The organism is Aeromonas sp. AE23HZ002T15, from assembly GCF_054165525.2.
In genome coordinates, this window is sequence record NZ_CM201342.1 from 1,748,686 (window position 1) to 1,842,500 (window position 93,815).

At 62.9% G+C, this 93,815-nt stretch carries 73 protein-coding genes, 15 tRNA genes, 2 rRNA genes and 1 riboswitch (2 of these 91 only partly in view); of the genes, 20 read left to right on the forward strand and 70 right to left on the reverse strand.

The annotated features are described in order from the left end of the window. The 3 genes from glgX to malQ all read right to left on the reverse strand — a co-directional run. Nucleotides 1-1,565, reverse strand: partial view of a glycogen debranching protein GlgX gene (gene glgX / locus ACT5M9_RS07955; RefSeq protein ID WP_457983176.1) — the 5' portion only. 577 nt of this gene lie to the left of the window's left edge; the window shows 1,565 of its 2,142 coding nt (coding positions 1-1,565); its start codon is at nucleotides 1,563-1,565; its stop codon lies beyond the left edge, outside the window. Next, nucleotides 1,565-3,742: a 1,4-alpha-glucan branching protein GlgB gene (gene glgB / locus ACT5M9_RS07960; RefSeq protein WP_457983177.1), complete on the reverse strand. Its 2,178-nt coding sequence runs from the start codon at nucleotides 3,740-3,742 to the stop codon at nucleotides 1,565-1,567. Before glgB ends, glgX begins: the two co-directional genes overlap by 1 nt. 79 nt (nucleotides 3,743-3,821) lie before the next feature. Then, the gene (gene malQ, locus ACT5M9_RS07965) at nucleotides 3,822-6,011 is read right to left on the reverse strand and encodes a 4-alpha-glucanotransferase (protein ID WP_457983178.1); all 2,190 of its coding nucleotides are present in this window, start codon (nucleotides 6,009-6,011) and stop codon (nucleotides 3,822-3,824) included. A 340-nt stretch (nucleotides 6,012-6,351) separates the two neighbouring features. Between malQ and gap the strand changes: the two genes are divergently transcribed. Together gap and ACT5M9_RS07975 are read left to right on the forward strand one after the other, a co-directional pair. Next, nucleotides 6,352-7,347 (forward strand): type I glyceraldehyde-3-phosphate dehydrogenase, encoded by a 996-nt coding sequence (gap, locus tag ACT5M9_RS07970; protein ID WP_438548597.1) that lies wholly within the window; start codon nucleotides 6,352-6,354, stop codon nucleotides 7,345-7,347. Between the two features lie 84 nt (nucleotides 7,348-7,431). Beyond that, on the forward strand, nucleotides 7,432-8,298 hold the full coding sequence (locus ACT5M9_RS07975; protein ID WP_457983179.1) for a D-hexose-6-phosphate mutarotase: 867 nt from the start codon (nucleotides 7,432-7,434) through the stop codon (nucleotides 8,296-8,298). A 70-nt stretch (nucleotides 8,299-8,368) separates the two neighbouring features. Here the strand turns inward: ACT5M9_RS07975 and nadA are convergent, their stop codons facing one another. The 28 genes from nadA to ruvA form a co-directional block, all read right to left on the reverse strand. Beyond that, nucleotides 8,369-9,442 (reverse strand): quinolinate synthase NadA, encoded by a 1,074-nt coding sequence (gene nadA / locus ACT5M9_RS07980; protein WP_457983181.1) that lies wholly within the window; start codon nucleotides 9,440-9,442, stop codon nucleotides 8,369-8,371. Nucleotides 9,443-9,632: 190 nt separating this feature from the next. Beyond that, nucleotides 9,633-9,708, reverse strand: a tRNA-Val gene (locus ACT5M9_RS07985). 18 nt (nucleotides 9,709-9,726) lie between these two features. Continuing rightward, nucleotides 9,727-9,802: transfer RNA gene (locus ACT5M9_RS07990), tRNA-Lys, on the reverse strand. A 21-nt stretch (nucleotides 9,803-9,823) separates the two neighbouring features. Beyond that, nucleotides 9,824-9,899 (reverse strand) — tRNA-Val (locus tag ACT5M9_RS07995). Nucleotides 9,900-9,919: 20 nt separating this feature from the next. Further along, nucleotides 9,920-9,995, reverse strand: a tRNA-Lys gene (locus tag ACT5M9_RS08000). 45 nt (nucleotides 9,996-10,040) lie between these two features. Continuing rightward, nucleotides 10,041-10,116: transfer RNA gene (locus ACT5M9_RS08005), tRNA-Val, on the reverse strand. Nucleotides 10,117-10,135: 19 nt separating this feature from the next. Then, nucleotides 10,136-10,211: transfer RNA gene (locus tag ACT5M9_RS08010), tRNA-Lys, on the reverse strand. Nucleotides 10,212-10,233: 22 nt separating this feature from the next. Then, nucleotides 10,234-10,309 (reverse strand) — tRNA-Val (locus tag ACT5M9_RS08015). Between the two features lie 20 nt (nucleotides 10,310-10,329). Beyond that, nucleotides 10,330-10,405: transfer RNA gene (locus ACT5M9_RS08020), tRNA-Lys, on the reverse strand. A gap of 45 nt (nucleotides 10,406-10,450) precedes the next feature. Beyond that, nucleotides 10,451-10,526, reverse strand: a tRNA-Val gene (locus tag ACT5M9_RS08025). Between the two features lie 19 nt (nucleotides 10,527-10,545). Continuing rightward, nucleotides 10,546-10,621: transfer RNA gene (locus ACT5M9_RS08030), tRNA-Lys, on the reverse strand. Between the two features lie 21 nt (nucleotides 10,622-10,642). Beyond that, nucleotides 10,643-10,718: transfer RNA gene (locus tag ACT5M9_RS08035), tRNA-Val, on the reverse strand. Nucleotides 10,719-10,738: 20 nt separating this feature from the next. Then, a tRNA-Lys gene (locus tag ACT5M9_RS08040) sits at nucleotides 10,739-10,814 on the reverse strand. Nucleotides 10,815-10,859: 45 nt separating this feature from the next. Beyond that, nucleotides 10,860-10,935, reverse strand: a tRNA-Val gene (locus ACT5M9_RS08045). 32 nt (nucleotides 10,936-10,967) lie between these two features. Then, nucleotides 10,968-11,043 (reverse strand) — tRNA-Lys (locus ACT5M9_RS08050). A 174-nt stretch (nucleotides 11,044-11,217) separates the two neighbouring features. Beyond that, complete coding sequence (gene ybgF / locus ACT5M9_RS08055) at nucleotides 11,218-12,027, reverse strand: tol-pal system protein YbgF (protein WP_457982869.1); 810 nt, start codon at nucleotides 12,025-12,027, stop codon at nucleotides 11,218-11,220. Between the two features lie 159 nt (nucleotides 12,028-12,186). Continuing rightward, nucleotides 12,187-12,711, reverse strand: a complete 525-nt coding sequence (pal, locus tag ACT5M9_RS08060) for a peptidoglycan-associated lipoprotein Pal (RefSeq protein WP_100859355.1) — start codon at nucleotides 12,709-12,711, stop codon at nucleotides 12,187-12,189. A gap of 50 nt (nucleotides 12,712-12,761) precedes the next feature. Beyond that, nucleotides 12,762-14,087, reverse strand: a complete 1,326-nt coding sequence (gene tolB / locus ACT5M9_RS08065) for a Tol-Pal system beta propeller repeat protein TolB (protein WP_438551321.1) — start codon at nucleotides 14,085-14,087, stop codon at nucleotides 12,762-12,764. A gap of 93 nt (nucleotides 14,088-14,180) precedes the next feature. Beyond that, nucleotides 14,181-15,308 carry a cell envelope integrity protein TolA gene (gene tolA, locus ACT5M9_RS08070; RefSeq protein ID WP_457982872.1) on the reverse strand — a complete coding sequence of 376 codons (1,128 nt, stop codon included), beginning with the start codon at nucleotides 15,306-15,308 and terminating at the stop codon, nucleotides 14,181-14,183. Between the two features lie 5 nt (nucleotides 15,309-15,313). Further along, the gene (tolR, locus tag ACT5M9_RS08075; RefSeq protein WP_438551323.1) at nucleotides 15,314-15,760 is read right to left on the reverse strand and encodes a protein TolR; all 447 of its coding nucleotides are present in this window, start codon (nucleotides 15,758-15,760) and stop codon (nucleotides 15,314-15,316) included. Beyond that, nucleotides 15,760-16,446 (reverse strand): protein TolQ, encoded by a 687-nt coding sequence (tolQ, locus tag ACT5M9_RS08080; RefSeq protein WP_010672873.1) that lies wholly within the window; start codon nucleotides 16,444-16,446, stop codon nucleotides 15,760-15,762. Before tolQ ends, tolR begins: the two co-directional genes overlap by 1 nt. Continuing rightward, the gene (ybgC, locus tag ACT5M9_RS08085) at nucleotides 16,436-16,843 is read right to left on the reverse strand and encodes a tol-pal system-associated acyl-CoA thioesterase (protein ID WP_438551324.1); all 408 of its coding nucleotides are present in this window, start codon (nucleotides 16,841-16,843) and stop codon (nucleotides 16,436-16,438) included. The genes tolQ and ybgC overlap by 11 nt, the downstream gene beginning before the upstream one ends. A 369-nt stretch (nucleotides 16,844-17,212) precedes the next feature. Next, on the reverse strand, nucleotides 17,213-17,524 hold the full coding sequence (locus tag ACT5M9_RS08090) for a cyd operon YbgE family protein (protein WP_438551325.1): 312 nt from the start codon (nucleotides 17,522-17,524) through the stop codon (nucleotides 17,213-17,215). Beyond that, nucleotides 17,511-17,627, reverse strand: coding sequence for a cytochrome bd-I oxidase subunit CydX (cydX, locus tag ACT5M9_RS08095; RefSeq protein ID WP_100859361.1), 117 nt, complete (start codon nucleotides 17,625-17,627; stop codon nucleotides 17,511-17,513). The genes ACT5M9_RS08090 and cydX overlap by 14 nt, the downstream gene beginning before the upstream one ends. A gap of 14 nt (nucleotides 17,628-17,641) precedes the next feature. Next, nucleotides 17,642-18,778, reverse strand: a complete 1,137-nt coding sequence (gene cydB, locus ACT5M9_RS08100; protein WP_438551326.1) for a cytochrome d ubiquinol oxidase subunit II — start codon at nucleotides 18,776-18,778, stop codon at nucleotides 17,642-17,644. A gap of 12 nt (nucleotides 18,779-18,790) precedes the next feature. After that, nucleotides 18,791-20,347, reverse strand: a complete 1,557-nt coding sequence (cydA, locus tag ACT5M9_RS08105; protein ID WP_457982875.1) for a cytochrome ubiquinol oxidase subunit I — start codon at nucleotides 20,345-20,347, stop codon at nucleotides 18,791-18,793. Between the two features lie 943 nt (nucleotides 20,348-21,290). Continuing rightward, nucleotides 21,291-22,301, reverse strand: coding sequence for a Holliday junction branch migration DNA helicase RuvB (ruvB, locus tag ACT5M9_RS08110; RefSeq protein WP_349919537.1), 1,011 nt, complete (start codon nucleotides 22,299-22,301; stop codon nucleotides 21,291-21,293). A 60-nt stretch (nucleotides 22,302-22,361) separates the two neighbouring features. Then, nucleotides 22,362-22,976: a Holliday junction branch migration protein RuvA gene (ruvA, locus tag ACT5M9_RS08115; protein WP_438551329.1), complete on the reverse strand. Its 615-nt coding sequence runs from the start codon at nucleotides 22,974-22,976 to the stop codon at nucleotides 22,362-22,364. 355 nt (nucleotides 22,977-23,331) lie between these two features. Between ruvA and ACT5M9_RS08120 the strand changes: the two genes are divergently transcribed. From ACT5M9_RS08120 to ACT5M9_RS08130, 3 genes are all read left to right on the forward strand, one after another. Continuing rightward, on the forward strand, nucleotides 23,332-23,709 hold the full coding sequence (locus tag ACT5M9_RS08120) for a hypothetical protein (protein ID WP_438551330.1): 378 nt from the start codon (nucleotides 23,332-23,334) through the stop codon (nucleotides 23,707-23,709). Nucleotides 23,710-23,917: 208 nt separating this feature from the next. Continuing rightward, nucleotides 23,918-25,642: a proline--tRNA ligase gene (locus tag ACT5M9_RS08125; RefSeq protein ID WP_457982877.1), complete on the forward strand. Its 1,725-nt coding sequence runs from the start codon at nucleotides 23,918-23,920 to the stop codon at nucleotides 25,640-25,642. 192 nt (nucleotides 25,643-25,834) lie between these two features. After that, complete coding sequence (locus ACT5M9_RS08130; RefSeq protein ID WP_457982879.1) at nucleotides 25,835-26,464, forward strand: 3'-5' exonuclease; 630 nt, start codon at nucleotides 25,835-25,837, stop codon at nucleotides 26,462-26,464. Between the two features lie 145 nt (nucleotides 26,465-26,609). Here ACT5M9_RS08130 and ACT5M9_RS08135 read toward each other — a convergent pair whose 3' ends face one another. The 3 genes from ACT5M9_RS08135 to ACT5M9_RS08145 form a co-directional block, all read right to left on the reverse strand. Continuing rightward, entirely contained in the window at nucleotides 26,610-27,290 is a 681-nt protein-coding gene (locus ACT5M9_RS08135; RefSeq protein ID WP_457982880.1) for an SDR family oxidoreductase, read from the reverse strand. 32 nt (nucleotides 27,291-27,322) lie between these two features. Continuing rightward, complete coding sequence (locus ACT5M9_RS08140) at nucleotides 27,323-27,952, reverse strand: TIGR04219 family outer membrane beta-barrel protein (RefSeq protein ID WP_438551380.1); 630 nt, start codon at nucleotides 27,950-27,952, stop codon at nucleotides 27,323-27,325. A 104-nt stretch (nucleotides 27,953-28,056) separates the two neighbouring features. Further along, nucleotides 28,057-28,497 carry a copper chaperone PCu(A)C gene (locus tag ACT5M9_RS08145; RefSeq protein ID WP_457982882.1) on the reverse strand — a complete coding sequence of 147 codons (441 nt, stop codon included), beginning with the start codon at nucleotides 28,495-28,497 and terminating at the stop codon, nucleotides 28,057-28,059. A gap of 89 nt (nucleotides 28,498-28,586) precedes the next feature. Here ACT5M9_RS08145 and ACT5M9_RS08150 point away from each other — a divergent pair, with 89 nt between their 5' ends. Then, nucleotides 28,587-29,336: an enoyl-CoA hydratase gene (locus ACT5M9_RS08150; RefSeq protein WP_457982884.1), complete on the forward strand. Its 750-nt coding sequence runs from the start codon at nucleotides 28,587-28,589 to the stop codon at nucleotides 29,334-29,336. Between the two features lie 3 nt (nucleotides 29,337-29,339). On the opposite strand, the gene ACT5M9_RS08155 is transcribed toward ACT5M9_RS08150, so the two are convergent. Together ACT5M9_RS08155 and ACT5M9_RS08160 are read right to left on the reverse strand one after the other, a co-directional pair. Continuing rightward, entirely contained in the window at nucleotides 29,340-29,783 is a 444-nt protein-coding gene (locus ACT5M9_RS08155) for a DUF2753 family protein (protein WP_438551336.1), read from the reverse strand. 119 nt (nucleotides 29,784-29,902) lie between these two features. Beyond that, nucleotides 29,903-30,610: a ParB-like protein gene (locus ACT5M9_RS08160; RefSeq protein ID WP_438551337.1), complete on the reverse strand. Its 708-nt coding sequence runs from the start codon at nucleotides 30,608-30,610 to the stop codon at nucleotides 29,903-29,905. Nucleotides 30,611-30,783: 173 nt separating this feature from the next. On the opposite strand from ACT5M9_RS08160, the gene ACT5M9_RS08165 reads away from it, so the two are divergent. The 5 genes from ACT5M9_RS08165 to ACT5M9_RS08185 all read left to right on the forward strand — a co-directional run bounded on the left by ACT5M9_RS08165 (nucleotide 30,784) and on the right by ACT5M9_RS08185 (nucleotide 36,805). Beyond that, the gene (locus ACT5M9_RS08165) at nucleotides 30,784-32,388 is read left to right on the forward strand and encodes a peptide ABC transporter substrate-binding protein (RefSeq protein ID WP_457982886.1); all 1,605 of its coding nucleotides are present in this window, start codon (nucleotides 30,784-30,786) and stop codon (nucleotides 32,386-32,388) included. 116 nt (nucleotides 32,389-32,504) lie between these two features. Beyond that, the gene (locus ACT5M9_RS08170) at nucleotides 32,505-32,804 is read left to right on the forward strand and encodes a hypothetical protein (RefSeq protein ID WP_457982888.1); all 300 of its coding nucleotides are present in this window, start codon (nucleotides 32,505-32,507) and stop codon (nucleotides 32,802-32,804) included. Between the two features lie 163 nt (nucleotides 32,805-32,967). Beyond that, nucleotides 32,968-34,527 carry a methyl-accepting chemotaxis protein gene (locus tag ACT5M9_RS08175; RefSeq protein ID WP_457982890.1) on the forward strand — a complete coding sequence of 520 codons (1,560 nt, stop codon included), beginning with the start codon at nucleotides 32,968-32,970 and terminating at the stop codon, nucleotides 34,525-34,527. A 176-nt stretch (nucleotides 34,528-34,703) separates the two neighbouring features. After that, on the forward strand, nucleotides 34,704-36,020 hold the full coding sequence (locus tag ACT5M9_RS08180; protein WP_457982953.1) for a sphingomyelin phosphodiesterase: 1,317 nt from the start codon (nucleotides 34,704-34,706) through the stop codon (nucleotides 36,018-36,020). Further along, the gene (locus ACT5M9_RS08185) at nucleotides 36,017-36,805 is read left to right on the forward strand and encodes a hypothetical protein (protein ID WP_457982891.1); all 789 of its coding nucleotides are present in this window, start codon (nucleotides 36,017-36,019) and stop codon (nucleotides 36,803-36,805) included. The genes ACT5M9_RS08180 and ACT5M9_RS08185 overlap by 4 nt, the downstream gene beginning before the upstream one ends. 72 nt (nucleotides 36,806-36,877) lie before the next feature. On the opposite strand, the gene ACT5M9_RS08190 is transcribed toward ACT5M9_RS08185, so the two are convergent. Continuing rightward, nucleotides 36,878-38,380 (reverse strand): alkaline phosphatase D family protein, encoded by a 1,503-nt coding sequence (locus tag ACT5M9_RS08190; protein WP_457982893.1) that lies wholly within the window; start codon nucleotides 38,378-38,380, stop codon nucleotides 36,878-36,880. A gap of 88 nt (nucleotides 38,381-38,468) precedes the next feature. Then, nucleotides 38,469-39,689 (reverse strand): DEAD/DEAH box helicase, encoded by a 1,221-nt coding sequence (locus tag ACT5M9_RS08195; protein ID WP_457982895.1) that lies wholly within the window; start codon nucleotides 39,687-39,689, stop codon nucleotides 38,469-38,471. A gap of 136 nt (nucleotides 39,690-39,825) precedes the next feature. Here ACT5M9_RS08195 and ACT5M9_RS08200 point away from each other — a divergent pair, with 136 nt between their 5' ends. Continuing rightward, the gene (locus ACT5M9_RS08200) at nucleotides 39,826-40,389 is read left to right on the forward strand and encodes a hypothetical protein (protein ID WP_457982897.1); all 564 of its coding nucleotides are present in this window, start codon (nucleotides 39,826-39,828) and stop codon (nucleotides 40,387-40,389) included. A gap of 69 nt (nucleotides 40,390-40,458) precedes the next feature. Here ACT5M9_RS08200 and tpx read toward each other — a convergent pair whose 3' ends face one another. Further along, entirely contained in the window at nucleotides 40,459-40,962 is a 504-nt protein-coding gene (tpx, locus tag ACT5M9_RS08205) for a thiol peroxidase (RefSeq protein WP_100859384.1), read from the reverse strand. Nucleotides 40,963-41,189: 227 nt separating this feature from the next. Between tpx and ACT5M9_RS08210 the strand changes: the two genes are divergently transcribed. Further along, a complete protein-coding gene (locus ACT5M9_RS08210) occupies nucleotides 41,190-43,646 on the forward strand; it encodes a zinc/cadmium/mercury/lead-transporting ATPase (RefSeq protein ID WP_457982899.1) in 2,457 nt (818 codons plus the stop codon). A gap of 220 nt (nucleotides 43,647-43,866) precedes the next feature. Here ACT5M9_RS08210 and pulA read toward each other — a convergent pair whose 3' ends face one another. Next, on the reverse strand, nucleotides 43,867-47,904 hold the full coding sequence (gene pulA / locus ACT5M9_RS08215; protein WP_457982900.1) for a pullulanase-type alpha-1,6-glucosidase: 4,038 nt from the start codon (nucleotides 47,902-47,904) through the stop codon (nucleotides 43,867-43,869). Nucleotides 47,905-48,165: 261 nt separating this feature from the next. Between pulA and ACT5M9_RS08220 the strand changes: the two genes are divergently transcribed. Then, entirely contained in the window at nucleotides 48,166-48,576 is a 411-nt protein-coding gene (locus ACT5M9_RS08220) for a hypothetical protein (RefSeq protein ID WP_457982902.1), read from the forward strand. A gap of 9 nt (nucleotides 48,577-48,585) precedes the next feature. Here ACT5M9_RS08220 and dmeF read toward each other — a convergent pair whose 3' ends face one another. Next, nucleotides 48,586-49,527, reverse strand: coding sequence for a CDF family Co(II)/Ni(II) efflux transporter DmeF (gene dmeF, locus ACT5M9_RS08225; RefSeq protein WP_457982904.1), 942 nt, complete (start codon nucleotides 49,525-49,527; stop codon nucleotides 48,586-48,588). Between the two features lie 69 nt (nucleotides 49,528-49,596). Between dmeF and ACT5M9_RS08230 the strand changes: the two genes are divergently transcribed. Beyond that, nucleotides 49,597-49,872 carry a metal/formaldehyde-sensitive transcriptional repressor gene (locus tag ACT5M9_RS08230; protein ID WP_457982905.1) on the forward strand — a complete coding sequence of 92 codons (276 nt, stop codon included), beginning with the start codon at nucleotides 49,597-49,599 and terminating at the stop codon, nucleotides 49,870-49,872. Nucleotides 49,873-49,899: 27 nt separating this feature from the next. Here ACT5M9_RS08230 and bcsC read toward each other — a convergent pair whose 3' ends face one another. Genes bcsC through bcsG form a run of 7 tightly spaced genes read right to left on the reverse strand, consistent with a single transcriptional unit; the run spans nucleotide 49,900 to nucleotide 61,753 of the window. Further along, nucleotides 49,900-53,340, reverse strand: a complete 3,441-nt coding sequence (bcsC, locus tag ACT5M9_RS08235) for a cellulose synthase complex outer membrane protein BcsC (protein ID WP_457982907.1) — start codon at nucleotides 53,338-53,340, stop codon at nucleotides 49,900-49,902. Further along, nucleotides 53,325-54,422 (reverse strand): cellulose synthase complex periplasmic endoglucanase BcsZ, encoded by a 1,098-nt coding sequence (bcsZ, locus tag ACT5M9_RS08240; protein ID WP_457982909.1) that lies wholly within the window; start codon nucleotides 54,420-54,422, stop codon nucleotides 53,325-53,327. Before bcsZ ends, bcsC begins: the two co-directional genes overlap by 16 nt. A 12-nt stretch (nucleotides 54,423-54,434) precedes the next feature. Beyond that, nucleotides 54,435-56,660, reverse strand: coding sequence for a cellulose biosynthesis cyclic di-GMP-binding regulatory protein BcsB (gene bcsB / locus ACT5M9_RS08245; protein WP_520395664.1), 2,226 nt, complete (start codon nucleotides 56,658-56,660; stop codon nucleotides 54,435-54,437). Next, entirely contained in the window at nucleotides 56,657-59,224 is a 2,568-nt protein-coding gene (gene bcsA, locus ACT5M9_RS08250; protein WP_457982912.1) for a UDP-forming cellulose synthase catalytic subunit, read from the reverse strand. Before bcsA ends, bcsB begins: the two co-directional genes overlap by 4 nt. Further along, nucleotides 59,218-59,886: a cellulose biosynthesis protein BcsQ gene (gene bcsQ / locus ACT5M9_RS08255; protein ID WP_457982913.1), complete on the reverse strand. Its 669-nt coding sequence runs from the start codon at nucleotides 59,884-59,886 to the stop codon at nucleotides 59,218-59,220. Before bcsQ ends, bcsA begins: the two co-directional genes overlap by 7 nt. Continuing rightward, nucleotides 59,877-60,086: a cellulose biosynthesis protein BcsR gene (gene bcsR / locus ACT5M9_RS08260; RefSeq protein ID WP_457982915.1), complete on the reverse strand. Its 210-nt coding sequence runs from the start codon at nucleotides 60,084-60,086 to the stop codon at nucleotides 59,877-59,879. The genes bcsQ and bcsR overlap by 10 nt, the downstream gene beginning before the upstream one ends. A 14-nt stretch (nucleotides 60,087-60,100) precedes the next feature. Then, nucleotides 60,101-61,753: a cellulose biosynthesis protein BcsG gene (bcsG, locus tag ACT5M9_RS08265; RefSeq protein ID WP_457982917.1), complete on the reverse strand. Its 1,653-nt coding sequence runs from the start codon at nucleotides 61,751-61,753 to the stop codon at nucleotides 60,101-60,103. 405 nt (nucleotides 61,754-62,158) lie between these two features. Here bcsG and ACT5M9_RS08270 point away from each other — a divergent pair, with 405 nt between their 5' ends. Both ACT5M9_RS08270 and ACT5M9_RS08275 read left to right on the forward strand, forming a co-directional pair. Next, nucleotides 62,159-63,355 carry an amino acid aminotransferase gene (locus ACT5M9_RS08270; RefSeq protein WP_457982918.1) on the forward strand — a complete coding sequence of 399 codons (1,197 nt, stop codon included), beginning with the start codon at nucleotides 62,159-62,161 and terminating at the stop codon, nucleotides 63,353-63,355. A gap of 131 nt (nucleotides 63,356-63,486) precedes the next feature. Beyond that, the gene (locus ACT5M9_RS08275; protein WP_457982919.1) at nucleotides 63,487-64,416 is read left to right on the forward strand and encodes a LysR family transcriptional regulator; all 930 of its coding nucleotides are present in this window, start codon (nucleotides 63,487-63,489) and stop codon (nucleotides 64,414-64,416) included. Nucleotides 64,417-64,442: 26 nt separating this feature from the next. Here the strand turns inward: ACT5M9_RS08275 and ACT5M9_RS08280 are convergent, their stop codons facing one another. The 8 genes from ACT5M9_RS08280 to ACT5M9_RS08315 all read right to left on the reverse strand — a co-directional run bounded on the left by ACT5M9_RS08280 (nucleotide 64,443) and on the right by ACT5M9_RS08315 (nucleotide 71,444). Further along, a complete protein-coding gene (locus ACT5M9_RS08280) occupies nucleotides 64,443-64,766 on the reverse strand; it encodes a DUF1820 family protein (RefSeq protein WP_438551358.1) in 324 nt (107 codons plus the stop codon). A 126-nt stretch (nucleotides 64,767-64,892) separates the two neighbouring features. Next, nucleotides 64,893-65,786 (reverse strand): YjjW family glycine radical enzyme activase, encoded by an 894-nt coding sequence (locus ACT5M9_RS08285; RefSeq protein WP_457982921.1) that lies wholly within the window; start codon nucleotides 65,784-65,786, stop codon nucleotides 64,893-64,895. Next, nucleotides 65,776-67,302 (reverse strand): YjjI family glycine radical enzyme, encoded by a 1,527-nt coding sequence (locus ACT5M9_RS08290; protein ID WP_457982922.1) that lies wholly within the window; start codon nucleotides 67,300-67,302, stop codon nucleotides 65,776-65,778. The genes ACT5M9_RS08285 and ACT5M9_RS08290 overlap by 11 nt, the downstream gene beginning before the upstream one ends. Before the next feature lie 114 nt (nucleotides 67,303-67,416). After that, the gene (locus ACT5M9_RS08295; RefSeq protein WP_457982924.1) at nucleotides 67,417-67,758 is read right to left on the reverse strand and encodes a branched-chain amino acid transport AzlD family protein; all 342 of its coding nucleotides are present in this window, start codon (nucleotides 67,756-67,758) and stop codon (nucleotides 67,417-67,419) included. A 2-nt stretch (nucleotides 67,759-67,760) separates the two neighbouring features. Next, nucleotides 67,761-68,480: an AzlC family ABC transporter permease gene (locus ACT5M9_RS08300; protein WP_457982926.1), complete on the reverse strand. Its 720-nt coding sequence runs from the start codon at nucleotides 68,478-68,480 to the stop codon at nucleotides 67,761-67,763. Between the two features lie 146 nt (nucleotides 68,481-68,626). Then, nucleotides 68,627-69,103 carry a L,D-transpeptidase family protein gene (locus tag ACT5M9_RS08305; RefSeq protein WP_438551363.1) on the reverse strand — a complete coding sequence of 159 codons (477 nt, stop codon included), beginning with the start codon at nucleotides 69,101-69,103 and terminating at the stop codon, nucleotides 68,627-68,629. Nucleotides 69,104-69,543: 440 nt separating this feature from the next. Then, the gene (locus ACT5M9_RS08310; protein WP_457982928.1) at nucleotides 69,544-70,887 is read right to left on the reverse strand and encodes a zinc-dependent metalloprotease; all 1,344 of its coding nucleotides are present in this window, start codon (nucleotides 70,885-70,887) and stop codon (nucleotides 69,544-69,546) included. Between the two features lie 20 nt (nucleotides 70,888-70,907). After that, complete coding sequence (locus tag ACT5M9_RS08315; RefSeq protein WP_457982930.1) at nucleotides 70,908-71,444, reverse strand: protease inhibitor BamI-like protein; 537 nt, start codon at nucleotides 71,442-71,444, stop codon at nucleotides 70,908-70,910. 454 nt (nucleotides 71,445-71,898) lie between these two features. Here ACT5M9_RS08315 and ACT5M9_RS08320 point away from each other — a divergent pair, with 454 nt between their 5' ends. Further along, on the forward strand, nucleotides 71,899-74,082 hold the full coding sequence (locus ACT5M9_RS08320; protein WP_457982932.1) for a glycoside hydrolase: 2,184 nt from the start codon (nucleotides 71,899-71,901) through the stop codon (nucleotides 74,080-74,082). A gap of 55 nt (nucleotides 74,083-74,137) precedes the next feature. On the opposite strand, the gene ACT5M9_RS08325 is transcribed toward ACT5M9_RS08320, so the two are convergent. The 5 genes from ACT5M9_RS08325 to ACT5M9_RS08345 all read right to left on the reverse strand — a co-directional run bounded on the left by ACT5M9_RS08325 (nucleotide 74,138) and on the right by ACT5M9_RS08345 (nucleotide 82,477). Beyond that, nucleotides 74,138-74,467, reverse strand: a complete 330-nt coding sequence (locus ACT5M9_RS08325; RefSeq protein WP_457982934.1) for a hypothetical protein — start codon at nucleotides 74,465-74,467, stop codon at nucleotides 74,138-74,140. Continuing rightward, nucleotides 74,460-75,704, reverse strand: coding sequence for a poly-beta-1,6-N-acetyl-D-glucosamine synthase (gene pgaC, locus ACT5M9_RS08330; protein WP_457982935.1), 1,245 nt, complete (start codon nucleotides 75,702-75,704; stop codon nucleotides 74,460-74,462). The genes ACT5M9_RS08325 and pgaC overlap by 8 nt, the downstream gene beginning before the upstream one ends. Further along, nucleotides 75,701-77,656 carry a poly-beta-1,6-N-acetyl-D-glucosamine N-deacetylase PgaB gene (gene pgaB / locus ACT5M9_RS08335; RefSeq protein WP_457982936.1) on the reverse strand — a complete coding sequence of 652 codons (1,956 nt, stop codon included), beginning with the start codon at nucleotides 77,654-77,656 and terminating at the stop codon, nucleotides 75,701-75,703. Before pgaB ends, pgaC begins: the two co-directional genes overlap by 4 nt. Beyond that, the gene (pgaA, locus tag ACT5M9_RS08340) at nucleotides 77,656-80,028 is read right to left on the reverse strand and encodes a poly-beta-1,6 N-acetyl-D-glucosamine export porin PgaA (RefSeq protein WP_457982938.1); all 2,373 of its coding nucleotides are present in this window, start codon (nucleotides 80,026-80,028) and stop codon (nucleotides 77,656-77,658) included. The genes pgaB and pgaA overlap by 1 nt, the downstream gene beginning before the upstream one ends. A 601-nt stretch (nucleotides 80,029-80,629) precedes the next feature. Next, nucleotides 80,630-82,477, reverse strand: a complete 1,848-nt coding sequence (locus ACT5M9_RS08345) for a M3 family metallopeptidase (RefSeq protein WP_457982940.1) — start codon at nucleotides 82,475-82,477, stop codon at nucleotides 80,630-80,632. A gap of 488 nt (nucleotides 82,478-82,965) precedes the next feature. Further along, nucleotides 82,966-83,051: riboswitch (cyclic di-GMP riboswitch) on the forward strand. Nucleotides 83,052-83,112: 61 nt separating this feature from the next. Between ACT5M9_RS08345 and gbpA the strand changes: the two genes are divergently transcribed. Beyond that, nucleotides 83,113-84,537: an N-acetylglucosamine-binding protein GbpA gene (gene gbpA / locus ACT5M9_RS08350; protein WP_457982942.1), complete on the forward strand. Its 1,425-nt coding sequence runs from the start codon at nucleotides 83,113-83,115 to the stop codon at nucleotides 84,535-84,537. Between the two features lie 55 nt (nucleotides 84,538-84,592). On the opposite strand, the gene cbl is transcribed toward gbpA, so the two are convergent. The 6 genes from cbl to ACT5M9_RS08380 all read right to left on the reverse strand — a co-directional run bounded on the left by cbl (nucleotide 84,593) and on the right by ACT5M9_RS08380 (nucleotide 90,380). Then, nucleotides 84,593-85,540, reverse strand: a complete 948-nt coding sequence (gene cbl / locus ACT5M9_RS08355; RefSeq protein WP_100859409.1) for an HTH-type transcriptional regulator Cbl — start codon at nucleotides 85,538-85,540, stop codon at nucleotides 84,593-84,595. A 95-nt stretch (nucleotides 85,541-85,635) separates the two neighbouring features. After that, nucleotides 85,636-86,718, reverse strand: coding sequence for a sulfate/molybdate ABC transporter ATP-binding protein (locus tag ACT5M9_RS08360; protein WP_457982944.1), 1,083 nt, complete (start codon nucleotides 86,716-86,718; stop codon nucleotides 85,636-85,638). 24 nt (nucleotides 86,719-86,742) lie between these two features. Further along, the gene (gene cysW, locus ACT5M9_RS08365; protein ID WP_457982946.1) at nucleotides 86,743-87,630 is read right to left on the reverse strand and encodes a sulfate ABC transporter permease subunit CysW; all 888 of its coding nucleotides are present in this window, start codon (nucleotides 87,628-87,630) and stop codon (nucleotides 86,743-86,745) included. Continuing rightward, entirely contained in the window at nucleotides 87,627-88,466 is an 840-nt protein-coding gene (gene cysT / locus ACT5M9_RS08370; RefSeq protein ID WP_457982948.1) for a sulfate ABC transporter permease subunit CysT, read from the reverse strand. The genes cysW and cysT overlap by 4 nt, the downstream gene beginning before the upstream one ends. Before the next feature lie 297 nt (nucleotides 88,467-88,763). Further along, nucleotides 88,764-89,339 (reverse strand): RBBP9/YdeN family alpha/beta hydrolase, encoded by a 576-nt coding sequence (locus tag ACT5M9_RS08375; RefSeq protein ID WP_457982949.1) that lies wholly within the window; start codon nucleotides 89,337-89,339, stop codon nucleotides 88,764-88,766. A gap of 39 nt (nucleotides 89,340-89,378) precedes the next feature. Next, on the reverse strand, nucleotides 89,379-90,380 hold the full coding sequence (locus ACT5M9_RS08380; protein ID WP_438551378.1) for a sulfate ABC transporter substrate-binding protein: 1,002 nt from the start codon (nucleotides 90,378-90,380) through the stop codon (nucleotides 89,379-89,381). A gap of 197 nt (nucleotides 90,381-90,577) precedes the next feature. On the opposite strand from ACT5M9_RS08380, the gene ACT5M9_RS08385 reads away from it, so the two are divergent. Next, nucleotides 90,578-91,828, forward strand: a complete 1,251-nt coding sequence (locus ACT5M9_RS08385; RefSeq protein WP_457982951.1) for an MgtC/SapB family protein — start codon at nucleotides 90,578-90,580, stop codon at nucleotides 91,826-91,828. A gap of 155 nt (nucleotides 91,829-91,983) precedes the next feature. Here the strand turns inward: ACT5M9_RS08385 and ACT5M9_RS08390 are convergent. From ACT5M9_RS08390 to ACT5M9_RS08400, 3 genes are all read right to left on the reverse strand, one after another. Further along, nucleotides 91,984-92,060: transfer RNA gene (locus ACT5M9_RS08390), tRNA-Asp, on the reverse strand. Between the two features lie 96 nt (nucleotides 92,061-92,156). Further along, nucleotides 92,157-92,271: ribosomal RNA gene (gene rrf, locus ACT5M9_RS08395) — 5S ribosomal RNA — on the reverse strand. Between the two features lie 122 nt (nucleotides 92,272-92,393). Continuing rightward, nucleotides 92,394-93,815, reverse strand: a 23S ribosomal RNA gene (locus ACT5M9_RS08400) (it continues 1,467 nt past the right edge of the window).

Below are 93,815 nucleotides of genomic sequence, written 5' to 3' on the forward strand. Positions count from 1 at the left end.
TTGCCGAGCTGGCTGCGGCCTATCTCGTCCCCCGCCAGGAAGTGCGGCGTGCCCTGGGAGAGCAGCAGGGTCGCTATCAGGTTGCGCTTCTGCTGCTGGCGCAGGTTGTTCACCTTGGGGTCCAGGGTCGGCCCCTCCACCCCGTGGTTGTAGGAGAGGTTGTTGCCGTGGCCGTCTCTGTTGTCCTCGCCGTTGGCCTGGTTGTGGCGCTGGTTGTAGGAGACCAGATCCTCCAGGGTGAAGCCGTCGTGGTAACAGAGGTAATTGACGCTGGAGTGGGGGGAGCGCCAGTTCTTCGGGAAGAGATCCCGGGACCCCACCAGCCGGGTGGCCAGATCCCCCATCTTGCCCGCATCCCCGCGCCAGAACGCGCGCACCGTGTCGCGATAGCGGTCGTTGACCTCCAGCCACTGGCTCGGGAACTGGCCGAGACGATAGCCGAACGGGCCTATGTCCCAGGGCTCGGCGATGAGCCTGGCCCGCGCCAGCACGGGATCCGCCATCATGGCCTTGAAGAAGGCGCTCATGGGCTCGAACTCCCCCGCCTCCCGGGCCAGGGTGACGGCGAGATCGAAGCGAAAGCCGTCCACCTGCATCTCGGTGACCCAGTAACGCAGGGCGTCCAGCACCAGTCGCAGGCTGTTGGGGTGATCCAGGTTGACGCTGTTGCCACAGCCGGTGACGTTGGCGTGGCGGCTGTAATCCGGGCCGTGGGCCCCGCTCTCGAAGGCGTAGTAGCCCGCGTTGTCGAATCCCTTCAGCGACAGCATGGGTCCGTCGACTCCCGCCTCGGCGGTGTGGTTGTAGACCACGTCCAGGATCACCTCGATCCCGGCCCGGTGCAGCTCGCGCACCATGGTCTTGAACTCGGTCACCGCATCCTTCGCCCCGTAGCGCGGTTCGGGCGCGAAGAAGGCGATGGGGTTGTAGCCCCAGTAGTTGGTCAGCCCCAGCTGCTCGAGCCTGGGCTCGGACATGAAGGCCGCCACCGGCATCAGCTGGACCGAGGTCACCCCCAGGCCCTGCAGATGCTCGATCATAAGCGGGTGGCTGATGCCCAGATAGGTGCCCTGCAACGCCTTGGGGATGCCGGGGTGCTGGCGGGTGAACCCCTTGACGTGGGTCTCGTAGAGCACGACCCGCTCCGGCGGGATGCCGGGCTTGCCGACCCCCTGCCAGTCGAAGGCATCGTCCACCACCACCGACTTGCCCACCATGGCCGCGCTGTCCCCCTCGTAGAGGGCATCGTCCCAGTGGGTGGCACGGCTGAGCGCCCGGGCATAGGGGTCTATAAGCAGCTTGTCCGGGTCGAACAGCAACCCCTCCTGGGGAGAGCCATGCACTCGGTAGCCATAGCGCTGACCGGCCTTGACACCGCGCACGTGGCCGAACCAGTACTGGCCGCGCCGACCGGGCAAGGGGAGACGCGCCAGCTCCTGCTCCTCTTCGTCGAACAGGCAGAGCTCCACCTTGTCCGATTGGGGAGCCCAGACACAGAAGTGGCAGCCCGTCTCGTCCAGACGGGCGCCAAGCGGGTGATCTACCCCGTTTTCCATTTCAAACATCAGGACTCCTGTTTGATGAACAAGGTCGCGAGCGGCGGCAAGTCCAGCACCAGGCTGTGTGCCATCCCCTGCCAGGGGGTCGCCTCGGCGACGAAGACCAGACCCACATCATAGTTGCTGCCCCAGTAATGCTCGCTGTCGGTGTTGAGCACCACCCGATAGCGACCGGCAGCCGGCACCCCGAGACGGTAACCGATGCGCGGCACCGGGGTGAAGTTGCAGGCCACCACCAGCGGATGGGCCCCCAGCTTGTCGGCCCGCAGCCAGGCGAAGATGCTGTTGTCGGCATCGTTGTGATCCAGCCAGCGGAAACCGGCCTGTTCATAATCCGCCTGATACAAGGCAGGTTCATGACGATAGAGGTGGTTGAGATCCCGGATCAGCCGCTGCTGGCCGCCGTGCCTGGGGAACTGCAACAGGTGCCAGGGCAGCTGGGCATCATGATTCCACTCGTTGCTCTGGGCGATCTCCGTGCCCATGAAGTTGAGCTTCTTGCCGGGATGGCCGTACATGAAGCCCATGTAGGCCCGCAGGTTCGCGGCCTGCTGCCACTCGTCCCCCGGCATCTTGTAGAGCAGGGAGTGCTTGCCGTGCACCACCTCGTCGTGGGACAGGGCCAGGATGAAGTTCTCGTCATAGTGGTAGACCATGGAGAAGGTCATCTCGTTGTGGTGATAGCGGCGATGAATGGGCTCCTTCTGCATGTAGCTCAGGGTGTCGTGCATCCATCCCATATTCCACTTGAAGCCAAAGCCCAGGCCCCCCAGGAAGGTGGGTCTGGAGACCCCGGCGAAGGCGGTGGACTCCTCGGCTATGGTCATGGCGTGGGGGTACTTGCCGTACACCTCCTCGTTGGTCCACTTCAGCAGGCTGATCGCCTCGTAGTTATGGTTGCCCCCATCGACGTTCGGCACCCACTCGCCGGCGTTGCGCGAATAGTCCAGATAGAGCATGGAGGCGACCGCATCCACCCGCAGCCCGTCCACATGGAACTTGTCGAGCCAGAACAGGGCGCTCGCCACCAGGAACTGGCGCACGTTGTTGCGACCGAAGTCATAGATGTAGGAGTTCCAGTCCGGGTGCCAGCCGCGGCGCGGATCCTCGTACTCGTAGAGCGGGGTACCGTCGAAGCGGGCCAGGCCGTGGGCATCGGACGGGAAGTGGGCGGGTACCCAGTCCAAGATGACACCGATCCCCGCCTGGTGGCAGCAGTCCACGAAGTACTTGAAGTCGTCGACGCCACCGAAGCGGCTGGTGGGGGAGAACATGCCCACCGGCTGGTAGCCCCAGGAGCCGCTGAAGGGGTGCTCGGAGACCGGCATCAGCTCGATATGGGTGTAGGCCATCTCCTTGACGTAGTCGACCAGATCCACCGCCAGCTCGCGCCAGCTCAGGCTGTCGCCATTGGGGTGGCGCTTCCAGGAACCCGCGTGCAGCTCGTAGATGGAGATCGGCTGCTCCCGCTTGTCATTGCGCTGGCTCTCGCGCCAGGCCGCGTCCTGCCACTGGTACTGGTCGTGGTCATGGACCACGGAGGCGAACGACGGGTACTGCTCGCAGTAGAAGCCGACCGGATCGCTCTTGTGGGGCAGGCGGTTGCCCGCCGGATCTTTGAGTTCAAACTTGTAGCGATCCCCGGCCTTGAGACCGGGCACAAACAGCACCCAGTGCCCGCACTGGCTACGCTGCATGGGGTGACGGCGGCCATCCCAGAAGTTGAAGTCGCCGATGAGGCTCACCGCGCTGGCGCTCGGGGCGTAGACGGCGAAGCGTACCCCCTCCACCCGCTGACCGAGGTGTTCGACGGTGCGCAGCTGGGCGCCCAGGGTATGGTAGAGATTCTCGGGTTGCCAGGTCAGCTCCGCCAGCCCTTCCCAGGCGGCGGCCTGGAACTGGTAGGGGTCGACAAACTCGGCACTGGCATCGGGGTAGCTGGCGAGCAGCTGATAAGGGAAGGGATTCTTGCGGCGGGTGAAAACAGTTTCAAAAAGGCCCGATTCATCGGTGGGGGTCAGGGTGGCAACGATCTTGCCTGACTTGAGATCCCTGACGCGAACCTCCAGGGCATCGGGCAACCAGGCGGTCAGCTTGAGACCTGGCCCGCCCGGATTGGCCAGCAGGCCTAGGGACGAGAAGGGATCGGCACAGCGGGCGGCAACCAAACGTTCAACGGGCATCGACATTTCCTTTCATGGCTGAACATCCGCGCCGGCCGAAGCCGGAGCGGATGAATATGAGTCAGTTGGCGACTGCGGCTCAACGGCCGGCCTCATGACGAGCCCGGCTCATCCTGTCTGCCAATCCCTTGAGCGCCTCATCGGCAAAGATATCTTCCAGATCCCGGGAGAGCTTGCGACGCCAGTTCGGGTACTCGTAGCTGGTACCCGGCACGTTCACCGGCTTGTCCATCTCCAGCCAGTCTTCCAGCTGGGTGCTGAACAGGGCACAACTGCCGCGGGACATGTGCAACTGCAGGCCGTGGTTGAGCTCAGTGTTCATGCCGACCCAGTTCACGTCGTGGCTGATGTTGCCCGAGATGACCCCGTGAGCGTGCAGGCTGTCGAGGATCCGCTGCTTGGCCTGATGGCGATCAGCATACAGGGTCTTGAGTACCTCTTCATCTGGGTACAATCCCAGTTCACGACCCAGCGCCAGATCGTCGCAATGCCAGAAACCCTTGAGGGTCGGCATGTCGTGGGTGGTCAGGGCCGACATCGCCTGCTCGGTGTAGTGCGCCGGGGAGATGAAACCGCCGTCCGCCTTGGAGCGCTCGAAGAAGAACACCTTGTAGGAGTGGACGCCGTTCTCCTTGAGGGTGACGTCTATGCCTTCCGGCACTGTGCCGAGATCCTCGCCGATCAGCAGGCACTGATTGCGGTGGGACTCGAGCGCCAGGATACCCAGCAGGTCGTTGACCGGGTAATAGATGTAGGCGCCCTTGGCGGCAGACTCTCCGGGCGGCACCCACCACAGGCGCAGCAAGGCCATCACGTGATCGATACGCAGCGCGCCGCAGGAGCGCATGTTGGCGCGGAACAGATCCACCATGGGCTGATAGGCCGCCTCGAACAGCTGGTTCGGGTTCATGGGGGGCAGTCCCCAGTTCTGACCGAGCGGCCCCAGGATATCGGGCGGCGCGCCGACCGAGGCTTTCGGGCAGTAGAGATCCCGGTTCGCCCAGATCTCGGTGGAGCCTTCGGAGACCCCCACCGCCAGATCCCGGTAGATCCCCATCACCATACCGGCCGCCTTGGCGCGGGCATCGGCCCGGGCCAGTTGCTCGTCCGCCAGGAACTGCAGATAGAGATAGAAGTTCACATCGGCCTGGTGTTCCGCTGTCCAGCTCGCCACCTCGGGGTTGTGATAATCGCGGAAGGCGTCCGGCCACACCGGCCAGCCCCAGGCGTTGTCACCCTTGTCGTAGAAGTGGGCCTGCAGGGCATCGAACACAGCCTGCTGTTGCAGGCTGTCGCCACCGGCCGCCACGAAGGCATCGAAGCTGGCCTGGCGCTCGGCAGTCAGAGTTCTCTGATCGAACACCTGACGCAGCATGCCGATCTTGGTCTGGATGACGCCAGTGTAGTCCACGTTCTCCTTGGCGCGCAGGGAGGTGAGATGCTGCTGGAACGCGGGGGATGCGACCTCTGCCTTGAGGTGCTCGTTGGCCAGAAACTCCGGCACCGCCTCCACGTTGATGTAGGCCACGTTGAGCCAGCGACGGGAAGAGGGGCTGTAGGGGCTGGCGCTCTCCGGGTTGGCCGGATAGAGGGCATGGATGGGGTTCAGACCGACGAAGTGAGCCCCCCAGGCGGCGGCTTTCTCGACCAGCTGGCCGAGATCGCTGAAATCCCCCATGCCCCAGTTGTGGCGGCTGCGCAGGCAATAGAGCTGCACGCTCGGCCCCCACACCTTCTGGCCATTGGCGATGGGAGCCTGCTTGTAGCAGGACTTGGGGGCGACGATGAGGCGCATGGTGGCGAGCGGCTCGTCGTTGCCCTCCTCCAGCAGCACCAGCTGGTGATAGCCGAGCTCGGGTTGAGCGCTCAGCGCCACGCGATAGGCCTGGCACTCCATCTCTTCAAACTCGGCGACACCGACCAGCTCCCCGTCGATGGGGGTGATCTGGCCGGACAGGGTGGCGCCCTGCTCCTGCACCAGCTGCCAGGTGAGGGCGTCGTTCACAAATTCGAGAGGCAGGCGCACTTCCAGGCTGATGGGTTCGCCGCTGCGCACCACCATCACGGGATCCAGCGGGCGCAGCCAGTGTTGGCGGTGCTCCTCTTCCAGCTGCTGCGTCAGTGCTCCCTCGTCATCGACGCGGTAACCCATGGCCCCCAGCATGGCGGCCTTGCTCTCTTCCGATACCTGGGCCGGATTGCCCCAGGCATCAACATACTCACTGGCGATACCTTTGGCGGCAGCCAGCTGTTCAATCAGGGTGGTCATAGTTTGAGAATTCCCGCTGTGGATTCTATCTATATGATTAATTTTTATGGGTGGTACTTGAACAGTGGCTCTATGGGCCATGCTAAACCGCGCACATTTTTACATATCTCCCCGGCTGGATGTGTGACCGGACAGGCACTATTGTTGATCGCTGTGACGGGATCCCACTGATGACGGATTCAACAAAAGTTGGTAGCCAGTTACATAAACCGAAAATAAATTTCACAGTTTTTCATGATATAGCGCAATTTCGCGCAGATTGTTGGTTGACTCGCAGGTGAGTTCTAGTAAATTTACAAACGGAATTTTCTTTGACTACTGAACAGTTAGGTAACCAATTATGACTATCAAAGTAGGTATTAACGGTTTTGGCCGCATCGGCCGTTTCGTATTCCGTCTGGCCGCTGAGCGCAACGACATCGAAGTTGTCGGTATCAACGACCTGATCGACGTTGACTACATGGCTTACATGCTGAAGTACGACTCCACTCACGGTCGTTTCAATGGCACCGTTGAAGTCAAAGACGGCAACCTGATCGTCAACGGCAAAACCGTGCGTGTTACCGCTGAGCGTGACCCGGCGAACCTGAAATGGGGCGACATCGGTGTTGATGTTGTTGCCGAAGCCACCGGTCTGTTCCTGACCGACGAAACCGCTCGCAAGCACATCGCTGCCGGCGCCAAGAAAGTCGTACTGACCGGTCCGTCCAAAGACGCGACCCCGATGTTCGTCATGGGTGTTAACGACGCGACCTACGCTGGCCAGGACATCGTTTCCAACGCTTCCTGCACCACCAACTGCCTGGCCCCCATCGCCAAGGTTCTGAACGATACCTTCGGTATCGAATCCGGCCTGATGACCACCGTCCACGCTACCACTGCTACCCAGAAGACCGTTGATGGTCCGTCTGCCAAAGACTGGCGCGGTGGCCGCGGTGCGGCTCAGAACATCATCCCGTCCTCTACCGGTGCTGCCAAGGCCGTTGGCGTGGTAATCCCCGAGCTGAAGGGTCTGCTGACCGGTATGGCCTTCCGCGTTCCGACTCCGGACGTGTCTGTTGTTGACCTGACCGTCAACCTGAAGAAAGCCGCCACCTACGCCGAAATCTGTGAAGCCATGAAGGCTGCCTCCCAAGGCGCCATGAAGGGTGTTCTGGGTTACACCGAAGACGAAGTGGTTTCCACCGACTTCCTGGGTGAGCGTCAGACCTCCGTGTTCGATGCCAAGGCTGGTATCCAGCTGAACGACAAGTTCGTTAAAGTCGTCTCCTGGTACGACAACGAAATGGGCTACTCCAGCAAGGTTCTGGACCTGATCGCTCACATCTCCAAGTAATTTGGGATGCGCAATCACGTAGCGTAAAAAAGGCGGCCATTGGCCGCCTTTTTGTTATCGGTTTTCATCATGGCAGGAGCCCACATGCAATCCATTCGTCCCCTGACAGCCCACTGCAAGCTCGCCAACAACGCCGCCGGCCTGCCCGTGCTCACCATCAACAACGACAGTGCCCGGGCCGAGATCAGTCTGTTTGGCGCCCATGTGCTGAGCTATCAGCGCCACGGCGAACCAGACTCCCTCTGGCTGAGCGACAAGGCCGTGCTGGACGGCAGCAAGCCCATTCGCGGCGGTATCCCCCTGTGCTGGCCCTGGTTTGGCCCCTCCCCCGCCCGGGTGGGTCAGGGCAAGCCGGCCCACGGCTTCGCCCGCACCACCCTGTGGATGCTGGATGGCGTCTCCGATCACGAGGATGGCACGCTCGTCCATCTGTCTCTGCGCGACAGCGAGGCGACCCGGGCCCTGTGGCCCCACGCCTTCGAGCTGGAGCTGGACGTGCTGGTCGGCAAGGAGCTGTCGCTGGTCCTGACCACCCGCAACACAGGCAGCAGCCCTATCGTCTACAACGCGGCCCTGCACACCTATCTGCAGATAAGCGCCCCGGAAGCCGTCAGCGTCAGCGGGCTGGGGGAACCATACCTCGACAAGCTGAGCGGCCAGGATGAGCGGCAGCAAGGCGTTGTGACCCTCTCAGGGGCCATGGATCGCATCTACCGCCAGCCCGAGCCCGTGGTGCGGGTCCAAGATGGCGAGCGCACCACCCAGGTGATCAGTGGCAATCACGACAGCGTCGTGGTCTGGACCCCCTGGCTGGAAGGCGCCAGCGCCATGGCCGACATGAGCGATGACGGTTATCGCACCATGCTCTGCGTCGAGGCGGCCATCACCGCCGATGCCGGCGTTACCATAGCACCGGACGAGGAGCACAGCTTCTCGACCGTGATCATCTGATGATACGACTGACAAATAAAGAAAGAGGGCTCCCGTGGGAGCCCTCTTTGCATCTTTTCATCAGAGGTGATCAGGCATTGCCTTGCGTCTTGAGCCTGAGCTCGGCGGCAAAGTTCAGCATGCGATCCAGCGGGATCAGCGCCTTCACCCGCAGCGCCTCGTCCACCAGGATCTCGTGACGCTCGGCGCCATCGGTCAGGGCCTCCTTGATTGCCACCAGGCCGTTCATCGCCATCCAGGGGCAGTGGGCACAGCTGCGGCAGGTGGCACCATCGCCACCGGTCGGCGCCTCCACCATCTCCTTGTCCGGGCAGGCCTGCTGCATCTTGTAGAAGATGCCGCGATCGGTCGCCACGATGAGCTTGCGCTGGGGCAACTCTCTGGCCGCCTTGATCAGCTGACTGGTGGAGCCCACCGCATCGGCCAGCTCGATGACAGAAGCCGGGGACTCGGGGTGCACCAGCACGGCGGCGTCCGGGTTCTGGGCCTTCAGATCCCTCAGGGCCCGGGCCTTGAACTCGTCGTGGACGATGCAGTGGCCCTGCCAGCGCAGCATCTCGGCCCCCGTCTTCTTCTCGATGTAGGCGCCGAGGTGGCGGTCCGGGCCCCAGATGATCTTGTGGCCCTGGCTGTCCAGGTGCTCGACTATCTCCAGGGCGATGCTGGAGGTCACCACCCAGTCGGCCCGCGCCTTCACCGCCGCCGAGGTGTTGGCGTAGACCACGACGATGTGGTCGGGATGGGCGTCACAGAAGGCGGAAAACTGATCGATGGGGCAGCCCAGATCGAGGGAACACTCGGCCTCCAGGGTCGGCATCAGCACCCGCTTGTGGGGGCTCAGGATCTTGGAGGTCTCTCCCATGAAGCGCACCCCCGCCACGATCAGGGTCTGGGCGGCGTGATCCCGGCCGAAACGGGCCATCTCCAGGGAGTCACCGACGAAGCCGCCTGTGGCCTCCGCCAGCGCCTGGATCTCGGGATCCGTGTAGTAGTGGGCGACCAGTACGGCCTGACGCGTCTCGAGCAGCGCCTTGATCTCGGTGATCAAGGCCGCCTTCTGTTCGGCAGTCAGGGGAGCCGGCTTGACCGGGAAGGGATAGTCCATCTCGACGGCAGGAGGGACACTGCTCAGTGCATTGCTCATTGCGACTGTTCCATCAACGCTTGGAAAGGCGAAAATTATACCCAGAAGCCGGCCACAAACCCATCAACAAATCCGGGGCTAGGGCTAAGTCTGCTTCGCCACTGAAGATTATTTTCCCTGCCGGTTGCCGAATCCCGGAAACGAAAAAACCCGCTATGCAGCGGGCTTCTGGCTTTCTTTGACAAGAAAGTGGTGGTCGTTACTGGGCTCGAACCAGTGACCCCCTCCTTGTAAGGGAGGTGCTCTCCCAGCTGAGCTAAACGACCTGGGATACGGTGAAATGATGGTGGGTCGTGCTGGATTCGAACCAGCGACCAATTGATTAAAAGTCAACTGCTCTACCGACTGAGCTAACGACCCATCTAAATCATTTGCAAAACATGGTGGTCGTTACTGGGCTCGAACCAGTGACCCCCTCCTTGTAAGGGAGGTGCTCTCCCAGCTGAGCTAAACGACCTGGGAACTCTGTGGTCAAGATGGTGGGTCGTGTAGGGATCGAACCTACGACCAATTGATTAAGAGTCAACTGCTCTACCGACTGAGCTAACGACCCATCTTGAACCTGTCACCGTCCGCATGTGGCGAACCGTGTTAAACATGGTGGTCGTTACTGGGCTCGAACCAGTGACCCCCTCCTTGTAAGGGAGGTGCTCTCCCAGCTGAGCTAAACGACCTGGGAATACGGTGAAATGATGGTGGGTCGTGCTGGATTCGAACCAGCGACCAATTGATTAAAAGTCAACTGCTCTACCGACTGAGCTAACGACCCATCTAAATCATTTTTTAAAACATGGTGGTCGTTACTGGGCTCGAACCAGTGACCCCCTCCTTGTAAGGGAGGTGCTCTCCCAGCTGAGCTAAACGACCTGGGAACTCTGTGGTCAAGATGGTGGGTCGTGTAGGGATCGAACCTACGACCAATTGATTAAGAGTCAACTGCTCTACCGACTGAGCTAACGACCCATCTTGAACCTGTCACCGTCCGCATGTGGCGAACCGTGTTAAACATGGTGGTCGTTACTGGGCTCGAACCAGTGACCCCCTCCTTGTAAGGGAGGTGCTCTCCCAGCTGAGCTAAACGACCTGGGAATACGGTGAAATGATGGTGGGTCGTGCTGGATTCGAACCAGCGACCAATTGATTAAAAGTCAACTGCTCTACCGACTGAGCTAACGACCCATCTAAATCATTTGCAAAACATGGTGGTCGTTACTGGGCTCGAACCAGTGACCCCCTCCTTGTAAGGGAGGTGCTCTCCCAGCTGAGCTAAACGACCTGGGAACTCTGTGGTCAAGATGGTGGGTCGTGTAGGGATCGAACCTACGACCAATTGATTAAGAGTCAACTGCTCTACCGACTGAGCTAACGACCCATCTTGAACCTGTCACCGTCCGCATGTGGCGAACCGTGTTAAACATGGTGGTCGTTACTGGGCTCGAACCAGTGACCCCCTCCTTGTAAGGGAGGTGCTCTCCCAGCTGAGCTAAACGACCTGGGAATCTTGTCTTCACCCTTAGTGAAGAAATGGTGGGTCGTGCTGGATTCGAACCAGCGACCAATTGATTAAAAGTCAACTGCTCTACCGACTGAGCTAACGACCCTCACCACGACCAGGTCCGAGTGCACTGCTGCACCGGCTCTGACGGCGGCCTATATTACGGATTTATCATCCTGGCGCAATAGAAAATTCTCAAATTAAATCTGTTTGCTCACTGTGCATACAAAGCCGGGCACTGTTTACAAGACTGTTACGAAAACAGTGACCTACGGCAATGTTACAGCTTGCTCAGGCTCTGCTTGGCGAGCTGGGCCGGCGAGGTGTTCGGGTAACCCTTGATCACCTGCTCGTAGAAGTTCTTGGCTTCCGCCTTCTTGCCGTCGAGCTGTGCCAGCATGCCGAGTTTCAGCAAGGCATCGGCCCGCTTGGGAGACTTGCTGTACTTGGTCGCGACCGTGGTGAACTGGGCGGCGGCGCCGGTTCTGTCACCCTTGTTGAACATCAGCTGGCCGAGCCAGTAGTGGGCATTGGGCACGTAGCTGGAGTTCGGGAACTGCTTGATGAAGCCCTCGAAGGCGGGGATCGCCTTGTCGTAGTTCTTCTCCTTGAGCACCATGTTCACGGCGGCGTCATAGGCCTGGTTCTCGTCCTGGTTGGTCGAGTAGTTGGCCGCAGCGGCTGGCGTGGCTGCCGCTCCGGCAGCGGCCGGTGTGGCCGCGGCTGACGCAGGCTGGCTATTCGCCACCTTGTCGAGCTCCTGGTAGAGCTGGCGCTGACGCTCCTGAGACTGCTCCATCTGGTAGGTCTGCTGTTCCAGCTGACCACGCAGCTCTGAGACCTCCCCTTGCAGGGAGTCCACCTGCTGCTGCAAGTCGGCCTGCAGGCGCAGACGGGCATTGAGGGTGCGCTCCAGCAAGGCCACCCTGTCTTCCAGGCTACCCGTGGGCACGATGGCGCCATTGTTGCCACTGAGGACGACGCTGCTGCCGCTATCGCCACTGAGATCGCTCACCGGCGCAGCCGCCTGAGCGTTCAGCGCAACGAACATGGCCAGCACAATCGGCGTTTGCTTGTACACAGATTTCATTCGGATCAAACCTTAGCGTTTAGTGCAGTAAAAACGGCCATCGCAATAGTCGCTTGCTTATACACAAATTTCATTCGGATCAAATCGGCAGTCCGGTGTAAATAAAACGGCCATCGAGATGGCCGCTTGCTTAGACACCAATAAAATTGGGTTCAAACCTTAGTAAACCAGGACCGCGCGGCGGTTCTTGGCGAAGGCTTCCTCGGTGTGGGACAGATCCAGCGGCTTCTCTTCGCCATAGCTGACGATGGAGAGCTGCTCGGCCTGCACACCCAGGGTTTGCATGTACTTGGCGACAGCCTTGGCACGACGCTCGCCCAGGGCGATGTTGTATTCCGGCGTACCGCGCTCATCGGCGTGGCCTTCGATCAGTACCTTGACGCTCGGGCGCTCACGCAGGTAGCTGGCGTGGGCATCCAGCAGGTCGGCGTACTGACCCTGAATGTCATAACCGTCATACGGGAAGTAGATCACGTTGTCGCGCTGCAGCGCTTCGAACTTTTGACGCATCTGTTCTTCCGGGGACAACATGCCGTTGGCGCCACCGGTTTGTACACCGCCCATGCCGTCGGTCATGCCAGACTCGGCACCAGCGGCGTCGGAGTCGGAGGAAGAACTACAGGCAGCCAGGGTGAACAGTGGCAGTGCGATGGCCAGACCCTTGAGCAGTTTATTGAGTTGCATGCTATTTCCTTAAACCTTTATAACAAAACAAAAAACAATCGATTTTTTTATCAATTCAAGAAGGGCGACCAAGCTGGTGCACGAATTTCACCGCTATTGGTCGGGAGCACTGCCTTGAAGCGACCGTCGGTCGACACCAAAGCCAGACTCTTGCGACCTTGATAGATGGTGGCATAAATGATCATGCTGCCATTGGGAGCCACACTTGGCGACTCATCCAGAGCACTCTGGGTCAACACCAACATGGCTCCGTTTTCCATATCCTGGCGAGCGATGCGATATTGTCCCTGAACCCGGGTCACCATCACCATGGACTTGCCGTCCGGGGTAATGGAAGCACCCTGGTTGGAATCTCCTTCCCAGGTCATCCGGCGAGTGACACCAGTCGCCAAATTTACGCTATAAATCTGGGGTTTGCCACCACGTTCAGAGGTGAACAGCAAAGTTTGACCGTCCGGCATCCAGGAGGGTTCGGTGTCTATGGTGCGGTTATTTGTGACTCGAGTGAGTTGCTTGCTAGCAACATCAACAACATAGATATCGGGCTGCCCATCTTTGGACAAAACAATAGCCAATCGACGACCATCCGGTGACCATTCCGGCGCACCGTTGATGCCGCGGAAACTGGTGATCATGCTGCGCTGCTGGGTGTAGATATCCTGCACATAGATCTCGGATTTCTGGTTCTCGAAGCTGACATAGGCCAGCTTGCTGCCATCCGGCGACCAGGCCGGGGACATCAGCGGCTCGCGAGAGCGCAGCAGGGTCTTCTCGTTGTAGCCGTCATAGTCGGAGATGCGCAGCTGATACGGGAACTGGGTGCCCTGCTGGACGGACACATAGGCCAGTCGGGTCAGGAAGGCACCGCGCTCGCCGGTCAGGCGCTCGTAGACGATGTCGGAGATGCGGTGGGCGAACTGACGCATCTGGGCACCGGGGATGGTGGCCATGCGGCTATCGAGGATGTAACCGTTCGCTTCCCCGCCCTGGGTCTTGGCCAGCTGCCCCTTCAGCACGTCGACCAGCTCGAAGTTGATCTTGTAGGAGCCATCCCCCACGGCGGCAATGGTGCCCACCACCACGGCTTCCACCCCCTGGGAGGCCCAGGGTGCGAAGTTGATCTCGCCGCTGGTACTCGGGGTCTGCGGCATCTGGCTGCGGGCCAGGGGCTTGAACTTGCCGCTGCGCATCAGGTCGTTGGAAACCACCTCGGCGATGTCCTGCGGAAGTTGACCATTGCCTTCCCACTTGAAGGGGGCGATGGCGATGGGACGTGCGCTGTCAATACCGCCGGTGATGACGATGTCCAGGGCCGCCTGAGCGCTCTGGCCCAGCAGAAGGCAGCCAACCAAAGCAAAAAACACTTTTCTTATCATGGCTTAAATACTCTGTTCCAATAAAAATGAGAGGTGAAAATCCTTTATCAGCAGAAGCTGCCAATCACAATCTGTTACTCAGTTGTATCACGCTTAGATGCTTGGTTCTAACTTGAGGTTAATGTCCTTCAACATCTCAAACGCCGCAGGATCCTTCGGCACCGGCAACTGGTTCGCCTTCAACACCGCCGCCTTGCCGGAGCGACAGACCGCGGGATCCCCCTGGCCGTTGTCCACCGAGATGACGAAGCCGGTACTGGCCAATTTAATACCGATGGTACAGGTTTTGCCCCGCATGGTGGGGTCCAGGATCATGTAGCGCTCGACCGTGGCCTTGATGAGAGCGGCATACTTGTCCACCTCCCCCTTGGCGGCTGCGGATGCGGCCTGGCTGCGTGAGTTGGCCTCAGCCTCCATCTGCTGCTGCATCATGGCTTCCATCTCTTTTTGCAACTTGGCCTCTTCCGCCGCCTTGCGCTTGCGCTCAGCCTCAATCTTGGCCTTCTTGTCGGCCTCTGCCTTCGCCTTCTTCTCTGCGTCAGCTTTTGCCTTCTTGGCGGCTTCATCCGCGGCTTTTTTCTCGGCCTCCGCCTTGGCCTTCTTCTCCGCTTCCGCCTTGGCTTTCTTCTCTGCCTCGGCCTTGGCCTTCTTGTCGGCCTCCGCCTTCTTGGCCGCGTCCGCCTTGGCCTTCTCGTCGGCCTGCTTCTTCTCCAGCTCTTCTTTCTTTTTCTTCAGCGCCAACGCCTTGGCCAGCTCTTCTTCCTGGCGCTTGGCCTCCGCCTTGGCTTTCTCGGCCGCCTGCTTGCGGGCTTCCTCGGCCTTTTGGGCCTTCTCTTCCGCCTGCTTCTGCTCGGCAACCTTCTTCTGCTTCTCGGTCTCGGCCTTGCGGGTCGCCTCCTCGGCCTCCTTGCGCTTGGTCTCGGCGATGCGCAGGCGCTCCTGCTCCTTCGCCAGCTCGCGCCTGGCCTGATCGGCGTCTTCCTTGTCTTTTTCCTTCTGCTGCTGGGCCGCTTTGGGCTGCGCCTGTTTCTGCTGCTGGATCTGCTGGGCCTGTTGTTCCAGGAAGTCGCTGTCCAGCATCACAGCGTTGACTATCTGTCCCTTCGACTCGGGGCGCTTAGGCTTGCTGAAGTCGATACCGACCAGCAGTATGATGCCGATGATCAGATGCAGCAGCAGCGACGCGACGAGATAACCGGAAATACCACGCTTCACATCCATCTCCGTCAGTTCACCGGATCCGTCATCAGGCCAACCTGAGGCACACCGGCCTTCTTGAGGGCGACCATCAACAGGATCACCTCTTCGTAGCGCACGGACTTGTCACCGGCCACCACCACGGGGGCGTTCTGGTTGATGGCCAGGTAGCCCATGGCCTTCTCGGTGATGTATTGCTGCATCGCCTCGGGCGTGCCACTCGGCACCGGCTCGTCATCCGCCTCACCGGCCTTGATGACGTACTCACCCTCGGTGTTCACGCTGACGATGAAGGGGGGCTTGGCATCCTCGGGCAGTTGCTCGGCCTCTGCCTGGGGCAGGTCGACCTTGACCCCTTGCGTGATCACCGGCGTCACCGCCATGAAGATGATGAGCAACACCAGCATGACGTCGATGTAGGGCACCACGTTGATCTCGGCGACCTTCTTGCGTTTGAGCCGCTGATAGGTTTGCATTACTTCTCACCCTGCTGTGCGATTTGGCGGTTCAGAATGGTGGTGAACTCGTCCATGAAGTTGGCGTAGGCATTTTCCAGCCGTTCCACCTTGTTGGTGAAGCGGTTGTAGAAGATGACCGCCGGAATGGCCGCAAACAGACCCATGGCGGTGGCGATCAGCGCCTCCGCGATACCCGGTGCCACCATCTGCAGGGTCGCCTGCTGGACTTGGCCCAGGGCGATGAAGGCGTTCATGATCCCCCAGACGGTACCGAACAGACCGATATAGGGGCTGATGGAGCCGATGGTCGCCAGTACCGGCAGGTTGGACTCTAGATCGTCCACCGCACGGGACAGGGAGACCCGCATGGCACGATAAGTACCGTCCATCACCGCATCCTGGCCACGGGCGCCGGCCTTGAGCAGACGGGCATACTCCTTGAAGCCGGAGTAGAAGATGTCTTCCATGCCTTCGATGTCATCGCGGCGGGAGGAGGACTCCTGATAGAGGCGGTTCAGATCGACCCCGGACCAGAATCTGTCCTCAAACTGCTCGGAGGCCAGGTTAGCCGCCTTGATGGCCTTGGAACGCTGGATGATCAGCGCCCAGGAGACGACCGACATGCCCATCAGGGTCATCATGACCAGTTTGACCAACAGACTGGCTTGCCAGAACAGGCCAATAAACGAAATTTCAGCGTGCACTTAACAGCACTCCCTTGATATTTTCAGGTATTGCGACAGGTTTCATTTGCGGATGACTGACACAGGCTATCTGTACCATGGCCTGGGTGATCAGTCGTCCATCAGCCGCCAGGATCTGCTGCGAAAAACGCATGGATGCGCGTTTCACTTCAGTCACTTGCGTCAATACGGTCAGCAGTTCATTGAAGCGGGCCGCGGCGCGAAAATCGATCTCGGTGCGACTCACCACGAAGGCAAGCCCGGCCTGCAGCAGGACGTCCTGCTCGATGCCGCCGGCACGCAGGAATTCGGTACGGGCCCGTTCCATAAACTTGAGATAGTTGGCGTTGTAGACGATGCCTCCGGCGTCCGTGTCCTCGTAGTAGACACGCACCGGAAACTCAGAGACTTCCCCCATAAAAATCTGTGATCCATTCGACAGTCAGATGGGGGGCTATCATAGCGCAGGGCTGAATAGGAAAGAAGCAGGGGGAGACAGGGAAATCCCATCCCTCAGTATTTTTTATGGCAGGAAATATTCCAGGGCCAATCCATGCCGAGACGAGTCACTGGTACCGGAGCACAAAGGGAAATAGAGACGCAGGTGAATGCGGGATAACCAGCATGAGGCGCAGGGAAAGCCATGCCTTGTCACACAAATGGCAGGAGATGGGGTTGGCTCAGACAGACTCACAAGGAGAGCAATCGGAATCGAGAGAGGCGCGAGTCGCCGACTGACGCGGTAAAAGCAAGAGGGAGGCAGATAACGCTCTGCCTCCCTCTCTTTTTATGACAGGAAATAGCCCTGGGTCAGCCAAAGCCCGTATAACAGCGTGGGCAAGGCGAGCCAGGGGCAAAACAGCAACCGACCGATGAGGCTGCGGGGATGGAATCCCAGCCCGTGCATCACGCCACAACTGACCGCCCACATCAGCCAGGGGGCGAGCCAGAGCCCGTGCTCACTGGTGTTGGCGGCGATCAGATTGGGCGCTTGCAGGATGGCGACGGCGAGCAGGGTCGCCGCCACCAGCATCACCCCTTGCCAGGGTTGGCGCTCCAGGGGAGCCGCCAACCGGGCGAGGAGATCACTTGTTTTCATCGATCTTGCGATCCATGTTCTCGGTGTGTTCCAGCCAGAGTGCGTTGATGACACCGAAGGCACAGGCCAGCAACAAACCCAGGATCCAGGTGAAATACCACATATCAGGGCACCTTCTTAATAGAGCGATTGTTGGTTGTCTTCGATGTGCTTGTTGCTCACCCGGCCAAACATCTTGATGTAGGTCCAGAGGGTATACGCCAGCACGGTCGGGACAAAGATGACAGCGACCACCGTCATCACCTTGAGGGTGTTGAAGGAGGCGGTGGCATCCCACATGGTCAGGCTCTGGGACGGCTCCAGGCTGGAGGGCATCAGGAACGGGAACATGGAGAAGCCCGCCGTCAGAATGATGCCCGCAATGGCCAGAGAGGAGCACAGGAACGCCAGCCAGCCCTTGCCGATCTTGGCCGCGGCCGCGGTCAGCAGGCACATCGCCAGACCCAGCGCGGGGGCCGCGATCATCCAGGGGTAGAGGCTGTAGTTGTTCATCCAGGCACCGGCTTGCACCACCACTTCCTTGTGAAGCGGGTTGGTGACGGCGTCGGTGGCCATGCTGCCCACCACCACGTAACCGTCCATGCCGCTCACCCAGACGCCGGCCAGGGCGAACAGCACCAGGGTCAGCAGGGAGAAGATCATGGCGGCGGTGCGGGAACGGGCCAGCACCTCACCCTCGGTCTTCATCATCAGCCAGGTCGCGCCCTGGGTGACGATCATGAAGAGGCTCACCAGGCCGGCCAGCAGGCCGAACGGGTTGAGCAGACCGAAGAAGTTACCGTGATAGGTCAGCATCAGGAACTGGTTGAAGCTGAACGGTACACCCTGCAGCAAGTTGCCGAAGGCGACCCCGAAGATGACAGGCGGCACGGCGCTACCGACGAAGAGCCCCCAGTCCCAGTTGTTGCGCCACTTGGCATCTTCCCGCAGGGAGCGGTACTTGAAGCCGACCGGGCGCAGGAAGAGGGCCATCAGGGTCAGGATCATGGCGATGTAGAAGCCGGAGAAGGCTGCCGCATAGACCATGGGCCAGGCCGCGAACAGGGCACCACCCGCGGTCACCAACCAGACCTGGTTGCCTTCCCAGTGCGGGCCCATGGTGTTGAGCATCACCCGACGCTCGACATCCTTCTTGCCGACGAAGGGAAGCAGGGCACCCACCCCCATATCGAAACCGTCGGTGACGGCGAAGCCGATCAGCAGCACGCCGACCAGAACCCACCAGACCAGACGCAATAATTCGTAATCAAACATGGGATCCTCTCCTTAAGCCTTGCTCTGTTCGAAGTGGTACTTGCCCGTTTTCAGACTGCTCGGGCCCAGACGCGCGTACTTGAACATCAGGTACATCTCGATGATGAGCAGCACTGTGTAGAACAGGCAGATCCCGATGAGGGAGAACCAGATCTCGGAGGCCGGGAGGTTGGATGCGGAGACGGAGGTCGGCAGCATCTCGGCGATGGTCCAGGGCTGGCGACCATATTCCGCGACGAACCAGCCACACTCGATGGCGATCCAGGGCAGCGGGATCCCGTACAGCAGCGCCTTGAGCAGCCACTTGCGCTCGCCGATCTTGTGGCGGGTGCTGTCGTAGAAGGCGATGCCGATCAGCAGCAACATGACGATGCCGCAGGCAACCATGATGCGGAACGCGAAGAACAGCGGTGCCACCTGCGGGATGGAGTCATCCACGGCGGACTTGATCTGGGCGTCGGTCGCATCGGTCACGTTCGGGGTGTAGCGCTTGAGCAGCAGACCGTAGCCCAGATCCTGCTTCACCTCGTCGAAACGGGCGCGGGTATCGTCGGACTTGTCACCGGATTGCAGCTTGGTCAGCAGGTCATAGGCGACCATGCCGTTGCGCACACGCAGCTCGTGCTCGCTCTTCAGATCCTTCAGACCGGTCACCTGACCGTCCAGGGAACGGGTGGCGATGATGCCAAGCGCATACGGGATCTTGATGGCGTAGTCGGTGCGCATCTCTTCCTGGTTCGGGATGCCGAACAGGGTGAAAGAGGCGGGCGCCGGCTCGGTGTTCCACTCGGCTTCGATGGCAGCCAGTTTCACCTTCTGCACTTCACCTGTCTCGTAGCCGGACTCATCACCCAGGATCAGCACGGAAACGATGGAGGCCATGCCGAAGGCGGCCGCGATGGCGAAGGAGCGGCGGGCGAAGGCCACGTCACGATTCTTCAGCAGGTAGTAGGAGGAGATACCCAGCACGAACATGGCGCCCGTGGTGTAGCCCGCCGCCACAGTGTGGACGAACTTGACCTGGGCAACCGGGTTGAACACCAGCTCGGCGAAGCTCACCATCTCCATGCGCATGGATTCGAAGTTGAACTCGGCACCGACCGGGTTCTGCATCCAGCCGTTGGCGACCAGGATCCAGAGGGCGGAGAGGTTGGTACCCAGCGCCATCAGCCAGGTGGCTGCCAGGTGCTGGCGTTTGCTGAGACGATCCCAACCGAAGAAGAACATACCGACGAAGGTGGACTCCAGGAAGAAGGCCATCAGCCCTTCGATGGCCAGCGGGGCCCCGAAGATATCGCCGACATAGTGGGAGTAGTAGGCCCAGTTGGTCCCGAACTGGAACTCCATGGTCAGCCCTGTGGTCACCCCGAGGGCAAAGTTGATCCCGAACAACTTGCCCCAGAACTTGGTCATGTCCCGGTAGACAGTGTTGTTGGTCATCACATAGACAGACTCCATGATCGCCAGGATGAAGGCCATCCCCAGCGTCAAGGGTACAAACAGGAAGTGATAAAGGGCCGTCGCAGCAAATTGGAACCGCGATAGGTCTACCACATGCTCAGCAATCATGATGTTTCCTCACCGATTATTGGCACGGCTATTTTAAGTTTTAAGGACAAAGCTTCCATTGGAAGGCCCCGAATGATCGGCCATACCAAGATCGATGACCGGATTCGACTGCAACCACATTAACAACAAGGCAATATACAAGAACAAAAAAAGCTAATGTTTAACATCTGGTAAACATTAACTGCAATTCTATTCCCGCCTATAATGACCGCTGTTTTATATCACCTTTATTTGATTGAAATCAATGTAAAACCATCACCAATACATGCCTTTTCAGGGCAACTTATCGGGATGAAAGCCTTAATTATGGGAGCCACATCACAAAACAACGCAACACATAAATGTTTGATTTAAATCAATTTTAATACATAACGAAATAGTTTCAATTCTGTTAAACAAATAATGCTTCGCCATCCTTCAACCCTGTATTTCCTAAACTGAAGCCCAGTCCTTGATTGCAATTTAAAACCAGTAAAAACACATGTTTATGCTTATTTCACACCGCCACATAAAGATTACTTAATCTAATCCGATGGTGGCAAATTTTCTTGTTTGTCCGGTCCGTCGAGTGCTCCTACAATGCGCCTCGCAGTGAGGGCACACCTCTGGATACAGGCTGGTCATACTGGGTTCCCGGTACGTATTCGATGAACATTTCGAACCTGTTTGTTGGGATTAATGATGAAAAAGTTTGTTGCCAAGACCATTCGTTACTACAAGCTTTCGTTCGTTCAGCTCTATCAAATGAACCGACTCTGAGGCCTCGCGACGGCTCTCTTCGTGTTTTCCTGACCGCTCTCCAGACGCACTCACTGTCTGTGAACATCCATCCTGAATTGTCTTTGCCCACCGCATCCGCCGTGGGCTTTTTTTTGGCCCGGGAATTTTGTCAGAATAGTAAAAAACCGCCCCTGGAGGCGGTTTTTCATTCAATCAGATATTTCTATGCTTCCGGCGGTCGCTGCAGGCCGAAGTGGGCATAGGCCCTCGCGGTCGCCAGCCGCCCCCTGGGGGTACGCTGCAGATAGCCCTGCTGGATGAGGTAGGGCTCCAGCACATCTTCGATGGTGTCCTTCTCTTCCCCAATGGCCGCGGCCAGGTTGTCGAGGCCAACCGGCCCCCCCATAAACTTGTCGATGACGGCCAACAATAGCTTGCGGTCCATGAAGTCGAAGCCTTCGTTATCCACGTCCAGCATGTCCATGGCGCGGGCTGCAATGGGTCCATCAATCCGCCCATCGGATTTCACCTGGGCGAAATCCCGCACCCGTCTTAACAAACGGTTAGCAATACGTGGCGTACCGCGGGAGCGGCGAGCCACCTCCAGCGCACCGTCATCCGACATCTCGAGCCCGAGGCAGCGGGCGCTGCGGGCGACTATGTCGGTGAGATCCTTGACGTTGTAGAACTCCAGCCGCTGGACGATGCCGAAGCGGTCCCGTAGCGGGCTGGTCAGCGACCCGGCCCGGGTGGTGGCGCCGATCAGGGTGAAGGGGGGGAGATCGAGCTTGATGGAGCGGGCGGCTGGCCCCTCCCCTATCATGATGTCGAGCTGGTAATCCTCCATGGCCGGATAGAGCACCTCCTCCACCACGGGGCTGAGGCGGTGGATCTCGTCGATGAAGAGCACATCGTGGGGTTCGAGGTTGGTGAGCAGGGCCGCCAGATCCCCGGCCTTCTCCAGCACAGGGCCCGAGGTGGTCTTGATGTTGACCTCCATCTCATTGGCCACGATGTTCGCGAGTGTGGTCTTGCCGAGACCGGGCGGGCCGAAGATCAGCAGGTGATCCAGGGCCTCCCCACGCTGGCGGGCGGCTTCGATGAAGATCTCCATCTGGCCGCAGACGTGATCCTGGCCGGTGTAATCCGCCAGCTTCTTGGGGCGGATGGCCCGGTCGATGACCGCATCCTCGCGGGATTCTCCCGCCGATATCAGACGATCCGCTTCAATCATGTACTACCTCACTTGGCTGCACCGCCATGGCCAAAGGCTTTGCGTTATACATCGTCATCCTTACACCAGACTACGCAAGGATTCACGGATGATGGCCTCGACCGACATGCCCTCTTTCGCCACCTTGGCAACGATCTGGCTGGCCTGCTGGGGCTTGTAGCCGAGTGCCACCAGGGCGCTGGCCGCCTCCTCGCTGGAATCCGGCGCGCGCAGCCCGCTCTCTTTCTCGGGCAGACTGATGGCGGCGGGGGAGAAGAGATCGTGGCTGACCCAGCCCTTGAGGCGGTCTTTCATCTCCACCACCAGGCGCTCGGCGGTCTTCTTGCCCACACCGGGCAGTTTCACCAGGGAGCTGATCTCCTCGCGCTCGACACTCATCACGAACTGGGTGGCGGTCATGCCGGAGAGGATGGCCAGCGCCAGCTTGGGGCCGACCCCGTTGGTCTTGATCAGCTCGCGAAACAGCGCCCGCTCCTGCTTGTGGTTGAAGCCATAGAGCAGCTGGGCGTCTTCGCGCACAACGAAGTGGGTGTGAATGACCGCTTCCTTGCCAAGATCCGGCAGATCGTAGAAGCAGCTCATGGGCATGTGGACCTCGTAGCCCACACCGCCGACCTCCAGCAACACCTCAGGGGGTTGTTTCTCGATGATGACGCCTCTCAAGCGACCGATCATGTTCTCTTCCTCGCCACGCAGACTCTGTATGAATTGGGCCATAGCATAAAGAATAACTGGATAAGTATCCAGCATAGGGAGGTGGTCACCCCGCACGATGCCCCCTCTCCTCCGAGGTTGTCAGCCGGCCGACAAAAGGGGCTCTTTTGAGTTTCTTACCCGATACATCAAACACATCTCTGCAGGGCGACATTTTTAATCTGTTTGAATTCAGCGTGATAAAGAAAAAACCCGCTGACGGGACTGGCGATATCTTGCTGGCTGGCTAGTCTCAATCAGCCAAAGAGATCCATATGGAATCTAAATTTGGTTTCCCTCACCTCTATCACGCGCCTGAGCGCGTAAGGACAGCAAGATGGCTAAAGGACGGATCAGCTTTTGGGAAGGCAATGGCGCCACTCAGGATCAGGTCGGCAACACCCTGAGCGGCGGAGTCAGCTACAACATCGACTGCAAGAGTGGCGATCAGGGCTTCAGCAATGATGAGGCCCGCTCCCTGAAGCTGGAGGGCATCCCCGGCATCACCCTCATCAAGGTCTACGACAGCCCCTCGGCCAGTACCGACGATGACTGGGCCCAGATCCTGATCAAGGGACCCATTACCGACACAGTCGTGGTCGGCAGCTTCAACAGCAGCGCCAACCTGGACGGCGGCAACGTGGTCGTCACCAGCCATTATCACAACGGCCTGGATGGCAAGGTGTCCAAGATCCTGATCGACTACCTGGGTTGATCCCTGAGGAGGGGGTCGCCCAGCCGCCCCCTCTTCGTTCCTCTCTTTCACCTCTCTCACCCGCATCCGCCCGGCCTCTCCCCCGCCGACCAGGCTCCCCACCCCCAACACCTAATTTAGCCCTTGGGCCGCGCGCCTCGGCCTGTTAAAATTCCGCACTTGCAATTTTCCAGGGCCAAGTCGCCCGAACTAGCTAAGGTCTACCGCGATGCGTACCAGCCAATACCTGCTCTCCACTCTCAAGGAAACCCCCTCCGATGCGGAAGTCGTCAGCCATCAGCTGATGCTTCGCGCCGGCATGATCCGCAAACTGGCCTCCGGCATGTATGCCTGGTTGCCGTCCGGCCTGCGGGTCCTGAAGAAGATCGAGAACATAGTTCGCGAAGAGATGAACAGAGCTGGTGCCATCGAAGTCTCCATGCCGGTGGTACAACCGGCCGAGCTGTGGCAGGAGTCCGGCCGCTGGGACGACTACGGCCCCGAGCTGTGCCGTCTGACCGACCGCCACAACCGTCCCTTCGTGCTGGGCCCGACCCACGAAGAGGTGATCACCGCCCTGATCCGTTACGAGGTGAACAGCTACAAGCAGCTGCCCCTGAACCTCTACCAGATCCAGACCAAGTTCCGCGACGAAGTCCGCCCCCGCTTCGGCGTGATGCGCGGCCGCGAGTTCCTGATGAAGGATGCCTACTCCTTCCACATCAACAAGGAATCTCTGGTCGAGACCTACGAGAAGATGCACGCCGCCTACTGCGCCGCCTTCACCCGCATGGGCCTGAACTTCCGTCCGGTGCAGGCCGATACCGGCTCCATCGGGGGTACCGGCTCCCACGAGTTCCAGGTGCTGGCCGAGAGCGGTGAAGATCTGATCGCCTTCTCCGACACCTCAGACTACGCCGCCAACATCGAGATGGCCGAGGCGCTGGCGCCGGCCGGTGAGCGCGCTGCCGCCACAGCCGCCCTGACCAAGGTCGCCACCCCGGGTGTCCACACCATCGACGAGGTCGCCGCCTTCCTCTCCGTGGCTCCGACCACCATCGCCAAGACCCTGCTGGTGCTGGGCGAGGCGGACGAGCACGGCAAGCAGGCGGTCATCGCCCTGGTACTGCGTGGCGATCACGAACTGAACGAGATCAAAGCCGAGAAGCTGGCTGGCGTCGCCAACCCGCTGACCTTCGCCAACGACGAGCAGATCAAAGCCGCCGCCGGCTGTGACGCCGGCTCCATCGGCCCGGTCGGCTTCACCGGTCGCATCATCGCCGATCGCAGCGCCGCTCACCTGGCTGACTTCGTCTGTGGCGCCAACGAGACCGGCTTCCACCTGACCGGCGCGAACTGGGATCGGGACATCGCTTCTTACGAAGTGGCCGATCTGCGCAACGTGGTGGAAGGCGACCCCAGCCCCTGCGGCCAGGGCAAGCTGCTGCTCAAGCGCGGCATCGAAGTGGGCCACATCTTCCAGCTCGGCACCAAGTACTCCGAAGCCATGAAGGCGAACGTGCTGAACGAGGGCGGCAAGTCCGTCACCATGGAGATGGGTTGCTACGGCATAGGTGTTTCCCGCCTGGTGGCCGCCGCCATCGAGCAGAACAACGACCAGTACGGCATCATCTGGCCGGAAGCCATCGCCCCGTTCGAAGTGGCCATCGTGCCGATGAACATGCACAAGTCCGAGCGCGTCGCCGAGCAGGCCGAGCAGTTCTACGCCGAGCTCAAAGCCGCCGGTGTGGACGTGCTGTTCGATGACCGCAAGGAGCGCCCGGGCGTGATGTTCGCCGACATGGAGCTGCTGGGGGTTCCCCACGCCATCGTTATCGGCGACCGCGGTCTGGACAACGGCGTGGTGGAGTACAAGTGCCGCCGCACCGGCGAGAAGCAGGAAGTGCCCATTGGCGACATCATCGCACAGCTCAAGGGCAAGCTGGGTCGCTGATAGCGCCCATTAACTCAGCCTTTCGCTGTTCGTAAGGAAGCCCCGAGTGTCACGGTACTCGGGGCTTTTTATATGCACCTCTCTCCTCCATGACTCACAGTCATGCGGCTCTGATGTTGAGAGACATCGCGCTGTACACGGTACGGCTGATTTCCTAGACTGGCGCTCTTTACCCAGCTTGCCCGAGAAATTATGTCCATCGCCTCAGCCAATACCGTTGTCGTACTCGACTTCGAGACCACAGGGCTCTCACCCGGACAAGGGGATAGAGCCATCGAGATCGGCGCCGTCAGGATCAAGGATGGCCAGATCAGCGAGCGTTTCTCGGCGCTGATGAATCCAGGCTTCAACGTCAGCAGCTTCATCGAGCAATACACCGGGATCAGCAACGCCATGCTGAAACAGGCTCCCCCCTGCAACGAGGTGATGGCGGATTTCGTCGACTTTATCGGTGATGACAATCTGGTCGCCCACAACGCCTCCTTCGACAAGCGCTTTCTGGACGCGGAAGTAGAGCGGCTGCCGGCGCGATACCGCGGGCAGTTCGCCTGCTCCCTGCTGCTGTCGAGGCGTCTGTTTCCCGATGCCCCGGATCACAAGCTGGGCACCCTGGTGCAATACAAGCGCCTGCCCAATGACGGGGTGTTTCACCGCGCCCTGGCGGATGCCGAGGTGACGGCCCACCTCTGGCTCGCCTTGTTGGAAGAGTTGGCGTGTCGGCATGGCATTATCGACCCGGATTTTGAATGGCTGCTGACCCTGGGCAAGAAGCCAAAACAGGTGATCCCATCCTTCCTGCGGGAATATGTGACGCGGAAATAATATGTGCCGACATGCATCGTCATGGCCCGGCGTAAAGACAAGCAAACCAGATAGTATTTACCACTGCATATGAATGAAAAAAGCGCGCCAATAGGCGCGCTTTTTGTTTTCCGGGCAGCGATCACTGCTACAAGAGTGATAAGGCTCAGTCGTTGCGTCCGATGAAGAGGTCCGTCACGTGGCAACTGCTGCGCGCCTCCAGGGCATCCAGCATGTAGGCGGCGGCATCCTCCGGCGTCATGAAGCGGCTCGGGTCCACGTGATCCGAGTTATCCCAGAATTCGCTGCGGATCCCGCTCGGATAGAGGTTCACCAGCCTCAGGGGGGAGCCCTTGAGCTCGGCTCGCAGGGACTCCAGAAAGCCTCGCATCCCCCACTTGGAGGCGCAATAGAGGCTCTCGTTGGCCTTGCCGGCCTGGGCCGCGGAGGAGAGCACATTGGCCAGCACGCCCCCCTTCTCGCCGATGAGACGCACCGTCTGCTGGGCCACCAGGATGGTGGAGACCAGGTTGCTCTCCACCACCCGGCGCACCTGCTCGGCGGTATAGACCCCGACCGGGCCGAACTCCCCCACCCCGGCGCAGTGGATCACCAGATCCGGCAGACCGCCCCAGGCCACGGCGGCCGAGAAGGCCATCTCCACCTCCTCGTGGTGAGCGAGATCGGCGGCGATGCCGACCACGGCCTTGCCGAGCAGCTGTTCCTGCTCCTGCAGCTTGTGGTAACGGCGCCCCATCATGGCAACACTGTGGCCGCGCGCTACCAGTCCGATTGTCAGCGCGCGTCCGAGGCCGGAGCCTGCGCCTGTCACTATGATGTGGCCCATCATCCCTCCCGGATCAGATCTGAATACTCAGATCAGAAAGTGAATTCACCGCCGATGAACCAGCCATCGACCTTCTGATCGACCTTGTCGAAGTCCATGTCCACTTCACGCCAGCCGGCACGCAGCTTGAGCGGCACGGAGGCAAACTTGTAGGAGCCGCCCAGACGGTAGTCATAGTTGTCCGCATCCTGCACACGCAGATCGCCGAAGGCCGCGAAGCCGGTACCCGGAATGCGGATCTCGCCACCGGTGTAGGCCATCAGCACATCCTTGTCATAGGAGTAGTGCTGGGTGTTGAAGTCACCGTCGTAACGGCGGCCGGTCAGACCCAGATCGAGCTGGAACAGGTCGTTGTTCATCAGGCGATAGTAGAGGGTCAGGTCGTAGGCCAGCAGATCGTTGTTGAAGGAACCGCCGCTGCTGCTGAGATCGGACATTTCGAACTTGGCGTTGGGCAGCAGGAAGATGCCGTGCTCCAGTTGCAGGTAGCCGTTCCAGTTGTAGTTGTCGTCATAGCTGCCATCGGCTCCGTCACCGTTGATCTGGCCGCTGCCCTGGGCGTTCCACAGGTCGGCACCCGCCGCGAAGCGCCAGTCGTCGGCGGCCATGGCGGCGTGGCTGAACAGGGCAAGCAGGCTGCCGGCAATCAAGGTCTTCTTCATCATATAACTCCCTTATGGACTGGAAAGGCCATCATTTTACCCAGAGCGCAAGGAATACCTAGAGTAAAAAGCTGAACCAGCGTCCATTAATGTCCGGGCCGATGTCAGTGCTGCATGCCTTTCATCGGCTCGACCGGCTTCACCGGCAGGCTCAGGCTGAGGGTCTGGCCATCGTCCAGAGTCAGGGTCAGGGGGAAGGGGGTGCCCTGGGCGAGTTCCCTCACCTCAAATAGCATGACGTGGAAGCTGCCGGGCTTGAGGGCCACCTCCCCCTTCGCGGGGATCTGGATGCCATCCACCTGGCGCATCTTCATCACCCCGTTCTCGTGCAGATGGGTGTGCAGCTCGGCTCGCGCGGCCTCGGGGGAGGATACGGCGGTCAGGGTCACCGGCTTGTCGCCGTCGTTCTTGAGCACCATGAAGGCCGCCGTGTTGGGGGAGCCAGGGGGCAACAGGCGCACATAGCCATCGACGGCCTCCACCTTGGCCAGGGCGGGAGTCGCCAAAAGCAGGGTCAGCATGGAGTAAAACGCACGTTTAAACATGGTTTGAATCCTTTTATGATGTTGTTAAACGATGGAAAGCTTACCCCCCTGGCTGGCTTTTGGCAGCTTCAAATGACAAGGATTCAGACATGGCCCCCACTATTCTGGTCGAGCAGCAGGATGGCTTGCTCACCCTGACCCTCAACCGGCCAGACAAACGCAACGCCCTCAACACCCAGATGTATCAGGCCCTCACCGCCGCATTGCAACAGGCGAGCCAGGATGAGAGCGTGCACGTGGTGCTGTTGCAGGGCCAGGCGGAGTGCTTCACCGCCGGCAACGATCTGGCCGACTTTATGGGCAAGGAGAGCCTGGATCCCGACGATCCCATCCTGCTGTTCCTCCACGCCTTCGCCGATTTTCCCAAGCCCGTCATCGCCGCCGTCGCAGGCCCGGCGGTGGGCATAGGCACCACGCTGCTGCTGCACTGCGATCTGGTCTATCTGGGGGACAACGCTCGGCTGCAGCTGCCCTTCGTCGAGCTGGGGCTGGTGCCGGAGTTTGCCTCCAGCCTCCTGCTGCCGAGGGCGGTGGGTCACCTGAAGGCATCCGAGTTGTTGCTGCTGGCGGAGGCGATGGATGCGAGCGAGGCGCTGCGCCTCGGCCTCGCCAACCAGGTGGTGGCGGTGGGCGAGCTGCTCGGATTTGCGCGGGAACAGGGATTGAGACTCGCTGCCAAGCCGCCGAGGGCGCTGCAAAAGAGCAAGGCCCTGCTCAAGCAGGAGCTCAGGCAGGCGGTGCATTTCGTCATCGACATGGAGGCCCGCGCCTTCTCCCAGGCCTTGCAGGGGGAAGAGGCGCAAGATCGTATCGCCCACAAGCTGGGGCGGCGGGGCTAGCCCCTAGTTCAGGCGGAAACGGCCGATCAGCTCGCAGCCCTGCACCTTGTCCTGCACCTGGATAAGCCGGGCTATCTCGGGATTGGGGTGGCGTTTCAGGAAGGAGAGCAAGGCGGCGCGGCAGCAGCCCAGCTCGCTGATGAGGGATTCACACTCCCGGTTCGGACATTGTGGCACCAGGGCAGTGACCAGTTCGGAGGCGAGCTTGAGGTAGCGCAGCTCATAGGCCGGCTCCTCCATGGCGCGCCAGAAGTCGGCGAGGCGGTGACAGGTGGCGACCCGCATGCTGGCGAGTTCGTCCAGCTCGTCCAGGTTCAGCTCATCCGCCCCCAGCTCATACACCTCTCCCAGCGCCTGCTGGTAGAGGCAGATGGCCGTGCCGAGCGCCCCCATGTCGAGGGCGTTTTCCGCCTCCAGCATGTAGCGTTGCCAGTTGTGATTCGTCATCTCCCTCTCCCCTGCCGACATGAGTGGAAGCTGTATCATGGCTAATTGAGAATAAATATCAACCAGACCTTTTGTGTAGGATCCACCCGTTTTCCCCATCGAAGGGGCCGGAGCCTGATTCAGCTCGCACTCTTCGATTGATTGACGCGACACTGCTTGCCGGGGTAGCCGGGCAGATCCCTGGCCTTGCTGCTGCAGGCGAGGCGTTTGGCCTGACTGAGACGATCCGCCAGGTTGGCTCCGTCGACCGGCAGCCAATCCATCTGCTGGCCGAGCCAGCTGGCCCAGGCGAACTCGACGAAGTAGACCTGACCCTTCTTGCTGAAGTAGCCCGCATCCTGCAACTGGCCCGCCAGAGTGCGATAGGGGTAATCCGGCAGCTCGCCGATCTGCTTGGGCAGCTGCTGGGGGGTCAGGGGCTGGCCCTTCTCATCTTTGAGCCAGGCCCAGTGATTGTTCTGCATCTGGCTCCAGAAATTGGTCTTGTCCTGCAGCCGGGCTATCACTTTGACCCTGGCCTGCTTCACCCCCTGCTGCCACAGCGCCTTGGTCAGATGATGCCTGTCCACCAGCCAGTAGCCGCCGTCCGGTGCTATGACCACGGGGATCTCTTTCTTCTTCATCAGCTTGTCGAGTTGCTCGGCGCTCTTGTCCGCCAGCTCCCGCGCCGTGGCATCGACCTGTAGCTGACCCACCCCACCCTGGGTCGGGTGCAGATCCGTGATGCTCACCTCGCACCAGCTCCCCACCGCGCTGGTGCGCTCGCAGGGGGCCAGCGCCCAGGCACTCTGACTCAGGACACAGGCCAACAACATCCATATTCTCATCGCTCACTCCTCTTCCGGCGAAAGGCTCGGGCTAAACAAGGTAGCACGGTCCGGCAATCCAGGGGACTCATGCTGGCGGTCTGACCAGCAAAGGGGATATCATGATTCCCCATCTGCCGGCGAATTTTTCTCGCCGAGTTTCTCCCCGCTTCACACTATTTGAAGGATTCGCCATGAAAGGATGGAGCCCCCTGCTGGCCCTGCTGGGCTGTGCCTGTGTCCAGGCCGCCGATGTGCCGGCCGGCACCCAACTCGCCGCAGACCAGTCGGTCGTGCGCCACCTGAAAGACGAGCCCACCAGCCTGAGCCCCCTCAAGCTGGTCGGCCTGCCGGAGTTGCAGGTGCTGCGGGATCTCTACGAGGGGCTGCTGACCCAGGGACCGGATGGCAAGGTGCTGCCCGGGGTGGCATCGCGCTGGGACAACGAGGGTAATCAGAAGTTTACGTTCCATCTGCGGCCGGATGCCCGCTGGTCAAACGGGGATCCCGTGCGCGCCGCCGACTTCGTCTACGGCTGGCGCAAGCTGGTGGATCCCAAGGAGGCCGCCACCTTCGCCTGGTTCGCCCAGCTCGCCCACTTCAATAACGTGGATGAGATAGTGGCGGGCAAGGCCGCACCGAGCGAGCTCGGGGTCGAGGCACTGGACGATCACACCCTGCAGGTGAACCTCTCCCAGCCGGTCCCCTACTTCCTGAGCCTGCTGACCCACCCCAGCCTGTCGCCGCTGCACAAAGCCAGCATGGAGCAATACGGCAACCAGTGGACCCAGCCGGGCAAGCTGGTGGGCAACGGCGCCTTCGTGCTGAGCCACCGCGTGGTGAACGAGCGGCTGGAGCTGACCCCGAACCCCCATTACTGGGACAAGGCCCACACCGTGCTGACCAAGGTCACCTTCGTGCCCATCAACCAGGAGAGCGCCGCCACCAACCGCTACCTGGCGGGGGATCTGCACATCACGGAATCCTTCCCCAAGGAGCAATACCAGAAGCTGATGAAGCAGATCCCGGGGGAGGTCTATACCCCCGAGCAGCTCGGCACCTATTACTACGCCTTCAACACCCAACGCCCCCCGCTGGACGATGTGCGGGTGCGCAAGGCGCTCTCCTACACCATAGACCGCGGCCTCATCGCCGATCGGGTGCTGGGTACCGGGGAAAAGCCCGCCTATCACTTCACCCCGGACGTGACCGCCGACTTCGATCCCAAGCCGAACCTGCTCTCCACCAGCAGCCAGCAAGCGCTGGACGAGCGGGCCAAGGCCCTGCTGAAAGAGGCCGGTTATGGCCCGGACAAGCCCCTCAAGCTGACCCTGCTCTACAACACCGCCGAGATCCACAAGAAGATGGCGCTGGCCATCGCCAACCTGTGGAAGCAGAAACTCGGCGCCCGGGTCGAGCTCACCAATCAGGAGTGGAAAACCTACCTCGACAGTCGCCAGAGCGGCCAGTTCGAGGTGATCCGCTCCTCCTGGGTCGCGGATTACAACGATCCGTCCGCCTTCCTCGGCCTCTGGGGCAGCCAGCACAGCGGCAACATGGCCCGCTTCGCCAACCCGGGCTACGATGCCCTGCTGGCCAGGGCGGCCAGGAGTCTGGATGAGCGCGAGCGCGCCAAACTGTTCGACGAGGCCGAGGCCATACTGCAGGAGGAGGCGCCCATCGCCCCCATCTACCAGTACACCAATGCCCGCCTGATCAAGCCCTGGCTCAAGGGTTATCCCATCAACAACCCGGAAGACGTGGCCTACAGCCGCCAGCTCTATCTCATCAAGCACTGAGCATCCCAACAGCGGGGCCAGCCCGGCCGGCCCCGCTTTTGTCACTGTTGCGAATCAAGTTCCCGGCTTAGAATGCCGCCTCTCTGATCTCATCCATGCCATTAGACAAGTCCCCCATGCGCCCTCTGTTTCTGCTCGCCCTGTTTTGTACCCTGCCCGCCCAGGCGGCCACCGAGGCCGAATGCCAACAGGCCTTCACCGACTGGATGCTGAGCCAGCAGCAGGCGTTCAGCGATCGCAAGGCCAGCAAGATGGTGCGGCGCAACGCCGAGCGGGCCATCGATCAGGTGCGCGATGAGTACGCGAAGCAGGAGAGCTTCTGCCAGGCCATGGCCTGGGTCGAGGCGGACAAAAAGAAGGATCCCAGCTTCAAGCCGAGAAGCGGGGAGATCCACGACTTCAGAACCGGCCGATGAGCCCCCCGAATACACCTTTCAGCTGTTCTTTTTCGTCGTCATAGTGTCGATTTATTGACCCAAGCCAAGATAGCCCCCTGGGCCGTCCCTACAATGAAGCCTGCACAACGAACAACAATAAAAACAAATTTATCAGTTACTTGGCTCAAATCAGGACGCGCACATGACCACAACCCAACGGGAAGGGGAGATCCGCTTTCCCGACCAGATATCCTTGATCTCCACCACGGACCCCGCCAGCCACATCACCTATGCCAACCAGCACTTCTGTGATGTGGCGGGTTACAGTGCCAGCGAGATGGAAGGGGTGCCCCACAACCTGGTGCGCCACCCGGACATGCCCAAGGCTGCCTTCGCCGACATGTGGCGCAGGTTGCAGCAGGGCAAGAGCTGGATGGGGCTGGTAAAGAACCGCGCCAAGAGCGGCCAGTTCTACTGGGTCAACGCCTATGTCACCCCCATACTCGACGAGCAGCGGCAGATCATCGAATACCAGTCGGTACGCACCCGCCCCAATGAAGAGGACATCGACTGGGCTGAGCGGCTCTACGCCCGCATCCGGGCGGGCAAGGCGCTGCCCTGGCCCAGCCGCCTCAATGTGGAACCCGGCCCCCTCACCCTCTGCCTGTCGGGCATCACCCTGCTGGCACTGTGCCTCGCCCTGGTCACGGCACAACCCGCCTGGGGCTGGGTAGCCCTGCCCTGTCTGCTCGGCCAGATGACCCTTGGCTGGCGCTGGCAGCAGCGGATGAAGCGGCTCATGGCCAGCGCCGGAGAAGAGCTCGGCACCCCGCTCTGCCAGCTGATCTACAGCCGGCGGCGGGACAGCCTGGGGGCCATAGAGCTGCTGCTGCGCATGAAGAAAGCGGAGCTCAGGGCCGTGGTGGGGCGCAGTGTCGACACCAACCAGCAGATCCTGCAGGCCGCCGAGGATGACAGGGGCCATATCCAGACCATAGACACCCACCTGCAGCAGCAGCGGGCCCAGAGCGAGCAGCTGGCCGCCGCCATCACCCAGATGAGCCAGTCGATCCGCGACGTGGCCGACAACGCCCATCAGGCCAATACCCTGGTGAGCGAGGTGCAGCAGGTCTCCGCCAGCGGTCAGCAGGCCATCGCCACCACCCGCTCATCGGTCAACCGGTTGCATCAGGAATTGGATGCCAGTCAGGGCGTGCTGGCCCGCCTGACCCGGGACAGTCAGAAGATCAGCGGGATCCTGGAGGTGATAGGCCAGATCGCGGATCAGACCAACCTGCTCTCCCTCAACGCCGCCATCGAGGCGGCCCGGGCCGGCGAACAGGGCCGTGGCTTCGCCGTGGTGGCCGACGAGATCCGGGCCCTGGCCCAGAAGACCCGCAGCTCCACCGGCGAGATCAGCGACATGATAGGGGCGCTGCAGCAGAGCACCCAGCAACTCTCCGACGGTATGAGCCAGGGGGCCCAGACCTCGGCCCTGTGCCAGCAACAGATGGGGGCCACCGCCGAGGTGCTCGACCGGATCAACCAAATGCTGGCCCGGGTCACCCACACCAGCGACGAGATCGCCCAGGCGGTCAGGCAGCAGGCGGATGTCACCAGCACCCTGGATCAGGGGATCCACCAGATCCACCAGCTGGCCAGCCACACCGCCGACAGCAGCCGGCAGGCGCTGGATGGCATCACCCTCCTGGTGGAGCGGCTGCACAACCTCTCTCGCCTGATCAACCAGTTCCACGACTAGCCCTGCCCGGGGCGCGCACCCGCCGCGCCCCGTCTCCCCCGAGATCAATCCTTTTTGGCTGATGCTCCCCATATGGGGCCTTTCATTTTCTTGTAACAAAAATGTAAATGAAATGCCCCCTATGCCCGCCATAACAGTCACTTTCCACCGTGCCTCGACCAAAAAGGACTTAGATGATGCACCTGCTCCCCCGATACACCGCCCTGATCTTCGCCGCTTCCCTGCCATTGCAGGCCCTGGCCGATACCGATGTCTACCTCACCAACAACGGCCCCGAGCCCCTGCAACTGGAGATCCGCCAGAGCGGCAGCGGCCAGTTGCAGCAAGGCAGCCAGTGGACCCAGCACAGGACGGAGCTCGGTCCCTGGGAGAGCGCCATGGTGCTCAGCTTCAACCGCTACGAGGGGGTGAAAGCGGGGAAGAACTATCTGTTCGAGACCCGGGTCACCACAGCCGGCGGTGACACCTATCGCCTCAACCAGCTGATGGAGGGCACCTGGTGGAACACCACGCTGCAACACGGCGGCGAGACCCCCACAGGCGCCTCCGGCTGGCAGAGCGATCGCGCCATCCACCGCCTCCCGGGGCCCCAGGAGCTCGCCTTCGCTGCCAAGTTCACCGGCCGCTACGACGATCTGCACTACATGCTGACCCCGCCCAAGCGAGTGGAGCAGCCGGAACCCGCCGAGAACAAGCTGAAAGTCGCCAGCTACAACGTCTGGGCCCTGCCGGTCATCGCCTCCAGCATAGGCGAGCGGCTGACCCTGCTGCCCGATCATCTCAAGGGTTACGACGCCCTGCTGCTGCAGGAGGTATTCGACGGGCGCCGTGAGGGCTTCCTGCAGGCGCTGGCCAAGGAGTATCCCTATCAGACCAAGGTGCTCGACAAGCCGGGGGTCAACATTCACGATGGCGGCGTGGTGATCGTCAGCCGCTACCCCATAGTGCGGGAGGCCCAGCTGGTCTATCCCCAGTGCACCGGCACCGACTGCTTCGCGGACAAGGGGGTGATGTACGCCGAGGTGATCAAGGGGGGCAAGGCCTGGCACCTGTTCGCCACCCACACCGCCAGCTTCGACACCGACGAGGCGCGCAGGCTGCGCCAGATCCAGTTCGGCCAAATCCGCTCCCTGGCCGCCAGCCTCAAGATCCCGGCCACGGATACCGTCATCTACGGCGGCGACTTCAACGTCAACAAGCGCAAGTTTGCCGATGACTACGCCAACATGCTGGCCAACCTCAATGCTCATGAGCCCGCCTATGGCGGCTATACCGAGGCGACCTTCGACCCCAGGCTCAACCCCTATGCCGGCGGCCCCCTCTCCGGCGGCGCCAACGTCGAGTACCTGGACTATCTGGTGGTCAGCCGGGAGTACGGCGCCGCCAGCCATAACCTCAACAGCGTCTGGATCCCGCGCTCCAGCGATGGCAGCCTCTGGCCCGCCAGCAACCTCTCGGATCACTTCCCGGTCAAGGGGGAGATAGCCCGATGAGACGGCGCTACTGGGTCCTGGCCCTGGCCATAGTGCCGCTGGTGTTGCTCAACCTCATCTGGCAGGACGAACCGGCGGGCTCAACGGGCGCTGAGGCCAGCCAAAGCAGTGCCAGCCCGCAGCAGGCGATGTCAGCATCCTTAGAGCCCATCTCGGCAGATGCGCCATCGTCGGTAGTCACCAGCAGCCAGACGCCCGCCCCGGCCCCCAGCTGGCGGGCACTGCCACAGGAGGCCGAGGAGCGACTCGCCAGCGAGATTCAGGAGAGCGACCAGCCCCTGGACGAGCGGCTGGAGAACTTGAGAAACGTGGAGGCCCAGTGGCCGAGCGAGGGGGAGAGCCTGACCCTGCTGCAGGGGCGCTACGCCGAGGCGCTGGCACAGCTGGCCAGCGAAAGTGAACAACTGACTCTGACCGAGCGGCTGGCCGCCCTGACCCGATTGCAGGACGCGTGGGCGGCGCAATACCCGGATCTGGCGGCGGATCTGTTCAACCCGGACGCCCGCTTGTTGCAGGCGCGCCAGCTGTGGGGGGATGAGGAGCTCGAAACCCTGGCCCGTCACTTCCTGCCCGCCGAACGGGCCGAGGCCAGCCTCGGCTTTGCCAGGGCGCGCCAGCAGCAACTGGATCAGCGCGGCCGCTACCAGCAGCAGCTGGCCGAACTGGAGCAGCAGTTGGCGGCGAGCCAGGGCAGCATGGATTCAGCGCGCTGGCAGCAGCACAGGGAGGAGGTACTGGGCCAGTTCAGGCGCGACTTCTTCGCCCAGGAGCAGACCAGCCCCTGATGCCGGAGGCGCCGACACCCACAAATAGAAGAAGGGCCCGTATGCGGGCCCTTCTCTTGTCACCCAACCCCATCAGGCCAGCGGATAACTGGCATCCAGCCCGTTCTCGCAACGCCAGTTGGCCCACAGCTTGCCGTCCGTGCCCATCTGCAGGGTGGCGAAGTTGCGGGTGCGCAGGTAGACGGGCGCCCCGAACGGCTTGATGAGCTCGGTGCGGATCAGCCGGCTCTCGTCCAGATACTCTGGGTTGTCGTTGGTCATGGCGAGGATCCCCATCCACTGGAACTGGGTTGGACAGGGATGGACTATGCCGGAGGAGACCAGCTGGTGCAGGTTCAACACCCCCTCCCGCTTGTCCTGAATGACCCCGAGACACCCCACGTGCACATCCCCGGACAGGATCAGGGTCTTGGGCTCCAGACTGGTATTTTTGTCCGCCTTGGCATTCTTGCGCCGCAACCTGGCATTGTCCAAGAGCCGCATGATGAGGCGCGCCCGCTCCCCTTCGTGGGCCTTGGCGCGCCAGTGATCCTTGAGATCGTCGGTCAGCTCCTCCTCCCAGGGGGTGGCATCCAGCGCCGCTTCGCTGAAGGAGAAGTCCCGATAGACCACGGGCACCCCGGTCATCACCAGCAGATCCCCGCTGCTGCAACCCGCCAGCGCCTCGTTGACCTGATCCCACTGGGATCGGCTCATCACCTGGGTCAGGGTGCGGGTGGCGCGGTTGTCCAGGGCCAGGATCTGGTAGCCCCGGAAGCTCAGCCGCCAGGAGTGATGGCTCAGGCTCTTGTCCAGCAGTGCCGTATTGGCGCCGGTACGCAGCTGGAACAGCCGGAAATATTTGGCGGCGGCAGCATAGATGGCCTGATAGACCTCGCAGCCCTGCAGATCAGCTGGGTAACTGCCCCAGCCATCGAAGATGTCGTGATCGTCCCACATCATGGCGCTCGGTACCCGGGCCAGCATGAAGGCGACCTCGGGGCGACTCCACTGCTTGCAGTAGAGCTCGCAATAGAAGCGATCCAGCTGCTCCACCATGGTCCGGGTCGCCTTGCGTTTGACCTTCTCCGCCCTGTCCAGCTCGTTCCAGGCTTTGATAGTCGACACCGAGGTCCAGAGGGAGTCCGCATAGACCTGATCACCCCCCATCAGCAGCAGGGAGAAAGGATGGGCCTTGTGTTCGGCGGCCAGCTTGTCCCACATGGTGTAGGGGGCCGGGGTGGAGGTGAGCAGTTTGAAATCGGAGAAACCGTTGCAGGAGGCGTAGCCTATCAGCACATTCTCTTTCTTCCCCGGCAGATAAAACTGCCATTTATCGTACCCACCGAGATCTTGTGCAGGCTTGTCGTCCAGCAGGATCTCATAGTCGATGGGGGTACCGGCCTTCTTGGGGCTCGCCTGCCAGACCAGCCGCCAGAAGCTCCCTTTCGGGGTGTCCGCCTGCTTGTCGGCGGCCAGCACCTCGCCGTTGATCCTCACGGCCGCACTCTTGCAACCGGCTTCCGTCATGAAGCAGAGGCTGTATTGGGTCTCTGATTCGAGCCCCAGCAAGGGCCCCATTACCAGACTGGTCATTCGTCATCCCTCCATGGTGAAACCCATGGAGCATAGCGAAACGGTATCTATTTGATACTGACCAATTGGGCGAGCAGCAGGCTTGGGCTTAGCCCCTGCTCTTGAACTGCTTGACGCTGCGCTTGGCCTGGGTGCGTCTATTGGCCTGCTTGTCGCGCGCGGGGCGCTTGCTCTCCCCGCTGGATGGCAGATCCGTGACCGGGAAACCGGGCAGCTCGGCCAGCGGCAAGTTACGCCCGGTCAGGGTGCGGATGGCGGCCAGAGTATCGGCCTCGCCGTGGCACACTAGGGAGATCGCAAGCCCGCTGCGACCAGCCCGGGCGGTGCGCCCGACCCTGTGCACATAGACGGGGGCGCTGGATGGCAGGTCCAGGTTGATCACCAGGGGCAGCGCCTCCACGTGGATGCCCCGTGCCATCAGATCCGTGGCCACCAGCACCCGCACCTTGCCGCTCTTGAAATCCCCGAGCGCCTGCTCCCGCACCGCCTGCTCCTTGTCCCCGTGCAAGGCCACCACAGGTATTCCCGCCTTGGCAAGCTTGCGGGCCACCCCGTCCGCGGAGTCACGGGCACTGATGAATACCAGCACCTGGGGCCAATCCTGTTCTTTCAACAAGGCGATGAGGGCCGGCACCTTGCCGCTCTTGTTCACCAGATAGAGCCGCTCCTCGATATCCTCCGCCACGCTGTTGAGGGGATCCGCTTCGAGGCGGCGGGGGGCGCGCAGCAAGTCGCTGGCCAGGGTCTCCAGCTCGGCCGGCAGGGTGGCGGAGAAGAGCAGGGTCTGGCGAGTCACCGGCATGGCGTTGAGTATCACCTGGATATCGGGCCAGAACCCCATCTCCAGCAGGCGGTCCCCCTCATCCAGCACCAGCATGCGCAGCTCATCCAGCCCCAGTGCCTGCTGACTCAGCAGATCCCGCAGCCGGCCCGGGGTCGCCACCAGCAACTGGGGCCCCAGTGCCAGCTCACTCGTCTGCAGCTCCTGCGCGACCCCGCCGCACAGGGTCAGCACCCGCAGCCCCAGGACATGGGCCCCCGCCTTCAGCGCCTCGCTCACCTGGGTCGCCAGCTCCCGGGTCGGTACCAGCACCAGGCCCTGCACCTGTGGCTGCGCCGGGTTCAGTCGCTGCAGCAGGGGGAGCCCGAACGCCAGCGTCTTGCCGCTGCCGGTGCGGGCCAACGCCAGCAGGTCATCCCCCGCCAGCACAGCCGGGATCGCCAGTCGCTGTATGGGGGTCGGTCTTTGCAGGGTGGCCGGCAAGGTGGCCAGCAAGGCGGGGGAGAGTTCGAGTTCGCTGAAGGTCATGGCGCTACATGGATAAAGAAGTGGGAGGCGAAGTCTAGCCAGCGATGACCGGCCAGTGCAACAACCATGGACAATCCTGGCTCCCTGTGGTGTTCTTTTTATCAATCCCCCGGCCCTCATTCAGGAGTACAGCAAGATGGTCACCCCCTTCCCCCGCACTCTGGTTGCCACCCTGCTGGTCCTTGGTCTGGTCGTCCCCTTCTCTGCCCAGACCCGGGCCTGTGGCTACGACATGCTGGTGGGCGATCCCTTCGCCACGGCCTGGCCGGGGTCGCTGGATGTGGCCATCGCGACCGCCAATGCCATCTCCTCCCACCGCATCAGCCCCATTCCCCCGCTGGCGGGGGGGGAAGGTTTCGTACGTGCCCAGCAGTGGCTGCTCCAGCTGAAAGACCTGCTGCAACGGGCCGATCAGCCAGGGGGCTTCTCCATCCTGCTGGTGGACTCCGGGCTCTGGTCGAAGATGCGGGGCAAGGAGGTCTTGCTGCTGCAACTGCACAGCCCGGCTCCCACCCCACAGGATCGGGTGGTCATGGTCAGCGAGGCGGGGCTCAATGCCCTGCTGTCCAAAGAGATCACGGTCGAGCAGGCGCAGCAGCTCGGTGTGCTCACCCTGCCGCAGGATCCCGACCAGCAGCTCGGCCTGCACCTGCACAGGGCGCTCGCGCCAACGGATGCAGACAGCTCAAAAACCGGATAAAAAAACGGCCCGCTCACAGAGCGGGCCGTTTTACTTTCGACACATCTACTCGCGTAGACGGAGTCGTTATCAGGCCAGGGCAGCCAGGGCGGCGGCGTAGTTCGGCTCGTCGGCGACTTCGGCCACCAGCTCGCTGTGCAGCACCTTGTTGTCGGCATCCAGCACCACGATGGCACGAGCAGCCAGACCCACCAGCGGGCCGGAGGAGAAGGCCACACCGTAATCCTGCAGGAAGGAGACGCCACGCAGGGTGGAGAGGTTCACCACCTTGTCCAAACCCTCGGCGCCGCAGAAGCGGGCCTGGGCGAACGGCAGATCGGCGGAGATGCACAGCACCACGGCGTTGTTCAGGGAGCTGGCCTGTTCGTTGAACTTGCGTACGGAAGTTGCACAGGTCGGGGTGTCCACGCTCGGGAAGATGTTCAGGATCTTGCGCTGACCGGCGAAGTTGGCCAGGGTCACATCGGACAGGTCCTTGGCAACCAGGGAGAAGGGCTTGGCCTGCTCGCCGGCGACGGGGAAGTGACCGGAGACGGAGACAGGGTTACCTTGCAGGGTGACGGTATTGCTCATGTTATGTCCTTGATTATTGATTGGGGATCCGGGCTCCCAGTATAGGCCCAGCCGAGAGGGACAAACACCCGCCAATGACATGGATATATGAAGCTGAACATGGATGGCTCCCTTTCGAGCTGGCAGGGACAAGAAGTGGCTTGACCTTGGACTAAACACCAAGGTTTACACTCGGCTCAGATATCCAGGATCTCGCACCGGCGTGATCCACTCAAGAGGGACTCCATATGAGCAAATCCTGCTGCAACCATGCACATGCCGCCCCCATCAAGGCGATCAGCAAGGCCGCTTCCCACCAGGGCGAGCATCAACACGACAGCCACTGCTGTGACAACGCGGCGCCCGTCAGTGGCTGCACCAGCCAGCCCCCCCATGACCATCAGGCACACGGCGAGAGCGACCCGCCGGGAGATGAAGAGCCCCCCAGAGGGAGTTGCAGCGGCCAGGCCTGTTGCAGCGCTCAGCCTCAGCCCTCCGACCACGGCCATGATCATGAGCATCAAGATGCGCACGGCCATCATGACCACGACGAGTCTCCCGACCAGCGCGCGCCCTTGCACGAGCCAGCGCAGAACGCCAGCCGCCACAGCTGGCAGGTATTGGGGATGGACTGCCCCAGCTGCGCCCGCAAGATAGAGACAGCTGTCGGCCGGGTCGCCGGCGTGCAGCAGGCCCGCGTGCTGTTTGCCACCGAGAAGCTGGTGGTGGATCTCGCCCCCGGCCTCTCTCCCGATCCCATCACGGCCGCCGTGCTGGCCGCGGGTTTCCAGCTCAAGGGAAACACCCAGACCAGCGCAACCGATACCCAGGCGCGCGGCCCCCTGATGACGCGGCTCGGCAACTTATTCGGCAAATACTGGCAGCCCCTGTCTCTGGCGACCCTGATGCTGGTGGCGGCCCTGTTGCCCGACACTCTCGGTAAACCTTTGTTTATCCTGGCAACCCTGTGGGGACTCTGGCCCGTGGCCCGCAAGGCCTGGGCCCTGACCAAGAGCGGCTCCCCCTTCGCCATCGAGACCCTGATGACGGTCGCCGCCGTCGGTGCCCTCTTCCTCGGCGAGACCGCCGAAGCGGCCATGGTGCTGCTGCTGTTCATGCTGGGGGAACACCTGGAAGCCTACGCCGCCGGTCGTGCCCGCGCCGGAGTCACCGCCCTGATGGCGCTGGTGCCGGACAAGGCCCTGCGCATTCGCCAAACCCCTGAGGGCGAGCTGCGTGAAGAGGTGGCCGCCGACCAGCTGCGCCCCGGCGACGTCATAGAGATAGCCCCCGGTGCCCGGCTGCCTGCCGACGCCCGTCTGCTCGATACCCTCGGGGCCTTTGACGAGAGCGCCCTGACCGGTGAATCCATCCCGGTGGAGCGCCGGCAAGGGGACAAGGTCGCCGCCGGCAGTCTGGCGGCAGACAGGGTATTGCGCCTGGAGGTGGTGTCCGAGCCCGGCAACAACGCCATCGACCGCATCCTGCATCTCATCGAGGAGGCCGAGACCCAGCGCGCCCCCATAGAGCGCTTCATCGACCGTTTCAGCCGCTGGTATACCCCGGCCATGATGCTCGTCGCCCTGCTGGTGGTGCTGGTACCCCCCCTCTTCTTCGGCCAGAGCTGGGATGAGTGGATCTATCGCGGGCTGGCGCTCTTGCTCATCGGTTGCCCCTGCGCCCTGGTGATCTCCACCCCGGCGGCGGTCACCTCTGCCCTGGCGGCGGCTACCCGGCAAGGGGCCCTGATCAAGGGGGGCGCGGCGCTGGAGCGACTGGCCCACGTTGATACCGTCGCCTTCGACAAGACAGGCACCCTGACCCTGGGCAAGCCACAGCTGACTGAACTGGTCAGCCTGGATGGCAGACCCGAGTCCGAGTGGCTGGCGCTGGCCGCGGCCATCGAGCAGGGCTCCCATCACCCCCTGGCCCGCGCCGTGGTGGCTGCCGCAAACGAACAGGAGCTGACCCTGTCTACCGCCACGGACCTTCGTGCCCTGCCCGGCATGGGAGTGGAAGGGCGGGTCGACGGCGTGCTCTGGCAACTGCTGGCGCCGAGCCGGGTTGGATCGCTGGATGACGAGACACAGACCAGGATCGCCACCCTGGAGCAACAGGGCAAGACAGTGGTCCTGCTCTGCCAGGCGGGGGCCGCACCGGTCGCCCTGCTGGCCCTGCGGGACCAGATCCGGCCCGAGGCAGCCGCCGCGCTGCAAGAACTGAGCGCACTTGGGCTGCAGAGCCTTATGCTGACCGGGGACAACCCCAGAGCCGCCGAAGCCATCGCCGGCGAACTCGGCATGGGCTGGCGCGCCGGTCTGCTGCCGGAGGGCAAGGTGGAAGAGATAGCCAAGCTGGCCCGGACCCAGAAGGTGGCCATGATAGGGGACGGCATCAACGACGCCCCCGCCATGAAGCGGGCCAGCATCGGCATCGCCATGGGTGGCGGCACGGATGTGGCGCTGGAAACTGCAGATGCGGCTTTGACCCACAACCAGCTCGGCGGCCTTGCCGCCATGATCCTGCTGTCGCGGGCCGCGCTCGCCAATATCCACCAGAACATAGCGCTGGCGCTGGGACTCAAGGCCATCTTCCTGGTCACCAGCCTGCTCGGCATCACGGGCCTGTGGATAGCCGTGCTGGCCGATACCGGCGCCACCGCCCTGGTCACCGCCAACGCCCTGCGATTGCTGCGCAAGCGCTGATCCCATCTACCCTGCCCCTCGCCGGAGCAGCAGAAACAAAAAGCCGCAACGAGAGTTGCGGCTTTTCTTTATAAACCCGGCAGAGACCGGGCCAAAAAATCAAGGCGCGGCTGATGATGGCAGTCCGCGCCTTGTGCTTACGCTCTCGGCTTATCCCACCCTTGGCGAGGTGGAATTCAACCCGGGGCTGCCGAGCCAGTCCCGGACTCGATGGGTTGGCTTACTTGGGGGTGCACTCCTGGATCACGGCAGTACCCGGCTTGACCGCAGCCGGGTCGACCTTAATCAGAACACTCCACAACCCCTGCGGCAGGGTGATCTTGTTGTTGGCGCTGGCAGGTTGGGAGAAGGCAATGGGATAACCCGTCTCAGCCTGGACAACACCACCATTGTTGAGCAGGTATTCCTTGCTCCAATCCTCGTTCGCTACCTTGAACTCTGTGGTACCGGCATAGTTGAATGCGGCTTGATAGATGGCGAGATCGCCTTCCATCCCCTTGTAGCTCAACTGGTACTGGGACTGGGCAGCCCAACCGGACAGCTCACCCTTGACGAACAGGTTGTAGCCGAGCGGATTGCCCGCCACCGTATCCAGCACCTTGCAGGCTTGAACCGGCTCGGTATAGCTGACGCTCAAGGTCGGTTTGTCCTTGTTCATGGCGGTAAACACGAACTTGTAGGTCCCCTCCTTGGCCAAGTCGAGTCCGATATTGCCGGTATCGCCCCCCTTGCACAGGGTCAGCGGCGTACCGACCACCAGCTTGTCGCCGGCACTGCAAGTGCCGTAGTTGACCGGTCCCCAACTGGCATCGGCAATCTTCACCTCTGTCGTACCCAGCTTGTCGACTGCCACTTCGGTACTGAACTCGTACATGAAGTTGCCGGTAAAGAGCATCTGATTGGCTTCGCCCCACTCACCGAGGAAACCTTTCAGATAGATGCCCGTGTCACCAAAGGGTGGCAGGGTGCTCAGATCCGTCTTCTTGCCCACCGGCAGGCCTGTGCCTTGGGCACCAGCCTGGGGTTTGACGAAGACGGCGGCAGACCAGGCCCCCAGGGTGAGCTCACCGCTGCCGACGGAGGCGCCGCTGGCGATGCTGTCGCTGCCGCGATGGGCACTGCTCAGCACCATGCCGGAGAGATCGATGGGCTGATCGTTGCCGTCACGGAAGTCGCCGATGCTCTGAGGCGCGTTGGTGGCGTTGATCATCACCACCAGACCGTCGATGGCGGGATCCAGATCCGCGCCGGCACTGGTACCGTCATCCACGCTCATCACGATGAGGCCCGGGATCTGATCCGGCCCTGTGTTGCGAAAATCGACCCGCTTGATCACCTCGGCACCGCTGCCCAGACGTAGCAGACGGGAAGATTGGCGCAACTCGGCCAGCTCCTGATAGAAGCCCTGCATCGCCTGCATCTGATCCGGCGTCGGCTTGCTGTGCTGGCCGAGCACCTGCTCGATCAGCCCATAGTTGGCCTCATCCTTGTCCTTGCGCGGCAAGCCCTTGTCGAAATTGTTGTCCGCCAGGGTGTAATCGACCCGGTTGTACCAGTCACCGGAGTCGTAGCTGTCCCGCTCCATGGATTTGGATCGCAGCAACTCGACCCCTGCGTGGGTGAAGGGGATCCCCTGTCCCAGCATGGCGGTGGCGAGCGACACCCCCTGCATCCGCACCAGATCGGCACCTGCCGGCGCCTTGTAAACCAGGTTGTCGAACAGGGTCTGGTTGTCGTGCTTGTCGACATAGTTCTGCACTTCGGTCGGATCCTGGGCATAACCCGCGGGTTGACCGTTGTAGTCGATGTCCGAGCCCTTCTTCGGAATGCCGTCCTTGTCAGTCAGCACGAACTCCTTGAGGTTGCCCGCCATGCCGAGGCGCACCAGATCGGACTGGTGCAGAGCGGTGGCGAGTTCCACGCCATTCACCTCGTTGGGATCGACGAAGGCACCGTTGCCGAAGCCCTGGGTCTTGCGAATGCCGTCGCCGCCGTCAAAGGGACTGCCGCCGCGCACCGCATCCCGCAGTCGGTCCGAGAAGGAGCCGATGCCGGTACCGCCGAGGTGTTTCTGGGTCGCCTGCACGAAGCGCTTGTCGTTCTCCACCTCGCCGAAGTTCCAGCCCTCCCCGTAGAAGTACATCTCGGGGTTGACCTTCTTCACCTCGGCCAGGGCCTGCACCATCTGATCCTTCGGATGGTGGCCCATCAGGTCGAAGCGGAAGGCATCGATCTTGTAGTCCCGCGCCCAGGTGACCAGGGAGTCATCCATCAGCTTGGCGAACATGGCGTGCTCCGGTGCCGTGTTGGAGCAGCAGGTGGAGTTCTCGACCGAGCCAGTCTCAGGATTCAGGCGCTGGTAATACCAGGGCACTATCTTGTCGAGCACAGATTTTGGACCCAGCCCCGCCTCGTTGGTGTGGTTGTAGACCACGTCCATCACCACGTTCATGCCGATGTTCTGCTTGATGGCCTGCACCATCTCGCGGAATTCCTTGATCCGCACAGTCCCCTCCGCATTGGTGGCGTAGGAGCCTTCCGGGGCCGTGTAGTGGTAGGGGTCATAGCCCCAGTTGAAGGAGTCCACTCCGCGCAGGTAGCCGTACAGCTCCTGCACAACCGGGTTTTCCTTGCTGTCTGTGGTCTGCAGATCCATCAGCACGGATTCTATGGTCTGGCCGCCACCGCAATGGCTGGCGAACTTGGAGTTCTTGACCTCGGGATTGACCTCGCACAGCTTGCTGAAGTCGTCGCCGATGTTGGCCACCTTGGCCGGATCCTCGTTGACGGTGGCGATGTCGAACACCGGCAGCAGGTGCAGGTGGCTGACGCCGCTCCTGGCCAGGGATTGCAGGTGCTTGACCGGCACGCTGTCGCTGTCGGTCAGCCCCAGGAACTTGCCCCTGTGCTCGGCCGGAGTGGACTCATCGTTGCCGGTCAGATCCCGGACATGGGCCTCGTAGATGACGATGTCGGCCGGATTGGCCTGGCTGTGGGGCGCCTTCAGGCTGTCCCATCCCTCGGGTTTGAGGGCCGGATCATCCAAGTCCACCACCTGGCTGAACTCGGAGTTCATGGCGAGGCTGAGGGAATAGGGGTCGGTAACCTGATAGGACTCCAGCTTGCGGCTAAGCGGATGGTAGACCTGGATGTCGTAGCGGTAATACTTGCCCACCAGATCGCTGCCACCCTGCAGGCTCCAACTGCCGCTGGCCTCGTCTTGTGTCATGGTCCGCTCGCCGAGGGACTGGTGCTTCTCATCGAACAGCGCCAGCTTGACCGACTTGGCGGTGGGGGCCCAGAGCCGGAAGGTGACATTGCCACCCTCGACGATGGCGCCATAGCTCAGCTTGGTGGCGGCCTCGGCGTAGACGGCGTCGAGGGCCCCGGCGCTCTGCACCAGGGTCGCCCCCTGCAGCACGCCGCTCGCGTCCGTGCCTATGGCCACCAGCTCACCCTTGAGCAGGGGCTTGAGATCCGCAGCCGAAGGCAGGGCGAAGGCGGCAGCATCCTTGAGGTGCGGGTACTTGGCCTGCTGCTCGGCGGTCAGGCTGGTGGGGGTCAGCTTGAGATAGGGGAAGTCGAACACCCCCTCGCTGTTGGCGGTGATGGTGCCGGATTCGGTGTAGTAGAGACGCACATGGGGTTTGTCCTTGCCCCCTTGCCAGATCAGGGTGTTGCCGTCGATCAGGTGGGCACTGGCCCCGGCCACGCCGAAGGCGGCGGTGAAGGCCTCGGCGCGGCTGCCGAAGATCTCGTTCTTGCCTGCGACGATTGCCACGGTGCGGTCCGGATGATCGCTGAATACCACCTTCATGTCGGCGCCGGTCAGGTTCGCCAGCTCGCCGTTACGGGCGATAAAGTTGATGCAGCCTTCCATCTTGGAGAGGGGCACCACCCAGGCGGGGCCGAAGCTGTCCGCCGCCGACGCCGTCTTGCTGGCATCGTCCCAGCTCGCGTTCAGGCCACCCTCGGCGGTGGCATTGCAGGCGTCGTTGTTCCACAGGTGCAAACTGTGGCCGGCGAAGGGGCCGTCGATGCTGCGGGCCGCGCTGGTCTGGGTGTCGACCAGGGCGATCACCGCCTCGTTGGGGCCGGCCACCAGCAGTTCGGCCGGCGGTTGCATATTGGGAAGGCGAGCGACGGGCTCATCCTGAGGAGTGGGGGTGGAGGACGAGGAGCTGTTGTCATTACAGCCAGACAAAAGCGCGAGCAGTGAGGCTGTTACCAGCGCCACTTTGGTCTTTTTCATATCCATTTTTTTATAATTCCCGCTGTAGTTAGTCTCGATAGACGAGTACCCGGCCGTGGCCGAGCGGTGCCATATTAATCAGCGGGGATTGCCGTAAATGTGAGCAGGTCGGCAAAAAAAACCAATCTCATTCAACAAGATAACGTTTTCATAACGAAAATTGGAGCGAGCTCACAGACCAGAGCCAAAATATGCCGCATCACCAGATGAAGCCAGTTAATGGTAGAAAAAATCAATTCCGATCAAATGGATAGAGAGGATTAACGAATGACGCGCATCGAAGATCAGGCGAAGCGGCTGGACGCGGATTACCTGGCCCTCAGCCAGCTGTTTGACCAGTTTTGTCAGCTGGCGGGGAGCCTCGCCGAGCAGTATCACTTCTTCAACTGGCCGGATTACGAGGACACGCCGCCCCTCTCTCGCGCCTTCACCCTGCTGGGGGAGCACAGAGCCTTGCGGCTACGCTGCCAGCCCGGTGAGCGGGGCAGTCTCCACGGCCTCCTGCAGATAGTGGATGAGGAGGGGGAGATACATGCCAGCCTGGGTTACCATGCCGACGGCCAGTTGTTGCTGGAGTCTGGCCGCCTGCTGGACAACCCGCCGGCACTGCTGCTCAAGCTGCTGCTCGGCACCGTCTGGCATCAGGCTCCCCATGAGGGCGTGCGCCTGCCCCACTGATCCCTCCCCCTACTCCGGGGCTATCTCTATGGTGAGGTGCACCAGCTCCTCGTGGATGGCGAGCCGCTCGCGGATCTCGCTGGCCGGCACGGGCGCCGCCATCGTCAGGGATAGCACCCCGGCATACTCCCCCTGCCCGACCCGCCACACGTGCAGATCGCGGACCTCGGCACCGGGCAGCTCGGCAATCACTTCCCGGATCTCCGCCACCACGGGGGCATCCATCTCCGCATCCAGCAACACCAGTCCGGTATCCCGCAGCAGACCCTTGGCCCAGACCGCCACCAGCACGGCCCCCACTATGCCCATCAGGGGATCCAGCCAGTCGGCCCCCCACAGCATGCCTCCCACCAGCGCCAGTATGGCCAGCACCGAGGTCAGGGCATCCGCCAGCACGTGGAGGTAGGCGGCGCGCAGGTTCAGATCCCGATGGCCGTGCTCATGGTCGTGATGATGATCGTGGCCCTGATGACCGTGGTCGTGGCCATGATGATGGCCGTGATCGTCCTTCAGCAGCCAGGCGCAGGCGAGGTTGACCAGCAGGCCCAACAGGGCGATGCCGATGGCCTGCTGATAGTGGATGGGGCTGGGGTCCAGCAAGCGAGCCACCGATTCGAACAGCATCAGGCCGGCCACCCCCACCAGCAGCAGGGCGCTGGTGAAGCCCCCCAGCACCTCTATCTTCCAGGTGCCAAAGCTGAACCTGTGATCCCGGGCATAGTGGCGGGCGGCGCGATAGGCCAGCACGGAGAGGCCGAGGGCCAGGGCGTGGGAGCTCATGTGCCAGCCATCGGCGAGCAGGGCCATGGAGTTGAAGATCCAGCCGCCGCCGATCTCCGCCACCATCATGACGGCGGTGAGCAGTACGGCCCAGCTGGTCTTCTGTTCGGCCAGGGGATTGCCTCGATAGACCACAGGTTGGCAGCAGTGTTGCGATGCGGCGGATGACATGAATTTCTCCTGCAAGATGGAATGCAATATACTATACCCCAGTATAGTTTTATTGTGCGAGAGGATCCCATGTCACACACGGTACACAACAAGAAGAAACTGCTGGCACGGGTCAGGCGCATCAAGGGACAGACGGGGGCACTGGAGAGCGCGCTGGAGCAGGAGAGCGACTGCGCCGCCATCCTGCAACAGATCGCGGCCATCCGCGGCGCGGTCAACGGCCTGATGCTGGAGGTGCTGGAGGGCCACATGCGCGAACACCTGGGCGCCGCCGAGGCGACCCCGGCCGAGCGGCTTGAGGACCTGGATCAGGTGGTGCGGGTGCTGCGCTCCTACCTGAAATAACTACGCCCGACGAGTCGGGCGCATGGGTCAATCGAAGTCCGCATAGGGAGTGAGCGGCTGGGGTGGCATGTCGAGATCCCCCTGCCAGGGCTTGAAGGTATAGCGCAGGAAGAGGGTGGCATGGCTGGGGGCATAGTCATCGGCCTGCTGGATATCTACCCGCCCGCCGATGCGCCAGTGATCCGTCAGCCTGTGCTCCACGATGGCGTTCAGTGTGTAGCCGAAGCCACTGCTGCTGCCGCCTTTCACCGGCGCATCTCTGTCTGGCAAGCCGGCCGGCAGCAGACCTTCCAGCGGGTAGCGACGACTGTCGTCGGTACGGGAGTGGGACCAGGATCCCGAACCCCCCAGCTCCCAGGACCAGTCCGCGGTGCGCTGCCGGTAGTTGACCGGCACCGAGAGCGAGAAGTAGCCCTGCGGGCTGTAATAGCCCCCCTGCCCGAGCGTATAGCCGCTCAGATCCTTCTGGTAGTGCCACAGCATGCTGCTGAGCCCAACGCTGACCCGTCGGTTCGTCTCGTTGACGAGCTTGTAGTAGGTGCCCCCCATGAGGCGGGTGCGCCAGTTGTCCGGCACGTTCTTGCCGGTCAGCAGGTGCTGCTGGGCGCTGCCCCAGAAGCCGATGGCACCGCCGAGATCGTGGCTGAGATCGATGCGCACACCGTTCGCCCGCACCCCGCCCCAGCGGATCCCGGTGCCGGGGTCGACCGTGCCCGAGTAGGAGAGCAATGAGCTGCTGACGGGGCGTCGGGAGAGGGTGAACCCCCAGCCGAGATCCCCCAGGTCTCCCTCCACGGTCGCGCCGCCGACCCAGTCCACCACCTCAAAACCGAGCGGCGTGGTGCCGAGATCGAAGGCCCAGGCCCCCCCGTGCCAGCCTGCCGCCAAGGTGGTACCGGTGTTTTGCTGATGCTCCTGCCCGTAGCAATCGCGGGCGGCACAGGTGCCGAACTCTTCCCGATAGGGGGAGGCGGGCAACTTGCCGGCGTCCATGTCCACCAGTTCCAGCCGGCCGAAGAAGGTGCCACCGGCCAGCGGGGTATCCAGTTGCAGCATCTGGGTCAGGGCGCGCAGATCCGAGAGCCCCCCCGTGCCGCTGGATCCCCAGTAGTCGCTGTCGAGGGAGACTGTGGTCTGGCTCTGTCGGTAGTGCCGGTCGAGATCGCTGCGAAGGCCCGAGGCAAGCCATCCCTCCCCGTCCCGACTGCGGGCAAGCCCGGTCAGCTCGGCCCCGTCCAGATCCTCGCGAGGGGCGAGACCGGCGGCCACCAGCCCCTTGCGATCCCGTTCGATAGCCCCATTCGCATCGCCGGCGTCGAAGCGCTGGCGGGCTGAGTCGCGCCAGAACAGGGCCGTCTGTTCGGAGGCGGGCTGCCCCCGCACCAGGGGTTCGTAGGTGGCAAAGATGGCCTGCGCCTTCTCCTCCTGCCCCAGCACCTGATAGAGGTTGGCGACCCTGCGGTAAAAGTTGAACTCATCCGCCGGCAGCGGGCTGGCCGGCCAGTCGGGCAACCAGCCGAGGGCCTGTGCCTCGTCTCCCCTGGCCTGCATCAGCTCGGCCATGCCGAGCCTGGCTTCGTCCTGCTGCGGGGAGCGCGCCAGCACCTCCCGGTAGTGCCCCTCCGCCGCGGTCCAGTCACCGCGAGCGGCGGCCCACTCCGCCAGGGTCAGGGAGATTTCTTCATCCGGCAGCAGGGGTCGCAGCAGCCCCTCGGCCCCGCGATCATCCCCGCGCTCGTGCTGCGCCCTCGCCTGCGCCAACACCTCGCCGCGGGCGAGTCGTTCATCCAGCTCGCGCATGTTCGCCGACCAGGTCCGGATCGGTACCGCCGCCAGCAGAACACGCGCCTCGGTGTTCTTGTCCTGGCCCGAGAGGTAGAGGGCGGTGGCGTAGCGCAGGGAGATCTCCTGCGGCCGCGCCACCAGCTTGTCTCGCAGCAGCTGCTCCCCCCCGGGGGCATCGCCGAGACGGGCCCGGGTCGCCGCCACCCGGTAGGTCAGCCAGACATCGTCCGGGGTGAGGGTGAGCGCCTGCTCACGCTGGGTGAGGGCCTGCTCCAGCTTGCCGGCCTGATCCAGGGTATCGGCCTGGGACTGCAGCAATTCGGATCTCAGCCGCCCTGCTTCTTGCTGCCAGGCCGGATCCCGGCTCTGGGCCAGCAGCGCCAGCGCCTGCTCCGGATCCTTCTCCTTGTACAGCTCGAACAGCCGGGCCAAAGCCCTATCCCGGGCTCCCAGGCCAAGCGCCTTGCGATAGGCTGCTTCGGCCTCGGCCTCACGGTGCAGTGCCAGCTCGGCATCCCCCAGACCCAGCCAGGCCTCGGGTTCCCTGCCATCCTGCTTGATGGCCTGGCGATAGAGGGCGCTCGCCTCCTCCCCCTGCTGCCGTTTGGACGCCTCCTCGGCCTGATCGATCAGCAGCCAGTAGCGGTTGGTGGCCAGCAGGCTGCTCCATTTATCCTTGTTGGTCACATCAGGGTGGCGCAGCAGCCGCTCGAACTGGGCGATGGCCAGCGCCCGCTGGTTGTTGCGGGAGTAGGCCTGCCCCAGAGCCCCCATCAGCTCGGGATCATCGGGATTGGCGGCCAGCGCCCGCTGCAATTCGGCGATGGAGGCCTTTCCCCCTTCATTGCTGGCCAGCGCCTGCTGACGCGCGCGATAGGCGGGGGAGGCCCACTTCGCCTCCTGCTCGGCGAGCAGTGCCATGCCCTGCTTCGCCTCGGTACCCGTGCCGAAGGCGGCAATATAGCGCCGCAACTCGGCCAGGCTGCCGGGCCCGACGGGCAGCTCCTTGATGTTGGTTAGCCAGATCTCGGCGGCTTCGCCGCGGTCGTATTCGCTCCTGGCCATCTGCTCCAGCAGCACCCTGGCCTCCTGCCAGCGGTCATCGGCAAGATAGTTGCGGGCCAGAGCGGCCCGGATCCTGGGCTGACCCGGGTAAGCCCTATTCAGCGCCTCCAGCCCCGCCATGCCCCTGGCACGCTGGCCGGGCAGGCGCAGCTGCAGGGAAGCGTACTCGATCGCCATCTCCAGGTTCGGCGCCACGCCGTCCACAAACAGGGAGCGATAGAGTTTGGCTCCCTCCTCCAGCCGGCCGGCGTTGACCAGCAGTCGCGCCTGTTGCAACTGCTGGCGCTGCGCCCCGTTGTTGACCGCCAGGTTCGCCATCCCCAGGCGATAGAGGCGCGAATCCGGCGCCAGCGTGCCGAGCCGGGCGAGCAGCGCCTCGGCCTCCTTGCTCTTGCCGCTGCGCAGGGCCTGACGGGCCTTGGCCGCCAGCAGCTCGGGGTGTTCGGGCTCGACCAGGGAGAGGGAGTAGAGGGCGTTGCTGACCAGATCCTCCCGACCCGTGGCCTCCCCGATGCGTACCCGTTCCAGCAGGGATGAAACCGGCTCGACGGCAGCCTGGGCCAGGTTGCCGCTCACCAGGACGGCGAGCAGGCAACCCAGGGTCAATCGGCTTTGCATGATTCACTCCAGCGGGGTTGCAGGGTGCCATCCTGGGCGAAGCGATAGCGTCCCTGATCCCAACCGGTCCCGAACAGGGTCAGTACGCTGCCGTAGTAGGCATCGCTCTGCACCCCTTGCTGCTTCACCTGCTCCCGCAGGGTGGCCAGGGTCGGTTGTCCCTGAGAGAGCGGCAGCAGGGCGGCGGAGAATCCCGCCGGCCCCCGTCCCTGACTCTGGCCAGTCTGGCTGTCGACCCGCTCAGGCACTGCACCGAGTTCGGCGATCCTGGCCTGCATGGGGGCGAAATGGGCCACCAGCGCCCCCTTGGCGGGATCCTCGTCGCTCAGCATGCCGAGCCAGAGATAGACGCGGATGGCGTCATAGCTGCCCTGGGGCCCCTTGTCCGCCACTTGCCAGCCCTTGTCGGTCTGCCAGTCGATCCAGTCCGGGGAGAAGCCCTGGGGGGCGCTCTCCTTCAGCAGCCGGGGCAGCAGGGCCCGCATCTCGCGCCAGGGCCCCTGTAGGCTGGCGAAGCGCGCCAGCAGCTGGGGAGGCAGATAGCTGGGGTTCAGGGTCCAGCGATCCCCTGCCGCAAACCCCTTCATCCCCGGCAGCATCACGGGGCCGAGGCCAGGCAGCATGGCCACCTCCTCCCGGGCGATACGGCGCAGCAGCATGGTGCCGATGGAGAGGTAGCTGTGGTTATCCCAGAGCCGGCCCGCTTCCAGCAGGCTGTAGGCTATCCAGAGATCCGAGTCGGAGGCGCTGTTTCCGTCGAGCACACCCCAGCTGCCATCCTCCTTCTCTCCCCACAGCCAGGCGGGCAGGAAACCGGTCAGATCGCCGCTGGCGAGGTGCTGCTCCGTCCACCCCAGCAGGCGGGCGAAGGTCTCCCTGTCGTCGTTCACCAGGGCGAAGAAGAGGCCATAGCTCTGTCCCTCGGAGGTGGTGATGCGCCGCCCCTCGGCGGGGTCGATGACCCGTCCCTCCTCGCTGATATAGTGCTGGCGAAAATGCTGCCACTCTGGCCAGTCACAGGCCGCCATGGCGGGCACGGCACCCAGGACCCACAACAGCAGCAGGGCACATAGTTTTTTCATCTGATTCATCACTTAGTCTTCCTTCAGACGGCGGCGGCTGGCGCTGGCCAGCAATACCCGCAGCCCCCAGCCCAGTACCAGCATGCAGAGCAGGGTCAGGCCGGCGAGGCGCATGGGATAGTTGGCAAACAGCTGCCAGACCCGCTCCCACCAAGGCAGATACCCCACCTCGTAGCGATCCCCCACCGCCAGGCTCTTGACCCCGGACTCGCGGATGATGGCGACCGATCCGGCCACCTCGCCGCGCAGGGTGGCGTTCTGCAGGGTGTCGTTGAGCAGGGTGAAGCCGGCGGCTCCGTCCGCCAACAGGGCCACCAGGCTGCGCTGATCGTGGGTCGGGGATTGCAGCCCCAGGATGGCGGCGATGGCCTCGTTGCCGTTGATGCCTATCCTGGCCTGGGGCTCCCGGTCGGCCCGGGAGTGCTGCACCTCCTCCCGGTAGGTACGGTTGGGCTGGTTGACCCAGCTCATGGTCGAGGCCAGCAGGGCGTCGGGCTCGGCATCGTGCTGGAACTCCCTCGGCAGGGAACCGATGAGCAGGGTGTCCAGATCCGCCGTCCGTGCCTGCTCCCAGTCATCCAGGACTCGCAGGGAGAGAGCGGGATAGCCGGTCTCGGCACCGATGGCGCCGGCGGCGTCGAGCAAGGTGGTGATCTGGGCCGCATGGGGCTTGGCGGGCATCACCACCTGGGTCTCGGAGAGATCGGCCATCCGGCTGAACGGGAAGCCCGCGTTGGCGAAGACCTTGAGATCCGGCATCTCGATGAAGTGGCGATAACCGGTGAAGTCGATGGTGGAGCTGCCATCCATCCGTACCTGATGGGCAGGTGGCAACACCAGATCGCAGCGGCCATTCGCATTGCCCCCCATGGACTCCTCGGCATATTCGAAGCTGAAGCTGAGGTTGTTGACCTGGCTGGTCTTGAGGCCCGGCATGCGCAGGGCCCTGGACTGTTCATCGCCGGCGAACCAGAGCGGCAGAGTGAGCAGTTGCTCGCTCTTGAACTCACCGGGCTCCAGGGGGAAGGACTTCATGAACTGGCCGTTGACCACCACGTCCAGGCGCGAGCCGTCCCTGATGATGGGGGCGGTATGGTGGTACTGGAGGTCGGCCTTGATCCCCCTGGCTCCCAGCAGGTAGAGATCGGGGGGCAGGCGCAGGGTCAGGCTCATGGGCCAGAGCTTGCGTCCCGTGGCCTGCAACTGGCCCTGATAGTCGGTCAGCTCGTCGAAGCGCATCTTGCGATCCAGCCGCACCCAGTTGGGGGCGTCATAGGGCTGACGCGGGGCGAGTTGCTTCACCTCGTCCACCCGCACGCTCTGGCCCCGCAGCAACACATCCCCCTGTGCCAGCCCCTTGACCGCCGTCAGCAGATCCTGCTGATCCCGCCCCAGCACCAGCAGCAACTTCACATAGGGGTTGTCCGGGGAGCTGATCATGTCGATGGTCGGCCCCTTCACCTTGGGGTAATCCACCAGGAAATCGGGTCTGCGCTCATTGGTGGCGAAGACCACGCCGTTGCGATCCGGCAGCCGGTCGATCAGCACGGGGAAGTGCTGGCCGCGCCACTGGGCCTTGGCGCCGAACCAGGAGGCGAGCACGGCCGCCGCCTGCTGCTGCAGGAGGGGCACCTCGCCACTGAACATCATGGGCAGCACCAGCTTGCCGTTGTCCCGCACGTCGAGGAAGGGCATGGGGAAGAAGGAGAGCTCGTTGCGCACCGGCAGGGTCTGCAGCTGCAGGTTCAGCTTGCTGTCCCGGTTGATGTTGAGCCAGAGGGTGCTGCTCGACGGGTTCTCGCAGACGTTCTGGTAGTGGCCGACGAAGCTCACCTTGAGGCGGTTGAAATCCTTGGCATAGCGCGGATCCAGCTCGATGTGGGCATGGTTGCGCTCCCCCATCTGCTCCTTGGTGAAGGCGGTCACCCCCATCAGCTCGTCGTTGAGGTACACCTTGACCTGGGAGATGAGCGGCAAGAGGGAGGGGGACGGGGTGAAATCGAGATCCAGGCTGGCCTTGGTGACCACCTGGTCCCGGCGCACCGTGAAGTCCGCCAGCCCGTCCGGCGCATTGCCCCGCAGGGAGAGGGTACCCGGGGCCGAGGCCATCTGCTCGAAGCTCAGATCCTGGCTGCGCACCGGCGCGGACACGGGCGGCAGGGGCCCGGCGGCCTCGGCAGCCAGCGCGCTCTGGGTCATCAGCAGGAGAGGAATAAAATAGCGTTGTGGTTTCATCATCCTTTCACTGTCTGTGGGGTCGGAGCCTGGGACCGGTAATCCGGCGAGACGCGACGTGGAACGAAGGAGAGCAGCCAGCGGGCCAGCTTCTCGAGCAGGATACAAACGGGTTCTAACGGTGAGCTGCGGGCCAGGCGCCAGTAAGCCCCCCAGCCCAGCAGAGTGATGTCGATCAGGCTGTGCAGCGGCCTGTCCTTGCCGAGTCGCTGCTGCCACAAAGACCAGGTGTCGGCCCGGGCGAAGGTGCACTGGATGAAGTCGATGTTCTGCTGCTGCGCCATGGGCTCCAATTCCAGCCCCAGCTTGCGACCAAACACCCGCTGCACCTTGGCGGCGAAGGCCTGCTCCCGCTGGCCGTTGCGCAGCAGCAGCCAGACCCGCTCCTTGCCGACCAGGGGCAGCTGATCGTCCAGCAGCACCCCTACCCCGCCGTTGGAGTAGTCCTTGAGGGTACAGGGGTAGAGATGACCGTTGGCCAGCTTGATGGCCGCCGGCATCACCATCTCCACCCTGGGATTGGAGCGCACCTGGCGCGACTCGAAGGCCACCGCCAGGGCCCCCCCCAGTATGGTCATGTTGTAGAGGGTCCAGATCATGCTGAGGATCAGGGTCATGATCTCGTCGGCGGGCCCGGTCAGGATGCGCCAGACGCCGAACCCCAGGCCGCACAGGCTGAGCAGGATCAGGATGAGATAGGGACGGGAGACAGACAGATCCAGGTAGACCTCCTCCGTCATGCCCCCCTTGGCGGTCACGTTGAACTTGCCCTTGTGGGGAGCAAACAGCGCCACCGTGGTGGGACGGGCTATGTACCAGGCCAGCACGGTTTCATACACCTCCCCCCAGAAGGAGTGGCGCACCTTGCCCTGCAACCGGGAGTTGGTCAGGGCGCTGTGGAAGATGTGCGGCAGCATGTAGAGGGCGATGGCCGCCGCCGGCGCATAGATGATGTAGGCATGCAGGATCAGGAAGGCCAGGGGCGCTATCAGGAAGATGAGCCGCGGAATGCCGGACAGGAAGTGCAGCATGGCGTTGAAGTAGCAGAGCCGCTGACCGAAGTTGAGCCCCTTGCCGAACAGGGGGTTGTCCAGACGCAGGATCTGCACCATGCCGCGGGCCCAGCGGATGCGCTGGCCGATATGGGCGGACAGGCTCTCCGTGGCCAGCCCCGCCGCCAACGGGATCCGGATGTAGGCCGAGGTATAGCCGAGCCGGTGCAGGCGCAGCGAGGTGTGGGCATCCTCGGTGACCGTCTCCACGGCGATGCCGTCGATCTCGTCCAGGGCCGAGCGCTTGATGACGGCGCAGGAGCCGCAGAAGAAGCTGGCGTCCCACATGTCGTTGCCATCCTGCACCAGGCCGTAGAACAGGGCCCCCTCGTTGGGCATCTTGCGAAACCGCTGCAAGTTATGCTCGAACGGATCGGCCGAGAAGAAGTGGTGGGGGGTCTGCACCACCCCCAGCTTGGGATCCCGGTAGAACCAGCCCACCGTCATCTGCAGGAAGGAGCGGGTCGGCAGGTGGTCGCAGTCGAAGATGGCCACCAGATCCCCGGTCGCCTGCTTGAGGGCGTTGTTGATATTGCCCGCCTTGGCGTGTTCGTGGGTCTCCCGCGCCACGTAGCGGATCCCCGCCCCTTCCGCGAACTCGCGAAACGACTCCCGGCCCCCGTCATCCAGCAGCCAGATGGTGAGCTTGTCTTTGGGCCAGTCGAGCCCCTGGGCCGCATAGACGGTCCCCCTGACGATGGCGAGATCCTCGTTGTAGGTGGGGATCAGCAGATCCACCGTCGGCCACTGGGACGGATCCGCCGGCAGGGGGGCAGGTGGCCGGTGCAGGGGCCAAGCCGTCTGCCAGTAACCGAGCAGCAGCACCACCCAGGCATAGGTCTCGGCGAACAGCAGCAACAGGCCGCAGGTGAGGCTGACCGGATCGAACCAGTCCAGGGTCGAGGTGTAGCGCCACCAGATGTAGCGGCAGGAGACGGTGAGGGAGAGCACCATCATCATCAGCATGGGGTAGCGGCCCGGCACGGCGCGCAGGATGAAGGCCATCACCACCAGCATGATGACGAACATCAGCTGCGCCCCCAGGGTAAAGGGCTGGGTGATGCAGAGCAGGGAGAGGGTACCGGCCACCACGCAGAGCAGCACGCTCTTCCAGCGCGCCTCCTTGGGAGTGGCGCGGGCGGCGGCCAGCCCTTTCTCCTCCTGGCGCAACAGGAAGCTGGAGAGCCCCTGGGTGCCCCGTTGCCAGGCACGCTGCCAGGAGGCCGGCCAGCGCAACGGTATGGGCTCGGGTCGGCGCACTATCAACCAGAGGCTCTGCAGCAGGATGCGCAGAGGATCCCCCGCCTTGGGCCGCCTTATCTGTGGATAGAGGCCGCGGGCATGGCTCAGCACCCACTGCCAACCGTGACGTTCCAGCGGGAACAGGGTCCAGGCCAGCAGCCAGAGCAGGGTCAGGCTGACGCCCCCCGCCCGGGAGGCGCCACGGCGACGCAAGGCCCGGTAGCGCTCGGCACACCAGATCCCCGCGGTCGGCGTCAGCAGCCAGGCTAGCATGGGGTCCCCTCGTCCCGCTCCAGGCACCAGAGCGCCAGGGAATTCAGCTCATGGGCGATCAGGCTGGTGGGGGCATAGCGGCCCACCGGCTGCTTGGCCGCCATGGCCTCCGCCATGGCCTCGTCCCGATGCAGACGCAGGGTGAGCAGGGGCAGATTGCCGGCCAGCCAGAGATCCAGCAGATCCTGCTGCAGCGCCCGCCTGCTGGTGAACTGGGTGACCAGCAGCCGTTCATCGGCCGCCAGAGAGTGGTCATAGAGGCGCACATGACAGTTGGCGTCGGCGTTGACCACAGTCAGCAATCGGCCGGGCAGCGCGAGGGGAGTCCCCGCGGGCAGGTCCAGCAGCAGCAGATCATAACCCTCGATGGCCCCAAGCCAGTCCACTCCCCCCTGGGGCCGTGCGCCGCCATGGGGCAGCAGATCCAGCCCGCTCTCGTAGTGATGCAGCATGGTGCGCCACTCCTGGCCGGGGGCGGCAAGCCGGCTCCAGCCCCTGCCATCGTCGCGGGGCAGGCCAAGGTGGATGCCGAGCAGGTTGTCGGGGCTGAGATCCACCGCCAGCACGCGTGCCCCCTGCTCCCGGGCGGCCCAGGCCAGCCCGGCCACGATGGAGGTGGTCCCCACCCCACCCCGGATCCCCTGCAGCGCCACTATGTGCATTTGCGGCTCCGTTGCATGTCCAGCTCGGCCAGCAGCGGGAAGCGCTCGCGCAGGGCGACGAGGTGTTCGTGGAGGGCGATGTCCTGATAGGCCAGCTGGACATCGAAGGCCTGCTGCACCATGGCCACGTCGCTCACCAGGTCCCCCTCCACCGGCACGCCGAAGGGGGCCCGCACCGTCTGTGGCTTCTCAGTTTGCATAGATCACTCCTCCGTCACTGGGGATAGGGAACCCAGTCCCCCTGCCCCAGCTTGATGTGATACTTGTCCTGGTACTCGATCACCACCGAGCCCTGGTTCTCCGCCACGGACGGGGTCTCCGGCAGGTTGTCCAGCAGCGCATTCCAGTCGATGGTGTCGCTGTCGAACAGGTCGCCCCCCACCAGTCGGGAGGTCAGTTCGGCGACGGCCAGGAAGCTGCTGGAGCTGTCGATGTGGCGGGTCGCCTCGTGGGGCGCCTTGGTACCGATCAGGGCGACCCCGACCGGCACCTGGGTGATGCTGGGGCTGGGGATGTCCCGCAGGCCGGCCATCTGCATCCTGTCCCCTGAGATGGCCGCCCCGTGTTCGGGCACCACCACCACGGCCACCTTGCGACCGGACTGCTCCAGCGCCTTGAGGAAGCTGTCCAGCTGATCGAGCAGGGTCTGCAGGCGCGCCTTGTAGGGGGCTATCTGACGGTTGGCCGCGTAGCGGTTGCCATCGTGCAGGGCGATCAGGTTGAAGAAGGTGACGTTGCGGGCGGCCTTGCTCTTCTCCCGCTCGCTCAGCCAGTGGCCGAGCACGTCCGATGTCCGGTAGATGGGCTCGCCGTCGAAGGAGGCCAGATCGTGGGCCATCCCCGTCTTGCTCATGAGGGGCACGCTCAGACCGGCGTACATCTGCAGATCCTTGAGGTAGTTGCCGAAGGCCCCCGAGTGATCCATGGCGACCTGTTGCTCGAAGCCGAGTCGGGCCAGGTTGTTGAACAGCAGGCACTGGCCTGGCGGCGTCACATAGAGGCCCTGGTGGCTGGTCTGCCCGCAACTCGCCCTCAGCAGGCGGATGGAGGCCGGACCGCTGTAGGAGGTGGCGGCGTTGAAATGTTTGAACATCACATCGAAGTGGCGCCAGATCGGGTGCTCCGTCAGGCCGCTCGCCTCCACGTCGCTCCAGGCCAGGGAGCAGATGTTGATGATGAGCAGATCGAAGGGGGCCGCCTTCGCCGGCAGCGTCGCGGGCAGGCTCACCAGGCGATCCCGCTCCTCGCCGTAGAAGTCGTCGAGATAGGCATTGAGATTCTGGTTGGTGGGCGGCGCGCTCTGATCCAGCTGCTCCGTCATCGAGACCGTCTTGCCGGCGGACTCTGGGGCTGACGACTTGGGCTGGGTCTGGCTGGCCGTTGCCCCCTCCTGGGAGGCGAAGGGATTGCCAACTATGGGGGAGAGCCACAGCCCGATCAGGGTGAGCAGGATCCAGGGGGTGAAGCGCAACCACTGGGCGATGAACAGATAGAGGGTCAGCATGATGAAGCCGGCGCCGATCATCTCCCAGTTGATGAAGCGCCCGAGCAGCTCCAGCCAGTAATCCAGGGTGAAGGAGAAGACCTGGGCCCCCTGGGACTGGATGCTCTCAATCCCGGGCAGCCAGGTGTCGTGGTAGAAGATCCCCACCCCCACCGGCAGCGCCACCCAATGGCGCACACGCCGCAACCAGGCCCAGGGCAGAGGGAAGAGCAGCGCGGCGGCAAACACCAGGTTGATGAGAGGGTGGAAATTGAGATAGCCCGCCCACAGCAGGGCAAATTTGGCGAGGAAATAGATATTCCATCCCCCCAGGCCTTGCCAGTCCAGCCAGGGAGAAGCGGGGTGAGATAATGGTCGAGTCATCGGCGATGGGTCACCTGTTATAGTCGGTTCCCCGAGAAGGGGCCGAGCACACTGCATTTATTATTGAGTGAAACCTTAGTTTATTATGCAACTGGTTGCGCCTCCCCGGTGACCCCCAGATGAGTGCGGGCCCTCGGGAGGGTCGGCCTTGGCAAAGCCCCATATGCGCCCCAATACTATCCAAGTGACGCCACAAAGCCCATCCCTTGGCCCTTCCATAAAGATCTATTTTTTGTATACAAATGTGACAGGCCTCCCGGTTCATGGGTTTCGAGGCGGCCTGCCTACGACAACAGCTGTCATCCGGAGCGGCAAATCGAACTGCTTGAGGCCACCAGCGGATTACGCCATGATAACGGCCCCGGCCGGCGGCCGGATCTGGACAGTCAACTTCAAGGACCCCCCATGTTTGAACACGTCGATGCCTATGCTGGCGACCCCATACTGACGCTAGTCGAGACCTTCCACAAAGATACCCGCGAGCAGAAGGTGAACCTGGGGATCGGACTCTATTACGACGAGCAGGGCCGCATTCCGCTGCTGCCCTCGGTGCAGCAGGCCGAAGCCCAACGTGCCGCCGCCCCGGCGCCGCGTCCCTACCAGCCCATGGAAGGGGCCGCCAACTACCGCACCGCCGTCCAGCACCTGCTGTTCGGGGCCGAGCACGCCGCCGTCAAGGCCGGTCGCATCGCCACCATCCAGACCATAGGTGGCTCGGGCGCGCTGAAGATAGGCGCCGACCTGCTCAAGCGCTACTTCCCGACCTCCGAGGTCTGGGTCAGCAATCCGACCTGGGACAACCACAAGGCCATGTTCGAGGGGGCCGGCATCAAGGTGCACGACTACCCCTACTACGATGCGGCCACCGGCGGCGTCCAGTTCGATGCCATGCTGGCCTGCCTGAGCCAGCTGCCGGCCAAGAGCATAGTGCTGCTACACCCCTGCTGCCACAACCCCACCGGGGTGGATCTCTCCCGCGCCCAGTGGGATCAGGTCATCACGCTCGTAGTGGAGAAGAATCTCATCCCCTTCATGGACATCGCCTATCAGGGCTTCGGTGACGGTCTGGAAGAGGATGCCTACGCCATCCGCGCCATGGTGGATGCCGGTGTCAGCTTCTTCGTCAGCAACTCCTTCTCCAAGAACCTCTCATTCTACGGCGAGCGCTGCGGCGGCCTGTCGGTCATCTGCCAGGACGCGGAAGAGGCGGGACGGGTGCTGGGCCAGATGAAGGCGACCGTGCGTCGTAACTACTCCAGCCCCCCCACCCACGGTGGCCAGATCACCGCGGCCGTGATGAACGACGCCGACTTGCACGCCCTCTGGGTGGGCGAGGTGACCGAGATGCGTACCCGCATCAAGGCCATGCGCCAGAAGCTGTTCGAGGTGCTGAGCGCCAAGGTGCCTGGCCGCGACTTCAGCTACTTTATCAACCAGCGCGGCATGTTCAGCTACACCGGCCTCACCCCGGAGCAGGTGGACAGACTGCGGGAAGAGTTCGCCGTCTACCTGGTACGCTCCGGCCGCATGTGCGTGGCCGGCCTCAACAGCCACAACGTGGACTACGTGGCCGATGCCATGGCCGCCGTGCTCAAAGGCTAATCCGCACAAGCCCCGCCCCGGCGGGGCTTTTTGTTTCCACCGCCTTTCTCCGGAGCCGCTATGGGTCTGACCGCCCTGTCCCGGCAGGGAGGCCACCATCTGCCCATTCTCATTCCATCCCAGGAGTCGCCATGGATCTGATCGCCCTCTCCCGTTTGGGGGGACGCCATCTGGTCACCCTGCACCTGCTGCTGGACAGCCAGAGCGTCACCCGCAGCGCCGAACGCCTCTGCACCACCCCCTCCTCCGTCAGCAAGACCCTCAACCAGCTGCGCGAACTGCTGGGGGATCAACTGCTCTACCGCCAGGGCAACCAGCTGCTGCTCACCCCCTTTGCCGAGCGGATAGGCCCCAGCCTGCACCGCCTGTTGCGGGAGCTGAACGGCCTCACCAGCCAGGAGGGCTTCGACCCCGCCAACTGGCAGGGTCAGCTGCACATCGCCCTGCGCGAGAGCGGCATGACCTGGCCCATGGGGCCCATTCTGGGTCGCTTGATGAAGGAGGTGCCTGGGCTGGTGCCCGTCATCTGGAACAAGGAGGAGCAGGCATTGACGGCGCTGGCGGCGGGCAAGCTGGACTTCGTGATCCTGCCCCATGATCAGAGCCAGCCCCTGCCGAGCCAGGCCGGCTTGGTGTGGGAGCCCCTGCGCGAAGACAGGCTCACCTGCCTGCTGCGGGCGGATCACCCGGCGCTCTCCCGAGACTGGGATCTGGATGCCTACCTGAGCTGGCGCCACATCGCCATCCGCGACACCGAGCTCGCCAGCCCCTTCTTCGAGCAGAGCCTGGCCCAGCTGCAGGTACGCCGGCAGATCGGCGCCACCCTGCCGGACTTTGGCGGCGCGGCGGCCCTGCTGCGCCAGAGCGATCTCATCCTCACCACCCTGGAGGGCTGGGCGAGGCAGGCCTGTCTGCCGGGCCTGGTGAGCCGCCCCGTGCCGTTCGACTTTGGCGCCCTGACCCACAGCCTGGTGTGGTACGGCCCGACCGGGGAGGATCCCGCCCTACGCTGGTTCCGCCAGCGGATCCTGCAGCTGGGGCAAGAACTGGGCCGGTCATAGCGCGGCCATGGACACAGCCCCCTGGCTCAGGGCTTCTTGGTGTAAATGGGACTCGGGAAGGAGGCAACGTTGTTGCCAAGATCCGTGATGCGCGCCGCCCCCTGCTTGCGCACCTGATCCACCCGCAGCACGTGGTGCATGGGGATCAGGGTGCGGTTGACGTCGGCGAACTCGCTCTTGAGCTTCTCGTGGCTGGGGTCGACGATGAAGGCCGTGTGGTTGTCCCAGACGAAGTTGGCTATTTCGATGAAGCCGAACAGCTGCCCCTGATTGACCTCTCTGACGTAGACCTCGTAACGCTCGTTGTGACAAATAAACTGCACTCGGTATAAGGCGTTGGCTTCGCTCATGGCTGTCTGTTGGTGGTGGACGGTTTCCCCATTCTAGCGATCACCGGGCCCGCGCCCTATAGACGAAGTTCACAGTTGCGTCATATCGGGTCTCAGCCCTTTTTACCTCTCCTTAACACCCGGACGTCATATGAGAGCAGGCTGGGAGACAGATCCAAACCCCTTGTTGATCAGCGCCTTGGCCAGCCTCTCCAGCTCCTCCCTCGAGGCCTCCTGCCAGTCAAGGGCGGCCCCGCGTACCCCGTGGTGGCGAAAACCGTTGAGGCGGATGGGGACGGGGCCCAGGCTTTGCAAGAAGGCGGCAAGGCCGGCATCCAGCGCCCCCGCCCCATCGAGGAAGTCGCTCCTGCCCGGCACATGGAGCAGGCGCAACTCCGTCAGCTTGCCGCACCGCGCCAGCAGTTGCAGGGAGGCGAGCACCCGTTCGCGATCGTAACCGGTCAGGGCCCGATGCACCCCATCCCGCCACCCCTTGAGATCGAGCATGGCGCCGTCCAGCACAGGCAACAACCGCTGCCAGCCCGCCGGCGCCAGGGAGCCGTTGCTGTCCAGCAGGCAATCCAGCCGAGCCAGCTCGGGATCGGCCTTGATCTGGGTGAAGAGGGCGACCACGAACGGCAGCTGGGTGGTCGCCTCGCCGCCGGAGACGGTGACGCCGGTGAGCAGCGGGGCGTAACGGCGCAGCTGCGCCAGCACCTCGGCCACCGACATGATGTTGGTCTTGGGGCTGGCCTGGCGCGGGCAGACGTCGGTGCAGCGATCACACTGGGTGCAGAGCGATGCCTGCCAGCTCACCCGCCCCTCCGCCATGGTCAGGGCGCCGCTCGGGCAATCCGGTACGCACTCCCCGCAGTGATCGCACAACCCTATGGTGTGCGGGTTGTGGCAGCCGGGGCAGCGAAAGTTGCACCCCTGCAGGAAGATCACCAGACGATTGCCCGGCCCATCCACGCAGGAGAAGGGCAGTATCCTGCTGACGACGGCGGTGCGCGCCAGCAGGCGACTCCGGTCAGCCCCCACTCAGGTTCGCCTCCAGCCCCACCACCCGGGGTGCCCGCCGGCGGATGCCGGTCAGCTCGCTCGCTTCGGCGCCGAGGCAGGTGGTCTGCAGCCGGGAACCCTCGGCCGCGAAGCGGGCCACGTCGCTCTGGCGGATCATGTAGCCGGTCACCCGCACGAGATCGCTGTCTGCCACGTTGGCGCTGAACTCGCGCATGCCGAGGGCGAAGGCCCCCTTGCAGAGCTGCAGCAGGGCCAGGGGGTTCTGGCGTACTGTGGGATCCAGGGTCAGGATCTCGCTGATCCCCGAGCCGTAATAGACGTGATGGGGAGCCAGCGCCAGCAGGTGGCTGGCGGGATCCGGCTCCTCACCGTAGGGGATGCGCACCCCGGGTGTCACGCCCCTGTCTACACTCAGGCCCCCCTGGGCATGGAGCAGGGCCCGCCCGTTCCAGGCGCGGGGCTGGGCACGGCCGGTGACATAGAGCGACAGCTGGGCCGAGATGCGATGGCCGAGCTGGTTCGCCCCCTCATCGTGGCCGTAACGACCGGGCAGCCCCTCCTTCGCCAGCAGCAGGTTCACCGCCTCCGCCATGCCATAGACGCCGAACATGGGCACGAAGCGATCCTCGTCGATGAGCCCCTCCTGCACCAGGAAGCTGTCGAAGAAGCCGGACTCTTCATGGAGGAAGCGGGTGCGCGCCTCGATGAGCAATGAGGCCTGCTCGCAATAGTGGGGCAACCAGCGGCTCATGAATGCCTCTATGCCGGTGCTCTGCTCCGCCACCCCCTTGAGGGAGATACGCACCAGCGTGTTGGCGCCGCCCCCGAGCGGCAGCGCGTTGTAGCAGCTGACGATGCCAAACCCGCGCTCGTCGAACACCTCCCTGTGCATGGGATAGTTGACGATATGGGGCTTGCCGCACTTGGCGATGTTTTCCACCCCTTGCAGCAGCAGGGAATCCGGGCTCTGGGCCGGATCGTGGAACAGGCTGAGGTTCGGCGCCACCTGTTTGAGCTCCCCGTCGATGCGCAGGATCAGACGGCAGATCCGGTTGTCATCCGGACCTATGTTGACGTGCATGAAGGCGTCCGGCAGCACCCTGTCCAGGTAGATCCAGAAGCGTCGCAACTTGCCATGGAGGGTCTCGTCGTCCAGCTCGCCGACGAAGGGCAGCAGCAGCCGATCCAGCCGTCCCAGCCAGACCGGCATGCCGGTGACCGAGGGCACGTGATGGTAGAGGATGCGCAGGGCATCGAGGGCCTCGTCAAAATCCCGAGGCGGCGCCAGCTCCAGCCAGGGGGATCCCCGGCTCAGGAAGCGTTGATAATCCGGCAGCACGTAGCGCGGCTTGTGGGGGGCGTGCCCCTCGAACATGTCGCACAGGACCCCCTCTGCCATGGCCTCGGCGACGGTGGCGGGCAGCTCGGGGTAAGGCAGGGCGTTCTCAGCGGCCAGGGCCAGGGCCTGGCGCTTCTGGGCCGGGGAGAGCAGGGGATCGCGGACGATGCGCTGACAGGTGGCGGTGAGGGACATGGAAGGCTCCTTGACGATGGAGGCTAAATCCTCACACTTGCAGGGCCTTATTTGAAGTGACATTCACAACACAGCGGATATCCATATACGACATCCGCTGTGCGGGATCACGGCTTATCCCAGCCAGAGCAGCAGGGCCAGCAGCCCCCCTTGCCAGCGCAGCAGGAAGAAGCCCCCCATGCCGACCACCACCACCACCAGGGTCGGCAGCCGCAGCAGGGTCAGCGCCGTCACCAGCAGGGTGGCGGCGAGGTAATCCGGATCCCAGTCCAGCCCCTTGCCGGGCTCGTAGCTGAAGACGATGGGCAGCCAGATGGCGGTCAGCACCGACTGGGCCGAGAAGCTGAGGAAGGCCCCCATCTCGGCACCGGGCTGGTAACGGGTCAGCCGCGAGAAGAAGGCGAAGCGGTTGAAGAAGGTGATCAGGGTCAGCAGCCCTATCATCAGCCAGGCCATGACTACCTCCTCATCCGGTGCAGCACATACCCCACCACCATGCCGGCCAGGGCCGAGACGATGATGTGGATCTCCGCCAAGATCGGCTTGGTGACGAGGGCCGTGCCGCCGCTCACCAGGGTCGCCGCCACCATGGGCAGGTTCTTCATGGCCGGGATCGTCATGGCGATGAAGGTGGCCGCGATGGCGAAGTCCAGCCCCATGTGATCCAGCCCCTCGATGTACTGGCCGGCGGCGATGCCGAGCAGGGTCGCGAGATTCCAGAACAGGTAGAACACGAAGCCTGCGATCAGCGCGTAGGCGTGGTTGAAGGCGCCGCTACGCTCCCTGTCCTTGAGGGCCACCGCGAACATCTCGTCGGTCAGGAAGAAGGCCAGGCTGGCGCGCCAGCGCAGGGGCAGCGACAGCACGTCCCGGCGAAAGGTGAAGCCGTACAGCAGGTGCTGGGAGGTGATGACGAAGGTGGAACCGACGATGGGCAACAGCGGCGTGCCGGCCCCGAACAGGGTGGTGGCCGAGAGCTGGGCCGCCCCGGCATAGACCAGCAGGGACATCAGCTGGGCCTGGATGGGGCTCAGGCCCACCTGCAGCGCCAGAGCGCCGCACAGTATACCCCAGGGAATGACCGAGACGGAAAGCGGGAGAATATCGAGGGAGGCGCGCCACCAGAGCGCACCCGTGCTCTCGGCCCCGGACGGCTGGGGGCGAGCTTGGGAAATCATGAGGTCATCCTTGTCCTGTCAACGAGAACCGAAAAACCTATCACAGCGCGGGGGGAGATGCCATGCCACCGTAGAGGCGGAGGAGGCGGAACAAGGAGCAGCCCGCCTCGCCGATGAGGCGGAGAGACGGGCTGGTACTGGCGGGATCAGGGCTGAATGACGATGGGGGTGCCGGGTTCGATGGCGTTCCACACCTCGTCCAGATCGTGGTTCAGCATGGCGATGCAGCCATTGGTCCAGTTGGACGGCTGCAGACGGCGGTTGCCGATGTCGTTGCGCTGACCGTGGATCATGATCATGCCACCCGGGTTGACTCCCTTCTCGTTGGCCGCCTTGATGTCGTCCAGATTCGGGTAGTTGATGTGGATGGCCTTGTAGAAGCCCGAGTTGGTCTTCTTGTAGTCGAGGATGTAACGCCCTTCCGGCGTACGCTGATCCCCTTCCTTCTGCTTGTGACCCATGGGGGCCGGGCCCAGGGCGATCCAGTAGCGTTTGACCTCTTTGCCATCCTTCATCAGGGTCAGGCTATAGTTCGACTTCTTGACCACCACCATGTCCGCAGACAGGCTGGCAAAACTCAATGCGGGCCACAGCCCCAGCAAACACAGTAATACGGCTCTCATTCCATCCCTCGACAAGCCTTTGGGGCTTTTTTTGTTAGCACATCATCTGAATGTCGCCACACCCTGAGGAGGGCACAGTGGCAAGCGAGCGCCATGATATTGGATCGCCGTCAATACTCAATATATCCAGAGAAACATATCTGAGGCCATCTTTTATGAGGCGCCACGGCGCCATGCTAACAAGATGATAGATGGTCATATTTTCGTTATCAGGCACACTTTGAATCCTCCTCATCGAGGCACTTTCCAGCGGGGTACTCCCCTTCGCCATCCCATGATGGCTCTTCTCACCACCCCGGATGAAAGGACCTGCTGCGCTCTCAGCATATTGCGCTGGATGCCCGTCGGACTTGCATCCGTAAACAACTGAGCCAGTCAGGGCCCTTGGCACCGACTGGCTCATTCATACAGGCGTTCGCGCTAGGGGCTCACGATGGCTTTCACGCCGGCAGCACCTCGGCGGGCAGGCGAGCCAGGGCCAGCTGGTATCTGTGTTCGGCCAGCTCCACCTCCCGGCGAGCCTCCTCCACCTTGCCCTCGGCACTCCGGACTGCGGCGGTCAGCTGGTTGTACTGGTTCCAGCTGCCGTTGTACTCGGTCACCTCATCGCGATAACGCTGGGCCAGCTGATTGTACTGCTGGCTCAGCTGGTTGCTCTCGCTACGCAACTGGTTGATGCGGGCGAGCAGCCCCTCCTGGATGGTGCGGATCCGCTGGTACTCGGCGGCGCTGTAGCGACCGTTATAGCTGTTGTATTGCTGCACCAGGCGGTTGCTCTCGGTGATCGCCTGGTTGCGACTCTGGTTGAGGGTGGCCAGCTCCCCCTTGTAGCGCTCGAAGTTGGCCAGCAGTGTCTGCTGGCGGTTTTTCAGGGCACCTTGCGCATCCAGTTGCTGGCTGTAGAGGGTCCGTGCGGCTTCCAGATCCTGGCGGCGCTGTTCGAGGGAGAGCTCCAGCGCCTCCAGATCCGGCAACTCTTCCGTCACCATGGTGGGGTAGAAGCTGGCGATCTGAGGCGTAGTCACGCGCAGGGCGCGCACCGCATCGGCGCCATTGGCCTCGTCCTCGTGGTCCACCCCGCAAGGCTGGCCCTGGCAGATCAGGTCCGGGCTGGAGAACTTGTACTCGTGATTGCGGACTCCGAAGCTGGAGGGATAGGCCATGATGGTGGCAAAAGAGCGCTCCACCCCGTGCCCCAGGGCATAGTGGTAGGTGCCCCCTGCCCCGTCTTGCAGCCTGGAGTGGTTGAGCCCCATGTTGTGACCCAATTCATGGGCCAGCACCACATCCCCGCACCCCGTGGCGGTGACATGGCTGAACATGTTGTGCGCGTCCTTGGAGACGTCGCCGTCGGCATACGCCTTGCGGCCATCGCTATAGGTGGCGGAGCCGCCGACCCAGGCCAACCCGCAACTGCCGTGATCCCCTGTGTTCGGGCGCATCAGCACCACCATGTCGGCGCCGTAACGGGTGCGCAGGTTGGGGACCTCGGTGAACGCCTCGTGGGTCTGCCTGGTCACGGCATTGAGCGCGAGGCGATCCCTGCCCTCGTCCGGGTAGGCCACCTCGGCACTGTGTACAGTCCGCACCGTCAGATCCAGGCCACTGGCGGCATAGATCTGGTTGGTGACATTGACCATGTGCTGGATCCGGGTCTGGGCATCCCCTTGATAACGGGCCGCCAATCCGGGGCTGTGCAACACCATGAGATCTATGGTCTCGGCCAAGGCCGGTGTGGCGCCGATCAGGCCCGCGACCAGGATCCCCAATGTGGTTTTCTGCATGTGGTATTCCTTTTTTGTCGTTATGGATGAGTCGGGATCAGGCCGTCAGTACCGCCATGACCCCGATCCAGTGGCGGGTTCTTGTAAACCCAGCCCTTGCCGCCCAAGGTCTCAACGGAGTAGCTGCCTTGCGGCGTTCCGATGAAGCCGAAGGTGGCATGCTTGCCGACGGTGAAATTGACCGGGTAACTGTCACCGTCGATCCGCACTTCTCCCTGCCAGTTGCGCTCGCCCCCACGCTGCAACTGCACCTTGGTCACCCTGGCCACCAGGGTGCTGCCATCGGGCAGTGGCAGGGTCACGCTGTCCCCCACCTGGGCCCGCCCCAGACCGCTCCCCTGCAGGGCGATGGGCTGAGGCTGCTCGACCCCCTCTCCGGGCTCCGCCAGCGGAAACGCGGCATCCACCTCGGCGGCCTGCCAGGGGCTCTCCAGGGCATGACCGCCGTCCTGGCTGAGACGGTTGGGTGAGGGGGATGCCAGTGTCAGCGGCTGCAACTGGGGCTCTGGCACACTGGGCAGGGGGCTGGGATCGACCAGTGTGGGTGATGCCGGCATGGCATCGCTCACCGGGTCCATGGTCGCGACATCCGGGCGTTTAATTGCTTGAATATTCCATGCAACCACGCCCCCTCCCAGGATCAAGAGACCCATTAAAACCCCAAGTTTCACCTTTCGCATATTGATACCTCAATCAAAAACAATCCTTAAAAAACAACATGTTGATTGATTTCAGAAGAAGCATGCTAGAAAGTGTTTTCGAGTCTGCCCCCCCCCTATATGGGGCTTTGTAAAAATCAATAACGTATATTTATGCATCAATAATGCGTAGCAAAGGCAGGGCCGGCGTGGGTTGAAGCCATGGAGCGATTAATTTGTTCAACCATCGCCAGATGGGACCCAGAAGCGGGGTGATTTGATACTTCCACCCCATATGGGGAGAGTGGATTTGACTGTACCGCCCGGTGGGCGAAGGCGTACCCTGTGCCCTCGATTCAGTCAAAGAGGTTGGATGAACGGTTTGCGTACCAAAGTACTCTGGCTGGGCGGTCTGCTGATCGCGCTGGCAGCTCCCCTGGCCGCCGCCCCCTTGCTGCTGCAAGGGGAACATCAAAGCTATCGCATCGATCCGGACACCCTCGCCATCTCGGTGGGGGACGTGCCGGTCAGTGCGGGACAGGCGGCCCGCCAGGTCAGTCACCTGCAACAGGACGATCAGGGCATACGCTGGCGCTGGCCCGCCCAGGAGACCCAGGTCGAGGTGGAGCTGGACGGTGACGATCTGCTGCTCACCCTCACCAGCGACGGCCCTCGCCAGCTTGGCTGGTACAGCCTGCCGAAGAACCAGACCCACCTCTCCATGGCCTTTGGCGAGGGGAGCCGCTTCTCGGTCCGTGACAGCGACTGGCTCGGCTATATCGGCGACGAGCTGAGCGAACTCGACACCCACTATGATCTCAAGCTGCCGATGTGGAGCCAGGATGCGGGCAAGCAGACCTACAGCTGGATCCTGCAGAGCCCCTATGACAACCACCTCAGCTTCAACCGCAAGGGAGGCAGGCTGCAGCTGACCGCCAGCCACGCCTTCAATCACTTCAACCGGGATCCCCTGGTGGTGCGCCTGAGCGTGGGGGACGACTGGCTGGCGGGGGCGCGGCGCTATCGGGAGTGGCTCCAGGCCGAAGGCGGCTGGCAGTCCCTCGCCGACAAGTTCGCCCGGCTGCCGGCCGGACGGCGCCTCATCGGCGCCAGCCACCTCTACCTGTGGGGGGATGCCCTGCTGGATCGGCAGGATGTGACCGATTGGGCCGGCCTGCAGGCCAGGATCGCGAGCAAGCCGGAATGGCTCAAGGTGTTCAGCAAGGAGGAACAAGCCGCCCTGGCGGTCCCCGGCCCCCAAGTCTGGCAACAGACCCAGATCATGGAGGGGCTCAACCGGCTGATAGCCCACCAGCTGCCCCTGCCCGCCCAGCAGGGTCCCCTCCTGCAGGGCAAGGTGCTGGCCCTGCGCCAGCAGTGGGTCAAGAGCCAGTTTGGGGCTCAGCTGGTGTCACAGGCACGCTGGGGCCAGGGGTTGTCCCTGCCGGTCATAGAGGCACTGCACGAGGCGGGGCTACGCAAGCTCTGGCTCGGCACGCCCCAATGGACAGCCGCCCTGCAGCAGGATCAGGCCATCACCGCCGCCAAACGGCTGGGTTATCTGGTGGGGAGCTACGACTCCTACGACACCGCCATCCCCCCGGGCAGCAACGACAGCTGGCTCACCGCCCAGCTGCCCACCGAGCTCGGCAAGCGCTGCGCCATCGTGGAAGCAGACGGCAAACCCAGGCCCGGCTTTGGCGGCGAGGGGGTCTATCTCAACCCCGGCTGCACCCTGCCCTTTGCCAAGGAGCGCATGGGGGAGCTGGCCAGGGCCAGCGCCATCAACAGCCTGTTTCTCGACGTGGACGGCACCGCCATGGCCTCCAACGACTACAGCCCGGCCCACCAGCAGGGCAGCGCGGCCATGATCGCCGCCCGCAACGCCCGCATGAGTTGGGTGGGAGAGCGGCTCGGCCTGGTGCTGGGTTCGGAGGATGGCAACGCCCTCACCAGCAAGCCACTGATGTTCGCCCACGGCATCCAGAGCTGGGGCTTTGGCTGGGAAGACGCCGCCATGCGCAAGCAGGCCAAGTCCCCCTACTACCTCGGCAAGTGGTGGCCGGGCGAGGCGCCCCAGGTCTTCTTCCAGCCCGCCCGCCTCAAACCGCGCTATCTCAAGACGGTGTTCAACCCGGCGGACAGACTGCCCCTCTATCAGGCGGTGTTCCACGATTCGGTGATCAACAGCCACCACTGGCTGCTGGACAACCTCAAGTTCCCCGCCATCCGGGAGGAGCGGGCCCTGCTCGGCCTGCTCTACAACACGCCCCCCCTGGTCAACCTGAGCCGCAGCACCCTCAAGAGTCGGTTGCCCGAGCTGATCAGGCTGGATGCCCAGTTCGCCCCCCTGCACGAGGCGCTGTGGGACAAGGCCCTGGTGGAGTTTCGCTGGCGCGACGGGGTAGGACGGGTGCAGGAGACCCGCTTCTCCGACGGCAGCCGGCTGGTGGCGAACTTCGGCAAGGGCAGCATCCTGATCGATGGGCACAAGCTGCCGGGTCACCAGCTGCTGGTCGCCCTCAAGGACAAGCCGGTCACCCTGCTGAAGATCTAGGGCCGAGCGCCCCGGCCAGGCCCTGCCCATCCGTAGGGCCTGTTGTTTGCTCCCCTCAATCCCGCCGGCGCGGCTCGCTACGCGACCTGATGCGCCGCTGCAGCAGCCGATGAAGCAGCTTGTTGTACCTGGCCCAGGAGTGGATCAGCAGAAACAGACCGATGATCAACGCCAGAAACCACTGACCCAACCCCTGCCAGCCGAGGGAGCCGATGAAGCCCAGCTCATCCCCGCTGTCGAGATAGTTGAACCAGGGCTGGATCGCGAGAAACAGCCAGCTGCCCCAGGTCAGCAACAGCAGCAACAGGTCCCGCAGCCGGTAGCCCCAGCTGCGCCGCTTGCCGTTGCGGATGATCATCTCTTTGCCGAGTTGGTGCTTACTCACGGAAGGACTCTCCTCTGTCCGGGCTCTCCCACACCGCCAGTTGGCCACGGCGGCGCAGCAGGGCCTTGGGCACGGCGACGATCACGGTCACCAGGTTGAGCAGCCAGTAGATCAGGGGATACCAGGCGCACCAGATGAAGCTGCGCAGCATGGTGCGATCGTAGTGGCTGTCGATGAAGATGCTGATCCCGAACTGCAACAGGCAGATGCCGGTCATCAGCACCCCGGACCAGGCGAAGAAGTGGCCCTCCGCCAGGGTGGTCAGGTTCGGGTGCAGCAACCAGTTCAGTGCCAGAAACAGCATGCCGTAACACCAGGTTACGCTCGCGGCATACTCCAGCAGCAGCAGCCAGAAGCGCCGATTCCGCCAACGTAGCACCCGCCCGCCGTAGCGCAACATCACCTCGGCGCCCCCCTGGGCCCAGCGCAGCCGCTGCTTGTAGAGGCCGCGCACCGTCTCCGGCATCAGCACCCAGCACAGGGCCTGGGGCTGGTAGTGGATAAGCCAGCCTGCCAGTTGCAGCTTCCAGCTGATGTCGATGTCCTCGGTCACCATGTCGGTGCTCCAGCCGCCGACCGCCTCCACCGCGCTCTTGCGAAACGCCACCACCACCCCGGACACGGTGAAGACGGTGCCATAGATGCGCTGGGCCCGCTTGATGAGCCCTATGATGGAGCTGAACTCCCCGGTCTGGATCTTGCCGATGATGGTGGAGCGGGTACGCACCCTGGGGTTGCCGGTCACGGCTCCCACCCTGGGGCTCTCCAGGAAGTGCTTCACCATCCACATCACGGCGTCGTGATCGAGCACGGCGTCGCCGTCGATCCCCACCAGGATCTCCCCATCGGCCTCCCCCAGGGCATGGTTGAGCGCCATGGCCTTGCCCTGATTGGGCTGATGCAGCACCCGCAACCGTGCATCCCCCAGCGCCAGCCTGTCGAGCCTCTCCCCGGTGTCATCCCGGCTGCCGTCGTTGATGGCCAGCACCTCGAAGTTGGGGTAACGCTGGCGCAGCAGATGGCCTATGGTCTCCTCCACGTTGGCGCCCTCGTTGTAGCAGGGCACCATCAGGGTCACCCTGGGGTGGCTCGGCAGCGTCAAGCCGCGCCTGGCCAGCGCCAGGTCCCGGCGCTCCCACTGGAAGTAGTAATAGAGGCCGCCGCACATCCACACCATGGCCATCAGGCTGGGGTAGGCCAGGGTGAAGACCGCCAGCCCGTCGAGGAAGGCCTTCATGGTTGCGGCCCCGGTGAGCCAGTGCGGCTGGCCTCAGCGGCTGGTGCGGGCTGCGCCATGGGCCTGGGTTGACTGGCGGCCGAGAAGACGGGTTTGAGCACGGCCGGATCCGGCTGGTTGTTGTGAAAATCGTCCGGGTAGTAGCCGAAGTTGTTCACCCCCTGCTCGCGGATGATGCGCATCCAGCGCGCCAGCTCCGCATCCGGGATCGGCTGCTCGGTGCGCCAGTTGCGGCTTTGCAGCTCGAACACCAGCTTGTCGGCGGGCACGGTCGCCAGCGCATCCTTCGCCAGCTTGGCGAGCCAGGCATCCGGTTCCCCGGCCTGTTCCATGTAGGGCATGGCCATCACGGCGGTGTAGTCATAGGCACGGGCAAAGTCCTCCATGCTCTGGGCAAACCACTGCTGGGATTCGGGCTCGGTGATGAGGGCGGCGTAGATGTTGCGCGCCGTCATCAGTCCATCCTGCCCCCCCTGTCGATAGCGGGCCGCCGCCGCTTTCAGCTCCAGAGTGAAGTCGATGAGCTGGCGGGTCTTCTGCTCCCCCTGAACCTTGAGCGCCGCCGGGCTGCGGGACAGCAGCCCCTCCCCTTCGTAATCCCCGAGGAAGGCATCGTCGTGGAACAACAGGCCATCGAACTTGGTGTAAAAGCCGAGATCCTCGTAGATATCCGCGATCAGACGGCGATTCCCCTGGTTCCAGGGGGCCAGGCGCAGGTACTGATCCGGGGCCGGCTTGCCGGTACGGCTGTCGGTGACATAGGGATGACCCGGGCCGAGATCGTAGGCCAGCACCGGCATCCAGGCGTAGACCTTGACCCCGGCCCGGGTGCGCAGTTGCCAGGCGACCCGGTTGAACAGATCCGCCTTCATCGGCATGTGACGATTCGGGAAGTAGAGCGCCTCCGCCACCCCGTCGCCGTTGTCATCCGCATAGGCCTGCAGATAGACGGTGGTGATGCCGTAGTTCTTGATGCGATCCAGCAGCTTGTCGAGGTTCTTGCCCTGCTGCACCGGATCCTTGTCATAGACGTAGTCGAGATCCACGTGCACCAGCCGCTGCACCGGCTGGGACCAGGTGTTACCCCCCATGATCTCGTCCAGATTCTGCAGACTGGTCTCCTCCTCCAGCAGATAACGGCGCACCTGGCTGCCCGACTCCGTCAGCCGGTTGACCCCGTCATCCAGGGTGAAGCTGTAGGGCATACCCGCCTCCTTGGCCACGGCGAGGGCGACCTCGTTGAAGGCGCCATAGGGCCAGACCATGATGCGCGGGCGCTGGCCCAAGTGCTGGCGGATCTGCTGGCTCGACGTCTCGAAATCCGCCTTGAGCCGCGCCCTGTACTTCGCCTGACTCTCGTAACCCTTGGGGCTCCAGCCCGCCGTGGTCACCGCGGGTTGCACATTGCCCTGGGGGTTCGCCAGCAGGCCGAAGTGGGAAGCGAAGGTATGGGAGGCGATTTCCACCAGACCGGAGGCCTGCATCTCCTGGATCTGTGGCCAGCCGACGAAGTAATCCCTGGGCAGCTTGTCGTCGCCATAGGGCACCATCTGATCCCGGGGTACGTCCAGCCAGCTGCCCACCAGGGCGAACACCGCCGGATACTGATAGAGCTTGAGCAGGGGATAGACCAGGCGATAGAAGCTCTCGTAGCCGTCGTCGAAGCTGAGCAGTATGGCCTTGGGTGGCAGGGGGGCCTTGCCGGCTTTGGCATCCAGGATCTGCTGGAAGCTGACCGGCTGGTAGCCCTGCTGCCGGATCCAGTTGAAGTGGCGGATCAGGGTGTCGCGGCGCATGGTCTGGGGATAGAGCTTGCGATCCGGGGTCAGCTTGAGATCGATGATGTCGTGGTAGCAGAGCACCACATAGTCGTCCCCCTGACGGGCGGCCTGGGTTGTCCAGGGCAGCAGCAGGGAGATGAGCAGGCAGAAGGGGGTGAGCAGTCGGCGCATCACAGGAAGCTCCATTGCAGATTGGCAAAGACGAAATCGCCGTACTCGGCATCGCCGTCATAGATGGCCTTGCTACGGCCGAGGCCATAACCCAGGCTCAGGGCCGGGGAGAGTTCCCAGTCATGGCGGTAGCTGAGCTGCCAGCCCTGACTGCCGCCATAGCCCTGTTGCCAGTAGCTGTTGGTGGACAGAAAGAGGCCCTGTACCAGCACACGGTTGGCGTCAAAGGGCAGGCGATAGCGGGCGCCCAGCTCCAGCTCCAGGTTGCGATCCTCAAGGGGGTTGAAGTAATCCACCTCCACCGCCTCGTTGCGGGAGCTGGCGGCGCGCAATGTGCCGTCGAGCCACCAGCGATCCCGGCGCCACAGATCCTGACGCACGAAGCCGGAGACGCTCTTGCGCAGGTTGCCATCGCTCAGATCCATCAGCTCGATCTGGGCTCCCGCCTCCCGGCTCTCGTCCTGGCGCCAGTTCAACTCGAGTTGATACTGATCTGCGTAGTCACCCCGGGCCAGCGCCCGCAGCGGCGTGTCGGCACTGTTGAGATTGACGGCGCCGCCGAGGGACCAGTGATCCCCGAGCCGCCAGTCCAGCCGATTCCACAGATAGACCCTGTGATTGAGCTCGGATCCCATCCCCCCTTCCACAGTCCATTGCAGCGGGTAGAGGGAGATCTCCATGCCAAGACCGCTGTAGGCGGCGCGCTCGGGTTCATTGTCGAACTCGCCAAAGCCGCCCTGACGACGCACGAACAAACGATGGCCCTCATCGCTGCGGGCGCTGTAGAGACGGGCATCGTAGCGCCAGTCCCGGCTCGCCAGCACGGAGCCGCCCTCGCTGCTGCCGTGGTTGAATTCGGTCACCAGGGTCGGTGCCTGCTCCTGCTTGAGGCGCTGGCCCAACTCCTTGCGATCCCGGTTGCCCTCCCCCAGGGCGCGGATGCGGGCGGGTGTCTGCTGCCACTGTCCCCGATCGAGGCGGGCATTGAGCCGCCCCGGTTCGAGCTGAGCCTGACTGGCGGGCTGCAACCAGCGAGCCGCCTCGGCATAGGCCTCATCGGCCCCGTCGGGATGACCCCGCCAACGGCGCAGATCCCCGAGTTGCATCCAGAGCCAGGGATTGGCCGGCGCACTCTCGAGCCAGCCGAGCAACTGGTGCTCGGCCTTATCGGCCTGGCCGCGCCAGGCCCCCAGCAGGTTCTGCAACTGCAACAGCCGCTCGTAATCGTCGTTGTCCATGCGGGTGTTGCCGGTGAAGTCCCAGCGGGTCAAGGGCTCCTGCCACTGGGTCAGCAGCCCGGCCGCCGCGTCGTAACGCTCCTGATCCGTGTAGGCATAGAAGCGCTTCTCTCGCAGCTCCTTGTCCATTGGCACCCGCGGAGCAAGCTCGTCGTAGATGAGGCTGGCCTCGCGGCTGCGCCCAAGCCCCGCCAGGGCATCGGCGCGGGCCATCAGCACGTAATCGGGCTGGGCCTCCCTGGCCAGCAGGGCGGCAGAATAGCGCTCGGCCAGCGCGAAGCGCCCGAGCGCCGCCAGGGTCACGATACGATCCCGCTCGTTGCTCAGATGGAGGGGGTGATCCTGGGGGGCCTCCCGCAGGATCCGCTCCTGCAACGCCAGCGCCCGCTGCAATGCGCGGGTGGTGAGCGCGGGATCCTCGGTCTGGGCGACGCTGCGCAGCAGGCTGACCGCCTCATAGTGCGCCAGCCAGAGCTGGTCGACGGGTGTGAACAGCGAAGGGTGCTGGCGCATCAGATCCGCGGCCGCCGGGCCGGCCCCCAGGCTCACGGCGACGCGATAGAGGGCCAGCAACTGCTCTGGGTTGCCAGGATCCTGCTCCAGCCACTGCTGACGGGCCAGCATCTCCCCCATGGCATCCCCCTGCCTGCGCGCGCCATAGATGCGGGCATCCAGGATGGCCTGATCCCGACCGAAGCGCGCCTCATAGTCGCTGGCCGCCTGACGGGCCAGGGTCAGATTGCCCTGATCGCTGGCACTCAGGTAGAGACCGAGCCAGGCGTTGCGGTTGTCCGGTGCCCGCCCCTGCAAGATGCGGTAATAGCTGATGGCGAGGGGGTAACGGCGCTCATCCCGCGCCGCCCTGGCGAGGGCTTCGAGGGAGGCGTTGGAGATGGGTTTGAACTCGCAGGGCTCGCAGCTCGCCAGCACCGCCGCCGGATCCTTGCGCCAGAGCTGCACCGCGATGAGATCGTCGAGCACCTTGCCATCCCGGCTGCGCCGATAGAGGGCATCCAGACCTGCGGCGGCCTGCTCGAGCTGGCCCTGCCGCGCCTGGATGACCCAGGCCTCTCTCTCCTGATCGAGCGCTCCCGCCCAGGCCAGACCGGGCAACAACGCCATAAGACAAAACATGCGATTCATTCGCAACATACACCCAGATTTCGTGGCACCAGTCATGGCGGATCAGGGTTGACCCTGATCATTCAGTGGGACATGGACGCTCGGGATTTGAGGGTGAAAGGCGGAGCCCGCCCTTCGTATGTGCGGTCCAGCCATCTCACGAGGAGATCTGCGACTTTCCGAACCCGACTCACATCGGGGGTGGCGAGGCGGCCGATTTTGAGTCTGTTCCGACATTAGTCAATGGGGGGATTTTATGAACCTCGGCTGAACCCAGGCTGTTGGGGAGGGTTAAATAGACGAAAAAAAGCACTGATACATTTAACAAAACATTGGTATCAGTAGGGTTAAATGGTGTCGGGAGGGCATCTTTGTACCGGCGGTCGGCGGTTGGAATGAACGAGTGGCCATGAGGCCGCTGTGACAGTCTGTGTCGCCGTCACAAGCGTTTGCATGCTCAGAAAAGCGTCATTTAGAAACCAACCCATCACCCATAGCGACAGATTGCCGCTATGAGATACGGCCCCGACGCGTCTCCATATCTGTGGCCTAACCCATAAAAAGAGCCCCTTACGGAGCTCTTTCTTGTGCATCACTGTGGCTGCCTGACCCCCTAGGCGGGCTGACCCTCACTCTGGTAGTGGCGATGGATCCAGGCCTCGAAGTCCGCCAGCATCTGCGCCTCCGAGTGGCGGTTGTCGGCGATCAGCGTCTCCCCGTGCACCACCCGGATGTGGGCGTTGAGGGGAGCGCCGTCACCGACGGGTGGGCGCTGACGCGCCGCCGCCATGCAGGCCGAGGCGGTCGCCCAGGCATCCTCCACGCTCTGGTTGCACACCCGTGCCAGGGGCGCCGCGCTGAAGCCCTCGCCTGTCAGGCTCTGCAGGGTCTGATCGTGGGTCATGCCATTGCCCGGCCCCCAGTAGTGAGCGGCCAAGTCCGGGCCGATGCGCGGGTTGTCGGTGAGGTAGCCGTCCCGGCGCAGGAAGTAGGCGCGGGTCTGCTCCACCGCCATCAGGGCCAGCAGGTAGCCGTGATAGGCGCAGGCCGACTCCTGATTGAGCAGATGGGGAATGGCGAGCAGCGGGCGCGGGCTCTCCACCCCCAGGATCTTGCGCTCCCACTGGCGGGCCAGCGCCAGCACGGCGGCCGGGGTGCGCTCGGCCTCGTCCATGGCGTAGAGATCCCGCTCGAAGTAGGCCACCAGGGCTATCTGGCGCTCGTTGAAGGCCCTGAACGGCTGGCGTGCCTCTATCATGGCCTTGATGAGGGCGTCCGGGATCACCTCCCCGGCCGCGTTGCGGGCGTAACGCTTGAGCCAGTCCGCATCGTCCAGCAGGCTGTCGCAGAACATGGACTGGGTCTCCGCATAGGCCATGGAGGTGGGCGGGAACTCCTGGGAGAAGCAGGGCGCGTTGCCGGTCACGTTGGCAAAGTGGGCCGCATGGCCTCCCTCGTGGAACAGGGTGTTGAGGCCGCTCCAGCCGCTGCCCACCTGGGCAGGATCCGCTAGGCTGGTGAAATTGACCACGGCCGGCACCCACTGCCCCTCCTGCCAGAAGCTCGGCACCGGGCCGTGACAGAAGCCGTTCTCGTATTTCCCCTCCCGGTTCAATAAATCGAGCGTGAGGGTCGCATCCCTGTACTGGATGCCGAGACGGCGGAAGCTCTCGACCCAATCCTTCAGAGCCCGGGAGAAGGGCACATAGGGATCGAGCTGACGGGTCACGTCGCCACTCACGAAGTAGCGCAGGTTGTGGGGCAGCAGCGCCGCCTCCCCCTTGGTCGCCTTCAACTCGGCGAGGCCCAGGTGCACCCTCTCCTCGGTGCGGGCGATAAAGTCATCCAGCACGGCGAACAGCTGCTCCGGACTCATCTGCTCGTTCTTGTGCACCTTGTAGTCGAAGTAGTCCCGATAGCCCATGGCGCGGGCAAAGCGGTTGCGAAGTGCCACCACCTCGAGGAAACCGTTGTCCACCACCCACTGCTCCAGGGTGTGGAACATGGCGATCGCACTCTGGCGCACCCCCTCGTTCTGGCTGGCCGCCAGCGAGGTGCTGGCCGCCGGCAGGCTGCCGGCCACCTGGCGCCCCTGCTCATCGAGCAGGCTGAGTTTGAGTTCCTTGCGGCGGGCGAACAAGTCTGCCTCGGCGGCCACCAGCTCGTCCATCAGGGCGGCGGCGGCCGGATCCTCGATCACGTTGCACTCGAAGAAGGCGATCCAGCCCCCGAGCCCGCGTTTGAGATCCGCCCCATCGGCCTCGGCCAGCATGGCCCGCAATATCGGCAGCCGCGCCGGATCGGCGCAGAAGGCCTTGTAAGCCTGTTCGGCAGCGGTGAAACCGGCCTGATCGTCGCTGGTGCCCATGTAGGTGGACCAGAACAGGTCCTCCTTGCGCCTGTGTACCTGCAGGTAGTCGGCGTTGAGCTGGTTCAGGTAATTCCTGGCATTGGAAGTCATAAGATCCCTCTTTATCGGTGGCCTCGGCCAGCCGTTCCTTTTTGGTGATGCCCCATCCTCGCGGGACAGGGCAGGGTGCGCCGGGATGCGCCCCATCACGCTAGCAAAAGCGGCCCCCCCTGTCTGCCAAATGCGGGGATTATCTGCGCAAGGGACGGCGCACTGCCCCCACTCTGATCCCTCGCCGGCCAAGCGACCCCACCCACGGCAGCCCACTCCGCCTCTCCAGAGCCACCCCCTTCACCCAAGGAAGCAGCCGGGGAGTGGGTGACGGCACAAGGCCTGAAGATGCATTCACACCTTCATGTTTAATATTCACGGAGGCCGCCGGAATACCGAATCGAGTGCAAATTTAAAAAGAAAAACAAAATCTTACGTATTGGCTCTACTCCGATGAGGTCAAGCTGTAAAGATTTACACTTAATAATTCAATCAAAAGAAGTCATGATAGGGAGGTCGTAGTCAAATGCGACACCATGACCCTTTTTGTAGTCATTTGGCAAACTGGTTGAAAGGCCAGGACGCAAAGCCTCCGGTCTAAAGACATGATGTCCAGGATAGCGGGGTTGCAACACCGTGTTTCGGGGAACTCCCCTGCCAACTTGACTGCCCACATCTATCGAACAGAGGAATGTATGGCAGCAACTATTCAACTCAATCGCCTCGCGGCCGCGCTGGCGCTGCTGGCCAGCGGCGGCGTGCTTGCCCACGGCTATATCAATCAGCCGGAAGGACGCAACTACCTGTGCAAGACCGGCGGCAACATCCAATGTGGCGCCATCCAGTGGGAGCCCCAGAGCCTGGAGGCAGCGTCCGGCTTCCCCAATGGCGGCCCGGCCGACGGCCAGATAGCCTCCGCCGGCCACACCCAGTTTGGTGAACTCAACGCCCAGACCAGCGATCGTTGGACCAAGCGCAACGTCCAGGCCGGTCCCTTCGCCATCGGCTGGACCTTCACCGCCAACCATGTCACCCGCAACTGGCGCTACTACCTCACCAAGCAGGACTGGAACCCGAACCAGCCGCTGACCCGGGCCTCCTTCGATCTCAATCCCTTCTGCGTGATCGACGGGAAGATGGAAAAACCCGCCATGCAGGTCACCCATAACTGCACCCTGCCGGCCCGCACCGGCTATCAGGTGATCCTGGGGGTCTGGGAGGTGGGCGATACCACCAACAGCTTCTACAACCTGATCGATGCCCGCTTCGAGGGAGGCACCCAGCCCCCCCTGACCTGGAGCCAGGGCGGGACCATCTATCCCTCCATCGATCTGGCGGCCGGTGACAAGGCCATGACCCGGGTGTTCGACGCCAGCGGCGAGCGCACGGATCTGCAAACCGTGCTGACCATCGCCAATACCGAGCAGGGTCAGAAAAACAACTGGGCCCACGCCCTGGCCAGCAAGATCAACGCGGAGCAGAGCCAGATCCGCGCCGGCCAACAGGGGACAGACGGTCAGTTCAACCCTGTCTACGGCCAGAACCCCGTCTACCTGAAGGCGGGCAGCAACCTGCAACGGGTCGAGATCCAGCTCGAGCAGCAGCAACCGCCCATCGGTGACAGCGTCAACGTGAGCGGCCTGGAGCGCGAATACCTGCTCGACAACGGCAAGCTGACCCTGAACTTCACGGTCGCGGTCCAGGGGGATCTCGCGGTCACTAACACCCTCTATGACCATGGCGGCGTCGCCAAGGGCCAGAGCAGTGCCGACATCAAGGACAGCAGCCAGAGCTTCACCATGCCCCTGACCGGCCTGAGTGCGGGCCACCATCAGCTGGTGATCGAGGGCAAGCCGAAGTCAGGTGGTGCTGCCGTGCAGCAGACCCTGGATCTGATGCTCAAAGACCCCGCCAGCGGCGGCGACTATCAGTACAGCTTCCCCGAGGGGCTGAAGTCCTACACCGCCGGCACCAAGGTGTTGCAACCCAAGAACGGCAAGATCTACCAGTGCAAGCCCTTCCCCTACAGCGGCTGGTGCAGCCAGTGGGCGAGCACGGCCACCCAGTATGAGCCGGGTGTCGGCTCCCACTGGCAGGAGGCCTGGACCCAACTGCCATAAGCGTCAAAAACGCAAACAGGGAGCCTCGGCTCCCTGTTTTTTTATGGCGCGTCACTCAGATCTGGTAATCGAGCGCCGCATCGTTGCGCAGGGCCCGCGCCTGTATGTCCGCGAGGGCCAGTTCCGGATTGCAGAGCTGGATGAACTGCCAGGCGAAGTTGTGCTGGAACTGCCCCTGCTTGAGCCCGATCCAGGCGGTGTGGGGGGCAAACAGCCGGCTGCCGTCGAGCTGCACCAACCCCTTGTCCCGCTGGCCGTTGAAGGCCATGTCCGCCAGAATACCCACCCCCATTTCCAGCTCGACATAGGTCTTTATGACGTCGGAATCCTGAGCCGTCAGCAGGATCTGCGGCACTATGCCGGCTTCGGCAAAGGCTTCGTCTACCCGCACCCGCCCGGTCAACCCGGCCTGGTAGGTGACGATGGGCCAGTGGGCCAGCGCCGCCAGGGTCAGCTCCCGCTCGGCGGTGAGGGGGTGCTGCTCCGGTACCACTATGTTGTGATGCCAGCGGTAGTAGGGGAAGGCCACCACACCTTCGCTCTTGTCCAGCTGCTCGCTGCTGATGCCGATGTCCACCTCGCCGGTCTGCACCAGCCGCACTATCTCCTCCGGGCTGCCCTGGCGCAGCTCCAGCTGCACCAGCGGGAACTGTTCGCGAAACGCCTTCACCACCCGTGGCAGGGCATAGCGCGCCTGGGTGTGCGTGGTCGCGACCAGCAGCCGGCCCGAGTCACGGTTGGCGAAGGTGCTGGCCAGTTTGCGGATGTTGTTGGCATCGTTGAGGATGCGCTCGGCGATCACCAGCAGCTCCTTGCCCGGCTCCGTCATGCCGAGCAACCGCTTGCCGTAGCGAATGAACAGCTCCAGCCCCAGCTCCTCTTCCAGCTCGCGGATGTGGCGGCTGACCCCGGACTGGGAGGTAAACAGGGCATTGGCGACCTCGGTCAGGTTGTAATCCCGCCGAGCCGCCTCACGAATAATGCGTAGTTGCTGAAAATTCACGTCATCGCCTCCTGCGCTGACCGGCCCCGTGGGATTGACCCCGGGGCCTTGTTCTCTGTCTCAAGCCTGAAATGTCGCACCGGGCGCCTCGGAACCTAGATCTGGTAATCCGGGTAGAGCTGGGCCTGCCTGGCCACCAGGCGCACCTCCTGACCCGGCACCAGGGCACGGGCGGACTCCTTGCTAAGCTCGGCCTCGTAGTGAGCCCCCTTGCCGTTTGGAGTGCCGACGTCACCGTTGCCCCTGAGCTCGACCCGGATCCGCGGCCCCATGGGCAGCAATCGGGTGATGGTGGCGCTGATGCCACCCGCTGCGTCCGCCGGCAGGATCTCCAGCTCGTGGGGGCGCACATAGGCGATGGCCGCGCTGCCATGGGCCAGCTGAGAGTCGCTCGCCCCCCCCAGCCACTGCTCGCCGATGCCGAGTCCCTGCTCCGCCACCCGGCCGTGGAACAGGTTCACGCTGCCGAGGAAGCTGTGCACGAAGGAGCTGGCCGGCTGGTCATAGACCTCGGCCGGGGTGCCGACCTGCTCCACCCGACCGGCGTTCATCAGCACCACCCGATCCGCCACCTCCAGCGCCTCCTCCTGATCGTGGGTCACGAACAGGCTGGTGACGTGCAGCTCGTTGTGCAGTTCCCGCAGCCAGCGACGCAGCTCCTTGCGCACCTGGGCATCGAGGGCGCCGAACGGCTCGTCCAGCAGCAGCACCTTGGGCTGCACCGCCAGGGCCCGCGCCAGGGCGACCCGCTGGCGCTGGCCACCGGAGAGCTGGGTCGGGTAACGCCCGGCCACGTGGCTGAGCTGCACCAGATCCAGCAGCTCCTTGACCCGGGCGCGGATGGCGGCCTCGTTCGGACGTTCGCTGCGCGGCTTGACCCGCAGGCCGAATGCCACGTTCTCGAACACCGTCATGTGGCGGAACAGGGCGTAATGCTGGAACACGAAGCCGACGTTGCGCTCGCGCACATGCAGGGCGGAGGCATCCTCCCCCCGGATGATGACGCTGCCGCTGTCCGCCTGCTCCAGCCCGGCGATGATCCGCAGCAAGGTGGTCTTGCCGCAGCCGGAGGGCCCCAGCAGGGCGACCAGCTCGCCGTCATGGAAGTCGAGATTGATGTCGGCAAGGGCCGCGTACTGGTTGAAATGCTTGTTGAGTTGTTGAACCTGAATGCTCATGGCTGCCTCGTTGAAACGGTGAAATCAGTGAGATTTGGTGGGCTGACCACGCAGCCGGGCCAACAGGGTTTCCCCCAACAGGGTAAAGATCCCGAACAGGGCCAACAGGCTGGCTACCGCGAAGGCGGCACCCGTCTGGTACTCGTTGTAGAGGATCTCGATGTGCAGCGGCAGGGTATTGGTCTGGCCGCGAATATGACCCGAGACCACGGACACGGCGCCAAACTCCCCCACCGCCCGGGCGGTACAGAGCAGCACGCCATACATCAGGCTCCAGCGGATGCCGGGCAGGGTCACCCGCCAGAACATCTGCAGGCCGCTCGCCCCCAGCATGATGGCGGCCTCTTCCTCTTCCGGTCCGCGCGCCTCCATCTGGGGCAGCAGCTCGCGCACCACGAAGGGCACCGTAATGAAGGTGGTCGCGAGGATGATCCCAGGGGTCGCGAAGATGATCTTGATGTCGTGCTCGCTCAGCCAGTCGCCAAACCAGCCGCGGCTGCCGAACATCAGCACGAACATCAGGCCCGCGATGACGGGAGATACCGAGAACGGCAGATCGATGATGGTGATGAGCAGTTGCCGGCCCGGGAAGCGGAAGCGGGCGATGGCCCAGGCGGCCGCCAGACCGAACAGCACGTTCAGCGGCACCGAGCAGAGCGTCACCAGGGCGGTGAGGCCGAGGGCGCTCAGGGCGTCCGGCTCGCTGATGGCGTGCCAGAAGAAGGCCAGGCCTGGAGTCAGCGCCTGAATGAAGACGGTGGCGAGCGGCAGCAGCAGCAGGGCGGCGAACCAGCCCAGTCCCACAGTGATGAGCAACCACTTGACCCAGACCGGCTCGCGGGTCACGGGTTGATGGGCCACGACCACGGCCACTTGGGGTGCCTTGTCGAGTGCGATAGTGGATGCGGTCATATGCGGCTCCCTCCGATACGGGCCCAGCTCCAGGCCTGCAACTTGTTGATGATCAACAGCAAGATGAATGAGATGAGCAGCATGACGGCGGCGATGGCGGAGGCCCCTGCATAGTCATACTCCTCCAGGTGGCTCATGATCATCAGGGGTGCAATCTCCGACACCATGGGCAAGTTGCCGGCGATAAAGATGACGGAGCCGTACTCCCCCACCCCGCGGGCGAAGGCCAGGGCGAAACCGGTCAGCAGCGCCGGGATCAGGGTCGGCCAGAGCACCCGGGCGAAGGTCTGCCAGCGATTGGCGCCGAGGCTCGCCGCCGCCTCTTCCTGCTCGGTCTCGGCTTCACGCAGCACAGGCTGCAGGGTACGCACCACGAAGGGCAGGCCGATGAAGGTCAAGGCTACCACCACCCCTATGGGGTTGTAGGCGAGCTCTATGCCAAAAGGGGCGACCCACTGACCGATCCAGCCGTTGGGGGCGAAGATGGCGCACAGGGCGATGCCGGAGACGGCGGTGGGCATGGCGAACGGCAGATCGATGAGGGCATCCACCAGACGGCGACCCGGGAAGCTGTAGCGCACCAGTACCCAGGCCAGGATCAAGCCAAACAGGCTGTTGAGCAGGGCGGCGATAAAGGCGGCGCCGAAGCTCAGGCGAAACGAGGCCAACACCCGGGGGGAGCTGATCACCTGCCAGAAGTCGGCGGCACTCAGGTTGTTGATAGCGAACAACACCAGGGCGGAGAGCGGCAGCAGCACCAATATGCTCAGGTAGAGCAGGCTGAAACCCAGGGTCGGTCCCAAGCCTGGCAGGACGGAATAAGAACTTAATCGCATAACGCATCCGTTTGTTATAAATAACTTTCGATATAGCGATTCTGCTCATAGCTGCCAGATGCAACAAACACCAATAACGCCTTTACTAATCACTTTTTTGTCTAACAACGGTGGAACAAGGCTTTTAGAGCGACAAATAAAAAAAAAGGTCTTTTATATAAATAAAAGACCTAACCAAACGGAGCCGTGAAACCAAAACCGGAAGTTGCTGCCATAGATACGAACCTGGGTGCGAGCCGATCTGCCCGCCATTGCCGTGTGTCGCCTCCTTGACTGTCGTACTGTGACTATCGATGACTAACGAAAACTGAGAGCCGCCCGCTTGCCCCACTCGGCCTGAGCCGGTTCCACCACCATCTCGGCTCGCCGATGCAGGGTGCCGAGCAGGTTGAGACCCTGACTCCACTCCCCGTGACCGGACTGGGCATTGATGTGACCCACTTCCCCTGCGTCGAACAAGGGCACCTGCCACTGACGACTCCAGTACTCGGCCCGCTCGAACGACATCCAGGGATCGTTGCGACTGGCGATGAGCTGGGCGGAAACCTTGACCGACCCCGCCAGCAGCTCGTCCGGGATGCCGAAACGGGCCGGATCGGCGGGGGCCACGATCAGGATGGAGGAGACCTTCTCCGGTTGCAGCCTGGCGGCGGCGATGGCAGTCAGGGCACCGAAGGAGTGCGCCACCAGATGGACCCGGCCGCGCCGGCTCCTGAGCTTGCTCGCCAACTTGGCACTCCAGACCGTGAGGTCCGGCTTGTCCCAGGGCAGGCCAACCATGCGCTGCCACTGGGGGAAATGCTGATGCCAGCGGCTCTGCCAGTGATCCGGCCCGCTGTTGTGCAGACCGGGAACCAGGAGGATCTTGTTCATCGCGGTGCTCCTATCCGTTGTCACAGTGGGCCAGCAAACTTAGCTGCCCGGCTGATAGATCTGGTCGAACAGACCGCCCTGGGCGAAGTGTTTCTTCTGGGCCTTGTCCCAATCCCCTTCCAGATCCTTGACGGTGAACAGACTCAGGGTCGGGAACTGGGCCGAGGTCTCCTTCAGGATCGCCGGGTTGCTGGGACGATAGTGGTACTTGGCGATGATGCGCTGTCCTTCATCCGAGTAGAGATAATCGAGGTACGCCTTGGCGACCGCCTCGGTGCCGTGCTTCTTGGCCACCTTGTCCACGACGGTGACCGGCGGCTCCGCCAGGATGGAGACGGACGGTACCACCAGTTCAAACTTGTCGCTGGTACCCGGCTGATTCAGCACCAGCAGGGCCTCATTCTCCCAGGCCAGCAGCACATCCCCCAAGCCACGCTCGATGAAGCTGGTGGTGGCGCCGCGAGCACCGGAATCCAGCACCTTCACGTTCTTGAACAGGTCGCCGACGAACTGTTTGGCGCCGTCCTCGCTGCCGCTCTTCTTCAGGGCATAGCCCCAGGCGGCCAGATAGTTCCAGCGCGCTCCGCCGGAGGTCTTGGGGTTCGGGGTGATGATGGAGACATCCTTGCGCACCAGATCGCCCCAGTCCTTGATCTGCTTGGGATTACCCTTGCGCACCAGGAAGACGATGGTGGAGGTATAGGGAGAAGCGTTATTGGCGAGACGCCCTTCCCAGTCGCTGGCGGTGAGGCCAGCCTTGGCCACCGCATCGACGTCATAGGCCAGCGCCAGGGAGACCACATCCGCCTCCAGACCGTCCACCACGGCGCGAGCCTGCTTGCCGGAGCCACCATGAGACTGGCTGACCACCACGTCGTCCCCTGTCTTGGTCTTCCACTCCTTGGCAAACGCCGTGTTGTACTCCTGGAACAGCTCGCGGGTCGGGTCGTAAGAGACGTTGAGCAGGCGGACTTCAGCGGCATTGGCCTGACCGAGCGCCAGCAGGGATAACAGGGAGAGGGCGGTCATTCGCAGTTTCATGGTGATACTCCTTATCGTTGGATTGAGTACAGCATGCCGCCTCTTCGATATACCAGGAAGAAAGAAATAGCGCTTTGCTTATCTCTTTTACGCATATTAGCCCACGACCCGCTGCTCACTCTGTGAGCCAGCGCCCTCAGCCCAGTTTCCCCTTGTGCCATCATGAGACGAGGCGGCAACGACATGGAGAAAGCGACATGTGGATCGAGGCCGAGCCCGTCTATGGCGCCCTGGTCTCCCTGGCCATAGGGCTCATCATCGGGCTGGAGCGGGGCTGGCAGGTACGCCGGCTCGGTGACAACCAGCGAATCGCCGGCATGCGCACCTATGGTCTCATCGGCCTGCTCGGCGGTGTCTGCGCCCTGTTGTTGCCCACACTGGGGCCCTGGCTGGCCCTGTTCGGCCTGCTGGCGGTGGTGACGGGCTGCGGCCTCTCGGTCTGGCTGGCCCTGCGCTGGCAGGGGGAGTTCGGCCTCACCAGTTCGGTGGCCATGCTGCTCACCTACCTGCTGGGGTTGATGTCTGTGCTGCAGAGCCCGAGCGAGGCGGTGGCCTGCGCCGTGCTGGCAGCCCTGCTGATGGGGCTCAAGGGCCAGATCCAGCAGGGAATGCTGTTCCTGAGCGAGGCGGAGTTTCACGCCACCCTGCGCTTCCTGCTCATCTCCCTGGTGCTGCTGCCCGTATTGCCCGACGCCGAGATGGGCCCCCTCAACGCCTTCAATCCGTTCAAGATCTGGCTGATGGTGGTGGTGATCGCCGGCATCTCATTCTGCGGCCACTTCGCGGTGCGGCTGCTCGGCACCCGCTCCGGCCTGGTGCTGACCAGCATGCTCGCGGGGCTCGCCTCCTCCACCGCCCTCACCCTGCAGTTCGCCCGTCTCAACAAGGCGCAATCTGGCCTGGAGCGACTGCTGGCCACCGGCATACTGTTGGCGGGGGCCACCATGTGGTTGCGCCTGCTGGTGCTGGTGCTGCTGATCCACGTCGAACTGGCCCAGCGCCTCGCCACCCCCTTGCTGGTATTGGCGGCCATCGTCTATGGCTTCGCCTTCTGGTTCTGGCGTCAGCGGGAAGAAGTGGCGGACAACCCAGTACAACCCGAGACCAGCAACCCCCTGGATCTCGCCACCGCCATCAAGTTCGGCCTGCTGCTGGCGCTGATCGGCTTCATGGCGACCCTGCTGCAGAGCAAGGTGGGCAACTCCGGGGTCTACCTGCTGGCGCTGGTATCGGGGATCACGGACGTGGACGCCATCACCCTCTCCCTCTCCCAGCTGGCCCACAAGGATCTGCTGCTGGACGTCGCGGCCCGCGGCATCCTGCTCGCCGGCCTGGTCAATTCGTTGGTGAAGGGTCTGTTGGCACTGGCCATAGGGGGGCATAAGCTGGGGTTGAGAGTGCTGTTGCCTTATCTCGTCTCGATCGTGCTGATCCTGCCGCTGCTATAGCTATCTCAGCCAACTTACTGAATGTATTTGGATTTCCATCCAGAGCATTGCACATAGGCAGAGAAAACAAGAGATGAAGGATATGGGGGAAATAAGAGGTGGGAGGAATCCAGGACATAAAAAAAGCCCAGTCGTTAGACTGGGCTTCTTGTTAGTGGCGGAGCGGACGGGACTCGAACCCGCGACCCCCGGCGTGACAGGCCGGTATTCTAACCGACTGAACTACCGCTCCGCATTCGGTTAGCTTTCGCTAAATCATGTGCCGCTTCGTTGAGGTGTCATCCTCGCAGCCAGTGATGTGATTTTGCACATCGCTGTTTAATTGGGTGCCTGGCAGTGTCCTACTCTCGCATGGCGAATGCCACACTACCATCGGCGCTACCGCGTTTCACTTCTGAGTTCGGCATGGGATCAGGTGGTTCCACGGCGCTATGGCCGCCAGGCAAATTCTTAATCCAGAAAGCTGACGTGAATAACGATGTTGCTCGTGGCTTGTCGTTATCACTGAATTTTTGAGTAGTTCTTGGGGTTTGTTACAAGTCTCAGAACACTTCTTGGGTGTTGTATGGTTAAGCCTCACGGGTAATTAGTATGGGTTAGCTCAACACGTCGCCGCGCTTACACACCCCACCTATCAACGTTGTGGTCTCCAACGGCCCTTTAGGACCCTCAAGGGGTCAGGGATGACTCATCTCAGGGCTCGCTTCCCGCTTAGATGCTTTCAGCGGTTATCGATTCCGAACTTAGCTACCGGGCAGTGCCACTGGCGTGACAACCCGAACACCAGAGGTTCGTTCACTCCGGTCCTCTCGTACTAGGAGCAACTCCCTTCAATCATCCAACGCCCACGGCAGATAGGGACCGAACTGTCTCACGACGTTCTGAACCCAGCTCGCGTACCACTTTAAATGGCGAACAGCCATACCCTTGGGACCGACTTCAGCCCCAGGATGTGATGAGCCGACATCGAGGTGCCAAACACCGCCGTCGATATGAACTCTTGGGCGGTATCAGCCTGTTATCCCCGGAGTACCTTTTATCCGTTGAGCGATGGCCCTTCCATTCAGAACCACCGGATCACTATGACCTACTTTCGTACCTGCTCGACCTGTCCGTCTCGCAGTTAAGCTGGCTTATGCCATTGCACTAACCTCCTGATGTCCGACCAGGATTAGCCAACCTTCGTGCTCCTCCGTTACTCTTTGGGAGGAGACCGCCCCAGTCAAACTACCCACCAGGCACTGTCCGCGAGCCCGATTCAGGGCCCTGCGTTAGAACATCAAACATACAAGGGTGGTATTTCAAGGACGGCTCCACGACAACTGGCGTCATCGCTTCAAAGCCTCCCACCTATCCTACACATGTAGGTTCAATGTTCAGTGCCAAGCTGTAGTAAAGGTTCACGGGGTCTTTCCGTCTAGCCGCGGGTACACCGCATCTTCACGGCGAATTCGATTTCACTGAGTCTCGGGTGGAGACAGCATGGCCATGGTTACACCATTCGTGCAGGTCGGAACTTACCCGACAAGGAATTTCGCTACCTTAGGACCGTTATAGTTACGGCCGCCGTTTACCGGGGCTTCGATCAAGAGCTTCGCTTGCGCTAACCCCATCAATTAACCTTCCGGCACCGGGCAGGTGTCACACCCTATACGTCCACTTTCGTGTTTGCAGAGTGCTGTGTTTTTGATAAACAGTCCCAGCCATCTGGTCACTGCGACTCCCGACAGCTCCATCCGCAAGGGACTTCACCATCAAGAGCGAACCTTCTCCCGAAGTTACGGTTCTATTTTGCCTAGTTCCTTCACCCGAGTTCTCTCAAGCGCCTTGGTATTCTCTACCCGACCACCTGTGTCGGTTTGGGGTACGATGACTTGTAATCTGAAGCTTAGAGGCTTTTCCTGGAAGCAGGGCATCAATGGCTTCCGCACCGTAGTGCGTTCGTCTCGTGTCTCAGTGTTGTGTCTCCGGATTTGCCTAGAAACAC

Excerpts from the sequence above, each read along its gene's own strand:
- ACT5M9_RS07975 (WP_457983179.1), top strand. The coding sequence starts at position 7,432 with ATGCAATCCATTCGTCCCCTGACAGCCCACTGCAAGCTCGCCAACAAC.
- bcsG (WP_457982917.1), bottom strand. The coding sequence starts at position 61,753 with ATGACTCGACCATTATCTCACCCCGCTTCTCCCTGGCTGGACTGGCAA.
- ybgC (WP_438551324.1), bottom strand. The coding sequence starts at position 16,843 with ATGGGGGAAGTCTCTGAGTTTCCGGTGCGTGTCTACTACGAGGACACG.
- ACT5M9_RS08185 (WP_457982891.1), top strand. The coding sequence starts at position 36,017 with ATGAGACGGCGCTACTGGGTCCTGGCCCTGGCCATAGTGCCGCTGGTG.
- tolB (WP_438551321.1), bottom strand. The coding sequence starts at position 14,087 with ATGATAAGAAAAGTGTTTTTTGCTTTGGTTGGCTGCCTTCTGCTGGGC.
- gap (WP_438548597.1), top strand. The coding sequence starts at position 6,352 with ATGACTATCAAAGTAGGTATTAACGGTTTTGGCCGCATCGGCCGTTTC.
- tolA (WP_457982872.1), bottom strand. The coding sequence starts at position 15,308 with ATGGATGTGAAGCGTGGTATTTCCGGTTATCTCGTCGCGTCGCTGCTG.
- cysW (WP_457982946.1), bottom strand. The coding sequence starts at position 87,630 with ATGACCGCATCCACTATCGCACTCGACAAGGCACCCCAAGTGGCCGTG.
- ACT5M9_RS08375 (WP_457982949.1), bottom strand. The coding sequence starts at position 89,339 with ATGAACAAGATCCTCCTGGTTCCCGGTCTGCACAACAGCGGGCCGGAT.
- ACT5M9_RS08280 (WP_438551358.1), bottom strand. The coding sequence starts at position 64,766 with ATGAGCGAAGCCAACGCCTTATACCGAGTGCAGTTTATTTGTCACAAC.
- pgaB (WP_457982936.1), bottom strand. The coding sequence starts at position 77,656 with ATGCGCCGACTGCTCACCCCCTTCTGCCTGCTCATCTCCCTGCTGCTG.
- ruvA (WP_438551329.1), bottom strand. The coding sequence starts at position 22,976 with ATGATCGGTCGCTTGAGAGGCGTCATCATCGAGAAACAACCCCCTGAG.
- bcsZ (WP_457982909.1), bottom strand. The coding sequence starts at position 54,422 with ATGAAAAAACTATGTGCCCTGCTGCTGTTGTGGGTCCTGGGTGCCGTG.
- bcsQ (WP_457982913.1), bottom strand. The coding sequence starts at position 59,886 with ATGCACATAGTGGCGCTGCAGGGGATCCGGGGTGGGGTGGGGACCACC.
- ACT5M9_RS08120 (WP_438551330.1), top strand. The coding sequence starts at position 23,332 with ATGGCTAAAGGACGGATCAGCTTTTGGGAAGGCAATGGCGCCACTCAG.
- ACT5M9_RS08295 (WP_457982924.1), bottom strand. The coding sequence starts at position 67,758 with ATGGCCTGGCTGATGATAGGGCTGCTGACCCTGATCACCTTCTTCAAC.
- ruvB (WP_349919537.1), bottom strand. The coding sequence starts at position 22,301 with ATGATTGAAGCGGATCGTCTGATATCGGCGGGAGAATCCCGCGAGGAT.
- bcsA (WP_457982912.1), bottom strand. The coding sequence starts at position 59,224 with ATGCTAGCCTGGCTGCTGACGCCGACCGCGGGGATCTGGTGTGCCGAG.
- cydB (WP_438551326.1), bottom strand. The coding sequence starts at position 18,778 with ATGTTTGATTACGAATTATTGCGTCTGGTCTGGTGGGTTCTGGTCGGC.
- pulA (WP_457982900.1), bottom strand. The coding sequence starts at position 47,904 with ATGGATATGAAAAAGACCAAAGTGGCGCTGGTAACAGCCTCACTGCTC.
- ACT5M9_RS08160 (WP_438551337.1), bottom strand. The coding sequence starts at position 30,610 with ATGAGAATATGGATGTTGTTGGCCTGTGTCCTGAGTCAGAGTGCCTGG.
- ACT5M9_RS08360 (WP_457982944.1), bottom strand. The coding sequence starts at position 86,718 with ATGAGCATTCAGGTTCAACAACTCAACAAGCATTTCAACCAGTACGCG.
- bcsC (WP_457982907.1), bottom strand. The coding sequence starts at position 53,340 with ATGCAAAGCCGATTGACCCTGGGTTGCCTGCTCGCCGTCCTGGTGAGC.
- cydX (WP_100859361.1), bottom strand. The coding sequence starts at position 17,627 with ATGTGGTATTTCACCTGGATCCTGGGTTTGTTGCTGGCCTGTGCCTTC.
- ACT5M9_RS08190 (WP_457982893.1), bottom strand. The coding sequence starts at position 38,380 with ATGACCAGTCTGGTAATGGGGCCCTTGCTGGGGCTCGAATCAGAGACC.
- ACT5M9_RS08125 (WP_457982877.1), top strand. The coding sequence starts at position 23,918 with ATGCGTACCAGCCAATACCTGCTCTCCACTCTCAAGGAAACCCCCTCC.
- ACT5M9_RS08275 (WP_457982919.1), top strand. The coding sequence starts at position 63,487 with ATGGATCTGATCGCCCTCTCCCGTTTGGGGGGACGCCATCTGGTCACC.
- ACT5M9_RS08200 (WP_457982897.1), top strand. The coding sequence starts at position 39,826 with ATGGTCACCCCCTTCCCCCGCACTCTGGTTGCCACCCTGCTGGTCCTT.
- pgaA (WP_457982938.1), bottom strand. The coding sequence starts at position 80,028 with ATGTTTTGTCTTATGGCGTTGTTGCCCGGTCTGGCCTGGGCGGGAGCG.
- gbpA (WP_457982942.1), top strand. The coding sequence starts at position 83,113 with ATGGCAGCAACTATTCAACTCAATCGCCTCGCGGCCGCGCTGGCGCTG.
- glgB (WP_457983177.1), bottom strand. The coding sequence starts at position 3,742 with ATGCCCGTTGAACGTTTGGTTGCCGCCCGCTGTGCCGATCCCTTCTCG.
- cydA (WP_457982875.1), bottom strand. The coding sequence starts at position 20,347 with ATGATTGCTGAGCATGTGGTAGACCTATCGCGGTTCCAATTTGCTGCG.
- ACT5M9_RS08090 (WP_438551325.1), bottom strand. The coding sequence starts at position 17,524 with ATGAAAACAAGTGATCTCCTCGCCCGGTTGGCGGCTCCCCTGGAGCGC.
- ACT5M9_RS08210 (WP_457982899.1), top strand. The coding sequence starts at position 41,190 with ATGAGCAAATCCTGCTGCAACCATGCACATGCCGCCCCCATCAAGGCG.
- ACT5M9_RS08345 (WP_457982940.1), bottom strand. The coding sequence starts at position 82,477 with ATGACTTCCAATGCCAGGAATTACCTGAACCAGCTCAACGCCGACTAC.
- ACT5M9_RS08315 (WP_457982930.1), bottom strand. The coding sequence starts at position 71,444 with ATGCCGGCATCACCCACACTGGTCGATCCCAGCCCCCTGCCCAGTGTG.
- bcsB (WP_520395664.1), bottom strand. The coding sequence starts at position 56,660 with ATGATGAAACCACAACGCTATTTTATTCCTCTCCTGCTGATGACCCAG.
- ACT5M9_RS08135 (WP_457982880.1), bottom strand. The coding sequence starts at position 27,290 with ATGGGCCACATCATAGTGACAGGCGCAGGCTCCGGCCTCGGACGCGCG.
- ACT5M9_RS08290 (WP_457982922.1), bottom strand. The coding sequence starts at position 67,302 with ATGTCCCTCACCGCCACCTGTCAGCGCATCGTCCGCGATCCCCTGCTC.
- ybgF (WP_457982869.1), bottom strand. The coding sequence starts at position 12,027 with ATGAAATCTGTGTACAAGCAAACGCCGATTGTGCTGGCCATGTTCGTT.
- ACT5M9_RS08150 (WP_457982884.1), top strand. The coding sequence starts at position 28,587 with ATGGCCCCCACTATTCTGGTCGAGCAGCAGGATGGCTTGCTCACCCTG.
- nadA (WP_457983181.1), bottom strand. The coding sequence starts at position 9,442 with ATGAGCAATGCACTGAGCAGTGTCCCTCCTGCCGTCGAGATGGACTAT.
- dmeF (WP_457982904.1), bottom strand. The coding sequence starts at position 49,527 with ATGTCATCCGCCGCATCGCAACACTGCTGCCAACCTGTGGTCTATCGA.
- ACT5M9_RS08300 (WP_457982926.1), bottom strand. The coding sequence starts at position 68,480 with ATGATTTCCCAAGCTCGCCCCCAGCCGTCCGGGGCCGAGAGCACGGGT.
- ACT5M9_RS08220 (WP_457982902.1), top strand. The coding sequence starts at position 48,166 with ATGACGCGCATCGAAGATCAGGCGAAGCGGCTGGACGCGGATTACCTG.
- ACT5M9_RS08305 (WP_438551363.1), bottom strand. The coding sequence starts at position 69,103 with ATGAGAGCCGTATTACTGTGTTTGCTGGGGCTGTGGCCCGCATTGAGT.
- pal (WP_100859355.1), bottom strand. The coding sequence starts at position 12,711 with ATGCAACTCAATAAACTGCTCAAGGGTCTGGCCATCGCACTGCCACTG.
- ACT5M9_RS08165 (WP_457982886.1), top strand. The coding sequence starts at position 30,784 with ATGAAAGGATGGAGCCCCCTGCTGGCCCTGCTGGGCTGTGCCTGTGTC.
- ACT5M9_RS08145 (WP_457982882.1), bottom strand. The coding sequence starts at position 28,497 with ATGTTTAAACGTGCGTTTTACTCCATGCTGACCCTGCTTTTGGCGACT.
- bcsR (WP_457982915.1), bottom strand. The coding sequence starts at position 60,086 with ATGCAAACTGAGAAGCCACAGACGGTGCGGGCCCCCTTCGGCGTGCCG.
- ACT5M9_RS08180 (WP_457982953.1), top strand. The coding sequence starts at position 34,704 with ATGCACCTGCTCCCCCGATACACCGCCCTGATCTTCGCCGCTTCCCTG.
- ACT5M9_RS08140 (WP_438551380.1), bottom strand. The coding sequence starts at position 27,952 with ATGAAGAAGACCTTGATTGCCGGCAGCCTGCTTGCCCTGTTCAGCCAC.
- ACT5M9_RS08320 (WP_457982932.1), top strand. The coding sequence starts at position 71,899 with ATGAACGGTTTGCGTACCAAAGTACTCTGGCTGGGCGGTCTGCTGATC.
- ACT5M9_RS08155 (WP_438551336.1), bottom strand. The coding sequence starts at position 29,783 with ATGACGAATCACAACTGGCAACGCTACATGCTGGAGGCGGAAAACGCC.
- ACT5M9_RS08230 (WP_457982905.1), top strand. The coding sequence starts at position 49,597 with ATGTCACACACGGTACACAACAAGAAGAAACTGCTGGCACGGGTCAGG.
- pgaC (WP_457982935.1), bottom strand. The coding sequence starts at position 75,704 with ATGAAGGCCTTCCTCGACGGGCTGGCGGTCTTCACCCTGGCCTACCCC.
- ACT5M9_RS08385 (WP_457982951.1), top strand. The coding sequence starts at position 90,578 with ATGTGGATCGAGGCCGAGCCCGTCTATGGCGCCCTGGTCTCCCTGGCC.
- malQ (WP_457983178.1), bottom strand. The coding sequence starts at position 6,011 with ATGACCACCCTGATTGAACAGCTGGCTGCCGCCAAAGGTATCGCCAGT.
- tpx (WP_100859384.1), bottom strand. The coding sequence starts at position 40,962 with ATGAGCAATACCGTCACCCTGCAAGGTAACCCTGTCTCCGTCTCCGGT.
- ACT5M9_RS08310 (WP_457982928.1), bottom strand. The coding sequence starts at position 70,887 with ATGCAGAAAACCACATTGGGGATCCTGGTCGCGGGCCTGATCGGCGCC.
- ACT5M9_RS08175 (WP_457982890.1), top strand. The coding sequence starts at position 32,968 with ATGACCACAACCCAACGGGAAGGGGAGATCCGCTTTCCCGACCAGATA.
- ACT5M9_RS08270 (WP_457982918.1), top strand. The coding sequence starts at position 62,159 with ATGTTTGAACACGTCGATGCCTATGCTGGCGACCCCATACTGACGCTA.
- ACT5M9_RS08130 (WP_457982879.1), top strand. The coding sequence starts at position 25,835 with ATGTCCATCGCCTCAGCCAATACCGTTGTCGTACTCGACTTCGAGACC.
- ACT5M9_RS08380 (WP_438551378.1), bottom strand. The coding sequence starts at position 90,380 with ATGAAACTGCGAATGACCGCCCTCTCCCTGTTATCCCTGCTGGCGCTC.
- ACT5M9_RS08195 (WP_457982895.1), bottom strand. The coding sequence starts at position 39,689 with ATGACCTTCAGCGAACTCGAACTCTCCCCCGCCTTGCTGGCCACCTTG.
- ACT5M9_RS08170 (WP_457982888.1), top strand. The coding sequence starts at position 32,505 with ATGCGCCCTCTGTTTCTGCTCGCCCTGTTTTGTACCCTGCCCGCCCAG.
- tolR (WP_438551323.1), bottom strand. The coding sequence starts at position 15,760 with ATGCAAACCTATCAGCGGCTCAAACGCAAGAAGGTCGCCGAGATCAAC.
- cysT (WP_457982948.1), bottom strand. The coding sequence starts at position 88,466 with ATGCGATTAAGTTCTTATTCCGTCCTGCCAGGCTTGGGACCGACCCTG.